Raw genomic sequence first — 114,117 nt, 5'->3', positions numbered from 1 at the left:
CCAAGAGGCCGGTGAGCAGGGCCAGCAGCAAGGCGGCCCCACCGTTGTGCGCGACGGCGAGCGCCAGCGGCAGATGCAGCAGCACATTGGCTATGCCAAGACCGATCTGCAGCAATAGCGCCGCCAGCAGCCAGGCCCCGGCGCGACGGCCGCTGCGCAGCAGCAGGAAACCAAACAGGCCGACGGTGGCGACCACGGCCAGCGCCCACAGCCGGTGTATCCAGTGGATGGCCGCCAGATGATCGATGTCGAGCGGGCCACCTGCAGCGGTCAGGCCCAGTTCGCGCAGCGGATGAAAGCCCACGGCCCAATCGCCCGGCAGCTGGTAGCCGCCACGGCAAGCCGGGAAACCATCGCACGCCAGCGCCGCGTAGTTGGTCGACACCCAGCCGCCAAGCGCGATCTGGATCACCACCACCGCGAGCGCCAACCATGCGAACAGCCGCAACCCGCCCGCCAATGGCATGCGAGCCGGGCTCGTACGCGCTGCCTGCGCGGTGACCAGCGCCAGCATTGTCATCCCGCCCAGCAGGTGTGAGGTCACCACAACCGGCATCAATTTGAGCGTCACCGTCCACATGCCGAGCAGCGCCTGGAACACCACCACGCCGAGCGGCGCGATGATCAGCCAGGTCGGTACGCCCGTTTCGCGCCGGGTGCGCCACAGTGCAAAGGCCTGCCACAGCAGGATCAGTCCCAGGCCGCCGGCGACATAGCGGTGGATCATTTCCTTCCAGCCCTTGGCCGGATCCACTTCGCCACCAAAGTGTTGTTCGGCGTGCGCCACTTCATGCTCGTGCGTTGGTGCGGTCAGCCGGCCGTAGCAGCCGGGCCAGTCCGGGCAGCCAAGGCCTGCGTCTTCCAGCCGTACATAGGCGCCGAGCATGATCAGGACCACGGTCCAGACCACGGTAAAGATCAGCAGGCGGCGCAGATTGCGTTGCGTCACGGTGGCGCTCCCTCTAACCCAGTGCCCGGTTGTTCTTCAATAGCTTGCCGATTTCGCCCATGGCCCGACGACGGCCTTCGTCGCCGCCCAGTTGCTCCGGGCTATAGCGGATCACGGCATTGCCGTTGGGATCGACCAGGTAAAGCCCGGCGCCCGGCAGCGCCACCTTGGGCGCAAGCAGTGCCGCATCAGCCACCTTGCCCGGGCAGGCACGCGTGGCCGCGTAGACGACACGATCGGCCTCGCGGCCCTGCGCGACGGTGAGCTGGCGTGCGGCGAAGGTGAGCGTATCGATCAACGGCGTGCAACCGGCCGGATCGTGTGCGACCAGCCGCCATTGTGTGGCCGTCGGAGCGACACCGGGCTGGACCAGCAAGGTGCCGAAGCTGGCGCCCCCGGCAGGCCGGTACCAGGTGTACACCGCCTGCGCCGCAAGGATGGGGGCCAGCGCCAAGCTAAACAGCAATAAAAACGTCTTCCGGCCGCGCTTGGGATCAGGAACTTGCATCGGGTACTCCGCGGTTGGAACGATAGAAGCGCCAGCACAACAGCAGGCCGATCACGCTCATGGCCCACCAGGTGGCGGCATAGCCCAGATGCCGTTCCGGGCCTATGCCCAGTGGTCCGGCAAACCGGACGAAGGGCGCGGACTCGCCCACGGCACGGGCGTAGGCGACCGGCAGCGGGCCACCGGCCCACGCCGCATAGCGCGCCGCATCGATATTCTGGAATTGCCGGCCTTCGGGTCGGGTGGCGGCCAGCTCGAAAAAGCGCGGCCAGGGCATCAGTTCGACCGCGCTGTCACGCGCAGGCGGAACGGGGTTGTCGCCCGCCAGCCAGCCGCGATTCACCAGCACCACCTGCCCATCCTGCAACTGGAAAGGGCTGATCACCTCGAAGCCGATCCGGCCGTCGTGGGTGCGGGGAGCCAGCGTCAGCTCGCGCTCGACCAGCCAGCGCCCCTGCAGCCGCACACGGCGGTATTCGGCCGGGAGAGCGCCGCCCGACCATGTTGCCACTGCCTGCTGGCTCGCCGCGCGGTATTGCGCGAACAATGCTTGCTTTTCCAGCGCGCGCGACATCTGCCACGCGCCGAGCAGCAACGTCAGCAACACCAGCCCGAGCAGGCCCGCCATCGCCCAGCGCAACCGGGCTATGCTACGGACTTGTGAAACAGGAGTTGCCATGAAAATCGTTGCCGTCATCTTGCTGATTGTGATCGTCGCCGTACTCGGGCGCGCGATGTTTCAAATGGTGCGGGGTCCTGCAGGCTCACCCAAGCTGGTGCGCTCACTGACCTGGCGCATCGGGCTGTCCATCGCCCTCTTTGTCCTGCTGCTCGTCGCCATCCAGTTCGGCTGGCTGCAACCGCACGGCCTGGCGCCCTGAGTGGTAGTTCAGGCTCGGCCCTCAAGCAGGCCGGATGGGCGAGGAGCACAAGGCGCAGCGGCGAAGCCAGTACTGTGAGTACGGCAAGCCATTGCAACGCAGTGATCGTCGCCCAGGCGGTCTGGATCAAATGCAGTAGACGAAGACGAACAGGATTAGCCACACCACATCGACAAAGTGCCAGTACCAGGCAGCGGCCTCGAAGGCGAAGTGGTGCTCCTTGTCGAAATGCCCGCGCAGCACGCGCCCCAGCATCGTCGCCAGCATGATGGCCCCGACCAGCACGTGCATGCCGTGAAAGCCGGTCAGCATGTAGAAGGTCGCGCCATAGGCGCCGGATGCCAGCGTCAGCTGCATTTCGGTCCAGGCGTGGTGGTATTCGTAGGCCTGCAGGCCGAGGAAGGTGGCACCGAGCAGCAACGTGAGTGCCAAGCCGATCTTGAGATGGCCGCGCTGATTCTCGACCAGGCCCCAGTGCGCCCAGGTCAGTGTCACGCCCGAAGTCAGCAGCAGCGCGGTGTTGATGGCGGGTAGCCCCCACGGCGCCATCGCGTGGTAGGCGTCGACCTTCGGTCCCGTCGCGACCGGCCAGGCTTCCTTGAATCCCGACCACAACAGATCGTGCGTCGTCGAGTCGAAGCCGAGTTCGGGCACGGTAATCACGCGCATGTAGAACAGTGCGCCGAAGAAGGCACCGAAGAACATCACCTCGGAGAAAATGAACCAGCTCATGCCCCAGCGGAACGAGTAATCGACCTGCTTGCCGTACTGGCCGTGAGTCGATTCGCGGATCACGTCGCCGAACCAGCCGAACAGCATCCAGATGATGATGGCGGCGCCCGCGAGCAATAGCCACTTGCCGGCCGATACGCTGTTCATCGCGAATGCGGCGCCCAGTGCCAGACAGAACAGGCCGGATGAACCGACGATGGGCCAACGCGACGGCGCCGGAACGAAATAGTGCGGATCGTGTACACCGTTTTCGACGTTCATGGGAACTCCCTAAGCCTGGCTGCTGACCAGCAGCCGCACGAGTAAAAAGATGATGAGGGCAAATGCCGCGGCCAGCACGAGAGCGGTCACGATCAGCTGCGCCGGTTTGAGCTTGGCGCGCTCGGTTTCCTGGCTGCTGCGGATGCCGACGAAGCCCGACAGCACCGCCTTCACCGTTGAGAAAAAGCTCATGCCTTGCCCTCCAGCGGAAACAGCGTGTACGACAGCGTGACGGCGCCGAGCTCGGCCGGCATGGCCTCATCGACCAGCAACACGACGGTGACCTCGCGTGTTTCACGCGCCGCCAGCGTCAACGCATTGAAGCAAAAGCATTCCATCTTGGTGAGGAAACGCCCGGCGCGCTCGGGCGCATAGCTCGGTACCGCGCGCAGGCCCAGCGGCGCATCCGACAGATTCTCCAGGCGGAACCTGGCCTTGACGAGGCCACCGGCGCGGCCGGCGACCACTGGCTGCAGCGGTGTCAGGCGCGCCGGCAGGCCCGCACTGACATTGGTATCGAACTCCACCCGCATTGCCGCCGCATGCACGTCGGCGAGCTCGGGCCGGGCGCGATCCAGACCCAGCGCCTCGCAGAACACGTTGTAGAACGGCACCATGCCGTAGGCGAAACCGACCATGGCCGCCGCCGCGATGCCCAGCTTGATCGCGGTACGGCGGTTGGCGCGGTCCCGCTCCACGGCGGGCATGGCTGCGGTATTCATGCGTTCCGCTCAGCCAAACAGCCAGCGCCGCACGATGATGCCGACGAAAAACACCGCGGCAACACTCATGAGGATCAGCGCGGTCTTGACGTTACGGGTCACAGCAACTGCTCCTTCAGACCCTTCTCGACCACTTCGCGCGCAGGCGGCGTTTCCCAGGTGTGGTGCGGCGCCGGCGACGGTACTTCCCATTCCAGCGTGTGCGAGCCTTCCCAGGGGTTGGCCGGCGCCTTGCCGACGCCACCGCGAATGGTGTGGATCACGTTGTAGAGGAAGATCAGCTGACCCAGGCCAAAGCAGAAGGCACCAACCGAGGCGAGCGTGTTGAAGTCGGTGAACTGCAGCGGGTAATCCGGAATGCGGCGCGGCATGCCGGCCAGACCCAGGAAGTGCATGGGGAAGAAGGTGACGTTGAACCAGATCATCGACCACCAGAAGTGGAACTTGCCCATCCTCTCGCTGTACATGTAGCCGGTCCATTTCGGCAGCCAGTAGTAGACGGCGCCAAAGAGGCTGAACAAGGCACCGGCCACCAGCACGTAGTGGAAGTGCGCCACCACGTAGTAGGTATCGTGCATCTGCGTGTCGACAGGGGCGATCGAGAGCACCAGGCCCGAGAAGCCACCGACAGTGAACAGGCAAACGAAACCGACGGCGAACAGCATCGGCGTCTCGAAACTCATCGAGCCCTGCCACATCGTCGCGATCCAATTGAACACCTTCACCCCGGTCGGCACCGCGATCAGCATCGTCATGAACATGAAGAACAGCTGCGCCGTGGCCGGCATGCCCACCGAAAACATATGGTGCGCCCAGACCATGAACGACAGGATGGCGATCGAGGCGGTGGCATACACCATGGAGTGGTAGCCGAACAGCGGCTTGCGGGCGAAGGCCGGGATGATCTGGCTGACGATACCGAACGCCGGCAACGCCATGATGTAGACCTCGGGGTGGCCGAAGAACCAGAAGATATGCTGGAACAGTACCGGGTCGCCGCCGCCCACCGCCTTGAAGAAATGGGTGCCGAAGTGGCGATCGGTCAGCAGCATGGTCACCGCGCCTGCCAGCACTGGCGCCACAGCGATCAGCAGATAGGCCGTGACGAGCGAGGTCCAGGCGAACATCGGCATCCTCATCAGCGTCATGCCCGGCGCGCGCATGTTGAGCACGGTGACGACGATGTTGATCGAACCCATGATCGACGACAGGCCAAGCAAGTGGACCGAGAAAATCGCCAGGTCCATGCCCATGCCGAACTGCAGCGACAGCGGCGGGTAGAGCGTCCACCCACCGGCCGCCGCGCCACCTGGCACGAACAGCGAGATCACCAGCAGCAGCGCCGACGGCGGTAGCAGCCAGAAGCTCCAGTTGTTCATCCGGGCAAATGCCATGTCCGGCGCGCCCAGCATCAGCGGCAGCATCCAGTTCGCCAGGCCCGTGAAGGCCGGCATGATGGCGCCGAACACCATGATGATGCCGTGCAGCGTGGTCAGCTGGTTGAAGAACTCCGGCTGCCAGAACTGCAGGCCCGGGGTGAACAGCTCGGCACGGATGCCGAGCGCCATCAGGCCACCGACAATGAACATCGTGAACGCGAACCACAGGTAAAGCGTGCCGATGTCCTTGTGGTTGGTGGCATACACCCAGCGGCGCCAGCCGGTGCTGGCGTGGTGGCCATGATCGTCATGGCCATGCGCCTCGTCGGCATGGCCGCCCTGGATCGGGTTGAGGGTTTCGGTAGCAGCAGTCATGACAAATCCTTACTTGCGAGCGGCCTTGACATCCTTCGGCTGGATGAAATCGCCGACGGAGTTGCCCAATGCGTTACGTTCATAGGTGACGACGGCAGCGATCTCGGTATCCGAGAGACCTTGCCAGGCCGGCATGGCGCCCTTGCCCGAGAGCACGATGCCCACGTGAGCGGCGATCGGCCCGTTCGCGATCTTGGAACCGGTCAGCGCCGGGAAGGCACCGCCGCCCGCGCCGTCGGACTTGTGGCAGGCCGCGCAGTTGGCTTCGTACACGGTCTTGCCACGCGCGATCAGCTCGTCACGCACCCAGACCTTGTTCGGATCATCGGCCGCCGCCTTGGCTTCCTTCTGCTTCTGCTCTACCCAGGCGGCGAATTTGTCCTTGGATAGCACCTGCACCACGATGGGCATGAAGCCGTGATCGCGCCCGCACAGCTCGACGCATTGGCCACGGAACGTGCCTTCCTTCTCGGCCTTGAACCAGGTGTCGCGGATGAAGCCCGGGATCGCATCCTGCTTCACACCGAAGGCGGGTACGCCCCAGGAGTGGATCACATCGTTGGACGTGGCCAGGATGCGCACCTTGGTACCCACCGGCACCACCAGGGGCTCGGTCACCTCCAGCAGGTAGTGTGCATCCTTCTGCTTGCTGTCGCGGTGATAGTCCTCGATCTGATTGCGCGGCGTCGCGAGCTTGCTCTTGAAGCCGAAGCCATGGTCCAGATAGTCGTAACCCCAGAACCACTGGTAACCGGTCGCCTTGATCGTCAACTCCGCGTCGCGCGTGTCCTTCTGCGCCAGCACCACCTTGGCGGCGGGCCAGGCCATGATGACGAGGATGACGGCGGGAATCAGCGTCCATAGCACTTCCACCGTGGTGTTCTCGTGGAAGTGGCGTGCCTTGTGGCCGGATGCCTTGCGGTGCTTGAAGATGGAATAGAACATCACCCCGAACACGGCGATGAAGATCACCACGATCACCGCCATGATCCAGGCGTGCAGATCGGAGATATCCCTGGCGATCAGGGTCTGCGGGGTTTGAAAGGTGTATTTGCCATCGATGGCGTACGTACAGGCAGGCAAAAGCGCTGCGAGCCCAAGGGCACGCGGAAACCGCATTGGAACCTCCACTGGTTAGGTGTGGCCGAATCGCGCACGCGCGTCGGTCTTCTTGGTGGCTATTGGTATTTTTCCCCAAGCATCTTTAGGAAAAAATTGCCTTACCGCAAGAACAAAGGAATATTTAGGTCTCCGTCTGTCGGTTTTTTGCACATTATTGATGCAAGACAACCTAAACCGACACTACACGTGGGTAGTTGCGACCAATAAGGAGGAGCCAAAATGGATTTGCATCTCGACAGCCTCGACGAACACTTTTCACTGCCCAAGACGCGCAAGGTACCCTTTGTACGACCTTTTCACTGGCTCAAGATGGGCTGGCAGGACTTCAAGGCTCATCCCCGTCCCAGCCTCATCTGGGGCGTGATCGTCGCCATCGTTGGCTGGCTGTCACTGGGCGTTGCGGTGGGTTACCCCTACCTCTTCACATTCTGTATTTCGAGCTTCCTGCTGTTGGCGCCGCTGATCGCTTCGGGCATCTACGAGCTCACCAGCAAGCGCGAGCAAGGGCAACCGACGTCCTTCGTGCAATCGGTGCGCGATTATGTGAAAAACCTGAGCCAGATCGCCTTCTTCGGCTTCGTGCTCGGCCTGATCGCACTGAGCTGGGAACGCATCTCGGCCATTCTGTTCGCGCTGTTCTACGGTGGTGAGGCCGTATCGCTGCAAGGTTTCTTCTCGGCGCTGACCGGTGAATATGCCGGCTTCACCATCGCCTGGTTCGTCGCAGGTGCCCTGCTCGCGACCGTGGTTTTCGCACTGACCGCCGTGTCCATACCCATGCTGGCCGACCGCGAGATCGATACTGTCACCGCAATGATGACCAGCCTGCGCGTGGTGGCCGAGAATCTGCCGGCGATGATGCTATGGGCAATGCTGATCGTAGGGCTGACCGCCGTCGGTTTTGCCACGGCGCTGTTCGGCCTGATCGTGATCTTCCCGGTGCTGGGTCACGCCACCTGGGTGGCCTACAAGGATCTGGTCGAATAAACCGCTTATTTTCATCCAAGCCTTGACGTAGCTGCCAGCACCCGTTAATATCTATTTCTCTGTCGCGGGATGGAGCAGTTGGCAGCTCGTCGGGCTCATAACCCGAAGGTCACAGGTTCGAGTCCTGTTCCCGCAACCAAATACCGAAACCCCTGCTCACCCGAGCAGGGGTTTTTGTTTTGTCCAAACAGCCCTATCTACCCCGCCTGCAGCGCGCTTCAATTCGCATCCGGGGTGGGTTACGACGCAACAAAAAACCCGGCTAGACGCCGGGTTTTTTGCATATCGCCCCTGCGCAGTATCAGGCGATTTGGCCGTGGCAGTGCTTGAACTTCTTGCCGGAGCCACAAGGGCAGGCGTCGTTGCGACCCACGCCGGCAAACTGCACGCCTGGACCTCCTTGCGCCGCCATCGCGGACATCAGCGCCGCCTTGATCTGCTCTTCGTCGCCAGAGGCCAGCAGTGCCTCCAAGTCGGCGTGCTGGAACTGCATCGACGACTCGGGCAGCGCCTGCGGCGCCACCGCATCCAGATCGGCCTGCGAGCGCACCTGCACGTTCATCACGATGCGCACCACGTCGCGCTTGATGCTGTCGAGTAGCGCCTCGAACAGCTCGAACGCTTCGCGCTTGTATTCCTGCTTGGGGTTCTTCTGCGCATAGCCGCGCAGATGGATGCCCTGGCGCAGATGATCAAGGCTGGTCAGGTGTTCACGCCAGCTGTAATCCAGATGCTGCAGCAACACCGAGCGCTCGAACTGGCGGAACGTAGCCTCGCCCGCTTCCTCGGCCTTGGCGGCATAGGTCTGCGCTGCGACTTCGATCACGCGTGCCTTGGCCGCTTCGTCGGACAGGTCGGTCTCGTCCTTGAACCATTGCCCCACCGGCGCCACCACACCGTATTCGGTCAGGGCCTTTTCCAGCCCGGTCAGATCCCATTGCTCTTCCATGCTGCCCTGCGGCAGATACTGGTCAAACAGATCGCCGAAGAAGGCGCCGCGCATCGCGGCAATGGTGTCGGCGACGTTGTCCGATTCGAGGATTTCGTTGCGCTGGCCATAGATGGCCTTGCGCTGCTCGTTCGATACATCGTCGTACTCGAGCAGCTGCTTGCGGATGTCGAAGTTGCGGCCTTCCACCTTGCGCTGCGCCGATTCGATGGCGCGACTGACGATGCCGGCTTCGATCGGCTCGCCTTCGGGCATTTTCAGCTTGTCCATCACGAAGGCGACGCGCTCGCCGGCGAAGATGCGCAGCAGCGTGTCTTCCAGGCTGAGGTAGAAGCGGCTCGAGCCCGGATCACCCTGGCGACCAGAGCGACCGCGCAGCTGGTTGTCGATACGGCGCGAATCGTGACGTTCGGTGCCGATGATGTGCAGGCCACCGGCATTGACCACGTCCTCGTGCAGCTGCTTCCACTCGACCTTGAGCGCATCGATCTTGCTGCGGCGGCTCACTTCATCCAGCGCTTCGTCATTCTCGATCAGGCGCAATTCACGCTCGACGTTGCCACCGAGCACGATGTCGGTGCCGCGACCGGCCATATTGGTGGCGATGGTCACCTGGCCCGGACGGCCAGCCTGGGCAACGATCTCGGCTTCCTTGGCGTGGTGCTTGGCATTGAGTACGTTGTGGGCGATACCGTCCTGCTTGAGGACGCCCGACAAGAGCTCGGACTGTTCGATCGAAGTGGTACCGACCAGCACCGGCTGGCCGCGTTCGACGCAACCCTTAATGTCGGTGATGATGGCGTTGTACTTCTCTTTCGCCGTCTTGAACACCTGATCCTGGCGGTCCTGACGCACCATGGGGCGGTTGGTCGGGATGATCACCGTTTCCAGGCCGTAGATCTGCTGGAATTCGTACGCTTCGGTATCGGCGGTACCGGTCATGCCGGACAGCTTGCCGTACATGCGGAAATAGTTCTGCAGCGTAATGGTGGCGAGCGTCTGATTTTCCTGTTTGATCTCGACGCCTTCCTTGGCCTCCACCGCCTGGTGCAGGCCTTCGGACCAGCGGCGGCCTGCCATCAGGCGGCCTGTGAACTCATCGACGATGATGACCTCGCCATCGAGCACCACGTAGTGCTGGTCCTTGAGGAACAGCGCGTGGGCGCGCAGCGCGGCATACATGTGGTGCATCAGGCCGATGTGTTGCGCGGCATACAGGCTGTCGCCCTCGGGCAGCAGGCCCATCTGGGTGAGGACGGCCTCGACCTTCTCGTGGCCCGCTTCGGACAGCAACACCGAATGCGCCTTCTCGTCGACCCAGTAGTCGCCCTCGCCTTCTTCTTCGGTCTGGCGCGCGAGCTGCGGCGGAATGGTGTTCATCCGCACATAAAGATCAGTGCTGTCCTCAGCCGGGCCGGAAATGATCAGCGGGGTACGCGCCTCGTCGATCAGGATGGAATCGACCTCATCGACGATGGCGTAGGCGAGATCGCGCTGTACGCGCTCGGCCGGGCTGAACACCATGTTGTCGCGCAGGTAGTCGAAGCCGAATTCGTTGTTGGTGCCGTAGGTGATATCGCAGGCATAGGCCTTCTGCTTCTCATCGTGCGGCATCTGGCCGACGATTACGCCGCAGGACAGGCCCAGGAAGCTGAACAGGCGGCCCATGGTGCCGGCATCGCGCTGCGCCAGGTAGTCGTTCACCGTGATCACGTGCACGCCGCGACCGGACAACGCATTCAGGTAGGCGGGCAGCGTGGCGACCAACGTCTTGCCTTCGCCGGTGCGCATTTCGGCGATCTTGCCGTAGTGCAGTGTCATGCCGCCGATCAGCTGTACGTCGAAATGCCGCATGCCCAGCGCGCGCTTCGCGCCCTCGCGGCAGACGGCAAACGCTTCGGGCAGGATGGCATCGAGTGATTCGCCCTTGGCGACACGCTCGCGGAACTCGACGGTCTTGGCTTGCAACGCCTCGTCCGACAGCGGTTCGATCTGCGCCTCGAGCGCGTTGATCTGGGCAACCGCGGTGCTGTACTGCTTGAGCAGACGATCGTTGCGGCTACCGAAAACTTTCTTGAGCAGAGTCGAAATCATGTCGAAGGCCGTGTCCCGCCGTGAGGGCGGTGTTGTAGTTAAAACAACGGCGGAAGGGAAACCCATCCGCCGCATGCAGACTGCTACCCAGGTGGGGACACCCCACCGGGATTTCCATCCCTAATCGTGGCTGGCCACTTCGGTCAGCGGCTTGATCGCATCCGGCGACATGAAACGCAGCGGATTCTGCGCCACGCCCTTGTAACGGATTTCGAAGTGCAGATGCGGGCCGGTGGAGCGCCCGGTGCTGCCGACTTCGGCGATCTTCTGCCCGGCACTGACCTTGTCGCCGAGCTTTACCAGCAGCAGGCTGGCGTGGGCATAGCGGCTGGTCAAGCCGTTCTCGTGGCTGAGCTCGACCATATTACCATACTGGGGATGGCGGTCCGCATAGACCACGGTACCGGCCGCCGCAGCGGCGATCGAGGTGCCGACGGGGCCGACAAAGTCGATGCCCTCGTGGAAAGTCTGGCGGCCGTTGAATGGATCGATGCGCCAGCCGAAGCTCGACGATTGCAGCCCCGATTGCAGCGGCGCGCGCGACGGCAGTTGCCAGCGTTGTGGGCGCAGCAGGATGGATTCGGTCAGCGCCAGATGATCGAGGTAGGCGTCAGCCAGATCGGTCGAGGAAGACAATTCGTGTGTGAGATCGCCAAAATCCAGGCTGCGCCCAGGATGTTCTATACCACCTGTCGGTGCCGGCTGGCTGGATAGAAAGGGCTTCACGTCGATGCCGGTCTTGAGCCCCACCTGACGGGCCAGGCCGTCGAGCCGGGTGAGCTTGGCCTGCAGCTCACCGAGCTTCACCGCCAGCACGTCCAGATCAGCCTGGCGGGGGGATTTGGTCAGTTTGAAGAGCTGCGGCGCGGCATTACCCTGCAGCAGCAAGCCGGCGGTGAGACCCATGCCGCCCGCCAGCAGCCCCAGAACGCAGGCCAGCAGGGTGATCGTGTATGGCCCAAGATGGCGAGCGCTGGAGAAGCGGCTCGAAACCAGAATAATATTCACCTATATCTCCTCCCATCCGGTCCTTCGAACCGTCGTTATGGCCTACCGCCCTACCTATCCGGCCTTTATTGGCCAAGATCGACAGCTCTTGCAGCTGGTGTCCCGCGTCGGAGATCTCAACCGCCTGATCCAGTGCGTGCGCGGCGCTTTGCCACCGGCACTGGCCGCTACCTGCATCGCGGCCACGCTGGAAGGCGAGCTGCTGCTCGTGGGGGTGAGCTCGCCGGCAGCCGCGGCACGCATCAAGCAGTACGGCGACGCCCTGCTCACTGCTGTCAGGCAAGGTGGATGGCAAGCTACCGCAATCCGCCCCAGGGTGCAAGTCGGGCTGCGCCGGGAAAAAGCGAAATCGACCAAGGACTTAGCGATGAGTTCAGGTGCGCTCGCCGCCTTCGACGAGCTCGCCGCCACGCTGGATGCCGGCCCCTTGCGCGATGCCGTGGCGCGGCTGGCCAAGCGCCATCGGCGCGGTAGAAGCTGAGCGCGGCGTCGTCCTCGCATCCGGTCGCACGCAGAACGCGCAAAAAAAACCGGGCCTATGGGCCCGGTTATCAGGGAGGAGATGAGCAAAATGCGCGTCGCCGCTCGGGGAAAGCAGCGATTGGTTCGCACACGCCAACAGACTTGGGGACGGGCGGCCAAGTTCCCAAGCGTCGCGTGAAAATTCACCGCGTAGCGCAAAAACACGCGGCGCAATCCAGACACCGCCTGGCTGCGGCAAGCGCGCACCGGCCGGTCATCAAGCGCCGCTATAATGCCGCCTTTGCTCCTCTTTCCCGGACCTTGGATGGATCTCCTGCTGCTACTCAAATCGCTGATCATGGGCCTCGTCGAAGGCGTGACCGAGTTCCTGCCGATCTCCAGCACCGGCCACCTCATCCTCGCCGGTGACCTGATGAACTTCCTGTCCAAGGACAAGCGCGACGTCTACGAGATCTTCATCCAGCTCGGCGCCATGCTGGCCGTGGTCTGGGAATACCGCGCCAAGCTGGGCCGCACGCTGAGCGTGGGCGTGCGTGAAGCGGGTAGCGAACGCAATCTCTTGCTGGCCGTGATCATCGCCTTCATCCCGGCGGCCATTCTCGGCAAGCTCTTCAACGAGCCGATCAAGGCGGTGCTGTTCAATCCGGTGCCGGTGGCCATCGCCTTCATCGTCGGCGGCCTCGTCATCCTGTGGGCGGAGAAGCGCCAGCACACGGTGACAGTGCAAGAGGTGGACGATCTGTCGCTGAAGGACGCGCTCAAGGTTGGCCTGTGCCAGTGCCTGGCGCTGATTCCGGGCACCAGCCGCTCCGGTGCCACCATCATCGGCGGCCTGTTCCTCGGCCTGTCGCGCAAGGCAGCGACCGAGTTCTCGTTCTTCCTCGGCATACCCACGCTGGGCGCCGCCTCGCTCTACAGCCTCTACAAGCACCGCCATGTGCTCGACGCGGGCGATGCCGGCGTGTTCGCGGTCGGCTTCATCGCCTCTTTCGTGTTCGCCTTCATCGCCATCCGTGCGCTGATCCGCTACGTGGCGAGCCATACCTTCATCCCGTTCGCCTGGTACCGCATCGCCTTCGGCGTGATCGTGCTGGCCACCGCCTGGACCGGCATCGTCGACTGGTCGGTCTGACCGGTTCCGCACCAAGCAAACAGGGCTGCCCGCGCAGCCCTGTTTTCATTGCGGCAAGGCGTTCACACGCCGAGGCACAGGTATTTCAGCTCCTGGTACTCGGCAAGGCCGTACTTCGAACCTTCGCGACCGAAGCCGCTTTGCTTCACGCCGCCAAAAGGCCCGACTTCGTTGCTGAAGAGGCCCGTGTTGATGCCAACCATGCCGTATTCCAGCGCCTCGGCCACGCGGAACACGCGCGCGAGATTCTGGCCGTAGAAATACGCGGCCAGGCCGAATTCGGTGGCATTGGCCAACCGCACCGCATCCGCCTCGGTCTCAAATCTGACGAGGCCCGCCACCGGGCCGAAGGTTTCCTCGCGGCACAGCAACGCGTCTTCGGCGACGTCGGTGAGCACCGTTGGCGCATACCAGGTACCGCCGAGCGCCTTGGCGCCGGTCAGCACGGCAGCGCACGAGGCCTGCGCGTCGGCAACGTGTGCCTCGACCTTGGCCAGCGCGTCGGCGTCGATCAGTGGACCCTGCTCGACACCGGCATCGAGGCCGTTGCCAACCTTCAGCACGGCGACGCGCGCGGCGAGCTTGTTGGCGAATTTGTCGTAGACGGCGGCCTGCACGTAGAAGCGGTTGGCGCAGACGCAGGTCTGGCCGGTATTGCGGAACTTGGCGGCGACGGCCCCTTCAACCGCGGCATCGATATCGGCGTCGTCGAACACGATGAAGGGCGCATTGCCGCCAAGCTCCAGCGACAATTTTTTGAGCGTCGGCGCGCACTTCGCCATCAGCTTGCGGCCGACTTCGGTCGAGCCGGTGAACGAGAGCTTGCGCACGGCCGGGTTCTCGGCGAGCTCGGCGCCGACTTCACTGGCAGCACCGGGCACCACGTTGAACACGCCCGCCGGCAAGCCCGCCTCGATCGCCAGGGCCCCAAGAGCCAGAGCGGTCAGCGGCGTCTGGCTCGCAGGCTTGACCACCATGGTGCAGCCCGCGGCGAGCGCGGCGCCGGCCTTGCGCGTGATCATCGCGGCCGGGAAATTCCACGGCGTGATGGCGGCGCAGACGCCGATCGGCTGCTTGAGCACCAAGATGCGGCGATCGGCCTGCGGATGCTCCAGTACATCGCCATTGATGCGGCGCGCCTCCTCGGCGAACCAGTCGATAAAGCCCGCTGCATAGGCGATCTCGCCGCGCGCCTCGACCAGCGGCTTGCCCTGCTCGCGGGTGAGGATTTCGGCGAGTTCGTCCTGATGCGCGATCATCAGCTCATACCAGCGGCACAACAGTGCTGCGCGCGACTTGGCCGGCAATGCGCGCCAGTCGGGCAGCGCCGCTTCGGCGGCGGCGATGGCGGCGCGGGTTTCGCTACGGCCGCAACTCGCGACCTCGGTGATCACATTGCCGGTGGCCGGATCGGTCACGGCGAAGCGCTGCGCGGTGGCGATCCAGCTACCGGCGATCAGCGCATCCCGCTGCAACAACGGGCTTTGCAAACTGGCGTTCATATCGTGCGCTCTATAGTGAGGGTTCGCGTTCCATCTTGCTGCCACGGGGCAGCCCCTTCAATCAGGAGAAGTCACATGTTCGAGCAACTGGGCAATCTGCTGGGCGGCGGCGCCAGCGAGGGCTTCGGCGCCGTGATATCCGACGTACTGGCGCAGCAGGGTGGCGTGGCCGGCCTCGTCGAGAAGTTCCAGCAAGGCGGGCTGGGTGAACTGGCGCAATCGTGGGTCGGCACCGGCGGCAACCTGCCGATTTCGGCCGAGCAGATCCAGTCGGTGCTCGGCAGCGATGCCGTGACCCAGATCGCCGGCAAACTGGGCATCGATCCGCAGCAGGCCTCCAACCTGGTGGCACAGCACCTGCCCGGTATCGTCGATCAGCTCACGCCCAACGGCGAACTGCCGCAAGGCGGCGATGTGCTGTCGCAGGGCTTGGGCGCACTCGGCAAGCTGTTCAGCTAGGCCGCGTACGACCAATGAACAAGCCGCCCGAGGGCGGCTTGTTCGCGTTGTGCCGGCACGATCAGCCGAGTTTTTCGGCGAGCTCGCGACCGAGTTTGCGGCCTTCGCGCACCGCGTAGTTGGTGCCTCTATCCTCCGGGTAGATCTGTGCCATCGAACACAGATGAAAGCCCGGTTGCGGGCCCGCCACTGGCGGGATCAGCGTGCTGTAGCGTTTTTCGACAACCGGTTGCGACCAGCGCGCCTTCCACACGTGATGGCGCTGGATCCAGCTGCGGTCGAGCTTGGGGAACATCTTCTGCAGATAGGGCAGCGCGAACTCCAGCACCTCGTCGGCACTCATCTGGTACAGCGCATCGGTGTGCGGCAAATACTTGGACAGGTAGACGATATGGCGGCCGCCATAGGTTTCCGGCCGCTCGAAGTTGGTGTGCTCGATCACGCCGACAAAGGGGAAGCTCGGGTCGTTCACGTTGAGCCAGTAGGTGTTCGACAGCGAGCGGTCGAGCTCCAGCACCAGACAGACATTGGCAAGATAATGGATGCGCTCGAGCTTGGCGATGTAATCCGCCGGCGCCCAGTCCTTGACCATGCCGGCGACCAGCGGCAGCGCGGTGGTGGCGATCACGTGGTCGGCGGTGATGGTGCCGTTCGCGGTATCGATCTGCCACAACGCGCCCTCAGGGCGGATGGCGCTGACCGGCGCACCGGTCTCGATGCGACCACCGAGCTCGCGCACTCGCGTGGCCAGCGCTTCGGCCAGCGCAACGAAGCCGCCCTTGAAGTAGGCCAGGCGTTCCTCGCCGCCCTTGCCGCGCGAGCCGCCACGCAGTTTCAGCTTGTTCCAGAACCACACCGCCGAGATCTCTTCGGCCACCGGGCCGAACTTGCCCTTGAGCAGCGGTTCCCACATCACGCGGTAGACGCGCTCGCCACCGAGCTCCTTCAGCCATTCGGCGGCAGTCTTGTCCTCCAGCTCCATCCAGTGGTCAACGCGGCGCGCGCGCAGCGCCAACAACCCCAAGCGGATGCGGTCGGTGAAGGCGAGCGGGGTGAAGTTCAGCAAGTCCCACGGCGTGGAGAGCTTGAAGAAGTGGTTGGCGTAATAAACACCCGTATTGGTCGGATTGATCGCCACGCGATCGTTAAGGCCGAGCTCGTCGATCAGCCGCATTACTTCCAGATCGTTGGTGAACCAGTGGTGATAGAAGCGATCGAGCTTCTCGCCGGCCACGTCGAACGCGGCGGCGAGGCCACCGATTTCGCTCTCGGCTTCGAGCACGGTGACGGCGATGCCCTGCTTGGCGAGTTCATAGGCGGCGGCAAGGCCGGTGAAGCCGCCGCCGACGATGGCGACGCGGGTGGAGTGGGCAAGGCTCATGACATGGACTCTCTGGGAATTCGGGTACGGGTGGCCAGCAAATAGGCGCCGCCGGCGAGCGTCGGCGGCAGCCACAACAGCGCGTGGACCAGCAGGGCGTAGGCGGTCGCCACCACCTGGCCATTGCCGAGCGCGGTCATCGCGCGCACGGTGAAGTAATCAAAGGTGCCGACATAGCCCGGCGTGCTGGGGATCAGCGTGGCGAGCGTCCCCACCGGCAGCGCCAGCCAGCCCGCCAGCGGCGCGAAGAGGCCTGGCACGGCAAGCGCGGCGAACCAGAACACGCAGCCCTCGAACAACCAAGCCGCCAGCGACCAGGCAACCAGGCGCGCCATGGTGCTGCCGCTGGCCAGATGCCCCAGCGTGGCCAGGCCGCGGTCGATCTCGGCATTGAGCTTCTCGCCGATACGCGGCGACACCCGTGCAGCCAGCCGGCCGCCCCAGCGTGCCAGCGGTGCGAAGCTTTGCGGAAACAGCAGCACGCCCAGGATGGCGAGGCCCAATGCGATCAGCATGGCGCTGCCGACACCGGCGAGCGCGCTGGCATCGAGCCCGAAGGCGGCGAGCGCGGCGCCGAACAACACCAGCACCATCAACAGATCGAGCAGACGCTCGACGAACAGCGTCGCCAGTACCGTGCCCGAGGTGGCACCGAGCCGGCCGTTGAAGGCGAAGGTGCGCAGCACGTCACCAGCGCGGAACGGCAGCACATTGTTGGCGGCAAAGCTCGCCAGCAGGGGGCCGGCGCAGTCGGACCAGGTGAGCTGCGGGTTGTCGCGCGCCAGCATGGCGCGCCAGCGGGCGATACGGCAGGCGTAGCCGCCACAGAAGGCGACGAGGGCGGCGAACACCCAGCCGGCATCGGTGCCGGCAAACGCATGCGCCAGCTCGGCCGGATCGATCTGTCGCGCGATCAGCCAGACGAAGGCCGCGGCCAGGACCAGCCCGATCGTGGGTTTGAGATAACGCTTCACTTGCGGTCCACCACCGGGCTGCGCGAACGGGCCGGGCCTTCATGGCTGGCGTAGCCGATGTATTCCTGCACCACGTAGAGCGGCCGGTGCTTGACCTCGTTGTAGATGCGGCCGATGTACTCGCCGAGGATGCCAACGCAGATCAGCTGCACACCGCCGATGAACAGCACGGCGATCATTAGCGCGGTCCAGCCCTCGACCCACTGATTGGTGAAGATACGCAGCACCAGCGCATACAGTATGCCTGCCAGCGCCAGCGAGGCCGCGCTCATGCCCAGGCCAATCGACATCTGCAAGGGCTTGGTCGAGAACGACAGGATGCCGTCGGTGGCGAACTTCAGCATCTTCCTGAGCGGATACTTCGATTCGCCGGCAAAGCGCTCGGCACGGCGGTAAGGCAGCGCCGTCTGTTTGAAGCCGACCCAGCTCACCATGCCGCGCACGAAGCGGTCGCGCTCCGGCATGGCGACGAGGCTGTCGACCACGTGGCGGCTCATTAGGCGGAAGTCGCCCGTATCGAGCGGAATCGGCACATCGGAGAGCTTGTTCAGCACGCGGTAGAACGCGCGCGCGGTGGCGAGCTTGAAGGCCGATTCGCCGGGGCGCTCGGTACGCACGCCGTAGACCACGTCGTAGCCCTCGCGCCACTTGGCGATCATCTGGTGCACCACCTCGGGCGGATCCTGTAGATCGGCGTCGATCAGCACCACCGCATCGCCACGCGCGGCGTCGATACCGGCGGTGACGGCGGTCTGGTGGCCGAAATTGCGGGCAAAGCCGACGACACGGATGCGCGCATCCTCATCGGCGAAGCTGCGTAGCAGCGCGCGGGTGCGGTCGCGGCTGCCGTCGTCAATGAAGATGAGTTCGACGTCGAGATCGGTGAGCTCGGCGCAGAAGGCGTTGAGGCGCTTCATCGTTTCGCCGATGACTTCTTCCTCGTTGTAACAAGGAACGACGATGGACAGCAGTTTGTTCATGGCTTGATCTCGCGACGTACCCACAGGCCGGTGAGCGGGTTGTCTCCGAACGGTTTCCAGCTGTAATGCCCGGCGATGGCGGTGTTGATGGTGGTCCAGGCCTGCGGGCTGGCGTTGTTGTCCGCAGGCGTCCAGACGATGTAGTCGACCTTGTGCCGGGCCAGCCAGTTGGCCATATCCGGCATCTCGCCCTTGTAGAACGACTTGAGCAGGTTGGTCTCGCTCCATACCGATGATGGGGCGCCGTGCCACAAGCTGACGTGATTGACCCAGCCCATCATCGACACCTGCTGCGCGAACATCGCGACCAGCCCCTGGTTGGTGTAGGCGTCGCCCAGCCAGTTTTCCAGCACGATGCCGCGCTCGGCGTGCTTGAGGTAGTTGATCATGTCGCGCAGCGCCGGCTGGTCGCGGATGAACCACGATTTGCCGTTCAGCTGGCCCAGCTCGGTCTTGGGCGTATGGATCCAGTAGCGCGCGGTGTCGTAGACGTAGCTGCACACCAGCAGCAGCGACACCAGCGCGGCGATACGCACCCAGCGCAAGGTGCTGGCCAGCGCCAGCGCGCCGCCGGCCAAGAGGCCGCCGCTGTAGAGCCAGCCCCACCACTTCATCGTGGTATTGGTGCGGTCGTACTTGCCGCCAGACGGATCGTCGACGTAGACGAGCTCGGAAATCGTCAGCATGGCAAGGAAGGCCACGGCGAAGCAGATCGCCAGCGGCCGGGTCTTTTTGTCGACGAGGGCAAGGCCCATCAGCACCAGCATCGGCCACCAGAACAGCACGAAGCGCAGCGGCGGCGTGTGATCGAGCAGCGGCACCGGCTTGATCGGCGTGCTGATCGCCTGTGCAGCGAGGCCAGATAGGTACGGATAGACCAGCAGGCCGCCGACCACTGCGCCGGCGAGCACCGCCGGCCAGTCCGGCGGATTCTTCTGCCATTGCCGCCAGCCCAGCCAGGTGAGCACCAAGAGGGCGGCGAAGGGGAAGATCCAGGTATTGGTAATCAGCATCGCCGCCGCCGTGATCGGCAACAGGAACTGGCCGATGCGCCGGCGGTCCACCTCGCCTTCGCGCGGCGGTGCCTCCACCCAGGCGATCAGCGACAAGGCGAGGAACAGCAGCAGGTAGCCACCGATGGGCGGGTGGAAATCACCAAGGAAGAACTGGTAGCCGAAGTTCTCCATCGGGATGTCGCGCGGCTCCCAATCGGGCGTCGGCTTCGGGATAGGCTGCCCCTTGGGCAGCAGCGAGCGACCGAAATCGGTATTCACCCACTGGTCGTAGTTGCCGATGAAGCGCGCGCTGCCCCACATGTATTCGGTGGCGGCCCAGGAATCGGGTTTGTCGGCGGGCTGGCCCACGACGAAATGGATGATCGGCGTGATGCCGGTGCCGCCGAGCGCCAGCGCGACGACCAGCACCCAGCGCGCCCACACCTGCGCGATAAAGCGGCTGGCGAAATACCAGGCCAGTGTGAGCGACAGGCCCATCACGAGGCCGAAGGCGATGTTGTAGGCGAACACCGGCTCCCAGCCGAACAACCGCGCCATCAGCGCCGCGCCGTAATGCATGAACGCGTAGTAGAAATCGAACTTGTACGGCGGATACCAGGTGTCAAGCGGTGGCAACTGCTCGCCCGGCATGTAGTTCAGCATGAAATAGAGATCGGCCGTGCGCTCGCCCGCGTTCGGGTAGATCGCCGGGAAGCAGTACTTCCAGGCGAAGCCGATGGCAAAACCGACCAAGAGCACCTTCTCCGCACTCCAGAAGCCGGAGCTCTTGAGCTCGTTCCGGCTGACATAGAGTGCGAAACCGGCCAGCGCAGCGGTGAACGGCCAAGCCCACGACAGATTGCCTAGGCCCACGAAGTGCTCGACGGCGCAGAACAGCAGCGTGACCAGTAGCACGCCGGCGGTGCGGGCGACGGGGTAGGGCAGCCAGCGGCCCACGACGGCGGTGAGGCCCGCAAGATGCAGCCACAACAGGGCAAGGCTGGCGACAAGGAAAATCAATTGCATGAGGTGTTCTCTCTAACTCAGCGGCGTTCCCAGACGCCAAAGCTGGCGCCGTTGTCGTCGGCCAGCGGATGCCAGACATAGCTGGCAGCCAGTTGTTGCTGCAAGGGGACAAAAGCGGCCGGATCGCGTTGTTGATCCCAACGGGCCCAGACCACGTAACGTACGTTGCGCGCCAGCAGCCACTCCACCGGATTGGCCAGCTGGCCGTGGTAAAGCTGGCGCACCGCATCGGCATCGGCCCGGATCGAATACGGATCGCCACGCCACAGGCCCTGGTGCGCCGGCCAGCCGATCATCGACGGTTGCGCCGAGTGCAGCGCGATCGCCGAGCTATTGGTGTAGGAGCCACCATCCAGGCCCTCGACCACGATGCCGCGCGGCGCAGCGCGCAAATACTCGACGATGCGGCGATGCGCGGCGTCGCTCATCAACCAGTGATCTCCAGCGAGCTTGCCGGCATCGGGCTTGGGCTGCGTGGCGATGTACTGGAACTGCGGCCAGAGGAAGACGAGGCAGCCCACCAGCGGCAATGCGGCGAGCCAGCGCCAGACGCGGCGCTCCGCCCCCACCAGCGGCGCGGATAGCAGCGCGAGGCCGGCCGGGAACAGCCAGGACCACCATTTCAGCGTGGTGTTGAAGCGGTTGTAGCGATCGCCGATCGGGTCGTCGACATAGAACACCTCGCTGATCACCAGCGCCAGCACCATGCCGGCCGCCGCCCAGCAACCAAAGCGCGCCGAGGGGCTGTCCTCGCCGAAGCGGCGCGCCAGCGACAACGCGATCAGCCACAGCATCGGCCACCAGATCGCCAGCCATTGCGGCGCCGGCGTGTGGTCGATGGCAGTGACGACGCGGATCGGCAGCGACAGGCCGCTCGCCGAGAAATAGATCAGGAAGGGGTAGATCAGCGCCACGCCAGTGCCGGCGCCGATGGCCAGCGCCTTCCACGAGAATTCCTGCTTCTGCGCGTAGCGCCACAACACCCAGCCGGATATCAGCGCCAGCTGCAGCGGGAACACCCAGGCGTTGGCGGCAATGGTGACCGGCAGCGACAGCCCCAGCAGGAACTGCAGCCGGCCCAGCGTGGCGCCTTCCGCATCGGCGGATTCACGGTTCTGCGGCGGGCAGCCGGTCTGCAACCTCGCGATCAGCGCCAGTGCAAAGAACAGCAGCACGAAGCCGGCTAGCGGCGGATGCAGGTCGCCCAGGTAGATGTAGTAACCGGTGTTTTCCAGCGGAATATCGCGCGGGCCGTAGGGCTGGTTCAGCAACTCCTGCGGGCCGCTCTTGAACAGCTCCCGGCCCCAGGGCGCAGTGATGTTCTGGTCGAACGTGCCGGTGAACCGCGTGCTGGCCCACAGCCGGGTGGTGGCGTTGCCGGCGTCGAACGGCCCCTGGAACAGCGCGGGCAGCAAAGGCGCCAGGCCATTGCCGCCAACGATCACCGCCGCGACGATCACGCCGCGCCAGCGCGGGCTCGCCACCCAGCGCGACACCATGGACCACGCGAGGCTGCCCATCAGGCCGATCACCACGCAGAATGCCAGATTCATGCTCCAGCCGGCCGACAGGCCGAACACCCGGCCTATCAACGCCGCGGCGTAGTGCAGCAAGGCGTAATAGCTGTCGAACTGTGCGCCGGGTAGCCACTGGTCCGCCGGCGGCAAGGTGGTGCCGTCGATGTAGTTGCGGATGAAATAGAGGTTGGTGATCTTCTCTGCCGAGGCATCGAGATTGGGCCAGAGAAAGCGCCAGGCCAGCGCCCAGGCGAAGGGCGCGAGAAAGGGCAGCTCGCCGAGCCAGAACGACTTGCTGGCCAGGTCGCGCCGCAGGATGAAGACCGATGCGGTGAACGTGATCGGCCATAGCCAGGACAGCCGGCCAAGGCCGACGAAATGCTCGACGCAGAACAACACCAGCACGACGCCGAGCAGGCTGCTCGCGCGCACGATGTGGCGGTCGATCCAGTTGCTTTTCACCACCTGGCCCAGCGCGGCCAGATGCACGAGCAGCAACAGCACCGTCAATGCGGTGAAGATCATGCTCATAGGGGCTCCTCCATCGACCGGCAGTGTACCGGTCGTGTGGCACCCCGTGTCGGGGTGCTCTTGTTGTAATGGACGAGCTTACTACAAGCGCCGCTTTTTGCGCAGCAGGCCGCTGTATTTGAAACCCTTTGCAGTTCACAGCAGACCCACCGCTCATACCTGGATGATTGGCCGTTCAGCGGGAAGCGGCGAGAATGCAGCGATGTCGTCCGCCCCATCCTGCCGCCCAGGCTGCGCTGCCTGCTGCATCGCCCCGTCCATTTCCAGCTCCATTCCTGGCATGCCGCAAGGCAAGCCCGCCGGTGTGCCGTGCGTGCAACTGGACGAAGACTGGCGCTGCAAGCTGTTCGGCCGGCCCGAGCGCCCCGCCGTGTGTGGCGGGTTGCAACCGTCATTGGAAATGTGCGGCGCCGATCGCGCCCAGGCCATGGCCTGGCTCACTCAGCTGGAACAGGCGACCGCGCCCTGAGCGTGGCGGGGCCGGAATCTCGATCATCCTTTGCCAAGCGCGCACGCAGTGCGTGCAGGGCACCGGTGAACAGCGGATGCCAGTCGGTGCCGGGCTCGTTGGCGAGCGGATGCCAGAAGAAGGCGAATTCATGCCCGCCGTCGTCGGCCGTCCAGTGGCACCAATGTGACGGCAGATCATCCGCCACCTTCACCCGCTGGAACGACCAGACCTGCCCCTGCCAGCCGCTGTCCCAGATTCCCAGCGGCTGCGCTGGCACCACCGCGATAAGCCCCGCTTCCTCGGCAAGCTCCCGCAGCGCAGCCGCTTCGGCCGTCTCACCGGGTTCTATCGTACCCTTCACCAGTTGCACGCCCGCTAGCGGGTGGCGAAACACCAGCAGCTCGCACCCGCCCGCTGCATCACGCAGCACTACCGGGCACGTCTTGTTCACATCCATGTCCTGTTCCCTATCTCAGCCACTCACCCATTGCCGACCGCAGGCCGTTGCCCGGCGCCCAACTTCTTGAAACAAGAAACATTATCAATTAAGGTGTGGGCCAATCCAGTATTCGACCAAGGAACCGTCGATGTCCTTTGCCTCCACCTCGCTGCGCGCGCTGGCCGTTTTTGCCGCCACCGCCGTCGTCGTTTCCGCCCCGGCGCGCGCTGCCGAAGTCAGCCAACGTGCCGTGCTCGACAACTACGCCAACATCGTCGCCGCCAACTACGCCGACAGCGTGGCCGGTGCCAAGGCGCTGCAGGGAGCGGTGAATGAATTCATTGCCGCGCCGTCCGAAGTGGGCCTCGCCAAGGCGCGCAAGGAATGGCTGGCCGCGCGCGAATGGTATGGCCAGACGGAAGCCTTCCGCTTCTACGGCGGCCCGATCGACGACGAGAAGGGCCCGGAAGGCCTGATCAACGCCTGGCCGCTCGACGAAGCCTATATCGACTACGTCGACGGCAAGGCCAAGGCCGGCGTGATCAACAACGCCAAGACCAAGATCACCGCCAAGAACCTGCGTGCGCTGAATGAGCGTGGCGGCGAGGAAAACATCGCCACCGGCTGGCACGCGATCGAGTTCCTGCTGTGGGGTCAGGACCTGAACGACAACGGCGCGGGCGACCGCAAGTTCACCGACTACGTCGACGGCAAGGCGCCAAACGCCGATCGCCGCCGCGTCTACCTGCAGACCGTGACCGACATGCTGGTGGCCGATCTGGAATCGGTGGCCAAGCAGTGGGCGCCGAACGCCAAAAACTACCGCAGCCGTTTCGTGGCCGGCGGCAACGACAGCGTGAAGAAGATCCTCACCGGCATAGGCACGCTGAGCCGGGGCGAGCTCGCCGGCGAGCGCATCGAAGTGGCACTCGACACCCAGGCGCAGGAAGACGAGCACTCGTGCTTCGCCGACAACACCCATCGCGACATCGTGACCAATGCCCAGGGCATCCAGAACGTGTGGGAAGGCCGCTACAAGGGCCGCGACGGCAAGGTGGTCGAAGGCGCCAGCCTGAAGGCTCTGGTCGCGCAGAAGAATGCCAAGCTCGCCGACACCACCAGCGCCAACATCGCGGGCACCGTGAAGCTGACCGAAGCGATCAAAGCGCCATTCGATCGCGAGATCATAGGCGACGCCAAGGCGCCGGGCCGTCAGCGCGTGCAGGCCGTGGTTGATGCGCTGAAGAAGCAAGCAGGGAGCCTGGTCGAAGCCGCCCAGGCGCTCGGCATCAAGCGCCTGAACACCGCCGTCTAATCACGCCAGCGTGAATTCCAGCGGCCCCGCCGACGGCGGGGCCGTCACCATTTGAAGAAAGCCGTCATGCCGTTGCGTTACAAACTGTTGATTCCCGCCGCGCTCGTCGCCGGCACCGTGCTCGCTGCTGCCAGCGGCAAGCTGGCCCGCTTCGAGCCCGGCGAAGACCTGCCCGGCGGCGTGGCCGCCACCATAGACGACCATGGCAAGAACGCGTTCTCGCTGCCGGCGCCGGCACTGTCCGACGCGCAAAAGACCGATTTCGTCATCGGCAATTCCTTCTTCAAGAAGGCCTGGGTCGAAGCGCCGTCGTCCACTGCCGCGCGCGATGGCCTGGGCCCGCACTTCATCGCCCGTTCCTGCGGCGCCTGTCACACGCTCGACGGCCGTGGCGCGCCGCCCACCATCACCAAGGGATTGCAGGACGAGCAGCCGATGGCGCTGTTGATCCGCCTGTCCATCCCGGGCAGCGACGCGCACGGCGGTCCCATGCCCGAGCCGACCTATGGCGGCCAGTTCAACAACGACGCCATTCCGGACGTGACGCCCGAAGGCAAGGTGCAGATCCGCTACCGCGAGCTGCCCGGCACGTTCGCCGACGGCAGCCGTTACAGCCTGCGCGCGCCGACCTACACGCTGACCGAGCTGGGCTACGGTGCGCTGCACCGCGACGTGCAGCTGTCGCCGCGCATCGCACCGCACATGGTCGGCCTGGGCCTGTTGGAGGCGATCAAGGTGGACGATGTGCTGGCCAATGCTGCGCGCCAGGCTGCCGAGAACAAGGGCATCAAGGGCGAGCCCAACTGGGTGTGGGACGCCTACGCGCAAAAGACGGTGCTGGGCCGCTACGGCTGGAAGGGCAATGTCGGCAGCGTGGCGCACCAGGCGTCCGGCGCCTTCCTCGGCGACATCGGCATCACCTCCAGGCATTTCCCGAACGAGGAATGCACGGCGGCGCAGAAGGACTGCCTGGCGGCGCCCACCGGTGGCAAACCCGAGATCGAAGATCGCAAGCTGGAACAGGTCATCCTCTACAGCCAGGCGCTGGCGGTGCCGAGCCGACGCAACCCCAAGGACGCCGCCGTACTGCGTGGCAAGCAGGTGTTCGCCGACGCCTTGTGCGTCAGCTGCCACGTGCAAAGCTACACCACCGGCCCGCATCCGACGTTGCCTAAGCTCTCCGGGCAGAAGATCTGGCCGTATACCGACCTGCTGCTGCACGACATGGGCGAAGGCCTTGCCGACCATCGACCGGACTACAAGGCGAGCGGCCGGCAATGGAAGACGCCCCCCCTGTGGGGCCTGGGCCTCGTGCCTACGGTGAACGGCCATAGCCACTACCTGCACGATGGGCGCGCCCGCAACCTGATGGAAGCGGTGCTGTGGCATGGCGGCGAAGCCGAGGCCAGCAAGCAGTACGTGCTCAAGTTGAACAAGCAGGACCGGGACAACCTGGTGCGCTTCCTGCAATCGCTGTAACGGCGCGGGGCCTGGCCTCGCCCCAACCCGCGATCCGTGGATCGCCTAGGAGATCTGATGAAAGCCACCGTGCGTATCCTCGCCCTGCTGGCCGTGGCCGGCCTCGCTCACGCCGAGGCCCCGGTGCCCGACGCCGGCTTTGCCACCAGCTGGGTGCAGCAGGCCTACATCGGCCGCCACCAGGCGCTGGCGCTGGCCGTCGACGCCTTCGCCACTGCCAGCCACGGCTTTTGCGCCCAGCCGGGCGCCGACACGCTCGCCACCGCCCGCAGCGGCTGGCAGAGCGCGATGCTGGCCTGGCGCAACATGGACGGCGCCACGGGCGGCCCCATCGTGCTGGAGCGCACCGGCCGCATGATCGATTTTCGCCCCACCCGGGTGAAGGACATCGAGAAGCGCATCGCCGCCGGCGACGGCGTTGATCCGCACAATGTCTCGGTGCGCGGCCTCTCCGCCGCCGAATACCTGCTGTACGGCGAGGCCGCGCCGGCCGCGCAGCTCGCCAAACTGAAGAACAAGGCGCGTTGCGCCTACCTCGTCGGCAGCGCCGAACGTGTCGCGGCGGATGTGCACCAGCTTGATGCCGGCTGGACGCTCTACGCCGAACAGCTGGGCGGTGAAGCCGCGTTCTTCCGCAACAACCTGCTGCCGGAGACCATAGGCCTGATGCTGTCCGGGCTGGAGGGCGCAATCCGCCGCCTGCCGCGGGTGGAAGAGGCCGAACCGTCGGCGTGGCCCGATTGGCGCTCGGGCATCACCAAGGCCGCGCTCGCGGCGCAGCTCGATGGTTTTGCCACCGCCTACTTCGGCCCCAAGGGCGACGGCGGCCTCGCCAGCTTCGTCGCGGCGCAGGGCCACACGGCGGTCAACACCAAGCTCAAGACCCAGCTCGACGCCGCCCGCGCCGCCATCGCCAAGCTCAATGCCGACCAGGCCAAGCAGACCGAGGCACAGCAGACCGCTGTGCGCACCAGCCTTTCCGCGTTGAAGCAAACCATCGCCGGCGAGCTCGCCCCGGCCCTCGATATCGTGCTCGGGTTCAACGACAGCGACGGCGACTGACATGGCCGGGCTTACCCGCCGCCATTTCCTCGCCGGACTGGGCGTGCTGGCCCTCCCCTTGCCTGCACTGGCCGGGCAGCCGGCGCGCACCTTGCTGGCCTCCGCTGCCGACGGGCAGGGGCCCTTCTTCACTGCCGTCGACGGCAAGCCGCTGCGCTTGCCCACACGCGGCCACGGCATGCTGCCGATTCCGGGCAGCGACGAGCTGATCCTGGTGGCGCGCCGCGCCGGCTTCTGGCTTGCACGCATCAACTGGCGCAGCGGTGAGGAAATCCACCGTATCGCCCCCGCGCCGGGTCGCCACTTCTACGGCCACGCCATCCTCAGCCCGGACGGCAAGACGCTCTACACCACCGAAAACGACATCGCGCGCGGCCAGGGCATGGTCGGCGTTTACGACGCGGCGACGCTTGAGCGCCTTGCGGAATTCCCCAGCCACGGCATCGGCCCACACGAGCTCTACTGGCTGGTGCCGGGCAAGACCCTCGCCGTGGCCAACGGCGGTATCCTGACGTTGCCGCAGTCCGGGCGCGACAAGCTCAACTTGGCCACCATGGAACCGGCAGTGGTCATCCTCGACATGCCCTCGGGCCGGCTGCTGGAACGGTATGCGCTGCCCGATCGCAGCTACAGCCTGCGTCATCTGGCGCGCACTGCGGACGGCGCGCTGGGCATCGCCATCCAGGCCGAATCGCCCGATGGCCGCGACGTGATCGATACGCCGCTGCTGGCCATCCTGCGTGACGGCAAGCTCACGCTGGCCGAGCACCTGCCCGGCTGGGGCGGCTACGCGGCAAGCGTGGCTGCGGCCGGGAATGTGTTCATCGCCACCGCGCTGCAGGGCGACGCCATCCTGCTGTGGGACAGCCGCGGCGCCTTTCTCGGCGAAATCGGCATGCAGCGCCCGGCCGGCATTGCCGTCGACGGCGCGCGCATCTTCGTCTCCAACGAGATGGGCGTGATCGCCGAGCTTGATCTTGCCCGGCGCAGCCTGACTTCGCTCGTCACCCAGGCCGGGATCAAATGGGACAATCACCTCGCCATCGTCTGAGCGCGGCATTGCTGGCCGCGCTGCTCGCCGGCTGCGCTGCGCCGCCTGTGACGCTGCCGCAGACCGAGCGCCATACGCTCCATGCCAGTGAAACCGGGCGCGACTACCGCATCGAGATCGCCCTGCCCGATGCACCACCGCCCGCCGGCGGCTATCCGGTGCTCTATGTGCTCGACGGCAATGCCAGCTTTGCCACCGCCACGCAGCTGGCCCGTGCACTACGCGGCCTCGATCCGGCCGTGGTGGTCGGCATCGGATACGACACCGATGCCCTCTTCGACATGGACGCGCGCAACGAGGACTACACGCCACCGGCGCCCGGCCTGCCCAGCCGCGACGCCCGTGGCCGGCGCGAAGGCGGCGCAGATCGCCTGCTCGACGTGATCGCGCAGCGTATCCAACCGATGATCGCAGCGCGCCTGGCCGTCAACCCGCGACGCCAGGCGCTGTTCGGCCATTCCTACGGCGGCCTCTTTACGCTGCACACGCTCTACACGCGACCGGCACTGTTCAGCCACTACATCGCCGCCAGTCCGTCGCTGTGGTGGCACGATCGCTACCTGCAAACTAAGTTGCAGGCCTACGCCGGCCAGAGATCCCCCCGCGCCAGCGTGCTGATCACCGTCGGCGCGCTGGAACAGGCCGATGCCGCCGGCGTCGGCGTGGAACGGGCAGGGCGCCTGGCCGAGCGCGCCATGGTCGACAACGCGCGAGCCGCCGCCAATGCGCTTGCGGCGCTGCCGTCGCTGACGGTGCGCTTCGAGGCAAGCGCCAACGAAGACCATATCGGCAACCTCTACGCATCGCTGCTGCGCGCCGTACCGTTCGCGCTGTCGAGCAACTGGATCGATACGCGCTGATATCGCGCAAGCAGGCACGCTCCCCTTGCCCTGCAGTGGCGTCGAACGTGCCGGCTGACCCAGCCTGACCACGCTGCAACCACGCCGTGGCGCGCCAGAAATCGCCAGATACGGGTGCTAGAATGGTTGAGATCAATTCTCGTTAGCATGAACATGCCGCCGTTCTTCCGTTTTGCGCCATTGCTTGCCGCCACCTCCGCCATGGCCGGCTGCGCCTCAACCGACCAGCCGGTAACGCGCACTGCATCCCCGCCGTCCGTGTGGCTGCTGGGCGAAGTCCACGACCACGCCGACGGCCACGCACGGCGCTTCGGCGAGTTGCAGGCGCTGGTCGTGGCCGGTTGGCGCCCGGTGATTGCGATGGAGCAGTTCGATCGTGAACGGCAGGCCGAGCTCGATGCCGCACTCGTGTCCTGCGCCGATGCGGCCTGCGTGATCGCCGCGGCGACACCGGCCAAGGCCAGCTGGCAATGGGATCTGTACCAGCCGGTGATCGCGCTGGCCTTGCAGCAGAAATTGCCTATCGTCGCGGCCAACCTGTCGCGCGCGGACGGCGCCAAGGTGGTGCGCGAGGGCTTTGCCAGCGTGTTCGATGCCGCCACACTCGCCCGCTTCCGCTTGGACCAACCGCTACCCGACGACCTGATGCGCGGCCAAATGCGTGAAATCGACGTGGGCCACTGCGGCCTGTTGCCGCCCGCCATGCTGCCCGGCATGGCGCGGGCGCAAATCGCGCGCGACGTGTGGATGGCCAAGGTGATCGAAGACCATGCCGCGCAAGGCGTGGTGCTGCTGGCCGGCAACGGCCACGTCCGGCGCGACCTGGGCGTGCCGCGCTGGCTGACGCTGCCCATGAGCGGGGTGAAGAGCATCGGCTTCGTCGAACGTCAGCCCGAGGCTGGTAGCTTCGACCAGACCACGCTTATTGCGGCCAAGGCCGACCGTCCCGATCCCTGCGCCGGCTTGAAGCCGCCGCCGCGATGAGGTCGCGCGCTACGCGCGACTAGCGGGCCTTGGAACCCACCACGGCCGAGTAGGCATGGAACGCGTCGAGCACGCCTTGCATGGCGACTCGCAGCTGCAGGACATCTCTCTCTCGCTTGGGCCGTCGGTTAAACAGGTATCGCCCTTCTCGACAAGAAACGCGCATCACGCGTGATGCAAACCTCGTTTTTATTCGATCAAGATGGCGGCAGCGAAAAGCAAGCAGTCCCTGACTAAATACAAATAAAACCTTTCAATTTGCTTTTCTATATAGTTCGCATACCTGTCGCCCAGGATGAATCGCGACCTGGTATCCGCTAGATTCTTGGTGTGCTGTGCGCAGTGGCCGCAGGGCAGGGAAATCTTCTCGGCCGTCCTTTTTCTGTCCGTGGCGGAAATGGATCTGTTAGAAAATCGATTGCCCAATAGCAAGTTAGTCTGGCAGTACACCTATAAGCGGGCGAAATTCACAGCACCGCAATCACACTCTATCCCTTCGAAAGGAGTTTTTATGTCGTTGATCAAATGGTTGGCCGCCGCAATGGTCGTGGTGGCGCCAGCAATCTCCCAGGCGGTAGTCATCGCGCCCGGTAGCGGCTGGCAGCAGTTTGCTTTTGAGGGCAACGGTAGTGCCTGGGACACCACGTTCACCGTCAACCTCAGCAGCAGCGCCTGGTTGCAGGTCGCCGACGCGTATATGGCAGGTGACCGCTTCGAAGTATTCGCCAATGGGCTATCGCTGGGCCTGACCTCGCAGCCCTTGGGCTTTGGCGACTACACCGCGGATTTTGATGCCGCAATCGGCGATGCACGCTGGAGCTCAGGTCAGTTCCTGCTGGGTGCAGGGCAGTACGAAATCACCGGTATCGCGACGCTTTCACCGTTCGGTTCGGGTGGCGGCGCCGTCCAGATCGCTCCGGTTCCGGAGCCGGAAACCTACGCGTTGATGGGCCTGGGCCTGGTTGGCCTGGTGGCAGCCCGCCGCCGTAAGCACCGTTGATGAAACGGGCCTGCGCCTGACCGGGCGCGGGCCCGCAAGCCGCTACAGCACGTAGCGCGCCAGATCCTCATCGCGCGACACCGCCCCCAGTCGCGCCTCGACGTAGGTCGCATCGATCGTCACGCGACCGCCTTTGGCGTCGAACGACACTTCCTCCAGCAGCTTTTCCATCACCGTGTGCAGACGGCGTGCACCGATGTTCTCGGTGGTCTCGTTCACCTGCCAGGCAATCTCGGCCAGCCGCTTCACACCTTCCTCGGTGAAATCGAGCTCGACGCCCTCGGTCGCCAATAGCGCCTGGTATTGCTTGGTGAGGCAGGCGTCGGTTCCGGTAAGGATGGTGGCGAAATCGCCGACCGACAGCGAAGCGAGCTCGACCCGGATCGGCAAGCGGCCCTGCAGCTCAGGAATCAGGTCGGACGGCTTGGCGAGCTGAAAGGCACCGCTGGCAATGAACAGCACATGGTCGGTCTTGATCATGCCGTACTTGGTGGTACAGGTCGTGCCCTCCACCAGCGGCAGCAGGTCGCGCTGTACGCCCTGGCGGCTGATTTCGCCAGCGGCACCCTCGGCGCGGCTCGTCACCTTGTCGATCTCGTCGATGAACACGATGCCGCTTTGCTCGACCGCCTGCACCGCCTCGGCGCGCAGGTCGTCCTCGTTCACCAGCTTGGCCGCCTCCTCCTCGGTGAGGAGCTTGAGCGCATCGGGCACCTTGAGTTTCTGCGGCTTCTTCTTGTCGCCGAACGCGCCCTTGAACATGCCCTGCAGCTGGCTGGCGAAATCCTCCATGCCGGGCGGCGTGAGCACTTCCATATTGGGCTGGGCGATGGCGACGTCGACCTCGATCTCCTTGTCGTCGAACTTGCCCTCGCGCAGCATCTTGCGGAATTTCTGCCGGGTTTCCTTGCCGGTTTCGTCCTCGTTCACTGTGGCGAACGGGTTCTTTGGCGGCGGCGGCAACAGGATGTCGAGCACGCGATCTTCGGCGGCATCCTCGGCGCGCACGCGGTTCTTGCGGATCGCCGTGTCGCGCACCTGCTTGAAGGCGATCTCGGCCAGATCCCGGATGATGCTGTCGACGTCCTTGCCCACGTAGCCGACCTCGGTGAACTTGGTCGCTTCCACCTTGATGAAGGGCGCGTCGGCAAGCTTGGCCAGGCGCCGGGCGATCTCGGTCTTGCCGACCCCGGTGGGACCGATCATCAGGATGTTCTTGGGCGTGATCTCGTGGCGCAGCGGCTCGTCCACCTGCTGGCGGCGCCAGCGATTGCGCAGCGCGATGGCGACGGCCTTCTTGGCATCGCGCTGGCCGACGATGTGCTTGTCGAGTTCGTGGACGATTTCCTGCGGGGTCATGGTGCTCATGCTGGTTTCTATCCTTGCGGCAATAGCGGCTAAGTTGGAGGCGTTCGCGCCAATTTAAAGCGCCGTCGCGTCACCGCCAGGCGGGCGTGGTCGCGATCATGCCATGCCCTGCTGCAGCCGCTTCCGTTGCGCGCTGTACCGGATCAAGTCCGCACTGGCTGTAACGTGTCAGCTCGCCGTCCGACTGTTATCTTGCAGCAATGACACCCAGCCTCACGCCGCGCACCGTGCTCGCGCTTTGCCTTGCCGCCATGTACGTGGTGTGGGGCTCCACCTATCTTGGCATCCGCATCGGCGTCGAGGGCCTGCCGCCCTTGCTGCTGGCCGCCCTGCGTTTTCTCGCCGCCGGCAGCGCCATGCTCGCCTTCCTGCGCTGGCGCGGCCTGCCGTGGCCGCCGCGCCGCGAAGTACGCAACGCGGCGCTGATCGGCACGCTGATGCTGGCCGTCGGCAACGGCGCCGTCTGCGTCGCCGAGACGACCGTGCCCTCCGGCCTGGCCGCGCTGCTGGTCGCCTGCGGGCCGCTGTTCGCCATCCTGATCGCCTGGGCCTGGGGTTCACGTCCGCGCGTGGCCGAATGGGGGGGTATCGCGCTGGGCCTGGCTGGTGTCGCGGTACTCAATTTCGATCATCGGCTTGCCGCAAGCCCGATCGGCTTTGCGCTGATCGTGCTCGCCGCCGCCACCTGGGCGTTTGCCTCGGTGCTGCAGGGGCGCATCGCCATGCCGGCCGGACCGATGTCGGCAGCGATCCAGATGCTGGCGGGCGGCGTGGTGCTGGCCATCGCCTCGCCGCTGTTCGGCGAGCGCATGCCGGCGAAAGTGCCGTGGCAAAGCTGGGCGGCGCTCGCCTATCTCACGGTGTTCGGCTCCATCGTCGCCTACAACGCCTACGTCTACGTGCTGCGCCACGCGCGGCCGGCGCTGGCGATGAGCTACGCCTATGTGAACCCGGCCATCGCGGTGGCGCTGGGGGCCTTGCTGGGCGGCGAGCAGATCACCGCCCCCATCGTCGCCGGCATGGTGGTCATCCTGGCTGGCGTGCTGCTGATCGCCATCGGCAACCAACGGCACTGAACGCGGCAAGCCGACCGGCCCCAACGCCCAGACGACGCCTGGGGCCCGGCTATAGTGGTCTTGGAGCCGCAAATAAATCCCCCGCTGGCCGCGCCGCACTCATTGGTCGTACGCCTTGTACTGCCCGCACTCGCGCGTCTTGCCAGCATCGTTGCCCTGGGTGGTGGTGCTTGGCCCGAAGAGCAAAAGGACAATCTGGCGCGGACTGCGATAAGGCAGGGAGCATGGAACTGGAAGACGACTGGCTAATTGACGACAGTGCGGACGAGCTCAGTGCCGATGCGATCGAGCCTTGGCAGGTGCTCATCGTCGATGACGAACCCGACATCCACCGGGTGACGCGGCTGGCCCTGGGCAACATCGACTTCCTCGGCCGGCCGCTCGCGCTGCTGTCCGCCTATTCCGGGCGCGAGGCGCTCGCCACGCTCGCCGCCAACGACGATATCGCGCTGGTGCTGCTCGACGTGGTGATGGAGAGCGAGGAGGCCGGCCTCAAGGTGGCGCGTGCGGTGCGCGAGGAATTGCAGAACCACCGGGTGCGCATCATCCTGCGTACCGGGCAGCCGGGTGTCGCGCCCGAGCGCCAGGTGATCGAGAGCTACGACATCAACGATTACAAGGCCAAGACCGAGCTCACTCGCGACAAGCTCTACACCGCGGTGCTCGGCACGCTGCGCTCGTATCGCGACATCATGCTGATCGAGCAGCAGAGGCAGATGCTCGCTGCCAATCGACGCGGCCTCCTGAAGGTGATCGAAGCGTCATCCAGCATCTTCCAGCAGCAGTCGATCCGCCGGTTTGCCCAGGGCGTGCTCGAACAGCTGCAAGCCTTGTTGTTCTTCGAGCAGGAAGCGCTCTACGTGGTGGTGAAAGGCGGCGTTGCCGCACTGGAGGACCAAGGCGCGACCACAGTGCTCTACGCCACCGGCGGCTTTTCCGCGCTTTGCGACAAGCCCTTGTCCAGCGACGAACTCGCGCGTTTCCGGCCATCGATCGATGCCGCCATGCTGCACGGCCATAGCGTGTTCGAGGACGACTACTTCGTCGGATTCTTCCGCTCGCACCAAGGCGCAGCCAACCTCCTGATCATCGATGGCCCGGTCGCGCTATCGACCGCCGATCGCGATCTGGTCGAGCTGTTCTGTCGCAATGTCAGCATCGCGTTCGAAAACCTGATGCTGCGCGCCGAGGTGGAAGATACCCAGCGCGACATCATCTACCGGCTATCCGAGGTCGTGGAAAACCGCTCGCCCGATACTGGCCAGCACATCCGTCGCATGGCCGAATTCGGCTGGGTACTGGCGCGCGCACTCGGACTGCCCGACGAGGACGCCGAGATCATCCGTGCGGCCAGCCCGCTGCACGACGTCGGCAAGGTCGGCATTCCGGATGCGGTACTGCACAAGCCAGGCCCGCTCGACGCGGCCGAGCGCAGCATCATGGATACGCACGCACAGCTCGGCTACACCATGCTGAAGGACGCCAAAGCACGCATCCTGAAGACGGCGGCAGTGATCGCCCACCAGCATCATGAGCGCTGGGATGGCACGGGCTACCCGCAAAAGCTGGCTGGCACCGATATCGCGCTCGCCGCGCGCATCATGGCAGTGGCCGATGTGTACGACGCGCTCTCGCATACTCGCTGCTACAAGCCGGCCTGGCCGCGCGAAGAAGTGCTGGATGCGATCCGGCTGGGGCGTGGCAGCCAGTTCGACCCGGCGGTGGTCGATGCCTTCTTCGCCAGCCTGCCCGAGATCGAAGCCATCCGGGAGCGCTGGCGCGACGACACGGGCGAAGCGGCATAACAGTCTGCCGCCGGTTTTGCGCGGGCACTGTGCTCGCGGCGCAGGGGAAGCTTGCCGTACAATCAAGCGCTTACCCCACCTTCCGTTGCGATCGCCATGCCCGCACCTACGCCCGACTACCTTGAACGCATCCTCGCCGCCCGCGTCTACGACGTGGCGGTGGAAACCCCGCTGGAACTCGCGCCCAACCTGTCCCGCCGCATCGGCAACAAGGTGTACCTGAAGCGCGAGGATGTGCAGCCGGTGTTCAGCTTCAAGATCCGCGGCGCGTACAACAAGATGGTCAAGCTCTCGCCCGCCGAGCTGGAGCGCGGCGTGGTCACCGCCTCGGCCGGCAACCATGCGCAGGGGGTGGCGCTGTCGGCGCAGCACCTGGGTTGCCGCGCCACCATCGTGATGCCGGCGACCACGCCGCACATCAAGGTCGATGGTGTTGCACGGCGCGGCGCCGAAGTGGTGCTGATCGGCGATTCGTATTCCGACTGCTACCAGCACGCGATCAAGATCGCCGAGGAAACCGGCGCCACCTTCGTCCACCCGTACGACGACCCCGAGGTCATCGCCGGGCAGGGCACGGTGGCGATGGAAATCCTGCGCCAGCACCCGGACCCGCTCGATGCGATCTTCATCCCGGTGGGCGGTGGTGGTCTGCTCGCCGGCGTCGCGGCCTATATCAAGCGGCTGCGCCCGGACGTGAAGATCATCGGCGTGGAGCCGACCGACGCCAACGCGATGTATCTGTCACTCAAGCTTGGCGAGCGCGTGCAGCTGCCGCAGGTGGGCATCTTTGCCGACGGCGTGGCGGTGAAGCAGGTGGGCGAGGAGACTTTCCGCCTGTGCCAGAACCTGGTCGACGAGGTGATCCTGGTCGATACCGACGCCATGTGCGCGGCGATCAAGGACGTGTTCGAGGATACGCGCTCCATCCTGGAGCCTTCCGGTGCGCTCGCCATCGCCGGCGCCAAGCTATGGTCGCAACGCAATGGCGCGCAGGGCCAGACCTATGTTGCGATCGCCTCGGGCGCCAACATGAACTTCGACCGGCTGCGTTACGTGGCTGAACAAGCCGAGATGGGCGAGGAGCGTGAAGCCATCATCGCCGTCACCATCCCGGAAAAGCCGGGCGCCTACCGCGATTTCTGCAGCCTGCTCGGTGCGCGCAGCGTGACCGAATTCAACTACCGCTATGCCGACGACAAGGTGGCGCATATCTTCGTTGGCCTCGCCATCCAGAGCCGCAGCGAAGTGGCCGAGCTGATCGGCAAGCTGGCCGATCACGGCCTGCCCGCGGTCGATCTCACCGACAACGAGGTGGCCAAGATGCACATCCGCCACCTGGTCGGCGGCCGCGCTGCGCATGTGACCAATGAGCGGCTGCTGCGCTTCGAATTCCCCGAGCGCCCGGGCGCGCTGATGAATTTCCTCAACCAGATGGGCGGGTTGTGGAACATCAGCCTGTTCCATTACCGCAACCACGGCGCCGATTATGGCCGCGTGCTGGTCGGTATCCAGGTGCCCGCGAGCGATGATGATGCGTTTGCGGCCTTCCTGGAGAAGCTCGGTTACCCCTACTGGGACGAGAGCGGGAACCAGGCCTACCAGCTGTTCCTGTCCTGACCCTCCGACCCGCCGCAAGGCGGGTTTTTCATGGTCACGGTGCGCCGGTATGGCGCCGGCCCATACGGCTTGGCGATGCGTCGCTTCTGCAAACACGCCGCGGAATGTGTCTGCCATGGCCGATCCCACACGGTAGCCCCCTATCGCGTGCGCGCACCCCACGAAGCGTGGCTGGAAGATAGCGCTGGATTGTTCAGCGTTGCGGTCGACGAACGGTAGCCTTGAAAAGCGTAGTGATGCACTTATCTAGTGTTCAGCATACGCTCATTTTGAGGTCTGTTCGCTACATATCGCTTGCTTTTCAACGAGGATATTCATCATGGCTACGTTTGATTTTGCTCCACTGTACCGTTCCGCCATCGGTTTCGATCGCTTCGCCCAACTGGTCGACGAAGCACTGCGCAGCGACACACAGGTCAGCTACCCGCCGTACAACATCGAGCTGGTCGCCGAGGACAAATACCGCATCACCATGGCCGTTGCCGGCTTCTCGCGCGACGAGCTGGAGCTGGAAACCGAGCGCGACGTGCTTAAGGTAATCGGCCGCCGCCAGCGCGCAGAGACCAAGGCGACCTTCCTGCACCGTGGCATCGCCGCCCGCGATTTCGAGCACCGCTTCAGCCTGGCTGACCATATCCAGGTGGTGGGCGGCAGCCTCGACAACGGCCTCTTGCACATCGACCTGGTGCGCGAAGTTCCCGAGGCGCTGAAGCCGCGCCGGATCGCCATCGGCAGCGCCGATGTGCATCTGTTAGACCAGAAGGCCGCCTGATCGCGGTGCACACGAAAAAGCCGGGCATAGCCCGGCTTTTTCATTGTTTAGCACGCCAGTGTTAGTGGTAGTCGTGTTCTTTCATGCACGCAAGCGCCAGGTTGTAGCCGCTCGACATGCAGGTATAGAAATCCTTGGTCTTGCCCGAGCTCGACCTGCATTCCGACTCGGAAACCCGCCCGCGCGCCTTGGTCAGCAGCGGCGCCGTCTTGTCAAAATCCGCCTGCTTGATATGGCCGCCCTTCAGGTTGCGCCGTCCCGTTTCCAGCATCTGGTCGAGGCTGTAGCGGCTATTCTCCACCGCCTTGGCGCAATCGAGCGTGCCGCTCGGCTTCACCTTCATCAAGCCCTCGGCCATTTCATTGGCGAGCTGCTTCGATTCCGCATCGACGTTGCCAGACTTGGATGCGCTGAAGGTGTTACCACCCTGCACCTTGAGCTCCTTGGCCTTCTGGTTCGGCGGCGGTTCGCTGCTGTATTGAGTGACGCCATTCTCATCGACCCACTTGTAGACGGCGGCGGAAGCCGTTGCGGCGAGCGCCGCGAGGGCCAGGGCCAGCAAGGTACGTTGCAGCATGCTTATCTCGGGATTGATTCGAACATTTGCATCATCTTGGGAACACCGCGTTTTGCAGCATAGTCGCGGATGCGGGCGGGCCGCTCACCGCTGGTGTAGACCTGGTCGGGATCGGCGCCGAACTTGAGCAGCAGGTTGGCGATGGCAACGTCGTCCTCGGCCACCGCCCAGAACAGCGGCGTGCGCCCTTCCTCGTCCGCCATGGTGTAGCGCGCGCCCGCCAGCAACAACGTGGCAGCACTGTCACTGGCACCGCGCTTGATTGCGACCAGCAAGGCGGTCTCATCGACGGCATTTTCCAGATCGATGTCAGCGCCCGCCGCCAGCAACTGCTCGATCAGCGCCGGCCGATCATAGCGAGCCGCCTGATGCAGCGGTGCACTTTCCCAGATATCGCTCGGATCGTGGGCATTGATGCCGGTCTGGCCCAGCAGGCAGGGCAGGGCCTCGCCCCGACCTTCGCGGATCGCGACGGCGAGCACCAGCCAGGGATCGGCCACCGCGGAGCATGCCGCCGCCTGCTGCATCAGCAGCAGACCGGCCAGCAACATCGTCGCCGCCATGCGCATCCCGATTCCCCCGTCATTGTTCAGCCGATGCTAATGCACAACGCGAGCGAGGGGAAGCGCAGCACTTCGCCGACGCGTGGCGCTTACACCGATGGAGCCGTACCCGCGAGCAGCGCATCGAGCCGGGCCGCGGCATCGGTAGGCAGGCGGTCGGCAGCCAATGCCACCGTGGCGTGGCCCAGCGCGCGGTAGGCAGGCTGCAGCGTGGGCGGCAGGGCAGCGAGATGGCTGGCCACGGTCGCGACATCGCCGCGAGCGATGGGGCCGGTCAACGCGCGCTCCGGCCCCAGCGCCAGCGCGTTGTCCAGCGTCTGCCGCATCAGGGGCGCGAGCAGCGCCAGTGCTTGCGGTCCGGTAAGGCCCGCCGCCATCGCGGCCTCGGCGGCCAGCGCCGTGAGGGTGACCAGGTAGTTGGAAGCGAACACCGTTGCCGCGTGGTAGCAGGCCTTGCCACCGGGAGCCAGACGGAACGGCTGACCGCCGAGCGCGCGGGCCAGTGCTTCCAGTTCGGCCGCCGCCGCGCCTTCGATCGCGCACGGCGTGCCCGGCAGCTGCTGCAATGCGCGAGCGGGCTCGGCGAAGCTCAATGCCGGGTGCAGGCTACCCGTGGAGGCGCCAGCCACGGCGACAGCACGCAACGCTGCAGCATCGAGCACACCGCTGGCGTGGAACACCACGTCGCCCTGCCGGATCAGGCCACTCTCGGCCAACTGGGCCGCCGTCCCGGCAATGGCATCATCCGGCGTGGCGATCAGCCACCAGCGCGCGGCTGGCAACGACATCAGCGTCGCGGCAGCGGTACCGGCGCCGATGAAGGCGACCGCCTCGGCGGCGTGTGCCGGCTCACGGCACAGCACGCCGCCGATCGCCAGTGTCCCCGCCTGATGCCAGGCGCGGGCCAAGGTGCGCCCCAATTTGCCGGCCCCGATCACGTTCAAGCTGTCCATGCGTCCTCCTTGCCGGCATTGTGCCCACGCAACCGGACAAAGCAAAACGGCCCCGAAAACGGGGCCGCACCAAGGGGGACAGGATCGTGAATCAGGCTGCTACGGCGCTTTGCGGTGCCGTGTCGGCGAAAGCGATCGGGCCTTTCTTCTCATGCGAGATGCGCTTGGCGGCAACCCGATACAGCGTATCGAAATCGGTGCCGTCATGGCCGAAACGGGCGAGACTGGCGCTGGCCGAGAAGCGGATCAGCAGGTCGTCGTATTCGACTTCGAGATCGGCAACCGCCTGGCGCACCGTGACAAGCAGCGCTTCTAGCTCCGCCTCGTCGACACCTGGGGCCACGATACAGAACTCCTCTCCGCCAACCCGACCCAGATAGGCATTGCGGCCCACATGTTCGCGCACGGCGTCGGTACAGGCCCGCAATGCCATATCGCCCGCGCCGTGACCGTAGCGACCATTCAAGGTACGGAACCGATCCATGTCGATCAGCAGCAGACCCAGCTGGCCCTGATGCTTGCGTACACGGCGCAGCTCGCGCATTGCCGCTTCCTCGAGGCCGCGGCGGTTGAGCGCGCCCGTGAGTGCATCAAAGCGCGCCAAACGCGAAATGCGCGAACGCAGACGTTGGCTGACGAGCTGCGGCCAAGCCAGTGCCGACAGCAGCAACATGGCCAGTGGTGGCAGGTAGGCAAACGGCAGCTGTGCCCACGCGCCTGGCGAGCCGACCAGCCAGGCCATGGCCACGGCGATCCAGTACGCGGCGTGCAGCACATGGATCACGGCAAACAGCTGGCGCGGCGGCGCCCAGCGCTCCTCGACGGTGCGGGGCATCAAGGAACTGACATGCATCAGCGCCAGCGGCAGCACGGACAATGCAAAGCACAGCCCCTGGACCAGTGCTGACTTTTGTTGAAAGTTAACGTAAGCATAAACGGCAGCGGCCAATAACGGCCACGGCAGGACCGTAAGGCTCTGAGTAGTCTGGCCGAGGTAAGCACGTCCGCCGATGAGCAACAATGCATCGGCCAGGACGAGAGAGGAAAAAGCCAGCACCGGCACGTTGAAGAAATAGGCAATGCTACCCGCAACACCAACAACGGCGCCACATGCCAGTACCGCCAAACCGCGTTCGCGATGGCCGAGTGACAGCAGGCTCAGATTGCCGCAGGCCAGTAGTCCGACTACGGCCCACATGCCGGCGATCGTAAGCTCGAGGTTGAGCACAATCTCCATACATCCCGTTATTGTAAAGTTATATTCATGTTGGAGCTTAACATGGGTGTAAATGCCTTCAGCGCTTGCCAGGCTGTGCGGTCGACAGCTCTGACGAGTGGCATAATCGCGAACAACATTCAATTGGAGCAACGATTTATGGCCACGCTGATCTGCGGCTCGCTCGCCTACGACACCATCATGGTGTTCCCCGACCGCTTCAAGCATCACATCCTGCCCGAGCAGATCCATATGTTGTCGATCTCGTTCCTGGTTCCCGAGATGCGGCGGGAATTTGGGGGATGTGCGGGCAATATCGCCTACACCCTGCAGCTGTTGGGCGACGAACCGCTGATCATGGCCACCGCCGGCAGCGACTTCGGGCCCTACGCCGGGCGGCTCGATGCCCTCGGCATCCGCCGTGACGGCATCCGCGAGCTGCCCGAGCAATTCACCGGCCAGTGCTTTGTCACTACTGACCTCGATGACAACCAGATCAATGCCTTCCATCCCGGCGCCATGGGCTATTCGCACTACAACCGGGTCAACGAGATCGCGGCCCCCATCGACTTGGCCATAGTTTCGCCCGATGGCAAGCAAGGCATGCAGGAACACTGCGCGCAGCTTGCCGCCGCCGGCATTCCCTTCATCTTCGATCCGGGCCAGGGCCTGCCCATGTTCAGCGGTGACGAGCTGCTGGCGATGATCGTCCAGGCCGATTACCTGTCGCTCAACGACTACGAAGCCGAGCTGGTGGTGCGAAAAACGGGCCTCACGCTGGACGCGCTGGCGCTACAGGTGAAGGCGTTGATCGTGACGCTCGGCGCCGACGGCGCGCATATCTACGCCGATGGCGCGCGCCACGATATTCCGGCTGTCCCGACAGCCGCCGTGGTCGACCCCACGGGCTGCGGCGATGCCTTTCGCGCCGGCCTGCTTTACGGCCTGCGTCGTGGCTGGGATTGGCCCACCACCGGCCGGCTGGCCTCGCTACTGGGCTCGATCAAGATCGCCGAGCGCGGCGCACAGAACCACACTTTCAGTCGCGAGATGCTGGCCAGCCAGTTCCAGGCGGCATTCGGTTACGCACTGCCCTGAGCCCAGGCCCATCGAGTGGCGACTGGGAACTCACGGCTCCCGGTCGGCCCCGTCGTAAAGAAGCACTGCTGGTCGACCAATCCAGCCGACGTCATCGTCGCGCAATCCAAATCAAGCTGGCGCCGGCGGGCAAGCCGACATTGGCGACCACGCCCTAAGGCTGCTCAATCAAGTACGGGCCCACCGCGTCACCGCGGGAAAACCCCGCTCAAGGTGGGGCCGCGCGGCAGCCCAGGCCACAAACTGGTCAGGCTTTGGCTGACATTGTTGATTGCATGTCGTCGAAAGATGGGAAATCGTACGAAGTTTGCGGCTTTATTCCTCAAGGTATCTTGCTCAAGCAGAAAAATATCTTTCTCATTTGGTCAGCCTGTTGACGCCAATGTTAGAATTACCGGTCCTGTTTCATGGCTGCCGAGCGATGTCGCGATTCCTGTTTTGCTTGTTCTTGTTGTTCCCGGTGCTGGCGACGGCTTCCAATCCCCTGCTGCGTGCCACGTCGTTCACGCTCGACAATGGGTTGACCGTGGTGCTGTACCCAGATCACCGGGCCCAGCAAGTGCACACCGAGCTGTGGTATCGCGTTGGCGCGCTCGATGAAACGCTTGGCAAGGGAGGGCTGGCCCACGCCTTCGAACACCTGATGTTCAGGGGCACCAAGCGCTGGCCGGGCGACGGCTATACCCGGCAGGTACGGGCACTGGGCGGCAGCACCAATGCCTGGACCAGCGCCGATTTCACCTGGTACGTCAACACGGTTCCCAGTCGCTCACTCGACGCGGTGCTGGAAATGGAAGCCGATCGCATGCGCAACCTGACGATCGACGAGAAGACGATGCGCACCGAACTGCAGGTCATCCTTGAAGAGCGGCGCATGCGCATCGACAACAATGCGCAGCAACTGGCCATCGAACAGCTGCAGCACAAGATGTACGGCAAGCACCGCTGGGCAGACGGCGTCATCGGCAGCGAAGCTGATCTGCAAGGGCTGACCATAGGCGACTTCCGCGGCTTCTACGACCGCTGGTATCACCCCAACAACGCCACGCTGGTCATTGCTGGTGATGTGGACCCGGCAACGGTCAAGGCCAGCATCCAGCGCTATTTCGGCGCGATCAAGGCCACCACACTTGCGCAACGCGAACCGCTACCACAGCCGATCGCCGAGGTAGACCGCAAGCAGGTACTCAAGGCCTCTGCGCCCAACAGCATGGTGATGCTGTCCTGGCGCCTACCGGCCGAGCTGCCGGGAACGGACCGCGCGGCACTTCGCGTGCTGGCCGAGATTCTCAACGGCGGTGCCAGAGAACAGGGCTTGCGCGAACTCTCGGCGGGGCAATGGGGGCACTACAGTGACCTTGGTCGCGATGTGCCGGTCTTCACCTATGGCAGCCAGTTGCGGCGCGGCAAGAAATGGTCGGCGCTGCAAAGCGACATGCTGCGCCAGATCCGTGTGTACCAGGGCGACAGCCTGTACGCCGAGGATGTCGAGATCGCACGCAAGAAACTGCCGGTACACAAGCTGTTCTCCTACGACGGCCTCAACGACGCCGCCGCTGAACTGGGCTTGTACGCCAGCCTAGGCCGCTCCGTCGCCGATGAGGTGGCCGCGTTGCAGCAACTCTCCGAGGTCAGCCGGGCCGACGTGATACGAGTAGCCGAACATTACCTGACCGACGACACGCTCGCAGTCGTCGTCGTCGACGCCCAATCCATGGACAACTAAGGCATGAGGTTCCCGATGCGTTTCGCGATATGGATGGTAGCCACGCTGCTGGCACTCCCTGCTTTAGCCGTTCCGCCGATCGAGCACTGGAAGACGCCGCGCGGCAGCGATGTCTATTTTGTCCCGCGCTCGGAAGTCCCGCTGATCGACATCTCGATCGACGTTGACGCCGGGGAAGCCAGGGCCGACGAGCCCGGCGTAGCCATGCTGGCCATGCACGCGTTGCTGAATAAGATGCCTGAGCGCATCGGCGAGAAACAGCCGTGGCAGACCATCATCGAATCGGGCAACCTGTACAACACCCGAATCGATGCTGATCGAGCACAGATGACCATACGCTTGGACCGTTCGGCCGGCCTCGAATCGCTGCTTGCCAAGGAAATTGGTGACCAACTGGCACGGCCAGTCTATCCCGAAGAGCTGCTGCGCTACACCCGGCGCTGGCTAGCCCAGCAAATGCCGGAAAAGGTCGAGAACGCGCCGACCAGCGCGCGGCTGCAAGCAACCGCCATGGCCAATCATCCCTATCGACTGGCCGCGATGGCCACTCACGATAGCGTGGACGATCTTAGCAATATGCAGTTGCGGCGCTTTCACAAGCGCTATTACACGCCAGCCAATCTGAGCATCAGCATCGTTGGTGACATTCCGCGCGAGCGGGCGGTATCGATCGCCGAGACGTTGACCGCTTACCTGCCCGACGGCCCCGCAGCTCAGCCCCTGCCTGCCGTAGCCCCCGCCAAGATAGACGCGCCACGGCAGATGAAGGCCATCAGCAGAGGGCCGCAGAAAGCCATCGTGCTCGGCGTGCCGCTGGCGCCCAGCCAGAGCATCGACGACACGGCGGCTTTGCTGCTCGGCAACTACATGTTGGGCGGCAGCAGCTTCAATTCACGGCTGTTCAAGACCATACGTGCCGAGGATGGGCTCAGCTACTACGCCCGCAGTCAGCTCGACCAGATGCGCAGCGGCGGGCTGCTGATGCTGACCGCGGCCACTAAATCCGAGCGGCGCGAAGAGCTGCAAAAGCGCCTGAATGAGGAGTTCAACCGATTCTGGCAGCAGGCGCCCAGCGCAGCCGAATTCGCGGAAATGCGTGAGCAATACTTGCTGCAGATGAGCCAGTGGGGTGCCACCAACAGCGAACTGCTGACATTGGTAGCCGACGTGGCCTTCCACAAGCGGCCGCTCGACTACTACAGTCAGCTGGAACAAAGCATGGCCAAGCTCGATGCGGCCAAGTTGCACGCGGTCTGGCAGCGCTATATCCAGCCGGACCAGCTGGTGGTGATCGCCGAGGAGTAGTCGCTGCACACGGGTGTGGCGTCGCCCGGCCGGCCTCGCTACTAGGCCCGTTTAAAATCGCGCACATGGCGAGCCATGCCTATGCTGGAGAACTCTCTTACAGAGGAGCACCGGCATGACCGACATCTCGCCAGATCCCGAGGCCGAGCTCCTCAGCCTGCGCACCATACTCGATGAGATCGGCGCCTATATCTATGCCAAGGATCTGCGGGGCTGTTACACCTACGTCAACCAACGCGTACTGAGTCAGTTCCATCGCACGCTGGACGAAGTGATCGACAACGATGACGGCGTCTTCTTCGATCTCGCCAGCTCCGACCAGCTCAAGCAAAACGATCGTTACGTGCTGGAAACCGGTGAGACGGTGGTGCGAGAGGAAACCAATTTCGTCCTGCCCACCGGCGAGAAGCGCGTGTACTGGACGGTAAAGAAACCCGTGCGCGATGCCGATGGCCACATCATCGGCATGTGCGGTATTTCCACCGACATCACCGAGCAGAAGGAATTGCGCGCCCGCGCCGAGCAGCAGCAGACGCTGCTGGAAACGGTGCTCAACAATGTCGACGCGCTGATCTACATGAAGGACGACCAGCGGCGCTTTCATTACGCCAACCAGAAAGTCGCCCAGGTGTTCGGCCGCTCGCAAGCCGAAATCGTCGGGTGCCTCGATAGCGAGCTGGTGCCCGAAGCGCTGGCGGACCAGTTCTGGCAACTCGATCAGAAAGTATTTGCCACCGGGCATAGCCAGGCCAGCGAGGAATCCCTGACCGGGCCCGATGGCAAGGTGCGCCACTATGGGTCACACAAGGTGCCGCTCGATCTGGTCAGCACGGTGAAGACCCTGATCGGCTTCTCCTCCGATATCACCGAACTGTACGACCTGAAGGAACAGCTGCGGCTGCAATCCATCACCGATGCGCTCACCGGGCTTGCCAACCGGCGGCAGTTCTTCGATTTGGCAATGCAGGCATGCTCGGCTTCGCTACGCCACCGGCGGCCGCTGACATTACTGATGCTGGACCTCGATCACTTCAAGGACGTGAACGATCTGTACGGCCACCCGGCGGGCGATACCGTGCTGCAATCATTCGCCCGCCTGTTGCAGGACGCGGTGCGGCGCGAAGACATCGTGGGCCGGGTGGGCGGCGAGGAATTCGCGGTCCTGCTGCCGGATACCGCCACCGCCGAGGCCGAAGGGCTGGCCGAGCGCATCCTCGCAGCCATCCGTGTGCAATATTATGTGGTCGAGGAGCACGAGCTCACCGTAACCGCCAGTATCGGCGTCGCCGAGCGACGCACCACCGACACCAGCTTCGATGCGCTCTATTCCCGTGCCGACCGCCTGCTGTACGAGGCCAAGCACCTGGGGCGAGACCGTATCTGCTACGCCGAACGCCACTGATCACCGATGCCACGGCCATACACCGTGCGCTAGCCGTTCCCGCCAGCGACCGAGTGCTGACGGGCATGCGCGATGCGGGATCGACACATCGATAGCGCAAACCCGCACATGTAGGCGGCAGTCATAAGGCCGATGACCCCACCTGCAAACCCGTAGCCCAGCGCAGCGATCCCTACATCGCGCTCATGCGGAAAGACCAGGGCAAAGGGAACGCATCCGGCGGCAAATCCGCACAGGCACAGCAACGGCACCATGTATCGCCCCGCGCGGCGCAGCGCGATGGCCAACGGCAGTCCAAGACAGAACAGCAGCGCATAGTTCACGATCAGCCCGCCGCCCAGCACGATCAGCATGGCGCCACCAAATCCCGTCCCCTCGCGCCACCCCATCGCCGCAATCGCGCCCGTAGTGAGCAACACCAGTGTTGTCAGATGCGCGGCAATGGGCGCTAGCAGCGCCCCCATCGCCAATTCGAATTTCAGCGTGTTCGATAGCACGGCGCCTGCCCAGGCCATGGTGGATCGATGCGATACAACAGTGGAACAAGCGCTATGCTGCACGTTTGCGCCCTTGCCAGCCAGTCCCATGCCCCAGCCCCCCATCGCTCCCCGTCGCCCGCATCACCTGAAGAAACACGGCGAAACCCGCATCGACGATTATTACTGGCTGCGCGAGCGCGACGATCCGGCAGTGCTCGACTATTTGAAGGCCGAGAATGCCTACGCCGAAGCCGCGCTGGCGCCGCTGCAGCCGCTGCAGGACACGCTATTCGCCGAGATGAAAGCGCGCATCCAGGAAGACGACAGTTCGGTGCCGTACCGGCTGGGCAACTGGATGTACTACTACCGCTACGAGGTGGGCGGCCAGTACCCGCTGCTGTGCCGCAAATACTGGCGCGATGAAGGCCAATGGCAGATGGAGCCCGAGCAGTTGCTGCTCGACGTGAATGCGCTCGCCGCCGGCCAGCCGTATATGGAGGTCGGCGAGTTCGAAGTCAGCCCGGATGGCACATTGCTCGCGTATAGCACCGATGCCACCGGCTACCGCCAGTACACGCTGCACGTCAAGGATCTGGTCAGCAGCGCGCTGCGGGACTTTACCGCCGAGCGTGTCACCTCGGCGGCCTGGGCGCTCGACAACCGCACGCTGTTCTTCAGCACCGAAGATGCCGAGACCAAGCGCTCCAACCAGCTGTGGCGCTGGCAACTCGGCACCGCAGCGCCGGCGCTGGTCCGCGACGAGCGCGACGAGCGCTTCGGTGTCGATGTCTACCTGAGTCGCAGCCAGCGCTTTTTGATCTGCCAGGCCGGCAGCCACACCACCAGCGAGATCCGCGTGCTCGCCGCCGACAAGCCACTCGGGCGCTGGCGCACCTTACTGCGGCGCCGCGCCGGCGTTGAATATGGCATCGAGCACGGGCACGAGTGCTTCTGGCTGCGCATCAACGATAAGGGACGCAATTTTCGCCTGGTGACTGTGCCCGACCATGGCCCGATCGGCACGTCGGAAACATGGCACGAAATCCTGACCGAACGCGCCGACGTGATGCTCGAAGGCGTCGAGCTGTTTCGCGAGCACATGGTCTGCCACGAGAGGGTGAACGGGTTGTCGCAACTGGTCGTCACCCAGCTGGCCACCGGCGCCAAGCACACCATCGCCTTCGATGAACCGGCGTACAGCCTATCAGGCGGCGCCAACGCGGAGTGGGCTAGCAGCGTTTATCGCTACGGCTACGAGTCGATGACCACGCCGGATACCGTCTACGACTACGACATGGCCACGCGTGAGCGCACGCTGATGAAGCGCCGCCCGGTACTCGGCGACTTTGACCCGGCGCGCTATGCCACCGACCGTATCTGGGCTACCGCAGCCGACGGCACCCAGGTGCCGATCTCGCTCGTCTGGCGCCGCGACACACCGCGCCCGGCCCCGCTGTGGCTGGAAGGTTATGGCGCCTACGGCTCGCCCAACGACGTGTATTTCTCGTCGAGCCGGCTCTCGCTGCTTGATCGCGGTTTCGTTTACGCCGTTGCCCATATCCGCGGCGGGGGCGATCTGGGCAAGACCTGGCACGATGCCGGCCGGCTCGCCAACAAGCATTACAGCTTCAGCGATTTCATTGCCTGCGCCGAGCACCTGTTCGCCACCGATCACACCACACCGCAGCAACTGGTGATCGAAGGCGGCAGCGCCGGTGGCCTGCTGATGGGCGCCGTGCTCAACCAGCGACCCGATCTGTGCCGCCTCGCCATCCTCGAAGTGCCCTTCGTCGACGTGCTGACGACGATGCTCGATCCGGACCTGCCTTTGACAGTGGGCGAATACGAGGAATGGGGCAATCCGAACCGGCGCGAACAATATGGCTGGCTGCGCGCCTACTCGCCGTACGACAACCTCGCCGCCACCGCCTACCCGGCGATGCTGGTGCGCACCTCGCTGAACGACAGTCAGGTGATGTACTGGGAGCCCGCCAAGTATGTGGCCAGGCTGCGCGCGCTGAAGGCCGATGCCAACCCGCTGCTATTCATCACCAATCTGGACGCAGGACACGGCGGCGCAAGCGGGAGGTTCGATCATTTGCGCGAAACTGCCGTGGCGTACAGCGCCGCGCTCGGGTTGTGAGGCGGTGAACCGATTCAATACCGGCTGAAGCGACCCACCGTGATCAACCGCAGTTGCTGCTTTCCCCGATGAACTTGGCCACTCTTTGAACAGACGCCGCAGTCCGGCGTCATCCGAAGATATTCGAGCCAATGCCGCCGCTACTGCCGGCTGGCTACATAAGCAACCGAACATCCAGGTGCTGCGACCGGGAGTGCCATCCCGTTGGCATTCGACGATAATGCACACGCCGCAAGCTTGCAACAAATCGAGTTCAAGCTTTCTTGTTGCGCTCATATGATTGCAAGGCTGCTGGCAAGCATTGTGGCGCGTGTACGCACATCATCACGACCTACAAACAGAGGATCATCATGAAGAAACTGAACGCCGTTGCAACGGCGCTGCTACTGCTGGCCGCAAGCTATACCCACGCAACGCTGATTCCAGCCACCGTCAACGCCAGCCACGTCGCCAATGTGACCAATGGCATGACCTTTCTCAATGGGTTTCATGATGGCGGTGTGGCGGGTAACCACCTGACGGTCAACTGGACCACCGCCTACCAGAACGTGGGCCTGCTGCAGTTCGATGTCTCGTCGTTTGCTGGCATCAACCTGCAGGCGCAGCTCAATCTCTACCATCAGTTCAACTGGGGCAACGGCGCCCAGTTCGGCATCTACCGCAACACCAGCGCCTGGGAAGGCGTGACCAGCGACTGGGCAAGCCGCCCGAGTTTCGATGCCACGCCGGCGGCCATCCTGGCGATCAATGACAACGACGAAGCGGTAGCCCGCTCGGTGGATATCAGCACACTGGTACAGGGCTGGGCCAATGGCAGCTTTGCCAACTACGGCATCACGCTGCAACGCATCGACCAGGACAACCCCTACGTCTACTTCACCTCCAGCGCAGGCAGTGGCGGCTTCACACCCAACCTGACCATCGCGCCGGTCCCGGAGCCGGAAACCTATGCGCTGATGGGCCTGGGCCTGATCGGCTTGATCGCAGCGCGCCGGCGTAAACACCAGGCAGCCTAAGCATCAGGCTCTCCTGGAGAACTGCAGTCGACGCAGGTTCTCCAGGAAGAGTCGCGTTTCAAGGTGAAGCACCTGCCGGCATCGCCATCTGTTTTGAAGGCTTTTCCACCTTCGCCTGCCGGCCGCTACTGAACATCCACGATCTCGCCGTCAGCCCGGACCTGCGAGGTCAAGGCATAGGTGCTCGCCTTCTCGATGAAGCCGAGGCACTGGCGCGGCGGCTTGGATGTTTGCAAGCTCACGTTGGAGGTGCTGGAGGGCAACGCAGCGGCAAGGGCGCTGTACCAGGCCCACGATTACGCCGGTTATGCACTCGATCCGGCCATGGGACAGGCGATGTTCTGGCAAAAGAAGCTGCAGCGCTGCCGCAAACAAAAACCCAGCCGGCTGGCAAATGTCTGGTACTTAAGAAACGCCAAGCTGTAGGACGATACAAAAACGAGCGCTTTCAGTACTCCTTGTTGCATTGAACACCCCTCAAAAGTAGTCCACCAAGACTTAACTAACCGGCATGAGGTTAATCTCCTGTTTTCTTCAACGTTGCTCATGCGAATCATTGGGGCTGCTATTACTCAAATTTGAGATGCAGCCCCGGTTTATACAAAAACAGTCAATTCTTTCTTCTAAGGATCATGGGCACCAGCTCCCATGTAGGATTCCCATACTCATTCAGGATCCTTCTTTGCAAGGAAACCATGCACTTTCGATGGCCCTCCAAAAACTCTGCCATCGCCAGATACTCTTGATTCACTTCGGGCACAAACTTACCTTCAAGCGCACACTGGTAGATGGTATTTCCTGTAATTGAGAAGCTCATATGCGAGTAATACCACGAGAAGGTCAACTCTTTATTACTCGGAAAAAAATGCGACACTGTTGCTCGGCCATCAGAGATGGTAAACCCTTTTTCCTCATTGCAATCATCGCAATAATAATTAACTTGAGCTTGATTATTTGCACCAAAAGTTATTTTTACATCATCAGGTGCTTTTTCATGTGTATACATTGGATATGATGCACACCCTGACATCAGCAGCGAGAGAAGAATAAGGATAGTTTTGATTTTCAATTTAGCCCCCCCCAAGAACAGACAAATCGCAAATAAGTGCCCAAAAGCGCACGTGCATCCTGACAATCCAAGTCGCTCATGATATCAGTGCTTGGCCAACAACCAGCCACTTATACATCTGCCTACTCGCGTAGAACAGGGCCAGAACCCCAATGCAGGTCAGTTATAGAGCCGAGAAACCACAGCACGATGCAAAAAGGAGCGCATTCCGCGCTCCTTTTTGCATTGAAAGCCCCTCAGAAATAGTCCGCCCGGACTGAACTGGCTGGCATTACGCCAGCTGGCTTTTTTTGCGACGATAATGGCGTTTAGACGTTGAACAGGAAGTTCAGCACGTCGCCATCCTTCACCACGTATTCCTTGCCTTCGGCGCGCATCTTGCCGGCTTCCTTGGCGCCCTGTTCACCTTTGTACTGGATGAAGTCGTCAAAGGCTATGGTCTGCGAGCGGATGAAGCCGCGCTCGAAATCGGTGTGGATCACGCCGGCCGCCTGCGGCGCGGTGTCGCCCTTGTGGATGGTCCAGGCACGCACTTCCTTCACGCCGGCGGTGAAGTAGGTCTGCAGGCCCAGCAGATCGTAGGCGGCGCGGATCAATCGATTGAGACCCGGTTCGCTCTGGCCCAGCTCGGCGAGGAACTCGGCCTTGTCAGCGTCGTCGAGCTCGGCGATTTCCGATTCGATGGCGGCGCAGACCGCCACCACCGGGGCGCCCTCGGCGGCGGCGTGGACGCGCACCTTGTCGAGCAGCGGGTTGTTCTCGAAGCCGTCCTCGGCCACGTTGGCCACGTACATCGCCGGCTTGATGGTGAGCAGGCACAGCGATTTGATTTGCAGCTTTTCCTCGGCGGAGAGGCCGGCCGAGCGCGCCGGTTTGCCTTCGTTCAGGTGCGGCACCAGTTTTTCCAGCACCTTCACCAGCGCGATCGCTTCCTTGTCGCCGCTCTTGGCCTTCTTGCCGTCGCGCTGGATCGATTTCTCTACCGTGGCAAGATCAGCCAGCGCGAGTTCAGTGCCGATCACGATGATGTCGTCGATCGGATCGATGCGGCCGGCCACGTGCACGATGTTGTCGTCGTTGAAGCAGCGCACCACGTTCACAATCGCGTCGGTCTCGCGAATGTTGGCGAGGAACTGGTTGCCCAGGCCCTCACCCTTGGAAGCGCCGGCAACAAGGCCGGCAATGTCGACGAACTCGACAATGGCCGGCACCACCTTCTGCGGATTGACGATGGCGGAGAGCTGCGTCAGGCGCGGATCCGGCACCTCCACCACGCCCACATTGGGCTCGATGGTGCAGAACGGGTAGTTGGCGGCTTCAATGCCGGCCTTGGTCAGCGCGTTGAAAAGCGTGGACTTGCCGACGTTGGGTAGGCCGACGATGCCGCATTGGAGACTCATGCTAAATCCTGTAGGTGGCGGGGCTGGCCCGTAAAACCCGCTATTTTACCGTGACTTAGCGTACAAGCTAAAGCAGCACGCGATATGGGGCTTGGCATGGTTTTACCGCGGCCACCAGGTTGGCGATAATCCGCAGCTTCGCCCACACAGGATAAGCCCATGCCCGCCTACGGAAGCTGGGGAACACGGATGCGTTTGTTGCTCGGATCGCTCTTGGCGCTGGATGGGCTGGCCTGGTGCCTCAGCGGCAAACTGAATGTCGGCACCTTGCTGCCTTTGGCGCTGGGCCTGGGCCTGATCGCACCGGTACTGCTGGCGCGGCGCTGGCAGGCCTGGCTGGGCAGAGCCGCCTGGCGCTCACGCGCTTGGCGCGCCGCGTGGTGGATCGGCCTGATCTGGCTCATCACATTGCTGCTGTTCTTCTGGCATCTTGCACGCCAACAAACGACCCAGCTGCCGCAGGCACCCGCTGCCATCGTGGTGCTCGGATCGGGGTTGAACGGCTCACAGCCAGCACCGATGCTGCAGTTGCGACTGGACGAAACGTTGCAATGGGCCAAGCGCTATCCGGCCGCGGCCATCGTCGTCTCCGGGGGTCAGGGCCTCTCCGAGGACATCAGCGAAGCGGCGGCGATGCGTCAGTACCTGGCCGGGCAGGGCATCGCACAGGCGCGCATCCTCGAAGAGAACCGCAGCACCAGCACCGAGGAAAACCTGCTGTTCAGTCATCGCGTACTAGGCACACGCGGTCTGGCAGCCGATACGCTGCCGGTGCTGGTGGTCAGCAGCGATTTCCACGTCTGGCGCGCGCGGCGGATCGCGAAACGACAAGGCTACGGCAAGGTGATGACGGCCGGTGCGCCCACGCCGCTGCTGGTCCGCTACAACGCCTGGTTGCGCGAATACTTCGCCGTCGCGATCTCGTGGACGCTTGGCGAGTTCTGAATTATTCGTCCTGCCCGATCTCGACGAAGAGATCGTCCGACAACGCTTCCAGATCATGCTGCAGCGCGTCCGCGTCGAACCCGGCTGGCGCGCGCAGCACCGCGTCGGCGTAGAACATGATCTCGCTCGACATCGCCGCCGGCGTCACCTCGGTACTGAGCTGCTCGACGTTGACGCCATGGCGCGCCAGCACCTGGCTCACTTCCTTGACGATGCCGACGCGATCATGTGCCGAGACCGACAGCGTGAATTCGTAGGTGAACTCCGGCTCGGCACCGCCTTCGACCACGCTGACGGTAAGATCGGTCAGCGCGGCCAGCGCGCCTTCCAGCGCAGCGCGGCGCTCGGCCGCCACCTCGATGCGCAGCACGCCGGCAAACTGGCCGGCGAGGCGGCTCAGCGCCGACTCCAGCCAGTTCGCTTCATGCGCGGCCAGCGTTTCGGCCAGCTGTTCGACAAGGCCCGGCTTGTCACGGCCGAGGACGGTAAGAACGAGGGAGGCATTCATGGTTGGAGCTTCCATTCTATGGGGGCCAGACAACGACGGTTCGCTGCACAGGATACGTGAGAAGCCGCGCTGCTAAAAACCAGCCGGGGCGGCAAATGCGCTACGGGTGCCTGCGATTCCCCTGGCACAGGCGTGCCGACCAGCCCCGAAGCGATCACGACCAGAACAGCCACCCAAGGCAGAGCACACTGTGACATGGCTGTAAGCAATCGCAGAATCCGTGATCGGGATCTGCGCTGGCCGTACAGTTTGGCGTAGCGCCGATCCGTCCACACCAATTTTCGAATTGCGCAAGTTGAAATGGCATTTCATGCCAGAAATTCGCGGCTAAATTGACAATGCGGATTCAGCCTGGCTACAGCACACCGATCTACCTATCTGCGCCACACTGAGCCACCGGCCCCGTCAGCCGCCATACGCGCCCTCAAATCAAGTCGGGGCTCGCCGGTATTCCGGCGAGCGACCGATGCGCCAGGATGGCAGGACGCACGCTCCGCAACATCGCCATGCAGAAAGGAGTCGTCCCATGAAGCACGCAATACTCGCAATGTCGGTCGCACTGCTGCTGAGCGGCGGCCAGGCTATCGCAGCCGAGACCGCGCCCGCCACGACCGCCACCCAGACGTCAGCCATCACCACCCGGGCCCAGATGCTCGAATGGTATCGCAACGCCAAATTCGGCATGTTCATCCATTGGGGCATTTTCAGCCCGATCGGCAAGGGCGAATGGTCGCTGGGCGTCCTGCCCGAATTCAACAACGGCCAGCAATCCGGACTGGACGCCTACAAAGCCTATGCGCCGAAATTCAATACGAATCCGGCCGCGATTGCGCAGATGGTGAAGCTCGCCAAGGACACTGGCATGCGCTACATCATCCTGGTATCCCGGCATCACGACGGCTTCAGCCTGTGGGACAGCAAGGCTAGTCCCTACGCGCGCGCCTTCAACTCGACCCAATTTGGCACCAAGGTCGACATGGTGAAGGCCTTTGCGGACGAATGCGCGAAGCAAGGCCTCAAGCTGATGCTCTATTACTCCCTGCTCGACTGGACGAACCCGGACTACCCCGCGTCCACCGCACCCGCACAATGGGAAGACCTATCGGTCTATACCCATCTGAAGCTGTACCAGAACCAGAAGGGCGACTGGAAGCGCTACCGCACATTCATGAAGAAGCAGCTTGGCGAGCTGCTGACGCAGTACGGCCCAATCGGCGCGATCTGGTTTGATGGCTATCTCGCTCAGGAGGACAAAGCGCTGTGGAACATCTCCGATATCTATTCGGCGGTACGGACAGCGCAAGCCACCACGCTGATCGCCAACAACAAGGGCATCGGCGCCAGCGGCCTGCTTCCCGGTGAAGATTTCACCATCGGCGAGCGTGGCGCGGCCGGGGGCGATGAGCAGGTGGCTGGAGAATCGGTGGATACCAGCCAGCTTGGCAACAACCGGGCGGGAACCTGGGGCTATCTCGATACGGCAACGATCCATGAGCGCGAATGGATCTTCCGGCAACTGATAGACAGCATCGCGAACAGCAAGAACTTTGTGCTGAATATCGGCCCGCGTGGCGACGGGTCGCTGCAGGATGCCTTGCTGACCGAGTTCGCCGCCGTTGGCGCATGGGTGCGGCAGAACGCCGAAGCCATATACGACACTCAAGCCGGCCTGCCCGGAATCAAATCCACGACCAAAACTGGCGCGGATGGCAAAACGTATCTGTACCTGTTTGTGCCGGATGCCCATATCACGTCGATCACGCTGACCGACGCGACCGTCAAGGTCCGCAACGCGGTGACGCTGGTCGATGGCAAGGCTGTCGCCCTGCAACGCAATGCAGCCAAGGGCACGACCGTTGTCGATTTCGCCTCCATCAAGCGCACGCCGCGCGAGCCACTGGTGTTGAAGCTCGAAGCCACCATCGCGCCACGTGCGCCGGCAGGCGAAAAAGCAGCGGCAAGCTAGCGCTGGTCCATAGTCCGGATACTCGCGGACCGTCGGCATCAGCATGGTTGATGCAGCCGGCGCCGCGAGCTCCCGGACAACGCCGCCAGCGCGGCGCGTAGCTCCCAGCAAGTAGGCCGGCTATTCGGGCGCGGCCCGCATGGCGCGGCCGATGATAAGACCGCGCACGCCAATCGCGCTCGCTGAATTCCCAGCTAGACAATGCCGGTCGATTCCGGCGTGTTGATGACGGCCTCGACCGGGTGGCCATCGGGATCGATCACGTATGCCGCATAGTAGTGGGCGCCGTAATGCCGCCTCAAACCGGGCGCGCCATTGCCAATGCCGCCGTGCCTCAGCGCCGCCGCATGAAAGGCATCGACGGCAGCGCGTGACGGCGCGGCAAAGGCGAGATGAAACCCGGCGCCCGGCGCTTGGGCCTGCGCTCGCAGCTTGAGGCAGAACTTGTCCTTGCCATCTTCCACGCCGTAGCCGATCGCCGTCTCGCTCTCGAACACCCGCCGGTAGCCAAGCGCAGCCAGCGCCGCATCGTAGAACGCCGCAGCGCGGGCGAGGTCGGCTACGCCGAAGGAAAGGTGGTGCAGCATGACCATCCGACCTCGCTCAGAAACGTCGATCAGGACTGGTACTCATCCATCGGCACGCACGCGCAGAACAGGTTGCGGTCGCCGTATACATCGTCGATGCGGTTCACGCTGGGCCAGAACTTGTTGTCGCGCACCCAGGCCAGCGGGAACACGGCAACGTCGCGGCTGTAAGGTCTATCCCACTCGCTGCTGATCACATCCATCTGCGTGTGCGGCGCGTTTTTCAGCGGATTGCTGTCGGCAGGCCACTCGCCAGCTTCCACGCGGGCAATCTCGGCACGGATGCTGATCAGCGCCTCGATGAAGCGATCGAGTTCCATCTTGGATTCGGATTCGGTCGGCTCGATCATGATGGTGCCCGGCACCGGGAAGCTCATGGTCGGTGCGTGGAAGCCGTAGTCCATCAGCCGCTTGGCAATGTCGACTTCCGATACGCCGCATGCCGCCTTGATCGGGCGGATGTCGATGATGCATTCGTGTGCCACGCGACCATTCTTGCCGGTGTAGAGCACCGGGTAATGGCCGGAAAGCTTGCTGGCAACATAGTTGGCGTTGAGCAGCGCCACCGACGTAGCTGCCTTCAGCCCCTTGCCACCCATCATCGCGATATACATCCACGAGATCGGCAGGATGGACGCCGAGCCATACGGCGCGGCCGATACCGCGCTCTGGCCGACGCTCTCGCCCGGTACCGCGCGCACCGCGTGGTTGGGCACGAACGGCGCCAGGTGCGCCTTCAGGCCGATCGGGCCCATGCCGGGGCCGCCGCCGCCGTGCGGGATGCAGAAGGTCTTGTGCAGATTCATGTGGCTGACATCGGCGCCGATGAAGCCGGGTGCGGTCAGGCCGACCTGGGCATTGAGGTTGGCGCCATCCATGTAGACCTGGCCACCGTGGGCGTGGATCACCTCGCAGATCTCGCGCACCGCTTCCTCGAACACGCCGTGGGTGGACGGGTAGGTGAGCATCAGGCACGACAGCTCGGCCGCGTGTTTTTCCGCCTTGGCCTTGAGATCGGCCACATCGACGTTCCCGGCCTCGTCGCAATCGACCACGATCACCGACAGACCCAGCATCTGCGCCGTGGCCGGATTGGTGCCATGAGCGGACTTGGGGATCAGGCAGATGGTGCGATGGCTATCGCCACGCGACTGGTGATAGCGCTGGATGGCAACCAGGCCGGCGTATTCGCCCTGCGCGCCGGAGTTCGGCTGCATGCAGACGCTGTCGAAGCCAGTGATCACACGCAGCCACTCGGCCAGTTCCTCGATCATCGCCACATAGCCCTCGGTCTGATCCAACGGGGCAAACGGGTGGATACGGCCAAATTCCGGCCAGGTGACCGGAATCATCTCGCTGGTGGCATTGAGCTTCATCGTGCAGCTGCCGAGCGAAATCATCGAGTGATTAAGCGCCAGATCCTTATTCTCCAGCCGCTTCATGTAGCGCAGCATCTCGTGCTCGGTGTGATAGCGGTTGAACACCGGGTGCGTGAGGATGGCGGAGCTGCGCACGAGACCCGCGGGGATCAGGCTGGCCGCGGTCGCATCGATCGCATCGACGTCGGCGCTGACGCCGAACACCGTCCACAGTGCTGCGATGTCATCGCGCGTCGTCACTTCGTCAAACGACACGGCAACCGTGTTCGCATCGACCAGGCGGACGTTGTAGCCAGCCGCATCAGCCTTGGCGACCAGCGCGGCCGCGCCGGCCACGGCGATGCGCAGCGTATCGAAAGCACTGCCGTTCAGCACCTGCACGCCGCCTTGCTTGAGGCCGGCAGCGAAGATCGCGGCAAGGCGCGCTACGCGGCCGGCGATGCGCTTGAGGCCGGCCGGGCCATGGTAGACCCCGTACAGGCCGGCGATATTGGCCAGCAGCACTTGCGAGGTGCAGATGTTGGAATTGGCCTTCTCGCGGCGGATGTGCTGCTCGCGCGTCTGCAGCGCCATGCGCAAGGCGGTCTTGCCACGCGTATCGACCGACACGCCGATGATGCGGCCTGGCACCGAGCGCTTGTGCTCGTCGCGGGTGGCGAAGAAGGCGGCGTGCGGGCCGCCGAAGCCCATGGGTACGCCGAAGCGTTGGGCGGAACCGAGGGCAATATCGGCACCGAGTTCGCCCGGCGATTTCAGCAACACCAGCGCCAGCAGATCGGTGGCAATGGCCACGACCGCGCTACCCGCCTTGAGCGCAGCGATGGCCGGTGCCAGATCACGCACCTCGCCGTCATCGCCCGGGTATTGCAGCAGTGCGCCGAACACATCCGCGCTGGCGGCCTCGTCGACCGAACCGACCTTCAGCTCGAAGCCGAAGCCGGCGGCGCGGGTCTTCAGCACATCCAGCGTCTGCGGGAACACCGCCGCGTCGACGAAGAACACGTTGGATTTGGACTTGCTGATGCGTCGCGCCATCGCCATCGCTTCGGCGGCAGCGGTTGCCTCGTCGAGCAAGGACGCATTGGCCAGCTCCAGCCCGGTCAGATCGATCACCATCTGCTGGTAGTTCAGCAGCGCCTCCAGCCGGCCTTGGGCGATCTCGGCCTGGTACGGCGTGTAGGCGGTGTACCAGCCCGGGTTCTCGAACACATTGCGCAGGATGACCTTGGGGGTGTGCGTATCGTAGTAGCCCTGGCCCAGCAAGGACGTGCGGATCACGTTGCGGCGGGCATGCGCGGCGATGTCGGCCAGCGCATCGACTTCGCGGCGCGGTGCAGCCAGCGGCAGATCGGCAGGCAGGCGAATCGCGGCCGGCACGGTTTCGCTGACCAGCGCGTCGAGCGAAGCGACGTTCAGCGTGGCCAGCATCTCGGCCTGGGCCGCGGCATCGGGGCCGAGGTGGCGAGCGATGAATTCGTCGTGGTTTTCGAGCTGGGCGAGGGTAGGAGTGGTCATGCTGTGTTCTATCCGGTACGGCCGACCTGCAGCCGGCACAAGGCAAACCGCCCGCTTGTGGCGGGCGGGCACATCAGGGGAAGGCGGATCAGGCGCCGATCAGGGCGGTGTAGCCAGCGGCATCCAGGAGGCCGTCGAGATCGGCTGGGTTGGCCGGCTTCACGCGGAAGAACCAGGCTGCGCCGTAGGGATCGCTGTTGGCGGATTCCGGCGCATTCGGCAGGTCTTCGTTGATGGCGACGACTTCGCCGGCGATCGGCGCGTAGATGTCGCTGGCCGCCTTCACCGACTCGACCACGCCCGTGGTATCGCCTGCCCCGTAGCTGGCACCGACTTCCGGCAGCTCGACGTAAACGATGTCGCCCAGCAGCTCCTGCGCGTGATCGGTGATGCCGATGGTGACGGTGCCGTCGGCTTCGACGCGCAGCCATTCGTGGGTGTCGACGTATTTCAGTTCGGCGGGGACGTTGCTCATGCTTGGGCTCCAGATTCGATGTATGGATTGCTTGATGGAAGAGGGCGGCAGTACGCGCACCCGTGTGTCGGTTATTCGAAAACCTGCTTGCCGTTGCGTACAAACGGCATTTTCACGATCCGTGCGGGCTCCAGCTTGCCACGGATGTCGACGTCGACCGTGCCGGCTGCTGCGCTCGGCACACGCGCCATCGCGATGGAGAGCTTGAGCGTGGGGCTGAAGGTGCCGCTGGTGATCACACCATCGCCAGCGGCTGTTTTGACGATCTGGCCGGCGCGCAGCACGCCGCGGCCTTCGAGCACCAGGCCGACTTGCTTGAACGCCGGGCCGTTGGTTTTCTCGGCTTCGATCACCTTGCGGCCGATGAAGTCACGCTCGGGCGGATTCCAGGCGACGGTCCAGCCCATGCCGGCGGCCAGCGGCGAGATGCTGTCGTCCATTTCATGGCCGTATAGATTCATGCCCGCTTCCAGCCGCAGCGTATCGCGCGCACCCAGCCCGGTCGGCGCGACGCCGGCGGCGAGCAGCGCGTTCCAGAAGGCAATCGCTTGATCGCCGGGCAGCATGATTTCGAGGCCATCCTCGCCGGTGTAACCGGTGCGGGCGACGAACCAGTCACCCAAGGGCAGGCCCTGGAACACCTGCAGGCTGGCGATCAGCGTGGCGAGTTCGGGCTTGGCGGCGTTTACCTTGGCGATGGCGTTGGGGCCCTGGATCGCCAGCATGGCGAGCTCGGCGCGCTCGACAAGTTCCACGTGAAACATTGCGGCCTGTTCGCGCATCCACGCCAGATCCTTGGCGCGGGTGGCGGCGTTGACCACCACGCGGTAGTCCCACGCGGTCTTGTAGACGATCAGATCGTCGATCACGCCGCCGCGCTGGTTCAGCATGCCGGAGTACAGCGCCTTGCCCTCAAAGCCGAGCTTGGCCACATCGTTGGCGAGCAGGTACTGCAGGTAGCGGGTGGCATCCGGGCCGGTGACGTCGACCACGGTCATATGCGAGACATCGAACACGCCGGCGTCGCTGCGCACGGTTTCGTGTTCCTTCAGCTGCGAGCCATAGTGGATGGGCAGTTCCCAGCCGGCGAAATCGACGAGCTTGCCGTTGGCTGCGATATGGGCGTCGAACAGGGGGGTACGTTGCGGGGCGGTCATTCCGGCTCACTTGGTGTATGGGTATAAGCGCTACCTCACACCCCTCTGTCCCTGAACCTGAGATTTTCCGGCGCGCCTTGCGGCACAACCGTTAGCCCCTTCGGTGGGCGCATCGATTTGCGCCGCTCTCCAGATTGGACGGGGCGAGCCCCGATTTGCAGTCCTTTTGCCTGAGCGATTGCGGGTGCACTTGCGCCTTCGGCGGCCGCGAAACAGGGCGGCTCTCTCCTGCAGAATGGCGGCATTATCGATGGCCTGCCGGGCACTGGCAAGCCACAAACGCGCGGGCAAGGTTGCCATCCGTCCGGACAGAAAAAGATACAGCCAGACCAACCGGCAGCCGGCGTTCAATGCCTGATCCGATACCGTACAATCGCGGCTTTTGCGCTTGTTATGGTTCATGCTCGATCTATCCGACGCGCCGCTACCCGTGGTCAACGGCGTCAATCCCAGCTTCATCAACATGCCACCCGGCGGGCAATGGCCGACGGTACTGGCGTTTCTCGTCGAGCGTTTTCCCATGCTGGGCGAGGAAGAGCTGCGCGGCCGGCTGGCACGCGGTGATCTGGTCGATGATGTGGGCCAGCCCTTTCATGAACACACGCCGTACCGCCCCAAGGCGCGGCTGTGGTACTACCGGCAGGTGCCTGTCGAGCGCAAAATCCCGTTCGAGGAAACCATCCTCTATCGCGACGATTACCTCGTCGTTGCCGACAAGCCGCATTTCCTCACCTGCGTACCCGCCGGCAATCACTTGTTCGAGACGCTGCTATCTCGCCTGCGGCACAAGCTTGATATGCCACAGCTCACGCCCATCCACCGGCTCGATCGCGAGACCGCGGGCATCATGCTGTTCTGTGCCGATCCCGACAGCCGCGGCGCGTATCAACAGCTGTTCGCCGCGCGCGAAGTGCAGAAGGAATACGAGGCGATCGCACCATTCCGCGCCGACCTGGCACTGCCGACGCGCATCGCCAATCGGCTGGAGGAAGACCCGGCCAATCGCTTCCAGATGATCGCGGTGAGCGGCGAGCCCAATGCCATTACTGAGGTCGAGTTGCTCGAACGCCAGGGAGACTGGGGGCGCTATCGCCTCAAGCCCGCCACCGGCAAGAAGCACCAGTTGCGCGCCCATCTGGGAGGGCTGGGTATCGGCATCGCCCATGATCCCTGGTACCCGGTGCTCACCAGCATCACCAAGGACGACGATTTCAGTCGCCCGCTCAAACTGCTGGCGCGCGCGATTTCCTTCACCGATCCCATCAGCGGCGAGCCGCGGCATTTCCGCAGTCCGCGCGATTTGGCCTGGCCCACGCCCGAGCTTCCAGCACTGCCTGCCTGAGTTCTTGCTGCGTCGCAAACAGCCTTAACCCGTATTAACACGCAAAAATGGTGCAGCGCACACCGTTCACGCCCCAGAATCGACCATTCCGGCGGGATACGCGTTTACCCTTAGTCTGAGCGGACTAAGGTTTTAGTACCATGGCGCCGCGGTTGCGATAGACCCCGCACCACGGTGCCTTCCGCGCTCACCATGCCCATCCGGCCCCGGTAGCTTAAAAGCCCACCGCTGCCAACATCGCAGCGAAACACAAGAAGGAATAGAGGATGAGCAAGACCCTGATCGGCGGCGCCGTAGCCGCCGCTTTGGCCATAGGTGGAGTCTTCCACCTGCTGGACACCAAACCTGCGATCAAGCAGGCCCAAGCCGCCGAAAGCCAGTCCGCAGCGGCTCCGACCCGCACCCTGCGGGTCGCCCTGGAAGGAAAATACCCACCCTTCGAATACATCAACGCCAAGCAGCAACTGGTCGGGTTCAACGTCGATGTCGCCAACGCGCTGTGCGCCCAGATCAAGGCCCGTTGCGAGTTCAAGCGTTACGGCTGGGACGAGCTGATCCCCGCGCTACAGAAGGGCGAGGCCGACGCCATCATCGCGTCGATGTCGATCACGCCGGAACGCCAGCAAAAAGTGCTGTTCACCGATATCTACACCCGCGTGCCGGGAGCGTATATCGCGGCCAAGTCCGAACACATCATCTGGCCAGTGATCACCGCCGAGCGCATCCGCGAGCACACGGTGGGCGTGCCATCGGATACCACTTTCGATGATTATGTGAAGCACGAGCTGGAGCCGGCCGGCATCAAGGTCAAGCGCTACCCTTCGGCCGAAGACGTGTTTGCCGGCCTCAAGGCGGGCGAGGTACAGATCGCATTCGGCGATAGCGCGGTACTGGCCGATTTCGTGCGTAACCCCGAAAACGCCAAATCGTTCGAACTCGTCGGCAACAAGGTGCAAGGCAGCAAGTGGCTGGGCCAGGGTGAAGCCATTGCACTCGCGCAGAACCAGAAAGCGCTGCGCGACGAATTGAACACCGCGCTGCAAAAACTGATTTCCAGCCCGACTTACGGTGAACTGCAGAACCGTTACTTCGTGTTCCGCGTGCTGTAAACGCCACACCGCGGCGGTGTTTCACGTGAAACACCGCCATCGGTGAAACAGCGCTCGGCATCGGGCTACAATGCGGGCTGATCCGCACTACAGTCCTACCCATGTCCGAAATCGAAGACCTGCTCGAACCCGAAGTCGCACTCCCCACTAGCCACGATGGCGGCAATCGCCGCTATGTCAGCGCCGAGGATTCCACCACCGAACCCGACGATGGTGAATCGGTGCAGCTGGGCCTGTATGCCGAGAAGAGTTATCTCGAATACGCGATGAGCGTGGTAAAGAGCCGCGCACTGCCGCAAATCGAGGACGGCCAGAAACCGGTGCAGCGGCGCGTGCTTTACACCATGCACGGATTGGGGCTGGCGGCCGGCGCCAAGCCGGTGAAGTCGGCACGTATTGTCGGCGAGGTACTGGGCAAGTTCCACCCGCACGGTGATCAGTCCGCCTACGATGCACTGGTGCGGATCGCACAGAGTTTCTCGCTGCGCTACCCGCTGATCGATGGTCATGGCAACTTCGGTTCGCGCGATGGCGATGGTGCCGCGGCGATGCGTTACACCGAAGCGCGGCTGACGCCGATCGCCGAGCTGCTGCTGGGCGAGCTCGATGCCGGCACCACCGATTTCGTTCCCAACTACGACGGCGCCTTCGAAGAGCCCGTGCTGCTGCCGGCACGCTTGCCGATGTTGTTGCTGAACGGAGCCTCGGGCATTGCGGTCGGCATGGCCACCGAAATCCCGTCGCACAATCTGGGTGAAGTCGCCGACGCAGCCATTGCCTTGATCAAGAACCCAGCACTGAACGTCGCCGAGTTGATGCAGTACGTGAAGGGCCCGGACCTGCCAGGTGGCGGCCAGATCATCTCGTCCCAGCGCGACATCCAATCCGCCTACGAAACGGGCCGCGGAAGCCTCAAGGTGCGTGCGCGCTGGATCGTCGAAGAGCTGGCGCGTGGACAGTGGCAGGTCATCGTCACCGAGCTGCCGCAGGGCACTTCCTCGCAACGCGTGCTCGAAGAGATCGAGGAGCTGACCAACCCCAAGGTCAAGAAAGGCAAGAAGGCGCTGAGCCAGGAACAGGTGCAGACCAAGCAACTGGTGCTGTCACTGCTCGATCGCGTGCGCGATGAATCCGGCAAGGACCAGCCGGTACGACTGGTGTTCGAGCCCAAGTCGTCACGGCAGAAATCCGACGAGCTGATGACGGTGCTGCTTGCGCACACCTCGCTCGAAACCAACTTGCCGCTCAACCTCGTCACCATAGGCCGCGATGGGCGCCCGGGTCAGAAATCGCTGCGTGATTTCTTGGCCGAATGGATCGATTTCCGCTTCGTCACCGTCACTCGCCGCACCGAATACCGCCTCGGCAAGGTTAACGACCGCATCCATATTCTGGAAGGGCGGATGATCGTCTTCCTCAATATCGACGAGGTGATCCGCAGCATCCGCGAGAGCGACGAGCCCAAACCGGCGCTGATCGCGCGCTTCAATCTGAGCGATCGCCAGGCCGAGGACATCCTTGAAATTCGTCTGCGCCAATTGGCGCGGCTCGAAGGCATCAAGATCGAGCAGGAACTCGCAGCACTGCAAACCGAGAAAGCGGATCTCGAACACCTGCTGGGCAATCCTCAGGCGATGCAAAAGCTCGTCATCAAGGAAATCGAGGCCGACCGAAAGAAGTTTGCCGACCCGCGCCGCACGCTGATCGAGGAAGCCGAAAAGGCAGTGCTCGACGTCGCCGTCGTCGATGAGCCAACCACGCTGATCCTGTCGGAAAAGGGCTGGGTCCGGTCGCGCCAGGGTCATGGCCTCGACCTGCAGAACCTCACTTTCAAGGACGGCGATACGCTGCTCGCAGCAATCGAATGCCGGACGATCGACGCCGTTGCATTGATCGCCACCGATGGGCGCGTCTACACCATACAGGCGTCCATCGTGCCGGGTGGGCGTGGTGACGGCGTGCCGGTGACCACGCTGGTCGAGCTCGCCGCCAAGAGCCGCATCGTGCAACTGTTGACTGCGCGCAACGATGAATGGGTGGTGGTCGCCAATTCTGCCGGCTACGGTTTCGCCTGCCAGTTCGAGAATCTGCTCTCCAGGCAGAAGGCTGGCAAGGCCTTCATCTCGCTGGAGCCGAGCGAAACGCTACTCAAAATTGCCCCCTTCGTTCCACGTGAAACATCGCTGGTCGCCTGTCTTTCCAAGGCCGGCAAATTGCATCTGTTTGCCTACGGCGAATTCAAGCAGCTCACCGGCGGAGGCCGTGGCGTGATCACTATGGCGCTGGACGACAAGGACCAGCTGGCCGCGATCACCGTATGCGATGGCCAAACGCTGAAGCTCACCGGCACTGGCCGCGGCGGCAAGGTGACCGAGCTGACGCTGGACGCCAACGAAATGGCGCCCTACGTCGGCAAGCGGGCGCGCAAGGGCAAGCCGATCAACGCCGGGCTGAAGTTCCCCGGGTTCTGAGGCAGCCATGTTCACGCTGCTGCTGATTGCACTGCTGCTCGTTGCCGCCTATCTGGGCTGGCGATGGCACAGGCGACGGCGACAAAGGCAACGCATCGACGCCATCAACGGTTATGTGTTCCCGGCCGCGATACGCACCAAGCTGCAACAACAACACGGCGCGGCCACGCTCGATGGCAAAGCGCTCCTCAAGGTAGAGGCCGCGCTGCGCCAGTTCTTCCGCATCAACGGCGCCGCCGGCCCGCAGCGGGTGGCCATGCCGTCTCAGCTGGTCGACGACTACTGGCACCAGTTCATCCTGCACACCCGCGAGTACCAGCGGTTCTGCAAAGCGACGCTGGGACGCTTCCTGCACCATACGCCCGCCAGCAGCATGGCCGGTGCCCGCCAACAGGATTACGCCATCCGTCGAACCTGGGTCCTTGCCTGCCAGGATGAAGGACTGAACCCGCACGCGCCGAACCGTTTGCCGCTGCTGTTCAGCATCGATGCGTTGCTTGGCATTGCTGGGGGCTACCACTACACCATGCATTGCGGTGAGCGTGGTGATGGCAGTGCCACTACGCCGTACTGTGGCAGCGATCTGGTGGACAACTGGCGGAGCGACACGGAAGGTATCGGTAGCGACCCCAGCCACTCCGGTAGCGACAATGACCACCGCGACTACAGCTACAACAGCTACAACGACATGGATAGCCGCAGCAGCTGCGCTGGTGACAGCAGCGACACCAGCAACGATACCGGCAGTGGGTGCGGTAGCGGATGTGGCGGCGGAGGTAGCGATTGATGGAAGGCACGATGAACCCGGTGCTGCGGCAGATCTGGGCAGAACTCGGAATCGCCGAGCAGGTGATCGCTGAAAAGCAGTTGCGCCTCTACGACGAAGCCGAATCGCTGATCGATGCGGAAATTGCCGATGATGGCCGCGTCTGGCAGCTCACCCCGGCTGCGGCCGCGGCCTGGCATGCGATGCGGCAGGCCGCGCTCGACGATGGCATCGTGCTGCGCATCGCCTCGGCATATCGCGGCACGCAGCGCCAGGTGGAGCTGATACGCCGCAAGCTCGACATGGGCCAGACTATCGCGACCATCCTGCAGGTGCTGGCCCCCCCCGGCTGCAGCGAGCACCATACCGGCCGCGCCATCGATATCTACACGCCCGGTGGTCCCGTGGTCGAGGAGGCATTCGAAACCACCGAGGCCTATCACTGGCTGGCGCACAACGCGCAGCGTTTCGGCTTCGCGCTCTCATTCCCGCGCGACAACCCCTACGGCTATGTGTACGAGCCCTGGCACTGGTGTTTTCGGCCCACGCAGCTCGCATGAAAAAAGCCGGCATATGCCGGCTTCGCAGAGCCCCGCGCGGATCAAATCTCGCCGATATAGTCAGCCTTGCCGATCTGCCCACCGTTGTGCCGCAGGATGGCGTAGGCCATCGAGACATGGAAGTAGACGTTGGGAATCACGAAGTGCTGCAGGTAGAAATCGCCCTTCATCGGATGATCCGGCATCCAGGGCATCACCACCGTCTGGTTTGGCGCGTTATCCAGCGCCTGCTCGGGGATGGTCTGCAGATAGGTGATCGTAGCAGAGATCCGCGCCTTGAGTTCATCGATCCGCGTCTCGGTATCATCGAACTTCAACGGCTCCATGCCGGCCAGGCGGAAGCCCACGGCCTTGGCCTGATCGGTGGCGATCTGCACCTGTTTCACCAGCGGAAACATATCCGGTGCCAGCCGGGCCGACAGCAGCACACCCTGGTCGACGTTGCGTTCGCTACAGAAGGCAGTCGCCTTGTCGAGCAAGGCGGATAGGTTGCCCAGCATGCGTACAAACACGGGGATGGACAGCTGGTAATAGGAAAGGCTCACGGCAGACTCCTCATCAGGGGGAAAATCCGGGGAAGACCGGTGGTAACCGGCTTTCCGCTAGATGGAGGTGCATCCGGCCTGGTTCAAGCCGGTCCGCCTGCCATTTCCAGCCGCGCCAGCGTTTCGTGGGCACCATGCCAGCCACGCCCGGACTGTAACGCAGCCATCAATACGGCGACCAGTTGATCGATTGGCCACGCACCGTCGATTTCGATGTCGTAGCAGAAATGCGCATGCACACGCGGGCCTTCCCATGCGGAAAGCCCGGGTGCCCGGTCGCCGCGAGCGGTTTCACGGGCTGCGGCAAGCACGGGATCGCAATGCATGCCGACCAGCAACACCGAATAGCCGGCAAGCTCGGTCAGCAGCTCGCGGATCTCCTCGCGATCGCACCAGGCATTGTCGACGATGAGCTTGAGACCCGCCTGTAGCAACGACGGCAGCGCGTAGTGATAGCCACGAACCAGCGCATTCCAGTCGTAGCCACGACGCCGAATCGGCTCGCCGCGCTGCATCAGCACGAGGTCTTCCGCAGGTAATGCGTAGAGCACGCTATCGATCGAAAAATTCAGGTACTGTTCGGGCAGCGCCTGCTGCAGGGCCCGCGCCAGCGTACTCTTGCCGGCGCTGCTGCAGCCATTGAGCACGATGACCTGGGGCATCGTCAGCCCATCAGCGGCAGGCACAGGTCATAGCGGCCGTCGCGACGACCGTATTCGTAATAATGCTCCAGCCGTGGCCGGGAAGGATCGGGTACCAGCCCCGTCTGCGGCAACCAGGTCAGCATCAGGTCGCGCCAACGCGGCCCGATGTCGTCGGAGAGGCCGCTGTGGTGGAACACGGCCCAGCGCCCGGCCGGCAGGCGGTATTCGCCCATACCGCGGGGTATCCGCACCTGCGGGCCGATTGGAAACGCCGCGTCGTAGCGGCGGCGCCCGGCAGGTGTCGTTGCCGGATCGCTCCAGATCAGGCCGAAGCGCTCGTCCGGTTGGGGAATCTGGTGCTGCTGGCATTGGCGTTCCAGTTCAAGGAACAGGTTCTCCAGATGCCGGCCGTAGTCACCGACCTCACGCACGGTCAACATGCGCGCCGCCGGCCATTCCTCCACTGAAATGCGGGTCGCCACCTCGGTGAACGACCAGTTGAAGTCGGCATCGGTGCCGACGATCTCTTCGCCGGGTTGGTAGGAAATCGGCCCCAGATTGCGCCTGAGCCATTCGCGCGCCGGCGGCGTGCCACGGCGCCAGGCACTGGGAGTGAAGCCGTAGGTGCGGTTAAACGCCCGGCTGAAGGTGGCGGCGGACGAAAAGCCCACCGCCAGTGCCACCTCGCTGATCGGCATGCGCGGCGCCCAGTGCAGCAGCGAAGCGGCGACTTCCAGACGCAGGCGCCACAAGAAGGCCTGCGGCGTGGTCTGGTAGTGCGCCTGGAAACGGCGCACCAAGTACCACGGCGAATAGTGAGCGGCTTCGGCGAGATCGGCTAACGTCAATGGCGCCGCCAGATCACGCACCATGCGATTGATCGCGCGCTCCAGCCGCGGGCAGGGCGCGGGGGCCAGGAGAGGATTTGGGGCGTTCATGTTGTCGGCAAGAGTAAGCTGCAAGCCAGCAGCGGGCTGATTGGATCAATTATCTTGGCGCAAAGTTGCCCCAATTTGCAGCGTCGAACCGCCATGTCCGCAAGTGTGGCAAAAATCGCTTGCGTTGGCGTTCTCCATGCTTACTTTGCATAGATCATCATCCGGGCCCCCCGGCGCGTTACTGGCCGTGTCAGGGCGATGGACGGCCTGCGGCACGACGAACGCCGCTATTGCGCCTCGTCGCCGCGCGCCCAGAACATGCGATCGGGTACCAGCTGGCCCATGCCGGGCCGGTAGGCGTTCACCAGCGTCTGCCACACATATTCCTGCGCATCGCGCACCGCCGTAGGCAGTTCGACGCCGCTGGCGAGCGCGCCGGCCAGCGCCGCCGACAAGGTGGCGCCCGAGCCGTGGAAGCGGCCGGGCAATCGATCCCAGTGATCGCTGCGCACGCGGCCGTTGGCAGAATACAGTGTGTTGCTCACCTTGCTGGTCTGTTCATGCGCCCCGGTGATCAGCACGTACTCGCAGCCACAGCCGATCAGGCGGCTGGCCGCAGCATCGAGCGGCAGATCGTCCTGCTCCTCGGCGTCGTCCGACCCCAGCCGGCGTGCCTTGCGGCTGTTGGTCACCATGACCAGCGTATGCGGCAACAGCATGTCGCGGATCGCTGCGGTGAATTCGTCGGTGGAATAGTCATCACGCTGGCTATGTTCCAGTACCGGGTCGAGAATCAGCGGCACGTCCGGGTAATCGGCAACGATCTCGGCAATGACGGTGAGGTTCTCTATGCTGCCGGTGAGGCCCACTTTGATCGCGTCAACCTGCATGTCTTCCAGCACCAGGCGGGCCTGCTCGTCGACCCAGTCGGCCTCGATCGCCTGAACTTCATGCAGGCCGGCGGTGTCTTGCACCGTGAGCGCGGTGACCACCGGCAGCGCATGACAGCCAAGCGACGCCAGCGTGATCAGGTCGGCGGCAAGGCCGGTGCCCGCGCTGGGATCATTGGCAGCAAAGACGAGGACAAGGGGCGGGGTGGGGCGCATCGCGGCGGCCGTAAGGGATAAGGTAGAATCCGATTCTAAACCAGTGCCCGGAGCTTCCCCGATGAAAAAATACATGTGCTTGATTTGCGGTTTCATTTATGACGAAGCAGAAGGCCGTCCCGAAGATGGAATTACGCCAGGCACCGCCTGGAATGACGTACCGATGAACTGGACCTGCCCGGATTGCGGCGCACGCAAGGACGATTTCGAGATGGTCGAAATCTGAACCAGAATATGAACCAAGGAGTCACGCCCATGAAGAAACTGTTGATCACCGTCCTCATTGCGGGCGTATTGACGGCCTGCCAGCAGGTGAATACCACCGGCAGCGGCAGCGTGGGAGTGAACCGCAAGCAGTCGATGAGCACGCTGTTGTCCGCCCAGCAGGTCGACGAGATGTCGGCGGAGTCGTACCACGACGCGCTGGCCAAGGCCAAGCAGGCCAACAAGCTCAATACCGACAGCAAGATGGTCGGTCGCGTGCGGACCATCGCCGACCGGCTGATCCCGCAGACAGCGGTCTATCGCCCCGATGCGCTCAAGTGGCCGTGGGAAGTGAACGTCGAGCAGAGCGATCAGCTCAACGCCTATTGCATGGCAGGCGGCAAGATCATGTTCTATTCGGGCATCATCACCAAGCTCGCGCTCAGCGACGATGAAATCGCCCAGATCATGGGCCACGAGATCGCCCACGCGTTGCGCGAGCACGCGCGCGAACGCATGAGCAGCGAATACAACAAGCAGCTGGCTTTCAGCGGCATCTCGCTGGGCCTGTCCATACTCACGGGCAAGAACTACGACGACTACCTGCAGCTGGCCAATCAGGTCACCGACGTGGCCTACAGCCTGCCCAACAGCCGCGAACACGAATCCGAGGCCGACACCATTGGGCTGGAGCTGGCCGCCCGCGCCGGCTACAACCCGCAGGCAGCGGTAACGCTCTGGCAGAAGATGGCCACTGCAGGCGGCGGCACCCCGCCGGAGTTCCTCTCCACCCACCCTTCAAGCCAGACCCGTATCCGCGATCTGCAGGCCAAGATCCCCGCCGTGCAGCCGCTGTACGATGCCGCGCGCAAATCGGCGCCTGCTGCCAAGAAGTCAAACAAGTCGTAAGGCAAGCAATGCTCTGGGTCAAGGCACTGCATATCATCTTCGTCACCAGCTGGTTCGCCGGGCTGTTCTATCTGCCACGGTTGTTCGTCAACCACGCGATGACTGAAGATGCGGCGACCCGTGAGCGCCTGCAGCTGATGGAGCGCAAGCTGCTGCGCTTTATGACGCCGCTCGCGGTGCTGGCCATCGGCTTCGGCCTGTGGACGTGGGCCTACTATGGCTTCTACGCCGGCGCCGGCTGGCGCTGGATGCACGCCAAGCTGCTGCTGGTGGCGCTGCTGGTCGGCTACCACGGCTGGTGCTGGCAGCTCTATCGCGACTTCGCCACCGGACGCAACCGCCATAGCCACGTCTGGTTTCGCTGGTTCAATGAATTCCCGGTGCTGGTGCTGTTCGCCGTAGTGATCCTGGTCGTGGTCAAACCCTTCTGATCCATCCCCAAGCCAATCAAGGGAAGCACGATGAGCGTCGAAATCGAACGCAAATTCTTGGTCCGCGCCGATACCTGGCGCGATCGCGTCAGCCGCAGCATCCGTATCGGCCAGGGTTATCTTTGCACCGACCCCGAACGCACCGTGCGCGTGCGACTGAAGGGTGAACAGGGTTTTCTGACCATCAAGGGCAGGAACGATGGCATTGCCCGCGCCGAGTTCGAATACGAGATCCCGCTGGCGGATGCCGAAGCGCTGCTCAAGCTATGCCCGCAACGGCTCGACAAGACCCGGCATCTGGTCGAACACGCCGGCCATACCTGGGAAATCGACGAATTTGACGGCGACAACATCGGGCTGATCGTCGCCGAGATCGAGCTCAGCCACGTCGACGAAGCCTACGTGCGGCCCGACTGGCTGGGCAACGAGGTCTCACACGACACCCGATATTTCAACAGCAACCTGTCCACCCACCCCTATACCCACTGGTAATCCGGAGCACGCCATGAGCCGTAATCAAACCCTGTTCGATGCCGCGCAACGCCATATTCCGGGCGGGGTGAACTCGCCGGTGCGCGCCTTCGGCTCGGTCGGGGGCACCCCGCGGTTCTTCGAGCGGGGTGAGGGCGCCTACGTATGGGATGCGGACGGCAAACGCTATATCGACTATGTCGGTTCGTGGGGACCGCTGATCCTCGGCCATGCCCACCCGGCGGTGATCGAAGCCGTGGAAAAAGCACTGCGCAACGGCCTGTCGTTCGGTGCGCCCACCGCTGCCGAAGTGGACCTGGCTGACCTGTTGTGCGCGCTGTTGCCCAGCATGGATCAGGTGCGTCTGGTTTCCAGCGGCACCGAGGCGACGATGAGCGCGATCCGTCTGGCACGCGGCTATACCGGCCGCGACAAGCTGGTGAAGTTCGAGGGTTGCTATCACGGCCATGCAGACAGCCTGTTGGTCAAAGCCGGTTCCGGCCTCTTGACCTTTGGCAACCCATCGAGCGCCGGCGTACCCGCCGCCGTTGCCGCAGACACTCTGGTGCTGCCTTACAACGATGTCGCGGCATTGGAGCAGTTGTTCGCAGAACAGGGCGACCAGATTGCCGCCATCATCGTCGAACCCATAGCCGGAAACATGAACCTGGTGCAAGCCACGCCGGAATTCGTCGCTGCCATGCGTGGGCTTACCGAGCGGCACGGCGCATTGTTGATCTACGACGAAGTAATGACCGGGTTCCGGGTAGGCTTACAGTGCGCACAAGGGTTGCATGGCATCCGACCTGACCTGACCTGCCTGGGCAAAGTGGTCGGTGGCGGCATGCCGCTCGCCGCCTTCGGCGGTCGCGCAGACATCATGGCCAAGCTGGCCCCGCTTGGCCCGGTGTACCAGGCTGGTACGCTGTCGGGCAACCCTATCGCGGTAGCCGCCGGCCTTGCCACCCTGGCTGAAATCGCCAAGCCCGGCTTCTTCGAACAACTGTCGGACAATACCCGAGCGCTAACTGAGGGGTTGACTGCTGCCGCGTGCGCCGCTCACGTTCCCTTCAGCGCACAGGCCGTGGGAGGCATGTTCGGCATCTATTTCTGCGCGCAGCTACCGCACAGCTACGCCGATGTGATGGCCAGCGACCGTACCCGTTTCAATACTTTCTTCCACGCGATGCTGAGCGAGGGGGTGTATCTCGCGCCATCGGCGTTCGAAGCCGGATTTGTGTCAGCACGGCATGAACAAACCGACCTGGAAACCACATTCGTCGCCACAAAACAGGCGCTCAGCAGAATCTGATTCACTTCTGTAAGTAGTAGTCCCTACTAAGAAGGCTTCAGCAATTTTCGCGGCCCTGTGCGAAACGAGTAGCCCTGCTACCACTCACTTGCCATTCCCCGCACGCTTGTCAGGATCGCTTGCCTTCGTTGTTTTGAGCCGTCGATAGTATTAGTACATACTGATGCCAAAAATGCGAAGGACGCACCATGCGGCAAACCGGTTTCACCCTCATCGAGGCCATGCTCGTGGTCGCGCTGATTAGCATCATCCTGGGCATCGCGACACCCTCTTTCCGTGGCATGATCCAGGATAGCCGGCTCGCTAGCGCCTCCGAAGAGATGCTGACCAGCATGTTGCTAGCACGTACGGAAGCGATCAAACGCAACGCCAGGGTCGTCCTGTGCAATAGCAGTGATCCTGCAGCTGCATCGCCCAGCTGCGTTTCCAATTCGCCAAACTGGAAGACCGGATGGCTGGTATTCGTCGACAACGACAACAACGACACATACAGCTCCGGCGATGAAATTCTGCGCATCATTAACGCGCTGGAGTCGGTCGATTCGATTACGCCCAGCGAAACAACGACGACCAATATCCGGTTCCGCTCGCTACTAAACCAAGCCAGCAAAGACGTCAGCTTTACCTTCTGCAACGAAGGCCGGAGCCGCCGGGTGGTGACCCTGGATAAGACCAGCCGGGTCAATCGTAGCGTTGGCAGTGTGTGTTCGTGAGTAAAGACCATGGTTAAGCACAGCGGCATCATCATGATCGAAGTCCTGGTTTCGCTGGTCATACTCGCGATCGGCATCCTTGGACTGGCTAGCCTCCAGCTGTACTCAATGAAAAACAGTCAGAATGCTTACTGGCGCTCGATCGCCAGCGACCTTGCGAATGACTTGGCCGATCGCATCAGGACGAACCGTTCTCCAAAGCAGACCACCATTGAAGGCGGGGTCATGAAGGACGAAAAAAGTGCAATTATTCCGTTCCCACCGGACTACGCCCGTATAGCTTGCACCGCCAACAGTTCAGGTGTCTTCACTTGCAACTGGATAAGTGGCTACACGGCCCCGGCGAACACCGCCGGGACAAATCTAGCCATGTCTGATCTGGCAAATTGGATGCAATTGGCCGCCAGCTCTCTTCCCGTAGGCAGCACGGGTGGCGCCATAGTTTGCCGCGATAACGACCTGTCGAACGAACCAGCCAGCAGCGGACCTAGCCTCGATCCAGCGGCAGCCGATTTTTCCACTAAGACAGGCTGCCTTGCGCCCACCGCCGCAAAATTCGCCGAAGCCCCCTATGTCATCAAAATCTGGTGGCAAGAACAGGAGGTTAATGCCACCTCCGACGGCAAGTCGACCGCAGTGCTCCAGTATTTCGCCACTCCCATCTAACCGGATATTGCACCATGCATCATTCGAGAGGTTTTACGATCATCGAGCTCATGATCGGTTTGGCACTGGCGCTACTGCTTGCCTTTGCGATTGCATCCGCCTATCTACAAACCAAACAATCCTTTCGTTTGCAAACTGCCCAAAGCCGCATTAGCGATGAAGGTAATTACGTCATAGGCCTATATCGTCGTCTCTTAAGCCAAGCGGGCTATCGCAGCTGGTCTGGTATCTACGCCAACGCCCCCGAAGATACTGCGTTTGGCGCGGACGCTCCGTTTGCCGTCGGACAAAGTCTTATCGAATCCAACAATGAATTATTTGTACGTTTTACCGGAGATCCGGACGGCAGTATCTTGCGTTGTGACGAAAGCAATGACACCGACTACCCGTTATTGAATGTCAGCAATAGCAAGGACACCATATACCCTTATAAGTTATATTTAAGCAACGGCGCACTATATTGTTCAAAAATTGACGGCACAGCGGCACGACTTATTGCCGCCAATGTTGTCAATTATTACGTTCAATATGGCATTGACAATAATGCCGATCAAGTCGCCGATAATTACGTCGCCGCAGCCACCGTAAGCAATTGGAAGAACGTATACGCGACCCGCGTCTGTATCGTACTTCGGTCTGAAAATGATCGCTTGTCGCCGGAGGCGATGAAGTATCTCGATTGCAGCGGAATGACCAAAACTGCAACGGATAACAGACTGTATCGCACATTCACCACGACAGTCCAACTGAGAAATCGCTACAAGTGAGCCACGCCATGCGATCTACAAGAAGCTTGGGTTTTGTCCTCATTACCAGCATTTTATTCATGCTGGTATTGACATTGGTTGTGGTCTACGCAGTCCGATCTGCAACCGTATATGAACGGATATCAGGAAACAATCGCAATTACAGCCAGGCCTTTCAAGCTGCAGAATTTGCCTTATTCCAGGCCCGTGGAACCCTGGCCAATCCTGAGCTCATCGCCACACCCGCTAGCAACACATGCTCAAATGGAATATGTGCCAAGGATTTCGATACAGAAAAATTTGATAATCCTGCCTTCTGGATTAAGAGTGAAAATCTAACCAAAAGCTGCGCTGTCGACAAAGATTGCAGTGGTCGTGGGGCAAGCATAGCAACGAAATTCCCAGGCGCTTCCGCAGAGCAGCCTCGGTTTGTCATCAAGGAATTGAAAGTTGGTAGTGACGATTGCACATACTACGAAATTACTGCGTTTGGTAAAGGCGGCAATACTTCGAGTTCTTCGATATTACGTTCGGTCGTCAAAGCGTGTGACAGCTGAGGATCATGTCATGAATAAATATAATTTCACCAAGCAAACGGCCATTGCTTTAGGCCTATCCTTTATCTTCACCGATGCACTTGCACTTGCTATCCAGCAGGATGGCAGAGACCCCTATCGGCCACTGCAAACGCTGAGCAGTGCTCCTCCGCTCAATATGCTGGTGTTGGGCCGTGACCATAAGCTCTGGTACGAGGCATATAACGATGCTTCAGATCTCGATGGGGATGGCTACGTCGATGTAGGCTACAAGGGATGGATGCTGAAGCCCGGCCAAACCGCAGCTCAGCGCGGCAATTTCAAAATCGATTATTACGGTTACTTCGATTCGTACAAATGCTACAAGTACGCAAATAACCAATTCGAGCCGGTTGCCGAAACTTCAAACAAGAAATGTGCCACCACCACAGCTGGACGCTGGAGTGGCGATTACTTGAATTACCTCACCATGTCGCGCATGGATGCGATACGAAAAGTGCTATACGGTGGCACTCGCTCCACCGATAGCACCACAGCCACTATTCTTGAGCGCGCATATATTCCTCAAGATGCCCATTCCTGGGGTAAAGAGTATTACGCCGAATCAGCAGATGGCTACAAGATAAGTGATTATACCCCGCTCGCGCAGCCCAATTCAGGCCGCAGGCATTTATTTGCCAATACGACGGTTTATGATTCAGCAAACGGTGGTTATGGTAAGCCACCCTTACTGCGTTATACAACGAACCAGAGCATCAGAATCTGGGACTGGGTGAGTCGGGAAGGCCCCGTTGCTGGAACAAGCTTGGGCAGCACGGTCATCAGCCCGGCGCCAGTTGACATGACAGTGCGCGTTAAAGTTTGCGATTCAGGCATAGGCCTGGAATCTAACTGCAAAAGATACGGCAGTAGCTATAAGCCCACGGGTTTACTACAGCAATATGGTGATGCCGACAACATGCGCTTCGGCCTGTTGACTGGGAGTTATAGCAATAATTTGCGCGGCGGAATACTCCGCAAAGAAGTCGGAAAATTTAACGCCGAGATTAATGGTGACACAGGGCAATTTACCAACACGGATGGCATTGTAAAGTCACTCAACGCACTTCGTATTGTAGGGTTTGGGAAATATTCTACTCCCTGGGGGGACTCAGATTATATCTACAAATGCGGCTGGAATTTTGCGAGCACGCCACTTACCAATGGAAATTGCGAGCCGTGGGGAAATCCCGTTGGAGAAATGTTGTATGAGACGATGCGCTATTTCTCCGGCGCGTCGAGCGCGACTTCCACGTTCTCTAATGATGCAGTTGGCGATGCACTTGGGCTGCCGCGGGTGACATCGTGGAAGGATCCATACGCCAGCAGTAGTGGGAATAATGTCTGTTCCAAGCCATTTGCTACAGTAATCGCAGATATCAATCCTTCATGGGACGGTGATAACTTGTCCAGTCCGTCCTTGAATGGAAAAGCGATTAATTTGGCAAGCATTGGTTCAAGCTTGTGGAATGAAGAGTTTAAAGGAGCTGCAGATGTAGTCGTGGGTAATGTTTGTAGCCCGGACAACCAAGCAGCTTGCCCTATAGCGAATAAAGATGCGCCGACGCGTAAATCTATCAATTCGTTTTGGAATATAACAGGCCTTGCCGAAGAGCCGGGGAAAAAAGGCAGTTATTCGTCACCCATCATCGCCAACTTTGCGCGTACAACCGATATTAATCCGGCTTCAGGTACCCAAGTGGTATCGACTTTTTCGGTTGCATTGGCTTCACCGTTGCCGAAGATCGAAGTACCTATTCCAGACTCGGAAAAGCGGGTAACTATTATTCCGTTTGCGAAATCCGTTAATGGTTCAGGCATTACGCCAACGGGTGCTTATCAACCTGTCAATCAAATCGTTGACTTTTACGTCGACACGATTCTGAACATGCCGGGATTTCCTTACGACGCGGCAAGCGATACCGTGACCGGGCGTATCAAAGGCAAGCCCTATTACAAGTTTCGCATCAATTTTGAAGATGTGGAATATGGCGGTGACCATGATATGGACGCTATTGCCGAATACGAAGTCACGTTGGATGCAGCGAATAAGGTAAAGGTGGATGTAAAGTCGCGATATGCTTCCGGTGGTATTATTCAGCATATGGGATATGTATTGTCAGGAACTGGTTCCACCGATGGTATTTATTTGGTCGTTCGAGATTGTGATACGGCAAACCCTTCCATAGGGACCGGTAACCCATGCCAGCATACCGGAACGGACCCCGCTGCCGACGTCGATTTCTGGATGGATACTCCAAATACAACCAGCGCATTACCACTAACGGACAGCCGCACATTTTCGCCAGCAGATATGACTGCAGTGAAAGACCTCAAGTCACCTTTATGGTATGTAGCTAAATATGGTGGCTTTATTGATAACGATGCCGACAACAGCGCCAACTCGAATAAACTTGATGACTCCGCTGAATGGGATGGCGACGGCGATGGAGTTCCCGACAACTATTTTCTCGTCGTCAATCCGCTCAAGCTCGAAGAACAGCTGGGCAAGGCCTTTGCTAAAATCGACGCTACCTCAAAAGCAACCGCACAAGTTGGCGCTTCTGGTGGAAGTGATACCGTCGGCGAAGATCTCATGATGTACCGTGCTGCTTATACCGCTGATAAATGGTCCAGTGAAATTGCTGCATTCAAATATGACCCTGCGGGTAGAGATCTCGGCACTTTAGTTTGGAATACCAAGGATAAGCTACTGCCCCCGGACAATAGAATTATTATTTCCCATAATAATGCCACGGGTGTCGGTGTAGCCTTTCGTACCAATAGCCTCTCTTCCATTACTACTCAATGGCAGAACTTGAATACCGGCCCTTCCGGTACGCTAGACTCTTTGGCGTCGGATAGAGTGGATTATCTAAGGGGTAGCAAGGCAAAGGAAGGCACTGCGACCAATGATTTCAGAATTCGCCAACAAAGTGGAAACAACAGCAACTACTTTGGCGATATCCTCTCCTCAGCGCCCTATTATGTAAACGTGCCTTATATCGATTATCGCAGCGATCCGGACTATAAGGTCCACGTGCAAAATGTTCTAGGCCGGGGCCCTACTTTGTATGTGGGTGCCAATGACGGCATGCTTCATGCCATCAATGCCTCAAAAACCGATACAACCAAACAGGGGCAGGAGCGGTTTGCCTATGTTCCTGGAATTGTTTATCCAAAATTGTCCAAGCTCACCGGCCGTACATACAACCATGAGTACTATGTCGATGGAAAAATAACCGTAAACGATGTTCAAACGACATCAACCGACTATAAAACGGTATTGACCAGCACGTTGGGCTTTGGCGGAAAAGGTCTGTTTGCTCTCGATATAACCAGGCCGGAAAATATTACTGAAGCCACGACCAACAATGTACTTTGGGAATTCTCCGATCTGGACGATAGCGACATGGGCTATCAAATCGGATCTGCAGCCATGTTGCAAGCCAATAACGGAAAGTGGTATGCCATATTGGGAAACGGCTATAACAGCACCAACGGGCACGCAGTGCTCTTCCTGCTGGAAATGGCAGGCCCATCACGCACTCCGAAGAACTGGACAGGAAGATATCTGAAATTTGATACCGGAATAGGCTCGTTAGCAGATAAGAATGGTATGTCCGCAGTCAACTTTGTCGATCTTGAAAGTGCTTGGCGTTGTGACGGAAACGGCGACCAGAAAGCTGACTTGATTTATGCAGGGGATCTGTATGGCAATCTATGGAAATTTGATATGCGCAGTAAAGATCCCACGCAGTGGAAATTCGCGCTGAAAGACGCAAGTAACAATCCCAAACCACTATTCTCTGCTATGGGGCCAAACAACAAGCGCCAACCGATAGTGAATTTCCCAGGGGTTGGAATACATCCAGAAGCCGGCTGCGTAGCATCCACACCCATTTCGGACGACGCAGTTCCTCCAGACGATATTTATGTCTTCTTTGGCACAGGCAAGTTCATGGATGATTGCGACAAGAACAATAGCTGCGCCAGCGAAGATTCGGTAAACACCATATACGGCTTGCGGGATCAAGGAAAAACAATTACCCAAAGCGAGTTGATGAAACGCACCTATGGATATATGTCTCAGACCGAAGTCGATGCTTATAACGCCGATAAACCTTCGGGGGATCAAATTACGTTGAACGACGTTTCAGGCTATGTAGTGATGAAACCTGATAGTAATTGCGCTGATAAAATTTGCGAGATGAATTGGAAAAACAACAACGGCTGGTATATGCATATGGTCAACAGAAGCAACCAGACTGGCCAGGGATCTCGTGCAGTAGGAACGCCGCGCCGGATAGGGAAGGCCGTCATGATTTTCGACGTCATGAATCTGGAGTCATCGACCGAACAATGCACATTAAATGGAAGCCTAACCACGTTGGCTTTGGATTATGGCACTTCGACTGGGCAATCTCGCGCACGTTTCAAAGTCTATGACGCTTCCGGAAAATCGATTGGATTAACGAATGTCGGTTATACCACTAACGCTTTTCTTCCCGATGGTTCCACTACTTCTGGTCGCGGCCAAGGTATCAACACTGGCGGCGGTGGGGTGATCGACACGGGTGGTGGCGTCGGTGATTCAAATGATGCGGGGCGTTGCTATGGCGGGATTTGTGCGGGCTCGCCTCCAGCAAACGCTACTGGTGGTGGTGGTCAGGGTGATGGTGGTAAGAATCAAGGTATGAATTTTAACAGAACGGTTACGCCTGTGAATTGGCGGGAAATCATTCAATGAGATGGGCAAATCAAATGAAAAGCCACGGATTCACGCTGATCGAGTTGATGCTTGTCGTTGCGATCATGGGTATCTTGATAGCAATAGCGATGCCTTCCTATACGGAATATATATATAAGGTAAGGAAGGGTGATGCTCAGACAGTATTACTGCAGAATGCTCAAATTCTGGAACGCAGGTATACGGTAAAGAACAGCTATCAAGAAACGAGTACAGATACCTGCCCCAGAGCCGCGCCTATTGCAAAAGCGCCCCTCGATGGGACAACAAAGTACTACGACATCACCATTCACGCATGCGATGCGGAAAGTTTTACTTTGCGGGCAAGCCCCATTGGATCCCAACAACGGTATGGCGCAAACAAGGATTATCTGACGCTTGCGAACACGGGGTTAAGGGAGTGGGATAAGGACCATGATGGTGCTATAGGTACTACAGAGAAATCATGGAAATAAAGAAAACCCCGGGAAACCGGGGTTTTTTATTAATTTCCAAATTTGAGTATTTGTACGCTTTCGACTGCCCCGCCATTTATTTTGGCTGGGATAAAATAGGTTTCGTATATTTCTTTTACTATTCGCTTTGTTTCATTTTCATCAAGCTGGCTATTCAGTACGTTAATATTCTTTACTATACCTAAATCATCTATGTTGATTTCCAGCTCAAGTAATACGCCTTCAGTAACGTGATCTCCTACCTGAAATTGCAGTTTTAAAGGTTGAAATGGAATTGCTGGTTCTTCTTTTACTTCCGCTTCAACAACGGGGGTGTTTTGTTTCAGCATCCATTCAGGAAATTCCCGCCAAGCATATTGGTTTTCTGGTAGATGATTGCTAGCTAGATGTTCTTTTCCAGAGAAGGAATATTCTTCCTTAATGCCTGTCTCGACTTTGGTTTCGGCTTGCAGTAGAACGCTAAGTTCTTGTTTATGAAAGTATTTTTTTTGCGTGCTTGCTGCTGGTCCAAGTAACGTTAGAAATAAAACTAGATGAAAGCTGATAGACCAACTTCCCGCTATATACAAATTTCTTTGCTGCGATTTTTCATGATTTAACAGGCTCACGGGAAATGATCTCTCTTGGTGCTTTCTTGTCTAGCCCCGCTACCCAACTGGATAAATAGCAGCTGCTGCCAGATAAATAGAAACGGCCATTAAAATCGATAGGACTTTGTGTACTTTCGGTTGTCATATTGAATGAATAATGACGAGTTTTTTCGTAGCTTGGTGAATCGGTTGCAGACGAAATGGTTCATTGATAAATCAATAGTGAACATGAATCGGTTCTTCTAAGGTATCAAATATTACAACAACATGCAGTTATTCATTAAGGCTGCATCATGTTGTCTGCGTTTTTGATCCACGTACAAACTAACAATATTGGAATAGAAAGAGATAACAACAGATAATAAGGGCGCCAAATTCTGTGGATAAGCTGGATTTCACTGCATATTCAACCACTTAAGAAGCATTTAGCTTGTTGCTATCCTGGCTTGCTGTCCTGTGGATAGTTTGGTGAGCATTTGAGAGCAGGTGTGAACAGACGGCTTATCCACAAGCAGTTTGATGCTATCCACAAAAACGAGTGTGTGTAAGTCGTCCTTGGCCCGCTCGGCTATACTGCCAAGCCGTACCTACCGAGTTATAGGCCCGCTATGGCCATCCAGTGGTTCCCCGGTCACATGAACGCCGCCCGCAAGCAGGTGGCGGAGACCATGGCCAAGGTCGATGTGGTGATCGAGATTGTCGACGCGCGTCTGCCGTGGTCCAGTACCAACCCGATGATCGAGCAGCTGCGTCGGCAACGGCAGCGACCAGCGCTCAAGATCCTGAACAAGTCGGACCTCGCGGATCCCGTGCTCAACCAGGCGTGGCTTGCCTGGTTCCGGTCGCAGCCAGCCACGTCGGCTATCCTGATGGGCGATGAAGGCAAGGCGGCACAGGTGAAGAAGTTGCCGCAGCTTTGCCTGGAGCTGGCACCGTATCGCACTGGCATGGAAAAGCCGCTACGCGCCATGATCATGGGCATCCCCAATGTCGGTAAGTCCACCCTGGTCAACGCGCTGATGGGCCGCAAGATCGCCAACGTTGCCGATACTCCGGGGGTGACCAAATCGCAACAGCGGGTGGAAACGGTGGGTGGCACCATCTTCTACGACACGCCAGGCCTGATGTGGCCCAAGATCGCGGTGGAAGATTGCGGTTACCGCATTGCCCTGGGCGGCTCCATCGGTCGCAACGCCTACAACGAAGAAGACGTGGCGTTGTTCGCGATCGAAACCCTGGTACAGCGCTACCCGGAGCTGCTGCAGGCGCGCTACAAGCTCGATGTGCTTGATGTGCCGCCGGAGCAGTTGCTGGAGCAGATCGGCCGCAAGCGGGGCGCGGTAATGGGAGGCGGACGCATCGATATGCAAAAGACTGCCGAGCTGGTCCTTACCGATTTTCGCAATGGCACGCTGGGCCGGATTACGCTGGAAACACCGGCTGATATCGTTGCCGCCCCTCAGGAAAACCAGCTGATCGAGCCGCAGCAGGACGACGACGCGCCGTGAAGCTCGCGGTATGCCTGCTGGTGCTGTGTCTGAGCACCATGGCATCAGCGGTTTCGGTGCGCGATGATGCCGGAGCGACGATCGTGCTGGCTCAGAGCGCGCGACGGGTGATTACGCTGACGCCACATGCCACGGAGCTGGTTGCGGCGATTGCGCCACAAGCGCTGGTGGCCGTGGACAAGTTCAGCGACTACCCGGCTCTGGTCACGCGCTTGCCGCGTATAGGCGATTACGCGGCGCTCAACACCGAAGCCATTGTTGCGCTCAAGCCTGATCTCGTGATCAGCTGGGAAGGCGAGGCCAATGATGCGGCCACGCGGCGATTGCGCGAACTGGGCATCGTCGTGTTCAACAGCAGGCCGGATTCCGTGGAAGCCATCGCCAGCAATCTGGAACGACTGGCAACGCTGCTGGGCGAGCCACAGCGAGGCCAAGCGCTTGCACGGGAACAGCGTGCGCAGCTTGCGGCGCTGCGGGCGCAATACACCAAGGCACGCTCGGTGCGCGTGTTCCTGCAGCTGGGTGAGCGCCCGATGTACACGGTTTCGGATCGCGCCTTCCTCGGGCGATCGCTCAAGGATTGCGGCGCGCACAATCTGTATGGCGCTGATGCCGCGACAGTGCCGATCGCCAGCCTGGAGGCCGTACTGCAATTCCAGCCCGAGGTCATACTTGTCAACGGGCCAGCTGAGCTGCTCCAGGGGTGGCAGCGCTTTGGCAAGCTGTCTGCCGTGGCGTCGCGACGCGTGTTTCGCTTGCACGGCGATGCCCTGGTACGCCCCGGGCCGCGTTTCGTTGGCGCGATGGCGCAACTGTGCCGCTGGGTCGATTCGGCGCGGGCCGGCAAATTGCCTTAGAATCGGCAAGGCGACAACGGAGATCGTTCATGGATGCCGAACTCGAAAGCCTAGCCGACAAGATCGGGCACCTGGTCAAGCTGTGCGCGCGGCTGAAAGCGGAAAACCACGGCCTGCGGCAACAGGTACTGGCGCTGGAGCAGAACAACCAGCAGCTTTCCGCCAAGGTTGCCGGCACCAAGACCCGTGTCGCAGCCATCCTGGCCAAGTTGCCCGAGGACGAGGAGGACGAAGCATGAGCGAGATCAAGCAGCTCGATGTCTCCATCATGGGCCGGGAGTTCCGCGTGGCCTGCCCGCTGGAAGAAGAAGAAACGCTGCTGCAGGCCGTGAACATGCTTGACGCCAAAATGCACGAGATCCGCGAGGGCGGTAAGGTGATCGGTATCGAGAAGATCGCCATCATGGCGGCGCTCAACATCGCCCACGAATATCTGCACATGGACGCAGGCGGTTTTGACATCGGAGCCTATCGGCGTAGAATCGAGGCCATGAATGCAACGCTCGATGCGGCGCTGCAGGATCAGGGGCAATTATTCTGATCAGCACGCATCGCGCTACGATTGCTTTCCTGCGGTGTTTGTCCGGTCCATAAATTCCTTGAACCGATAAGTACAGCATCAGTTGCCAGCACAAACTGCTTCCTGTTGCGCGCGTTCCCTGGTTGAACGTACCTGATGGCGGCGAGTTGGTAACGACTTGAGCCCTTGGGTTCAGGATGCTGGACCGGACGGCACTCGCGGGAAGCCCCTTCTGCCTTGACCCAGCCCCACTCCTCCACTGAAAAAACAGCGCTGCGACGCGAACTGCGGGCGCGGCGCGCCGTTTTATCCGCCGACCAGCACCAAATTGCCGCGCTGGCCATCGCACGCCGCGTTGCCGGCTTGCGTTTGGTCAAGCCTGCCCGGCGCATTGCCGCCTATATTGCGACCGGCAGCGAGCTCTCCGCATGGCCGGTGTTACTGCAGGCGTTGCAGCGGGGCAGCAGGGTTTATCTGCCACGTGTACCGCGTCGTGGCAGACGTCTCGATTTCGTCCGCCTCGATCACGCAGCGCAATGGCGAATGGGCGCTTACGGCATCCCCGAGGCCAGCCATGCCGAAGTGATCACGGCACGCGAGCTCGACGTGGTGTTCGTGCCGCTGCTGGGTTTCGACGATGCACTGGCGCGGTTGGGCCAAGGTGGAGGCTACTACGACAGCACCTTTCAGTTTCGGCGCGCCAGACGGCACTGGCGTCGCCCACTTTTGGTCGGGATCGCATTCGATGAACAGCGCGTCGATCGCCTGCCGGTGGAGCGCTGGGATCTGCGGCTCGACCTGATCGTGACGCCGACCAAGGTGTATCGGGCGAGCCACTGAATTTCCGCTTGCTCATCGGATAGCACTCAATCCGACTTACGTCAAAGCTTGTCCGGTTTATCATGACAAGCAGGAAAATTTCACAGCTCGGTGCTCAAGCTCCCTCTACACTGATCGGCAAATGCTGATGTAGTGCTACCCAATTCGTAATACACGTTTTCGAGGTCTGTTTATGTCTAACCAGCGCATTGAACTGCTTGCCCCGCTCACGGGCCTGATCGTCCCGATTGATACCGTGCCGGACCCCGTGTTTGCGCAGAGAATGGTCGGGGATGGGATCTCGATCGATCCGACCTCCAATGTGCTGGTCGCGCCTGCCAACGGCCGGGTCACGCAGCTGCATGCTTCCCGCCATGCGATCACGCTGACCACGGCGGAAGGCGTGGAGGTGCTGCTGCATATCGGTCTCGATACCGTGCTGCTCAAGGGTGAAGGCTTCAAGGCGCTGGTGAAGGAAGGCGACAGCGTGCGGACCGGCCAGCCGCTGATCGAGTTCAATTCCGAACTCATCACGAAGGCGGGCAAGAGCGTCCTCACCGAAATGGTGATCGCCAACGGCGAGAAGATTGCCGCCTACCTGCCTGCCAGCGGTTTTGCCCGCGCGGGGCTCACCGTGGCGCTGACGCTGGAACTGGCCGGTAGCGCCGCTGCGCCGACTGCGACTAGCGGCGATGTCGCGCTGTCCGACCCGATCAAGGTGCCCAATGCCACTGGCTTGCATGCGCGGCCGGCAGCGGCACTGGCCAATGCGGCCAAGGCCTACAAGAGCGATGTAAAACTGGTACGGGGCAACGACGAAGGCAATGCCAAATCGGTCGTCGGCATCATGGGCCTGGAAGTGAAACATGGCGACGAGATCCGCGTGAAAGCCACGGGCTCGGACGGCCAGTCCGCGATCAAGGTGTTGGCCGAGCTGATCCGCTCCGGCTGTGGCGAGGACTGCGGCCCAGGCGTGCCGCCACCGGCGCCCAAGCCGGTGATGAAGCCGGCTGCGAAGAAGCCGCATTCGACCGATCCCAATGTGCTCGCCGGTGTGTCGGCGTCGCCTGGCCTTGCAGTCGGGCAGATCTTCCAGGTGAAGCAGGATGTGATCGAGGTGCGCGAGCAGGGTGACAATGCCCAGGTCGAGCGCCGCCGGCTGGATGACGCGCTCAAGGAAGCGCGCCAGCAGCTTGAGGTGCTCAAATCCGAGATCGAGGACGAATCCAAGGCCGAGATCTTTGCCGCCCACCAGGAACTGCTGGCCGATCCGGATCTGCTGGATATCGCGATTTCCAGCATCAGCAACGGCAAGAGCGCCGGTTTTGCCTGGCGCTCCGCCTTCACCATCTATGCCGACAAGCTCGCCAAGCTGCAGAACGAAGTGCTGGCCGGCCGCGCCAATGACATCCGCGACGTGGGTCGCCGCGTGCTGCGGCTCTTGGCTGGAGTGAAGGAAGCCGAGCTCGTCGTACCGGAAAACGCCATCCTGATCGCCGAGGAGCTGACGCCGTCCGACACGGCCAGCCTCGATCGCACCAAGGTGCTGGGCTTTGCCACTACCGGCGGCGGTGCCACCAGCCACGTCGCCATCCTGGCGCGTTCGCTCAATATCCCTGCGATCTGCGGTATCGAGGACGCCGTATTGCAGCTGGCCAACGGCACGCCGGTGATTCTCGATGGCACCAAGGGCACGTTGCGCAAGAACCCGAGCGAGGCCGAGATCACGCGGATTCGGGAAAAGCAGGTCACGCAGGCCAAGAAGCGCGCAGAGGAACTGACCACCGCGATGCAACCGGCCATCATGCGTGACGGTACCCGTGTGGAAGTGGTCGCCAATATTGGTAGCCTCGACGAGGCAAAACAGGGGGTCGAGCTCGGCGGTGAAGGCGTGGGCCTGTTGCGCAGCGAGTTCCTCTACCTCGAACGCACTGATGCGCCGAGCGAAGCGGAACAGACGCAGATCTACAGCGATATCGCCAAGGCGCTTGGCACGGAACGCACGCTGGTGATCCGCACGCTGGACGTCGGCGGCGACAAGCCCTTGCCCTACCTGCCGATGCCGCCTGAGGAAAACCCTTTCCTTGGCGTGCGCGGCATCCGGCTGTGCCTGGCCGCGCCGGAGATCATGCGCACCCAGGTTCGCGCCATTCTGCGCGCGGCACCCTACTCCAAGCTGCACATCATGTTCCCGATGATTGCGTCGCTGGAGGAAGTGCGCGAGACCAAGGCCATCATCGCCGAAGAAAAGGCTGCACTGGGTGTTACTGCGGACGTGAAGATCGGCATCATGGTCGAGGTGCCATCCACTGCGGTGATGAGCGAGGTGTTTGCTCGCGAGGTCGATTTCTTCTCGATCGGCACCAACGATCTGACCCAGTACACATTGGCCATGGATCGCGGTCACCCCAAGCTTGCCAAGCAGGCCGATGCATTGCATCCGGGCGTGCTGCGCCTGATCGCGATGACGGTGAAGGGTGCCCATACCCACGGTAAATGGGTGGGCGTGTGTGGCGGCATCGCTTCCGATCCGCAGGCGGTACCGGTGTTGCTGGGGATCGGCGTCGATGAGCTATCGGTCAGCGTGCCTGCCATTCCGGCGATCAAGGCGCTGGTGCGCACGCTCAACAAGGCCGATTGCGTGAAGCTGGCCAACGAAGTATTGCAAATGGGGACTGCGGCCGAAGTGCGCGCCAAGCTGGCCAAGCTCGTCGACTGACCTGTCCCATACATCCACCCAACGCCATCGGCCATGCCGATGGCGTTTGCACATCTGCACATCTATAACGCGTACAGGACCGTCGCGTGCATTTCATGGTGCAGACCAAAAACCGTAAGCTGAATCGATTTTGCTTGCTAGCCAAAACGACCTTGATCCAGCGCAAACGAATCCCGCCCAGCTAGTACGAACACCTAATAGAGACTTGTAACCCGCGCGCGGAATATCCGCTTCAATCCAATTCAATGCGATGGGAGTCTGATCATGTTCAAACAAGCCTTTGCGGTGCTGCAGAAAATCGGCAAGGCGTTGATGCTGCCGGTGGCCGTGCTGCCGGTGGCCGGTTTGCTGCTCGGTATTGGTGCATCCAACTTTTCCTTCATACCGGCCGCGGTATCGCAGGTGATGGCGCAGAGCGGTGGCGCCATCTTCGGCAACCTGCCGATTATCTTCGCCGTTGGCGTTGCTCTTGGTTTGACCGAGAACGACGGCGTGGCCGCAATCGCGGCGGTGGTCGGCTTTGTCGTGATGATTGCCACCCTTGGGGTAATGGCTGGGGTATGGGGTATCGAGCCTGCCACCGTGATGGGCATGAAGTCGATGGAGACCGGTGTGTTCGGCGGCATCATCATCGGTGGCGTGGCGGCGACCCTGTTCAACCGCTACTACCGAATCTCGCTGCCGCCGTATCTGGGCTTCTTTGCCGGCAAGCGCTTCGTACCTATCGTCACCGGCGTGGCGGCGATCTTCGTCGGCGTGGCATTGTCCATCGTCTGGCCGCCTATCCAGGGAGGTATTGAGCAGTTCTCGCACTGGGCCGCTTATAGCAGCCCGCGCACGGCAGCTACCGTTTATGGTTTCGTCGAGCGCTTGCTGATCCCCTTCGGCCTGCATCACATCTGGAACGTGCCGTTCTTCTTCGAGATGGGCAGCTTCACCGACGCGGCTGGCAAGGTGGTACGCGGCGACATCAACCGCTTCTTCGCCGGTGACCCCACGGCCGGCGTGCTGTCCGGTGCTTTCCTCTTCAAGATGTTCGGCCTGCCTGCCGCCGCTATCGCGATTTGGCACAGTGCCAAGCCTGAAAATCGGGTGAAGGTGGGCGGTATCATGATCTCGGCCGCGCTCACTTCCTTCCTCACCGGCATCACCGAGCCGATCGAGTTTTCCTTCCTGTTCGTCGCCCCGGTGCTGTACGTGATCCACGCCGTGCTCGCCGCATCGACCCAGTTCTTGGCCAACACGCTCGATATGCACATGGGCTTCACCTTCTCGCAGGGCGGTATCGATTTCCTGCTGTTCAATGCCTTTGGCAAGAACGCGCAGAACTGGTGGCTGGTGCTGATCCTGGGCCCGATCTACGCGGTGATCTACTACGGTGTGTTCCGCTTCGCCATCGCCAAGCTCAACCTCAAGACCCCTGGCCGCGAGGACGACGAAGCTGGCATGATTGAAGCCGAGCTTGCCAGCAGCGTGGGCGACGATCGCACTCGCGAGCTGGTGGCCGCCTTCGGTGGTGGTGACAATATCCAGAGCCTGGATGCCTGCATCACGCGCTTGCGTATCGCGGTGGCTGATATCGACAAGGTCGATCAGGCCAAGCTCAAGGCGCTGGGTGCCGCTGGTGTGATGGTGGTCGGTAACGGCGTGCAGGCAGTGTTCGGTACGCTGTCGGAAAACATGAAGACCGACATCGCCAAGCACCTGGGCCGTCATTGAACGGAACTTGGCTGACAAAGGGGCGCTGCGGCGCCCCTTTTTGTTGGTCATCACGCTATGGCGCGCTGTTCCAGCGGCAGGGCGAAACCTGCGTGTCGTTGCCAAGCCGTATCGACGGCAGTCAGGGCCTTGGCTAATCGCAGCTCACGACTGCCTGAGAGCCGCAACCATGGCACCGGCTGCATAGCCAGCACGTCGACAAAGCGCTGCGTCATCCACGGTCGCAGCGTTTCACCGTCGCGCAGGCCGTCGTCCTCGAACGGCACGTCGGCGTGGTCCGTCAGCAGGTAGAGCTGGCGTGGTGGCATGGCGGCGGCGATCGCCTCGACGCCTTGATGGCGCAGCCCGCGATAGCGCTCGTGCCAGATGCGGGTGGCCAGCGCGTCGGTATCGCATACGAGCACCGGCCCGCCCTCGCGGGCCGCTGCGTTTTCACGTCGGGTCTGTTCCATCGCGATCAGCGTGAAATCGTCTGCCTGCCAGTGCACGTCCTGCGGCCGTGCGGCGGGATCGCGGGCGCGTGCCAGTGCCATCAGGTTCTGGCTGTACTCGCGGCCGTACTCCGCCACCCAGCGCGTCGCCGCCCAGGCGCCGCCACGCGTCTGCAGTGCCGTGGCGAGATCGCGCGCCAGCGTGGTGGTGCCGGTCGATTCGGCGCCGACCACCGTCACCCGCATCGCGAGCCCGGCGCGCACCGGCGCCGGCAGCTGCCACCAGTGCGTGGCGAGGTCGGTGCGTACCGCCGTGCCCGACACCGGATGCAACGCCCGCTGCGGATCGAGGCAGACCGAGGCTGCACCAAAGTGCCGCGCCAGCTCGCCGCCGTAGTTTTCCGAGGTGAACACCGCATCGACGGCGATACCGGCCGCTGCACTCTCATCCACAGCCGCGCGCATGATGGCGACGTGCGCGTCCCAGATCGCCGGGTCGTGATAATCGATGGGGATGTCATCGAGCGCGCCGACCACGCAAACGTGAGGCAGGTCGACGAGACATTCGCGCAGCCAGGCCACCCGGTCGGCAATCGAGATCGATTCGACCGACGCGCCCAGCACCGCCACCGTCACCTGCCGGCAATGGTGGGCGGCGGTGCGCATCAAATAGAGGTGGCCCAGGTGCGGCGGGTAGAACTTGCCGATCACCAGGCCATGCTGGAATTGAACGCGGTTCACGCCGTCGCCCCGGCCGGCCTGTTCCAGGCGAACCAGCCACGGATGCACAGCAGCAGGAACACCGTGTAGAGGATGGCGATCAGCGGCAGGCCGCGGCTGAAGTAAAGCGGAATTGACACCACGTCGACCGCGATCCACCACAGCCAGCTGTCGCGGCGGCGCTGGTTCAGCAGCCACTGTGCGCACAGGCTCAGCGCGGTGATCAGCGCATCCATCAGCGGCGCGCTGCCCTTGGCCCACAGCATCAGCTGCCATAGCAGCAGCGTGACTAGGGCGGCCGAAAGTGCCAGCAGCAGCCATTCGCGCCCGCTGGAGCGGAATACCGGTAGATGAGCGGCATCGCTGCCATGCCGCAGCCAAGCACGCCAGCCGATCAGGCCCATGGTGATGAACACGATCTGCAGTCCGGCATCGGAGAACAGCCGCAGTTCGACGTACACCAGGCCCAGGATCACGCAATTGACGATGCCGAGCGGGAAGTTGGCGATGTGAGAGCGCGTGGTCAGCCACACGCAGACGAGGCCGGTGGCGAGGCCGGCGAGATCGCCGATCGAGAGTGGCATGCCGAGCACGGTGGCAACGGGTGCTATCAATGGGGCGAGCAGTGACATGGTGGGTTCTGTTGACGGTTGATTGAAGGCGACGCGACGCGGTTGCCGCGTGCGCTAGTTGGGGTGGCTTGTTGGGGTTAGTTAGAGATCGATCGCTTTTCCTGTGCGTATATCCACCGGTGGCCAGGCAGCGACATGGTGAAATATGAACGCTGTGCTTTCCGGCAAGGCACTCGCAGCCGCTTGCAGAACACGAATCATGCGTTTGTCGCCTTCATCCAGTGCATCGGGCCAGTCTGGATACATGCTTTCCAGTGCGATGATGAAGGTTGAACTGCCTCCTTCATTAACGATGTCTGCCAAAAATCCCCAGTTCCTGGTTGCGGCGACTTCGCGCATCGCATCTTTGAAACGCTTGCCCTGGTGGATATTCCAGGCCCAAAGATTCAAATAAGGCCTGCTCCCAGTGGTGTCGACAACGGCTTCCACGAGATCAACGTGCCGATGCGCTGCAGTGAATACTCGTACCGCGCCCTCAATATCAGTTTTCATATCAGCGTTGCGTTTGGCAGCGAGGCCCAGGGTAGCAATGGGGCGAAACTGCCCAGCGCCCGTGGGGCTGCGTAATAGTTAATCAAATCCCGACCGCGCCGGCAGTCAGACCAAGAAAATGGTCGAGGATATGGAAGTGATCCTCGAAAAAGCGGTCTTCCATGGCCGCGAGCTCAGTGATGGGTACCCACCGCGCGGCGGCGGCATCGTCGCTACCGGCCACTTTGGGCAGGCGTTCCATTGCGATGGCGAAGTGGTGGGCGTGGGTGATGGTGCGGCCGCGCAGGCTGCGATCGGGGTGGTCGAACACCGCCACACCGCGCAGTGCGGCTTCCAGCGTGCTGTCGAGCAGCGCCAGGCCCGTTTCCTCGCGCAGCTCGCGGATCGCGCCCTGTAGCAGCCGTTCGCGGCCATCGAGAAAGCCACCCGGCAGCGCCCACAATCCTTGCCCCGGCGCGTGCTTGCGCTCGATGAGCAGCACATGGTCGGCGATCTCGACCACCGCATCGACGGTGACGAAGGGGCCGCCGCCCCAGCGCTTGCGATTTTCGATCAGCGCCGCGTGCTCGGCGCGCAGCGGCGCAAACGCCGGCAACGTGCGCCAGCCCTGCAGGTAGCCGGCGATGGCAGGTGGTACCAGCGTGGCGAGCAGCGCGTCGGCGGCAGCGTCGTCGTCCACACCGAAATAGATCTGCCGCAGGCTGGTGGCATCGAGCTCGCCCTGGGCCGGCAGCGGCAGCAGCGTCCAGCCGGGGAAGCGCTGCAGGTAGTAGCTCGATGCATCCTTGGCGTGGCCGACCAGCGCGACGCGGCGTGGCGGTGTGTCTCCGTCGACCGCCTTGCGTACCGCCGCAGTCCAGCGGCCATCATCGTAGTAATCGCGCACCGGCGCGTAGCGCACCCGCGCCGTATCGGCTTCGTTCAGTGTGGCGGACAACATCGCGGCGCGTTCCTGCCAGCTGAACGGGTTCTTGGCATCGCGCGCGCGATGGGCGGAACCTACCACCACCACTACTTGCGGCGCACGGCGCAGCGCTTCTGCCAGCAGCGCGGCATGGCCCAGGTGGAAGGGTTGGAAGCGGCCGATCAGCACCGCGCAATCGAAATCGTGGCTCATGGCTAATCCCAATCAGAACAGGTGGCGGGCGGCGATGGGCATCTGTCGGCCACTGCCGAAGGCGCGGGCGCGTAGCCGCAGGATGGGTGGCGCCTGGCGCCGCTTGTATTCGTTGCGGGCAATCATGCCGCGCAGGCGCGCCACCAGAGTCTGGCCCTCCGCGCTGGCAGTCAGTCGCGCGTACTCGGCCTCGACCTTTGCTCTCTCGTCCTGCCCCAGTCGCTGCCCTTCAACCAGTACCTTGAGCAGTGCATCGAGCACCGGATAGGGCGGCAGGCTGTCGGTGTCGCGCTGGCCGGGTGCCAGCTCGGCGGACGGTTCCTTGTCGAGGATGGGCGCCGGGATCAGCTCGCGGCCGGCGGCTTCGTTCAGGTGGCGGCTCAGCGCGTAGACCTCCGTCTTGTACAAGTCGCCGATCAGCCCCAGCCCGCCATTGGTGTCGCCATACAGCGTGCAATAGCCGACCGAGATCTCGCTCTTGTTGCCGGTGGTGAGCAGCAGGTGGCCGTAGCTGTTCGAGTATTCCATCAGCACCGTGCCGCGCACGCGCGCCTGCAGGTTCTCCAGCGGCAGACCGGCCAGCGGCGCGCCAAACGCCGTGGCGAAGCCGACGGCATAGGCATCGACCATGTCGCGGATCGGGTGCTCGATCAGCTGCACGCCCAGGTTGCGGCACAGCGTGACCGAATCGTCGACGCTGCCGGCACTGGAAAAGCGCGACGGCATGGTGATGGCGGTGACGTTGTCGGCGCCGAGCGCCTCGGCCGCCAGCGCCAGCGTCAGCGCGCTGTCGATGCCGCCGGAGCAGCCAACCACGGCACGCAAAAAACCGCAGCGCCGCGCGTAGTCGCGCAGGCCCAGCACGATCTGCTGGCGGTAGAACGCCATCACCGGCAGTCCTGCCGGGTCGACCGCGGGCAGCGCAGCGCCGTCGGCGGTGGCGAAGCGCGTGCCGTCGAAGCCCAGCGTGCAGGTGTCCTCGGCAAAGCGCTCCGCCTCGAATACCACGCCGCCCTGCGGGGTGACGGCGAACGATGCACCATCGAACACCAGCTGGTCCTGGCCGCCGACCTGGTTCACATAGAGCAGCGGCAGATCGTGGCGCCGGCTGGCGGCGGCGAACAGCTGGTGGCGCTGCTCGCGCTTGCCGATGTTGGAGGGGCTGGCGTTGATCGACACCACCAGATCCGGTGCGGCCTCAGCCAGCCGTTGGAATGGGTTCACCGCATAGTCGCGGCCATCGTCGTTCCAGCCATCCTCGCAGATCAGAAAGCCGATGCGCCACGGCCCGATGCGCAGCACCCGGTTGGCATCCGGTCCCGGCTCGAAGTGGCGGTGCTCGTCGAAGATGTTGTAGGTGGGCAGCAGCTGCTTGGCGTACTGCAGACGCACGGCCCCGTCGGCGATCACCAGCAGGCTGTTCGAGAGCGGTTTGCCCGGCCCCTCGCGCCGGGTCGGCGCGCCGATCACCCAGTTGAGCCCTGGTGTGGCGCGGCTGGCGGCGAGCAGCTCGGCCAGTGCCGCATCAATGGCGGCGAGAAAGGCCGGCTCGTCGAGCAGGTCGCCCGGGTAATAACCGGTGAGCGACAGCTCGGGAAACACCACCAGCTCGGCACCCTCGCGCTGCGCCGTTTCGGCCGCGGCGCGCATCAGCTTGAGGTTGCCGGCGAAGTCGCCGACGGTGGGATTGATCTGGGCTACGGTGATGCGCAGCATGGTGGTCCTCAGGAATGCTTTGGATCTAGTGTCGGATGGCTATGCGGATATTTATCTTTTGTTATTGGCACATCGATTTTTGCCCCTCTAGCCTTGCGGACTACACGTAAATCGCAGCGCCAACATGATGAAATTTAACCCCTGGATTTGGCAATACGCATAACTGCGCTTTCATTTTCTCAGTAACAAAAATTTGTGACTTGTTAGAGCCGGCCAAAACGAAAATATCCGGAATTTTGTCTTTTTTAACAAAAAGAGCCTGAACATAAAATATATCGCTATTCGGACCTGATCTCATGACGACAGAGTGTTCTTCATCAAATTCGAAAACTTCTGCTAGTACATTCGCCAAGAACCATCGCTTCGCTTTGACCAAAATGGGGAGAAGTTCGACTTCAGTACCCAGATCGAGAAATTTCGTATGATTCTCTTGAATAGCAAATGTCGAACTGCATGTTGCGAGAGACTCAGGCACCAAACCTTTTTCGTAAAACTCGAAGCCTGGGTCGACCCAGCTTTCTCGATACCTTCTGTGTCCTATAGCAGCTAGGGTGCTATATGAGCCTCCGGGTCGGAGTAACAACAAGCGATGAGCGTTGCTGGGCCGAATGCAATAAATATTCTCCGCTAGAGTTTTCATAAACTCGTTTCCCGATTGTTAAATTCCGGGCATCAAATTCTGCTTGAACATTGCAGTAGCAACTCGCATGGCATGATTGCAAACGAAATTGCTATCTGTAGCTGTATATTCAACTCGCCGTGTGATTAAACACCTGCCGCAAATACGCCAGGAAAGTCTGGTCCTCACACAGCGTCTTGCCCGGCGCATCGGAGAGCTTGGCTACCGGCTGGCCGTTACAGTGGGTGAGCTTCATCACGATGTTCAGCGCCTTGAGAGGCGTGTCGTTGGTGAAATTGGTGCCGATGCCGAAACTGGTCTGGATGCGGCCGCGGAAATGGCGGTACAGCGCCAGCGCCTTGTCGATGTCGAGCCCGTCGGAGAACACCAGCCGTTTCATCCGCGCATCGATGCGCAGCGCGTCGTAGTGGGCGATGGCTTTTTCGCCCCAGGCCGTGGGATCGCCCGAATCGTGCCGCAGACCGTCGAACAGCTTGGCGAAGTAGAGATCGAAATCGGCGAGGAAGGCATCCATGCCGACCACATCCGTCAGCGCGATGCCCAGATCACCGCGGTATTCCTGCACCCAGCCTTCCAGCGCGGATTTCTGAAAATCGCGCAGCCGCGAGCCGAAGGCCTGGTAGGCCTGCAGGTATTCGTGCGCCATGGTGCCGATCGGCGTGATGCCGTAGCGCTTGGCGAGGTAGACGTTGGAGGTGCCGCGCACGAACTGCGGCACTTCGCGCGTCAGCGTTTCCAGCACCTCGTCGTGCCACTCGGCCGAATAGCGGCGGCGCAGACCGAAATCGAAGGCGATGAAGGGGAAATCCCCGCCGTCCGCGAGCTCCGGCGCGGCGGCCTTGAGCGTGGCGATCTTGGCGGCAAGGCGCTGCCGCGCTACGCCGAGCACCGCCTCAACATTGCCGAGGCGGCGAAAGTACAGCGTGTTGACGATGTAGAGCACGAAGATCTCGAAGCCCATCACGTGCACCAGCGGGCCGCGCGCGACGATCTGCAGCGTGTCGCCGGCTGTTTCCACCGAGACGAAATGGCGCTGGAAGCGGAACACGGTGAGGAAGTCGACGAAATCGCCCTTGATGAAGCGCAGGCCGCGCAGGTAGTCGAGCTCGTCCTGGGTGAACTGCATGGCGCACAGCGCATCGAGCTCGGCCTCTACCTCCGCCTTGAGCTCGGCCAGCGGAAAGGCCGGCGTATTGCGGCAGACGAAGGCGTACTCGGCCATGGCGCCGGGCTGGCGATGCAGCAGCGCCTGCCACATGGTGAACTTGTAGAGGTCGTTTTCCAGCAGGCTGCGCACGATGGGGGCGTTCATCTCGGTTCTCGATGCGTTCGTATGGTGTGGGTGGTGCAAGCCGTTGCAGCGCAGGCCGCGTGGCCGCCGCTGCAACGGGTCTTCAGGCGAGGCATTCTGCCGCGATCTGCTCGCTGGTGGCGAGCCGCGCGCCACGGGCCTGCATATCGGCGAGAAAATCACGGTACTGCGCCTCGAAGCCGGCGACGGCGCTCATGCAGTCGGTCAGCAGCGTCAGCCGCGCCGCACCATCGGGCAGGCGGGCCACCAGATGCTCGGTGGTCGCCTTTACGCAGTGGCTGCCAGCCTCACCGGCGACGATGATGTGCTCGGCGTCATTCAGTGCAGCCACCAGCGCGGCGTTCACTTGCGTGCTGTCGTCGTCGGCCAGCGGCACTTCGGCTTCGATGGCGCTGTAGTGCTCGGTCCACGGATTGGTGCCCTTCACCACCTTGGCCACGATCTTCAGCTCGCGCTCTTCCCAGCGGTTGTAGGCGGCGCGCAGGCTGTCGTGCACGGCGTAACCCCAGCTGCCGATTTCACAGTGCACCGGCCAGACCATGTGCACGTAGCGGCCCTTCGCTTCCAGTTCGCGCAGATAGCTCAGCGCGCGGGATGTGGCGGCCGGATCACGCGGCACGTAGCGGCCGGTTGCGACATCGTTTGCGCTGATCTGCGTGAACGGGGCGACGCCATCGCCGTCACCAGTGCACCAGAAGGTGGGGTGGGCGATGTCGAGCCGTTGGTGGGAATCGAGCGTGATGGTGATGGCGTCGAAGCTCGCGCCCGCTGTATCGATCAGCGCGGCAAGGCGCAGCATGTCGGCGTGGGCGCCGGCCACCGGCAGTGCCGGGGCCAGCTGTTCACCGTCGGCCAGTGGATTGGCCGGGCGGAAGGTGGTGGGCAGATCGCAGAAATCGTTCTGCGGGTCGATGATCAACAGGTGTTGCTTCAACATGGTGGCGCTCCGGCTGCGGGGTGATTCCAATGTAAACCACTTAGTTTATGTTTGCAACTAATTAAATGGCGCAGCAAAGCGGGTGCACGAAGTATGGATACCTACATTGGATCATGCCGTGCGGCGCTAGCCAAACAGTCTGCAATCAGTTAGTTTTAATTATGATCTAACTGGATGGGAATGGGATGAGCGAGGTGATCTGCACGGTCGACGTTGTGCTGTTGACGCTGCGTGACGATGCGCTGCAAGTGCTGCTGCACCGGCGCGAGCGCGAGCCCTTTGTCGGCACGCTGGCGCTGCCGGGCGGCTATGTGCACACCGACAGCGACCGCGATACCCGTGATGCCGCCTTGCGCGTGCTGCGCGACAAGCCGGGGGTGCACAGCCCCTATCTGGAGCAGCTTGGCACCTTCAGCGGCCCGGCGCGCGATCCCCGCGGCTGGTCGATCAGCGTGGTCTATTACGCGCTGGTGCCCGATACGCTGATTACCGAAGCGGCAGACGCGGTGCTCTGCTCGGTGGACGACCTGCGCGGCCTGCCGTTCGATCATGCGCAGATTGTTGCCGCTGCGTGCGAGCGCGTGCGCAACAAGAGCAGCTATTCATCGCTGCCGGTGCACCTGTGCCCGGCGCCGTTCACGCTGCCGCAGCTGCAGGTGGTCTATGAGGCGCTGCTGGGCGAACCGCTGAACAAGGTAAGCTTTCGCCGCAAGATGGACGAACTCGACGTGCTCGAAGCGATCCCCGGCGCGTTCTCCAGTGGCAACGCGCATCGGCCGGCGCAGCTCTACCAAGTGAAGCCCGCTTGGCGGCACGCGTTATCGTTGAGCGAGCGGGCGATCTGATCCAGCGGCGCTGACATGCAACAGATCCGTGCTTGTTATCGGTATCAGGCCCCGGCTATCCTCGGCCCTCTGCCGATGCGGCCCAGGCCGCAATGATCACAGGAGGCCTTGATGCAACATGCGGTACTAGCACTGATTGAGCGGCTTGACGCCGTCGAATTTGGCTCGGCGCAGGAAGACGAGATCAAGCAAGCGCTTTGGGTCCATCCCTTGTGGGCAACAGGGGCGGCGCAATCGCTGCCCGACGGCAAACTGGCGATCAGTTTTGCCGCGGTGACACTGGAAGGCCACGCTTTGCCAGTGGTGCCGGCCTATGCCAGTGCCGAGCTGGCGGCGGCCCAAGGTGAAACTGAGCCCGTGTTCGAAACCACGTTCAGCGCCTTGCTGCTCACCGCTAGCCAGCAGCATTTCGAGCTGGCCTTGATCGACGAGCATGGCATGACCGTCGTCGACAACACCTATCTGCTCAAAGTCCATGATTTGCTGACCATGCAGGCGGGCGACGCGCAAATCGACACGGCCCGTTATGCGGCGTTGCTGGCGCCGCTACGGGATTTCACCCGGGTGGCCTACGACTACTGCGCAAGTCAGGCGGACATCGAGCAGATGCACTTGGTTTACCTGCAGACCAGCAACAAGCCAGGCGAGCCGCTGATGATCCTGCGCAGCAAGCGCCATGCGGAACATGAACACGCGTTGGTGGCGTTGGCCAGGGAGTGCTTGCCGCCGGACGCGCGCTTCCAGGTGAGCGATGCGCTGGATTCCGATCCTACCGGGGTTGTTGCGGGCGTGCTCAAGACCGAGCCGGTTTACGATCGCAAACATCCCCGTGGCTGGTGGGCCAATTTCAAACGCCGTTGGCGCACGCCGCAAATCGGCGTCGTGATGATAGATCTGGCCACTGCATAGCGTGCCCATAGCGGGCGTAGATACCTCATTCATCTGTGCCCGATGACTGACCAGGTGCCACGCGCTGTCGTTGAGCGCGTGTGGCATCTAGCGACGTGGCTAGCCGGGTTGCGGGCGCTACGCGATACGGCATATCCCGGCTTCTGTTGCCACGTAAACCGGGCGATGCTGTTGCTGGCGGCCGCTGTCGCCGGCGTGCAAGTTGTGCAAGATCCGGGAAGCTTAGCGAGCGCCTGTCCGGCATGCTGATCCCGGCATATCCCACGGAATATCGATGAACGCCGCCTCCGCTCTGCGCCTGATCCTGCTCGCCGCCATCTGGGGCGCATCTTTTCTGTTCATGCGCGTATCGGTGCCGGCGCTGGGCCCGGTGATCCCGGCAGTAGGGCGCATCGTGATCGGCGCGGTGTTCCTCGCGCTGGTGGCCGTGTTGCTGGCGCGCACGCGGCTCAAACGCGAGCATTGGCGCCACTACGCGGTGCTTGGGCTGTTTAACACCGCCATTCCCTTCCTGCTCTATGGCCTGGCCGCGCGCTCGCTGACTGCGTCGATGATGTCGATCCTTAATGCCACAGCGCCGATCTGGGGCGCGCTGGTGGCCGCTGTCTGGCTGGGCGTGAAGCCGACACTCAAATCGGCATTCGGCTTGCTACTGGGCATAGTCGGGGTGACGGTACTGGTGGGCCTGGATGCCGCGATCAGCAAGCCCGGCACCGGCTGGGCCATCGTAGCTGTGCTCGGCGCTACGCTGTGCTACGCAACCGCCAGCAGCTACAGCAAGCGGCACGCCGCCGATGTGCCGCCATTCGCCGCTGCGCACGGCAGCATGTGGGCTTCCAGTCTCGCCATCCTGCCGCTGTTGGCCTGGCAGCCTGCGCCGGTGGTGCCAACGCCGCTGGCGGTACTGGCCGTGCTGGCGCTGGGCGTGTTCTGCACCGGCGTTGCCTACCTGTTGTACTTCCGCCTAGTGCAGGACATTGGCCCGGCGTCGGCGCTGACCGTGACCTTTTTGATCCCGGTGTTCGGCGTGTTGTGGGGCGTATTGCTGCTGGGCGAAACCGTTGGACACAACACGCTGGCCGGCGCCGCGCTGGTGTTGTTGGGCACGGCGCTGGCGACGGGGTTTGATCCGCGGCGGTTGTGGCGGAAGTAGCTTGGCCGTCTGGTGCTTGCAACGGGGCACGCCGAAATCATCCTCAGGCCTGAGCGCTGACCACCCTTACCCCTGTGCCAAGCGCCGAGGGAGTGGAGCGAGACCTGGACTCGCGACCGACCGAGGGTAGCCCGGAGGGCCGCAAGGCAGGGGGTCGCCTTTGGGGTGGAGGGGAATTTGGCGAGACAAATCCCCTTCTCCGGCTGCGGGCCGGAATCCCGCTAGCCTTTAGCTAAGCCGCAGGCGTTGTCCTGATGTTGTTCGCTCCATCGTCCGCCGGTGCCGCTGCCCGCGGATCGTGATCCAGCGCCCTGATCCCTGCTCGCCGTCAGCTTACGCGTGGCGTATCCAGCCATTCCACTTGCAGACGTAGCCGCCATAGCAGCAGCAAGCCAGGTACGCCGACCAGCATCGATAGCTCGAAGAAATGCGCCCAGCCCAGCGATTCGACCAGGTAGCCCGACGTCGGTCCGACGTAGACGCGCCCCACCGCCGATAGCGCCGACAGCAGCGCATAGTGGGTGGCACTGGCCTCGCGGTTGCACAGCGCCATCAGCAGTGATACCAGCGCCGCCGTGCCCATGCCGCCGGCCAGGTTTTCCAGTGTCATCGAGATACCCAGCAACACATCGAGGCTACCGTCCCAGCCCTTACCGGTCCGGAACACTTGCAGCACTTCATCGGGCAACGGCAGATGCACGCTGCCGAGCGCACCCTTGCCGTAGATGGCCAGCGCCCAGTAGCCGACGTTCGAGACGATCTGCAGTATGCCGAACGCCAGCAAGGAGCGGTACAGCCGCAGCCGCACCATCAGCAAGCCGCCGACGATGCCGCCGAAGATGGTCGCCACCATGCCTACGATCTTGTTGACCACACCAATCTCGCCCAGGCTGAAGCCCACGCCCTGCTGCAGGAAGGCCACGCTGAGCACGCCGGCAAAGGCGTCGCCCAGCTTGTAGAGCACGATCAGCAGCAGGAAAGCCCAGGCGTGTTCGCGGCGGAAGTACTGCTGCATCGGCGTGATCAAGAGCTCGAAGCGCGCCAGTTGCGCACCGTACAGCGCCAGCGGTACCGCAGCGCCGATCTCGGCCAGCACGAACAAGAGGCCGGTCCAGTTGTTCTGGCTGTCCGGAACGAAATCCGGCCAACCCGCCAGTTGGCCCAGTGCGACCAGGCCGCGCTGCGCCAGCATGTAGCCGAGCCACGCCCCGGCCAGCATGGCCAGAAAGCCGTTGAGGTGCCGCCATTCGCCAAATAGCCGCGAGCCGACCAGCGCATTGACCAGCAGCGCGGCGACCACGGCCGCCAGCGGCGCAAACGCCCCCTGCTGCTGCCACGCGGCGGTGATGGCCGCGGCGAGCAACAACAGTAGCGCGGCAATGAAGCGGGCAAATTCGCTGGCCGAATGACTGGCGTGGTAGGCGAGGCGAGGCGCGATCAGCTGCACGATTACGGCCAGCCCGAGCATCACCCCGCCCAGCATGGCATAGGTGCGGCCCCAACCCATGGCCTCCGCCATCAGGAAGGCCAGTCCGCCCGAGGTCAGCATGGCCAGCCGGTAGCCCAGCACGCCAACGGCGGCCGCCGCACCGCGCTCGTCGTCGTGGCTGACATCGACCCGGTAGGCATCGACTACCACATCCTGCGAGGCCGAGAAAAACGCCACCCCCAACGCGAACAGCGCAAAGGTGCCGGTGTGCACCCCGGGCTGCAGCCCCGCCATGGAGAGCAGCAACACCCCGAGTGCCAGCTGGGTAATCAGCAGCCAGCCCTTGCGCCGCCCCAGCCCCGGCAGCTCGAAGCGGTCCATCAGCGGGGCCCAGAGGAATTTGTAGGTATAGGGCATGCCGACCAGCGCCAAGAGGCCGATGGTCTTGAGATCGAGCCCGTCACTGGTCAGCCACGATTGCATCGCCTGGCCGGTCAGCGCCAGCGGTAGCCCGGAAGCGAAGCCAAGCAGCAGCACGGCTGCCATGCGGCGGTTGGTGAACACGGCGGTATAGGTGGCGAGCGACATGGCAAGGCCGGGCGAACTGGATGAGCGCGCAGTATCGCATGGCGTATCGCCGGATTCGGGCAAGGGCCCGCGATTGTGGCGAGCGTGCCGCAGGCCGCGGCGCTGGCGACGTTCTATCGTGAAGCGTCGCGCTCCAGGATCATCCCATGCCCGCAGCTCCCTACCTTCTCGCCATTGACCAGGGCACCACCAGCACGCGTTGCATCGTGTTCGATGCTGGCGGTCTGCCGGTGGCGCAGGCGCAGCGCGAGTTCGCCCAGCATTTTCGCCAGCCGGGCTGGGTGGAGCACGATGCGCACGAGATTTTCACCAGCGTGCTGGTGACGATGACCGAGGCGGTGAATCGGGCCGGCATCGATGCGGCTGACATCGCCGGCATCGGCATCGCTAACCAGCGTGAAACCACGGTGATCTGGGAGCGCGCGAGCGGCCGCGCCATCCATCCGGCCATAGTCTGGCAGTCACGGCAGAGCCAGGCGATCTGTGATGCGTTCAAGGCCGACGGCGCAGAACCGCTGGTGCGCGAGCGCACCGGCCTGCTGCTCGACCCCTATTTTTCGGCGAGCAAGATCCGCTGGCTGCTCGACAACGTGCAGGGTGCCCGCGTGCGGGCGATACGCGGCGAGCTGGCCTTTGGCACCATCGACAGCTGGCTGATCTGGCAGCTGTCCGGCGGCGCGGTGCATGTGACTGACGAGACCAACGCCGCGCGCACGCTGCTTTACGACATCCATCGCCGTTGCTGGGACGACGAGCTACTGCGCTTATTCGACATTCCGGCCGCGCTGTTGCCACGCGTGCAGCCCAGCAGCGCCGACCATGCCAGCACCTTGCCGCAATTCGGCTTCGGCCTGCGCTTGCCGATACGCGGCGCGGCCGGCGACCAGCAGGCAGCCCTGGTCGGGCAGGGTTGCTTTGCGCCAGGCATGGCCAAGAACACCTACGGCACCGGCTGCTTCATGCTGCTGCACACCGGTGCGGTGCCGGTGCTGTCCATGCATGGGCTGCTGACCACCGCGGCGTGCAGCTTCGATGGATCACCGCAATACGCGCTGGAGGGCAGCATCTTTGTCGCCGGTTCGGTGATCCAGTGGTTGCGCGATGGGTTGGGTCTGCTCGATACCGCCGCCGATTCGCTGGCGCTGGCGGCCAGCGTGCCGGACAACGGCGGTGTCTACGTGGTGCCGGCCTTCGTCGGGCTGGGGGCGCCGTATTGGCGCAGTGACGCGCGCGGCGCGGTGTTCGGTTTGACGCGCGGCAGTGGCAAGGCCCACCTCACGCGCGCCGCGCTCGAAGCGATCGCCTACCAGACCCGCGATGTCCTGGCGGCCATGCAGCTGGATGCAGGCATCGCGCTGACCGAGCTGCGCGCCGACGGCGGCGCCATCGCCAACGACTTTTTGGCGCAGTTCCAGAGCGATCTGCTCGGCGTGCCGTTGCTGCGGCCACGCGTCACCGAAACGACAGCGTTGGGCGCCGCCTACCTCGCAGGATTGGCGGCCGGGGTCTGGGATGCGCCGTCGGCGCTGGCCGGCCAGTGGCAGGAGGAACGGCGTTTCATGCCACAGATGGACGAGGTGCGCCGCGAGACGTTGTATGCGGGCTGGCAGCAGGCGGTACAGGCGACGCTGGGGTTTCGGCCGGTGGCTTAAGCGGATTCGCGAGAATTTCCGAACTGGCAGATCATGCGCGCGCCTTGCGCAACTGCCACCACGCAAACGTGAAGCACGCGAGGCCCAACAGCCCTTCGCCCAAGGCCCACAGCTGCCACACCTGGCCCGCGCCCAGCCAGGCATCGGCCAGCCGCGTGAGGTAGGCGCAAATATCGCCGGTCTGTGCGTTGCAGGTGTAGCGTATGCGCCAGTCCCAGAACGCCAGGCACAGGATGACGGCGCCCAGCAGGGCTGAAGGGATTGCTTTCTGGCGGGGCGTCAGGCCGAGGTCGTCCATGGCGTGCTCACAGCGGGTAGTCGTAATCGACGGTCAGCGGCGCGTGATCCGAATACTTCACGTCCTTGTAGACGGCCGCCGCCTGCGCGCGCGCGGCGAGGGCCGCAGAGGCCACGTGGTAGTCGATGCGCCAGCCCACGTCCTTGGCATAGGCCTGGCCGCGGTTGCTCCACCAGGTGTAGCCGGGGGCGTCCGGGTAGAGCGTGCGCCAGACATCGACCAGCTTGAGTTCGCTGAATACGCGGCCGATCCAGGCGCGCTCCTCGGGCAAAAAGCCCGAGTTCTTCATATTGCCCTTCCAGTTCTTCAGATCGATCTCGTTGTGCGCGATGTTCCAGTCGCCCAGTACCACCACATCGCGGCCACAGGCGGCAAGCTCGGCCAGGTGTGGCCAGAACGCGGCCATGAACTGGAACTTCACCTGCTGACGTTCCTCGCCGGACGAGCCCGAGGGCAGGTACAGCGAGATTACCGACAGATTGCCGAACTGCGCCTCAAGATAGCGGCCTTCCGCATCGAATTCGGGCAGGCCCAGCCCCTCGATGATGGCGTCGGGCTCGCGCCGGCAGTAGAGACCCACCCCGCTGTAGCCCTTTTTCTCGGCGTAGTGAAAGTAACCGTGGTAGCCGGCGGGCGCGCGCATGGCATCGGTCAGGTCGCCAGCCTGCGCCTTGAGCTCCTGCAGCCCGATCACGTCGGCGCCAGAAGTGGCGACCCAATCGAGAAAGCCCTTGTTGGTGGCGGAGCGGATACCGTTGAGGTTGGCGGAAACAATGCGCATTGAAAGCGTTCCTCTTGGAGCCTGTTGGTGTGGCCGTGTATCTGTGGGTCACTGACAAGAATCCGGCAAAGCCGGGTTCCCACCGGTGCTGAAGGGCACATAGCGGCGCCCTCCGTTTCGATTCCACTCCCCGCCCGCGCTGCGCTCGCCGTCACAACGGGTTGTCGCCGCCGCGAGGGGGTCTCGCTATCTCTCGTCAGCATCACAGCTTGAACCGTGTCTTCCCGGTCGCAAGGGGGGCTTGCGCTGCGTGATATGCTGTTTTTCGTCACATCGCTCCCGAAAATCGGCAGTCTGCAGCCGGTGGGAGCATGCCTCAGGAGCCAGAAACCATGTCCGACTTCCGTCAGGAATTCATCGAATTCGCCGTGGCACAGAATGTGCTGGGATTTGGCGAGTTTATCACCAAAGCCGGCCGCAACTCGCCGTACTTCTTCAATGCCGGCCTCTTCAACGACGGTGCATCGCTGGCCGAACTGGCGCGTTTCTACGCCCAGGCGGCGCTGGCCTCCAAGGTCCAGTTCGATGTGCTGTTTGGGCCTGCATACAAGGGCATCGTGCTGGCGGCGGCCACGGCGGTGAAGCTGGCCGAAGCGGGCAGCAATGTGCCGTTCGCGTACAACCGCAAGGAAGCGAAGGATCATGGTGAGGGCGGCGTGCTGGTTGGCGCCAAGCTCACCGGCCGCGTGCTGATCATTGACGACGTGATCTCGGCGGGCACCAGCGTGCGCGAATCGGTAAGCATGATCCGGGCGCACGGCGCGGAGCCGGCCGGTGTGCTGATCGCGCTCGATCGCATGGAGCGCGGCCAGGGCGAGCTATCGGCGGTGCAGGAAGTGGAGCAGCAATTTGGCATTCCGGTGATTCCGATCGCCACGCTGGGGGATTTGCTCAGCTACCTTGCGGCCAAGCCGGGAATGAACGAGAACTTGAAGAAAGCCGAGGCGTATCGCGCGCAATACGGCATCCGGTGAGCGGCACGTGCCCTTGCCGGGATCTGATCGAGAGGACGAAGGCATGAAGCATTGGGTATGGGTGGCCACCTTGATGGTGGCGCTGACGTCGGCACAGGCCGAAGCCAAGCTCTACCGTTGGGTCGATGAGCAAGGCAACGTGCAATTCAGCGACAAGCCGCCGGTGCAGGATCCCAAGGGCGGCGTGTCCGAACTCAACAAGTCGGGCACTGTGCGCAAGGGCCCGACTGCGCCGCCGACCGAAGAAGAAAAGCTGCGGGCGAAGGAGGCAGAGCTCCTGGCCAAGGAGCAAAAGCGCCGCGACAAGGCGCTGTTGCAGTCCTTCACCAAGCCTGAGGAAATCGACCTGTTGCGCGATCGGCAGATCGAGGCCATCCAGGCGACGATCCAGACCAACAAGCTCAAGCGCCAGACGCTGGTGGACAGGCAGACCCGGCTGAACAAGCAGGCCGAACGCTACACCAAGCAGAAAAAGCCGCTGCCGTCCGACTTGGAAGCCGAGTTCGCTGTGGCGAAAAAGGACATCGACGATATCGACCGCGACACCATCAAGCGCAATGCCGAGATCGAGGAAGTGAAGAAACGCGCCGAGCAGGACAAGCGCCGTTTTATCGAGTTGCAGGCGCGGTAGCCCGTCTTGCGTTGTATCAACGGCCAGCCGGCGAGCTGGCCGTTTTGCTGTCTATCATGCGTAGAATGGCGGCCGTGCCCGTACAGCGGCTACTTCTTCGCGCCGGCTAGGTATTTTTCCGTAGTTCGGCATCCCCGGTGTGCGGGCAAACTGCGCGCGCATCATCGACAGGATTCTTTTCAATGGCAGCGCAGGGCGACAAGGTAGTACTGGGGATCGACATTGGCGGCACCGGCATCAAGGGTGCGCCCGTCGACGTGGCAACCGGCGAACTGCTGGCCGAGCGCGTGCGCCTCGATACCCCGCAGCCGGCCACGCCGGAAGCGGTAGGGCGTGTGGTGAAGCAGCTGGTCGACGAGTTCGGCTGGACGGGACCCGTAGGCTGCACCTTTCCGGCCATCGTCCACAACGGCGTGACGCTGTCCGCTGCCAACGTCGACAAGAGCTGGATCAATGCCCCGGCGCAGGACATCCTGGCCAAGGCCACCGGGTTGCCGCTCAAGCTTGTCAACGACGCCGATGCGGCGGGCCTGGCTGAAGCCATTTTCGGCGCGGCTAAGGGCAAGCAGGGCAAGGTGCTGGTGATTACACTCGGGACCGGCATCGGCACCGCGCTGATCGTCGATGGCAAGCTGATCGCCAATACCGAGTTCGGCCACGTGATCTATCCCAAGGACGCCGTCGCGGAAAAGTACTGTTCGGCCAAGGTCAAGGACGACCTCGACATGAAGTACAAGGACTACGCGGTGCGGCTCAACGGCTATCTCGAACACCTGCAGCTGTTGCTCTCGCCCGATCTTGTCATCATCGGCGGCGGCATTTCGAAGAAGCACGAGAAATTCATTCCCGAACTCAAGGGGTTGCGCTTCCCGGTGGTTCCCGCCGATCTGAAGAACGATGCCGGCATCGTCGGCGCAGCACTGGAAGCGGCGGCGACCTTCGGCATCTGACGACGCGCGTCGCGCATCGCAACGGCCCCGCGGGGGCCGTTTTGCATGGGCGGTCCGCGCAAGCTTGCGGCGTGGTGCAAGTCACTGTTTTGCCGTAGAATATTTGCCCTTTCCCCCGCAGGCGCTTGACCCATGCTTTATCCCACCCGTTACGACGTGATCGTGGTCGGCGGCGGCCATGCCGGCACCGAAGCGGCGCTTGCAAGCGCGCGCATGGGTCGCAAGACGCTGCTGCTGACGCACAACATCGAAACGCTCGGCCAGATGAGCTGCAACCCGTCGATCGGCGGCATCGGCAAGGGTCATCTGGTGAAGGAAGTCGATGCGCTGGGCGGCGCCATGGCGCTGGCCACCGACATGGGTGGCATCCAGTTCAAGACGCTCAATTCCAGCAAGGGCCCGGCCGTACGCGCCACCCGCGCGCAGGCTGATCGCATCCGCTACAAGGCCGCCATCCGCGGCATGCTGGAAAACCAGCCCAATCTCGATCTGTTCCAGCAGGAAGTGGCCGACCTGATCGTCGAGGGCGACCGCGTGATCGGTGCCGTCACCGCCATCGGCGTGCGCTTCGAGGCCAGCGCCGTGGTGCTGACCGCCGGCACCTTCCTCGGCGGCAAGATCCATGTCGGCCTGGAAAACCAGATCGGCGGCCGTGCCGGCGACCCGGCGTCGATTTCGCTCTCGGCCCGGCTGCGCGAGTTGCAGTTGCCGGTGGGCCGGCTCAAGACCGGCACGCCGCCGCGGATCGACGGGCGCACCATCAACTTCGACGTACTCGAAGTGCAGCCGGGCGACGTGCCCGAGCCTGTCTTCTCGGTGCGTGGCAACCGCGCGATGCACCCGCAGCAACTGCCGTGCTGGATCGCACACACCAACGCGCGCACCCACGAGATCATCCGTTCTGGCTTCGATCGCAGCCCCATGTTCACCGGCAAGATCGAAGGCGTGGGCCCGCGCTACTGCCCCAGCATCGAAGACAAGGTGAACCGCTTCGCCGACAAGGACAGCCATCAGATCTTCCTGGAGCCCGAAGGGCTCGATACGCACGAGTTCTATCCAAACGGCATCTCGACCAGCCTGCCGTTCGATATCCAGATCGCCGCGGTGCAATCGATCCACGGCCTGGAAAACGCCCGCATCCTGCGCCCTGGCTACGCCATCGAGTACGACTATTTCGATCCGCGCGCGCTGAAGGCCAGCTTCGAGACCAAGGCGATTGCCGGCCTTTATTTCGCCGGCCAGATCAACGGCACCACCGGCTACGAGGAAGCTGCCGCGCAGGGCCTGTTCGCCGGGATCAACGCCGCGCTCTTCGCGCGCGACGAAGCACCGTGGACGCCGCGCCGCGACGAGGCTTACCTCGGCGTGCTGGTCGACGATCTGGTCACCCGCGGTGTGACCGAGCCGTACCGCATGTTCACCAGCCGCGCCGAGTTCCGGTTGCAGCTGCGCGAGGACAACGCCGACCTGCGCTTGACCGAGATCGGCCGCAAGCTGGGCGTGGTGGGCGATGAACAGTGGGATCTGTTCTGCCGCAAGCGCGACGCGGTCGAGGCTGAGCTCGCGCGACTGAAGTCGACCTGGGTCAATGGCCGCATCATTGCCGCGGCGGAGGCCGAGCGGGTGCTGGGCAAGCCGCTGGAGCGCGAATACACACTGGACGACCTGCTGCGTCGCCCCGAAGTGAGCTACGAGACGCTGCTGACTTTGGAAGCGGCGCAACCCAAGGACGGTGAGGTGGCGGTGACTGATCCGCTGGTCGCCGAGCAGGTCGAGATCCAGGTGAAGTATCACGGCTACATCGAGCGCCAACAGGCCGAGGTGGCGCGCCGTGAAACGCTGGAAGACGCGCGTCTGCCTGCCGATTTCGATTACGGCCAGGTGGTGGGTCTTTCCAAGGAAGTGCAGCAGAAGCTCGCCCGCCACCAGCCGGAAACGCTGGGCCAGGCCAGCCGCATTTCCGGCATCACGCCGGCGGCGGTGGCGCTCTTGGTGGTGCATCTGAAAAAGAAACAGCTCGCCGAGGCAGGCCAGGGCAAGGTGGCCTGATGGCGGTCGTGGCCGATGTGAATACGCTGGCGCCCCCTCTCGCCCAGGGGCTGGCTGTGCTGGGGTTGCCGCTGTCCGCAGCGCAACAGCAGGCGCTGCTGGCTTATGTGGCACTGCTGGCCAAATGGAACAAGACCTACAGTTTGACCGCGATTCGTGAACCGGAACGCATGGTGCCGCAGCATCTGCTCGATTCGCTGGCGCCGCTGCCGGCTTTCGATCGGCTGGGGGCCACGCGCATTCTTGATGTCGGCTCGGGCTTTGGCACGCCGGGTATCCCGCTGGCGATTGCCCGGCCCGACTGGCAGTTCACGCTGCTCGATGCCAACCAGAAGAAGACCACCTTTTTGCGCCAGGCCGTCATGGACCTGAGGCTGGCCAATGTCAGCGTGGTGAACGGCCGGGTCGAAGCCGTCGAGCAGGAAGGCGGATTTGACATCATCACTTCACGCGCCTTCGCCGAGCTCGCCGATTTCATCGCCTGGACCCGCCACCTGCTGGCACCGGCGGGGAGCTGGCTGGCGCTCAAGGGCGTCTGGCCGCACGACGAGATCGCCAAGCTGCCGGTGGACATTGCGGTGAACAGCGTCGATCATCTGGCCGTGCCCGGCGTCGAGGCCGAGCGGCACGTGGTCCACCTGACAGTGAAGCGCACATGAAAATCCTGGCGATCGCCAACCAGAAGGGCGGGGTAGGCAAGACGACGACGGCAGTGAACCTGGCGGCTAGCCTTGCCCACCTGGGGCGGCGCGTGCTGCTGGTCGATCTCGATCCGCAGGCCAATGCCACCATGGGCAGCGGCATCGACAAGGCCAAGCTCAAGCACACGATCTATACGATGCTGATCGGCGATTCGACGCTGGCGCAAACGCGGCTGGCGTCCGAGTCGGGTGGCTACGATGTGCTACCGGCCAACCGCGAGCTGGCGGGCGCTGAAGTCGAACTGGTCGAGGCCGAGGCGCGCGAATCACGGCTCAAGCAGCTGTTGGCCAGCGTGACGGGCGATTACGATTTCATCGTGCTCGACTGCCCACCGGCGCTCAATCTGCTGACCTTGAATGGTCTCGTTGCTGCTGATTCCGTGATGATCCCGATGCAGTGCGAATACTACGCGCTCGAGGGTTTGTCCGATCTCGTCAATACCTTGCGCCGGGTGAAGCAGAACCTGAATCGCAAGATCGAGATCGAGGGTCTGTTGCGCACCATGTTCGATCCGCGCAGCACGCTGGCGCAGCAGGTCAGCGATCAGCTGGTCAAGCATTTCACCTCCAAGCTCTATCACACGGTGATTCCGCGCAATGTGCGCCTGGCCGAAGCGCCGTCGTATGGCCGGCCCATCCTGGCCTACGACAAGTCGTCCAAGGGCGCGCAAGCCTATCTACAGCTCGCCGAGGAATTGCTGGCGCGGCATAATCCGGCCGAAGCCGCTCACCCGGTGTGAGGCGCGCCCGCAGCGCGCTGCTAGTTGCTTACCCTGGCGGGTGAACCTGGGTTCCCCCGTGCCTTTGTTTGAATCCCGAATGGGACCAGCGCTTTCATGATCAAGAAATTCAAAGGCCTAGGCCGCGGCCTCGACGCGCTGATGGGCGATGCCCAGCCTGGCGAAACGTTGCTGCACCTGCCGATCGACGCCCTGCAGCCAGGGCGTTTCCAGCCACGCCAGCATATCGACCACGACGCACTCAATGAGCTCGCCGAATCGATCAAGGCGCAGGGCCTGATGCAGCCGGTGCTGGTACGTGCCATCGATGATGGTCTGGAAACCCGCTACGAGATCATCGCCGGCGAGCGCCGTTGGCGCGCGTGCAAGCTGGTAGGCCTCACCGAGATCGCCGCGCTGGTGCGCGAGGTGCCGGACGAGGCGGTGGCTGCAATGGCGCTGATCGAGAACATCCAGCGCGAGGATCTCAACCCGCTGGAAGAGGCGCAGGGTTTGGCCCGGCTGATCGAAGAGTTCGGCATGACGCATGAGGCGGTGGCGCACGCGGTGGGCAAGTCGCGCACCACGGTCACCAATCTGTTGCGGCTGATGAACCTGGCCGAGCCGGTGCGTGAGCTGCTGCTCGCTGGCCAGCTCGATATGGGCCATGCGCGCGCGCTGTTGGCGCTCGATACGCTGCCACAGGTCGACGCCGCCAAGACCGTAGCGCTCAAGGGCTTGTCGGTACGAGAGACCGAGGCGCTGGTGAAGAAATTGCAGGCGGAGCCGGCGAGCGCCGCGGTGGCCAAGCGCGTCGATCCCGACGTGCAGCGGCTGGAAAACGAGGTGTCGGAGCGCTGGGGCGCTCGGGTGCAGATACGGCAGGGGCGCAAGGGTGCGGGTCGGGTCGTGATCGATTACGCCAGCCTGGACGACCTCGACCGGCTGCTAAATCGATTGCAGCCGTGATCGGGCAATTGCACCGATATGGTGCATGTTGCTGACGTTGGCGTTCAGCTAACGTCTTGATATGCCAATACAGTTTTGCGCCCTTGGTAAAATTGACGCGGCGCAAAGCCGCTCCGTATAATCCACGGGTTTTTCCCATGGGGAAGCCATGGTCAAGCGGCAGGAAATCCGTCGTGTTGTCCGCCTCAAGCTGGTGCTGACCGTTGCCGTTTCGGCGCTGGTCTTCGTTTTATGGGGCGGTAAAGCCGGTATTTCAAGTGTGTTGGGGGGCGGGATTTCATTGGTGGGAGCGCTGCTCTATGCGCGCATCGCCTATCCGGGTGGATGGGTCGCACCGAATGCAATGTTATCGCGCCACTATGCCGCCGAGATGGCCAAATTT

108 protein-coding genes, 1 tRNA gene, 1 other RNA gene and 2 riboswitches (2 of these 112 only partly in view) are annotated in these 114,117 nt (G+C 62.5%); of the genes, 63 read left to right on the top strand and 47 right to left on the bottom strand.

The genetic code is table 11. The features are described from left to right. The 3 genes in view from NLI84_RS03870 to NLI84_RS03860 are tightly spaced (at most 13 nt apart) and all read right to left on the bottom strand, a layout consistent with a single transcriptional unit that may run on beyond the window. Positions 1 to 949: the 5' portion of a COX15/CtaA family protein gene (locus NLI84_RS03870; protein ID WP_255988296.1), read on the bottom strand. It extends 56 nt beyond the left edge of the window; only the first 949 of its 1,005 coding nucleotides appear in the window; its start codon is at positions 947 to 949; its stop codon lies beyond the left edge, outside the window. Positions 950 to 962: 13 nt separating this feature from the next. Continuing rightward, on the bottom strand, positions 963 to 1,457 hold the full coding sequence (locus NLI84_RS03865) for a hypothetical protein (RefSeq protein ID WP_255988295.1): 495 nt from the start codon (positions 1,455 to 1,457) through the stop codon (positions 963 to 965). Continuing rightward, the gene (locus NLI84_RS03860) at positions 1,444 to 2,136 is read right to left on the bottom strand and encodes an SURF1 family protein (protein WP_255988294.1); all 693 of its coding nucleotides are present in this window, start codon (positions 2,134 to 2,136) and stop codon (positions 1,444 to 1,446) included. The genes NLI84_RS03865 and NLI84_RS03860 overlap by 14 nt, the downstream gene beginning before the upstream one ends. On the opposite strand from NLI84_RS03860, the gene NLI84_RS03855 reads away from it, so the two are divergent. Further along, positions 2,135 to 2,338, top strand: a complete 204-nt coding sequence (locus NLI84_RS03855) for a twin transmembrane helix small protein (RefSeq protein WP_255988293.1) — start codon at positions 2,135 to 2,137, stop codon at positions 2,336 to 2,338. The genes NLI84_RS03860 and NLI84_RS03855 overlap by 2 nt on opposite strands. A 126-nt stretch (positions 2,339 to 2,464) precedes the next feature. On the opposite strand, the gene NLI84_RS03850 is transcribed toward NLI84_RS03855, so the two are convergent. Genes NLI84_RS03850 through coxB form a run of 6 tightly spaced genes read right to left on the bottom strand, consistent with a single transcriptional unit; the run spans position 2,465 to position 6,890 of the window. Further along, on the bottom strand, positions 2,465 to 3,331 hold the full coding sequence (locus tag NLI84_RS03850; protein ID WP_255988292.1) for a cytochrome c oxidase subunit 3: 867 nt from the start codon (positions 3,329 to 3,331) through the stop codon (positions 2,465 to 2,467). A 9-nt stretch (positions 3,332 to 3,340) separates the two neighbouring features. Continuing rightward, on the bottom strand, positions 3,341 to 3,523 hold the full coding sequence (locus NLI84_RS03845) for a DUF2970 domain-containing protein (protein WP_255988291.1): 183 nt from the start codon (positions 3,521 to 3,523) through the stop codon (positions 3,341 to 3,343). Next, positions 3,520 to 4,053, bottom strand: coding sequence for a cytochrome c oxidase assembly protein (locus NLI84_RS03840; RefSeq protein WP_255988290.1), 534 nt, complete (start codon positions 4,051 to 4,053; stop codon positions 3,520 to 3,522). Before NLI84_RS03840 ends, NLI84_RS03845 begins: the two co-directional genes overlap by 4 nt. Positions 4,054 to 4,062: 9 nt before the next feature. Next, positions 4,063 to 4,155 (bottom strand): cytochrome oxidase small assembly protein, encoded by a 93-nt coding sequence (locus NLI84_RS19120; RefSeq protein WP_255988289.1) that lies wholly within the window; start codon positions 4,153 to 4,155, stop codon positions 4,063 to 4,065. Continuing rightward, entirely contained in the window at positions 4,152 to 5,807 is a 1,656-nt protein-coding gene (gene ctaD / locus NLI84_RS03830) for a cytochrome c oxidase subunit I (protein ID WP_255988288.1), read from the bottom strand. Before ctaD ends, NLI84_RS19120 begins: the two co-directional genes overlap by 4 nt. 9 nt (positions 5,808 to 5,816) lie before the next feature. Beyond that, positions 5,817 to 6,890 (bottom strand): cytochrome c oxidase subunit II, encoded by a 1,074-nt coding sequence (gene coxB / locus NLI84_RS03825; protein ID WP_255988287.1) that lies wholly within the window; start codon positions 6,888 to 6,890, stop codon positions 5,817 to 5,819. 258 nt (positions 6,891 to 7,148) lie between these two features. Between coxB and NLI84_RS03820 the strand changes: the two genes are divergently transcribed. Together NLI84_RS03820 and NLI84_RS03815 are read left to right on the top strand one after the other, a co-directional pair. Then, positions 7,149 to 7,916 carry a DUF2189 domain-containing protein gene (locus NLI84_RS03820; RefSeq protein WP_255988286.1) on the top strand — a complete coding sequence of 256 codons (768 nt, stop codon included), beginning with the start codon at positions 7,149 to 7,151 and terminating at the stop codon, positions 7,914 to 7,916. A 63-nt stretch (positions 7,917 to 7,979) separates the two neighbouring features. After that, a tRNA-Met gene (locus NLI84_RS03815) sits at positions 7,980 to 8,055 on the top strand. Between the two features lie 162 nt (positions 8,056 to 8,217). Here NLI84_RS03815 and secA read toward each other — a convergent pair. Further along, positions 8,218 to 10,959, bottom strand: a complete 2,742-nt coding sequence (gene secA / locus NLI84_RS03810; protein WP_255988285.1) for a preprotein translocase subunit SecA — start codon at positions 10,957 to 10,959, stop codon at positions 8,218 to 8,220. A gap of 120 nt (positions 10,960 to 11,079) precedes the next feature. Continuing rightward, on the bottom strand, positions 11,080 to 11,967 hold the full coding sequence (locus tag NLI84_RS03805) for a M23 family metallopeptidase (RefSeq protein WP_255988282.1): 888 nt from the start codon (positions 11,965 to 11,967) through the stop codon (positions 11,080 to 11,082). Between the two features lie 37 nt (positions 11,968 to 12,004). On the opposite strand from NLI84_RS03805, the gene NLI84_RS03800 reads away from it, so the two are divergent. Continuing rightward, on the top strand, positions 12,005 to 12,448 hold the full coding sequence (locus tag NLI84_RS03800) for a DciA family protein (protein ID WP_255988280.1): 444 nt from the start codon (positions 12,005 to 12,007) through the stop codon (positions 12,446 to 12,448). Positions 12,449 to 12,754: 306 nt separating this feature from the next. After that, complete coding sequence (locus NLI84_RS03795) at positions 12,755 to 13,582, top strand: undecaprenyl-diphosphate phosphatase (RefSeq protein WP_255988279.1); 828 nt, start codon at positions 12,755 to 12,757, stop codon at positions 13,580 to 13,582. Between the two features lie 62 nt (positions 13,583 to 13,644). Here the strand turns inward: NLI84_RS03795 and NLI84_RS03790 are convergent, their stop codons facing one another. Next, positions 13,645 to 15,084, bottom strand: coding sequence for an NAD-dependent succinate-semialdehyde dehydrogenase (locus tag NLI84_RS03790; RefSeq protein WP_255988277.1), 1,440 nt, complete (start codon positions 15,082 to 15,084; stop codon positions 13,645 to 13,647). Between the two features lie 75 nt (positions 15,085 to 15,159). Here NLI84_RS03790 and NLI84_RS03785 point away from each other — a divergent pair, with 75 nt between their 5' ends. Continuing rightward, entirely contained in the window at positions 15,160 to 15,543 is a 384-nt protein-coding gene (locus NLI84_RS03785; protein ID WP_255988275.1) for a YidB family protein, read from the top strand. A 61-nt stretch (positions 15,544 to 15,604) separates the two neighbouring features. Here the strand turns inward: NLI84_RS03785 and NLI84_RS03780 are convergent, their stop codons facing one another. Genes NLI84_RS03780 through NLI84_RS03760 form a run of 5 tightly spaced genes read right to left on the bottom strand, consistent with a single transcriptional unit; the run spans position 15,605 to position 22,947 of the window. Next, a complete protein-coding gene (locus NLI84_RS03780; protein ID WP_255988274.1) occupies positions 15,605 to 16,924 on the bottom strand; it encodes an NAD(P)/FAD-dependent oxidoreductase in 1,320 nt (439 codons plus the stop codon). Further along, positions 16,921 to 17,898, bottom strand: coding sequence for a lysylphosphatidylglycerol synthase transmembrane domain-containing protein (locus tag NLI84_RS03775; protein WP_255988273.1), 978 nt, complete (start codon positions 17,896 to 17,898; stop codon positions 16,921 to 16,923). The genes NLI84_RS03780 and NLI84_RS03775 overlap by 4 nt, the downstream gene beginning before the upstream one ends. Next, complete coding sequence (locus NLI84_RS03770; RefSeq protein WP_255988272.1) at positions 17,895 to 18,878, bottom strand: glycosyltransferase family 2 protein; 984 nt, start codon at positions 18,876 to 18,878, stop codon at positions 17,895 to 17,897. The genes NLI84_RS03775 and NLI84_RS03770 overlap by 4 nt, the downstream gene beginning before the upstream one ends. Next, the gene (locus NLI84_RS03765) at positions 18,875 to 20,899 is read right to left on the bottom strand and encodes a DUF2298 domain-containing protein (protein WP_255988270.1); all 2,025 of its coding nucleotides are present in this window, start codon (positions 20,897 to 20,899) and stop codon (positions 18,875 to 18,877) included. The genes NLI84_RS03770 and NLI84_RS03765 overlap by 4 nt, the downstream gene beginning before the upstream one ends. 17 nt (positions 20,900 to 20,916) lie before the next feature. After that, positions 20,917 to 22,947, bottom strand: coding sequence for a DUF2298 domain-containing protein (locus NLI84_RS03760; RefSeq protein ID WP_255988268.1), 2,031 nt, complete (start codon positions 22,945 to 22,947; stop codon positions 20,917 to 20,919). Between NLI84_RS03760 and NLI84_RS19220 the strand changes: the two genes are divergently transcribed. Beyond that, positions 22,850 to 23,416: a YkgJ family cysteine cluster protein gene (locus NLI84_RS19220; RefSeq protein WP_373316875.1), complete on the top strand. Its 567-nt coding sequence runs from the start codon at positions 22,850 to 22,852 to the stop codon at positions 23,414 to 23,416. The two genes, NLI84_RS03760 and NLI84_RS19220, sit on opposite strands and share 98 nt — an antisense overlap. Here the strand turns inward: NLI84_RS19220 and NLI84_RS03750 are convergent. Then, complete coding sequence (locus tag NLI84_RS03750) at positions 23,385 to 23,855, bottom strand: NUDIX domain-containing protein (RefSeq protein WP_255988266.1); 471 nt, start codon at positions 23,853 to 23,855, stop codon at positions 23,385 to 23,387. The two genes, NLI84_RS19220 and NLI84_RS03750, sit on opposite strands and share 32 nt — an antisense overlap. Positions 23,856 to 23,985: 130 nt before the next feature. Between NLI84_RS03750 and NLI84_RS03745 the strand changes: the two genes are divergently transcribed. The 7 genes from NLI84_RS03745 to NLI84_RS03715 all read left to right on the top strand — a co-directional run bounded on the left by NLI84_RS03745 (position 23,986) and on the right by NLI84_RS03715 (position 31,588). Next, positions 23,986 to 25,152 (top strand): imelysin family protein, encoded by a 1,167-nt coding sequence (locus NLI84_RS03745; RefSeq protein ID WP_255988265.1) that lies wholly within the window; start codon positions 23,986 to 23,988, stop codon positions 25,150 to 25,152. Positions 25,153 to 25,218: 66 nt separating this feature from the next. Further along, the gene (locus tag NLI84_RS03740) at positions 25,219 to 26,631 is read left to right on the top strand and encodes a di-heme oxidoreductase family protein (protein ID WP_255988264.1); all 1,413 of its coding nucleotides are present in this window, start codon (positions 25,219 to 25,221) and stop codon (positions 26,629 to 26,631) included. A gap of 57 nt (positions 26,632 to 26,688) precedes the next feature. Continuing rightward, the gene (locus NLI84_RS03735) at positions 26,689 to 27,693 is read left to right on the top strand and encodes an imelysin family protein (protein ID WP_255988262.1); all 1,005 of its coding nucleotides are present in this window, start codon (positions 26,689 to 26,691) and stop codon (positions 27,691 to 27,693) included. A 1-nt stretch (position 27,694) separates the two neighbouring features. Beyond that, a complete protein-coding gene (locus NLI84_RS03730) occupies positions 27,695 to 28,744 on the top strand; it encodes a DUF1513 domain-containing protein (RefSeq protein ID WP_255988261.1) in 1,050 nt (349 codons plus the stop codon). Beyond that, positions 28,717 to 29,604, top strand: coding sequence for an alpha/beta hydrolase (locus NLI84_RS03725; protein ID WP_255988260.1), 888 nt, complete (start codon positions 28,717 to 28,719; stop codon positions 29,602 to 29,604). The genes NLI84_RS03730 and NLI84_RS03725 overlap by 28 nt, the downstream gene beginning before the upstream one ends. A 153-nt stretch (positions 29,605 to 29,757) precedes the next feature. Further along, the gene (locus NLI84_RS03720) at positions 29,758 to 30,588 is read left to right on the top strand and encodes a ChaN family lipoprotein (RefSeq protein ID WP_255988258.1); all 831 of its coding nucleotides are present in this window, start codon (positions 29,758 to 29,760) and stop codon (positions 30,586 to 30,588) included. 295 nt (positions 30,589 to 30,883) lie between these two features. Then, a complete protein-coding gene (locus tag NLI84_RS03715) occupies positions 30,884 to 31,588 on the top strand; it encodes a PEP-CTERM sorting domain-containing protein (protein ID WP_255988257.1) in 705 nt (234 codons plus the stop codon). 42 nt (positions 31,589 to 31,630) lie between these two features. Here NLI84_RS03715 and hslU read toward each other — a convergent pair whose 3' ends face one another. Continuing rightward, positions 31,631 to 32,956, bottom strand: a complete 1,326-nt coding sequence (hslU, locus tag NLI84_RS03710; RefSeq protein ID WP_255988256.1) for an ATP-dependent protease ATPase subunit HslU — start codon at positions 32,954 to 32,956, stop codon at positions 31,631 to 31,633. 200 nt (positions 32,957 to 33,156) lie between these two features. Between hslU and yedA the strand changes: the two genes are divergently transcribed. From yedA to NLI84_RS03690, 4 genes are all read left to right on the top strand, one after another. Beyond that, entirely contained in the window at positions 33,157 to 34,032 is an 876-nt protein-coding gene (gene yedA, locus NLI84_RS03705) for a drug/metabolite exporter YedA (RefSeq protein WP_255988255.1), read from the top strand. A gap of 224 nt (positions 34,033 to 34,256) precedes the next feature. Next, on the top strand, positions 34,257 to 35,837 hold the full coding sequence (locus tag NLI84_RS03700) for a response regulator (RefSeq protein WP_255988254.1): 1,581 nt from the start codon (positions 34,257 to 34,259) through the stop codon (positions 35,835 to 35,837). 96 nt (positions 35,838 to 35,933) lie between these two features. Continuing rightward, positions 35,934 to 37,454, top strand: a complete 1,521-nt coding sequence (gene ilvA, locus NLI84_RS03695; protein ID WP_255988253.1) for a threonine ammonia-lyase, biosynthetic — start codon at positions 35,934 to 35,936, stop codon at positions 37,452 to 37,454. Between the two features lie 319 nt (positions 37,455 to 37,773). Then, positions 37,774 to 38,226, top strand: coding sequence for an Hsp20 family protein (locus NLI84_RS03690; protein WP_255988252.1), 453 nt, complete (start codon positions 37,774 to 37,776; stop codon positions 38,224 to 38,226). 61 nt (positions 38,227 to 38,287) lie between these two features. Here the strand turns inward: NLI84_RS03690 and NLI84_RS03685 are convergent, their stop codons facing one another. From NLI84_RS03685 to NLI84_RS03670, 4 genes are all read right to left on the bottom strand, one after another. Then, positions 38,288 to 38,803 (bottom strand): DUF4124 domain-containing protein, encoded by a 516-nt coding sequence (locus NLI84_RS03685; protein ID WP_255988251.1) that lies wholly within the window; start codon positions 38,801 to 38,803, stop codon positions 38,288 to 38,290. Positions 38,804 to 38,805: 2 nt separating this feature from the next. Next, positions 38,806 to 39,366 (bottom strand): ankyrin repeat domain-containing protein, encoded by a 561-nt coding sequence (locus NLI84_RS03680; RefSeq protein ID WP_255988249.1) that lies wholly within the window; start codon positions 39,364 to 39,366, stop codon positions 38,806 to 38,808. Between the two features lie 89 nt (positions 39,367 to 39,455). After that, positions 39,456 to 40,319, bottom strand: coding sequence for a Rossmann-like and DUF2520 domain-containing protein (locus NLI84_RS03675; RefSeq protein ID WP_255988248.1), 864 nt, complete (start codon positions 40,317 to 40,319; stop codon positions 39,456 to 39,458). Positions 40,320 to 40,410: 91 nt separating this feature from the next. Next, complete coding sequence (locus tag NLI84_RS03670) at positions 40,411 to 41,679, bottom strand: sensor domain-containing diguanylate cyclase (RefSeq protein WP_255988246.1); 1,269 nt, start codon at positions 41,677 to 41,679, stop codon at positions 40,411 to 40,413. 15 nt (positions 41,680 to 41,694) lie between these two features. On the opposite strand from NLI84_RS03670, the gene NLI84_RS03665 reads away from it, so the two are divergent. The 4 genes from NLI84_RS03665 to NLI84_RS03650 all read left to right on the top strand — a co-directional run bounded on the left by NLI84_RS03665 (position 41,695) and on the right by NLI84_RS03650 (position 47,066). Continuing rightward, positions 41,695 to 42,633 (top strand): carbohydrate kinase family protein, encoded by a 939-nt coding sequence (locus NLI84_RS03665; RefSeq protein ID WP_255988244.1) that lies wholly within the window; start codon positions 41,695 to 41,697, stop codon positions 42,631 to 42,633. 442 nt (positions 42,634 to 43,075) lie between these two features. Next, entirely contained in the window at positions 43,076 to 44,359 is a 1,284-nt protein-coding gene (locus NLI84_RS03660; RefSeq protein ID WP_255988243.1) for a M16 family metallopeptidase, read from the top strand. Between the two features lie 15 nt (positions 44,360 to 44,374). Beyond that, complete coding sequence (locus NLI84_RS03655) at positions 44,375 to 45,664, top strand: M16 family metallopeptidase (protein WP_255988241.1); 1,290 nt, start codon at positions 44,375 to 44,377, stop codon at positions 45,662 to 45,664. Between the two features lie 115 nt (positions 45,665 to 45,779). After that, a complete protein-coding gene (locus NLI84_RS03650) occupies positions 45,780 to 47,066 on the top strand; it encodes a sensor domain-containing diguanylate cyclase (protein WP_255988240.1) in 1,287 nt (428 codons plus the stop codon). 29 nt (positions 47,067 to 47,095) lie between these two features. Here the strand turns inward: NLI84_RS03650 and NLI84_RS03645 are convergent, their stop codons facing one another. Beyond that, positions 47,096 to 47,581 (bottom strand): hypothetical protein, encoded by a 486-nt coding sequence (locus NLI84_RS03645; protein ID WP_255988239.1) that lies wholly within the window; start codon positions 47,579 to 47,581, stop codon positions 47,096 to 47,098. A gap of 70 nt (positions 47,582 to 47,651) precedes the next feature. On the opposite strand from NLI84_RS03645, the gene NLI84_RS03640 reads away from it, so the two are divergent. From NLI84_RS03640 to NLI84_RS19215, 3 genes are all read left to right on the top strand, one after another. After that, a complete protein-coding gene (locus NLI84_RS03640) occupies positions 47,652 to 49,688 on the top strand; it encodes a S9 family peptidase (protein WP_255988238.1) in 2,037 nt (678 codons plus the stop codon). Positions 49,689 to 50,038: 350 nt separating this feature from the next. Continuing rightward, positions 50,039 to 50,704, top strand: a complete 666-nt coding sequence (locus NLI84_RS03635; protein WP_255988237.1) for a DNRLRE domain-containing protein — start codon at positions 50,039 to 50,041, stop codon at positions 50,702 to 50,704. 2 nt (positions 50,705 to 50,706) lie between these two features. Next, on the top strand, positions 50,707 to 51,174 hold the full coding sequence (locus NLI84_RS19215; RefSeq protein ID WP_373316878.1) for a GNAT family N-acetyltransferase: 468 nt from the start codon (positions 50,707 to 50,709) through the stop codon (positions 51,172 to 51,174). Positions 51,175 to 51,314: 140 nt separating this feature from the next. Here NLI84_RS19215 and NLI84_RS03625 read toward each other — a convergent pair whose 3' ends face one another. Together NLI84_RS03625 and ychF are read right to left on the bottom strand one after the other, a co-directional pair. After that, positions 51,315 to 51,773, bottom strand: coding sequence for a hypothetical protein (locus tag NLI84_RS03625; RefSeq protein ID WP_255988235.1), 459 nt, complete (start codon positions 51,771 to 51,773; stop codon positions 51,315 to 51,317). A gap of 308 nt (positions 51,774 to 52,081) precedes the next feature. After that, a complete protein-coding gene (ychF, locus tag NLI84_RS03620) occupies positions 52,082 to 53,173 on the bottom strand; it encodes a redox-regulated ATPase YchF (RefSeq protein ID WP_255988233.1) in 1,092 nt (363 codons plus the stop codon). Positions 53,174 to 53,332: 159 nt separating this feature from the next. Here ychF and NLI84_RS03615 point away from each other — a divergent pair, with 159 nt between their 5' ends. Further along, entirely contained in the window at positions 53,333 to 54,118 is a 786-nt protein-coding gene (locus NLI84_RS03615; RefSeq protein WP_255988232.1) for a YdcF family protein, read from the top strand. 1 nt (position 54,119) lies between these two features. On the opposite strand, the gene NLI84_RS03610 is transcribed toward NLI84_RS03615, so the two are convergent. Beyond that, positions 54,120 to 54,626, bottom strand: a complete 507-nt coding sequence (locus tag NLI84_RS03610) for a glycine cleavage system transcriptional repressor (RefSeq protein WP_255988231.1) — start codon at positions 54,624 to 54,626, stop codon at positions 54,120 to 54,122. 466 nt (positions 54,627 to 55,092) lie between these two features. Here NLI84_RS03610 and NLI84_RS03605 point away from each other — a divergent pair, with 466 nt between their 5' ends. Continuing rightward, entirely contained in the window at positions 55,093 to 56,592 is a 1,500-nt protein-coding gene (locus NLI84_RS03605; RefSeq protein ID WP_255988230.1) for an alpha-L-fucosidase, read from the top strand. A gap of 194 nt (positions 56,593 to 56,786) precedes the next feature. On the opposite strand, the gene NLI84_RS03600 is transcribed toward NLI84_RS03605, so the two are convergent. The 4 genes from NLI84_RS03600 to gcvT form a co-directional block, all read right to left on the bottom strand. Beyond that, on the bottom strand, positions 56,787 to 57,179 hold the full coding sequence (locus NLI84_RS03600; protein ID WP_255988228.1) for a VOC family protein: 393 nt from the start codon (positions 57,177 to 57,179) through the stop codon (positions 56,787 to 56,789). 29 nt (positions 57,180 to 57,208) lie between these two features. Further along, positions 57,209 to 60,073, bottom strand: coding sequence for an aminomethyl-transferring glycine dehydrogenase (gene gcvP / locus NLI84_RS03595; RefSeq protein WP_255988227.1), 2,865 nt, complete (start codon positions 60,071 to 60,073; stop codon positions 57,209 to 57,211). Positions 60,074 to 60,161: 88 nt separating this feature from the next. Then, positions 60,162 to 60,548, bottom strand: a complete 387-nt coding sequence (gene gcvH, locus NLI84_RS03590) for a glycine cleavage system protein GcvH (protein ID WP_255988226.1) — start codon at positions 60,546 to 60,548, stop codon at positions 60,162 to 60,164. 71 nt (positions 60,549 to 60,619) lie between these two features. Next, positions 60,620 to 61,705: a glycine cleavage system aminomethyltransferase GcvT gene (gcvT, locus tag NLI84_RS03585; RefSeq protein ID WP_255988225.1), complete on the bottom strand. Its 1,086-nt coding sequence runs from the start codon at positions 61,703 to 61,705 to the stop codon at positions 60,620 to 60,622. A gap of 35 nt (positions 61,706 to 61,740) precedes the next feature. Beyond that, positions 61,741 to 61,848, bottom strand: a riboswitch (glycine riboswitch). A gap of 5 nt (positions 61,849 to 61,853) precedes the next feature. Further along, positions 61,854 to 61,946, bottom strand: a riboswitch (glycine riboswitch). Between the two features lie 159 nt (positions 61,947 to 62,105). On the opposite strand from gcvT, the gene NLI84_RS03580 reads away from it, so the two are divergent. The 5 genes from NLI84_RS03580 to NLI84_RS03560 all read left to right on the top strand — a co-directional run bounded on the left by NLI84_RS03580 (position 62,106) and on the right by NLI84_RS03560 (position 67,953). Continuing rightward, complete coding sequence (locus NLI84_RS03580; RefSeq protein ID WP_255988224.1) at positions 62,106 to 63,047, top strand: pseudouridine synthase; 942 nt, start codon at positions 62,106 to 62,108, stop codon at positions 63,045 to 63,047. Positions 63,048 to 63,313: 266 nt separating this feature from the next. Continuing rightward, positions 63,314 to 64,156 (top strand): transporter substrate-binding domain-containing protein, encoded by an 843-nt coding sequence (locus NLI84_RS03575; protein WP_255988223.1) that lies wholly within the window; start codon positions 63,314 to 63,316, stop codon positions 64,154 to 64,156. A 101-nt stretch (positions 64,157 to 64,257) separates the two neighbouring features. Then, positions 64,258 to 66,627, top strand: coding sequence for a DNA topoisomerase IV subunit A (gene parC, locus NLI84_RS03570; protein ID WP_255988222.1), 2,370 nt, complete (start codon positions 64,258 to 64,260; stop codon positions 66,625 to 66,627). A gap of 7 nt (positions 66,628 to 66,634) precedes the next feature. Further along, entirely contained in the window at positions 66,635 to 67,414 is a 780-nt protein-coding gene (locus NLI84_RS03565) for a glycine-rich domain-containing protein (protein WP_255988220.1), read from the top strand. Positions 67,415 to 67,425: 11 nt separating this feature from the next. After that, entirely contained in the window at positions 67,426 to 67,953 is a 528-nt protein-coding gene (locus NLI84_RS03560) for a M15 family metallopeptidase (RefSeq protein WP_255988219.1), read from the top strand. A 41-nt stretch (positions 67,954 to 67,994) separates the two neighbouring features. Here NLI84_RS03560 and NLI84_RS03555 read toward each other — a convergent pair whose 3' ends face one another. The 4 genes from NLI84_RS03555 to thiD form a co-directional block, all read right to left on the bottom strand. Further along, positions 67,995 to 68,498 carry a DUF1993 domain-containing protein gene (locus tag NLI84_RS03555; protein WP_255988218.1) on the bottom strand — a complete coding sequence of 168 codons (504 nt, stop codon included), beginning with the start codon at positions 68,496 to 68,498 and terminating at the stop codon, positions 67,995 to 67,997. A gap of 83 nt (positions 68,499 to 68,581) precedes the next feature. Continuing rightward, complete coding sequence (locus NLI84_RS03550) at positions 68,582 to 69,160, bottom strand: chloramphenicol phosphotransferase CPT family protein (protein WP_255988217.1); 579 nt, start codon at positions 69,158 to 69,160, stop codon at positions 68,582 to 68,584. A gap of 2 nt (positions 69,161 to 69,162) precedes the next feature. After that, entirely contained in the window at positions 69,163 to 70,080 is a 918-nt protein-coding gene (locus NLI84_RS03545) for an AraC family transcriptional regulator (protein WP_255988216.1), read from the bottom strand. 227 nt (positions 70,081 to 70,307) lie between these two features. Further along, positions 70,308 to 71,126 (bottom strand): bifunctional hydroxymethylpyrimidine kinase/phosphomethylpyrimidine kinase, encoded by an 819-nt coding sequence (gene thiD, locus NLI84_RS03540; RefSeq protein ID WP_255988215.1) that lies wholly within the window; start codon positions 71,124 to 71,126, stop codon positions 70,308 to 70,310. A 61-nt stretch (positions 71,127 to 71,187) separates the two neighbouring features. On the opposite strand from thiD, the gene NLI84_RS03535 reads away from it, so the two are divergent. The 11 genes from NLI84_RS03535 (at position 71,188) to NLI84_RS03480 (ending at position 82,358) form a co-directional block, all read left to right on the top strand. Continuing rightward, the gene (locus NLI84_RS03535; RefSeq protein WP_255988213.1) at positions 71,188 to 71,352 is read left to right on the top strand and encodes a rubredoxin; all 165 of its coding nucleotides are present in this window, start codon (positions 71,188 to 71,190) and stop codon (positions 71,350 to 71,352) included. A 29-nt stretch (positions 71,353 to 71,381) separates the two neighbouring features. Further along, positions 71,382 to 72,239: a M48 family metallopeptidase gene (locus NLI84_RS03530; RefSeq protein WP_255988212.1), complete on the top strand. Its 858-nt coding sequence runs from the start codon at positions 71,382 to 71,384 to the stop codon at positions 72,237 to 72,239. Positions 72,240 to 72,247: 8 nt separating this feature from the next. Beyond that, a complete protein-coding gene (locus tag NLI84_RS03525; protein WP_255988211.1) occupies positions 72,248 to 72,670 on the top strand; it encodes a CopD family protein in 423 nt (140 codons plus the stop codon). A 30-nt stretch (positions 72,671 to 72,700) separates the two neighbouring features. After that, positions 72,701 to 73,162, top strand: a complete 462-nt coding sequence (locus NLI84_RS03520) for a CYTH domain-containing protein (RefSeq protein ID WP_255988210.1) — start codon at positions 72,701 to 72,703, stop codon at positions 73,160 to 73,162. 13 nt (positions 73,163 to 73,175) lie between these two features. After that, positions 73,176 to 74,453: a glutamate-1-semialdehyde 2,1-aminomutase gene (gene hemL, locus NLI84_RS03515; RefSeq protein ID WP_255988209.1), complete on the top strand. Its 1,278-nt coding sequence runs from the start codon at positions 73,176 to 73,178 to the stop codon at positions 74,451 to 74,453. A gap of 188 nt (positions 74,454 to 74,641) precedes the next feature. Further along, a complete protein-coding gene (locus tag NLI84_RS03510) occupies positions 74,642 to 75,166 on the top strand; it encodes a GspH/FimT family pseudopilin (RefSeq protein WP_255988207.1) in 525 nt (174 codons plus the stop codon). Positions 75,167 to 75,199: 33 nt separating this feature from the next. After that, complete coding sequence (pilV, locus tag NLI84_RS03505; protein WP_255988205.1) at positions 75,200 to 75,832, top strand: type IV pilus modification protein PilV; 633 nt, start codon at positions 75,200 to 75,202, stop codon at positions 75,830 to 75,832. A 14-nt stretch (positions 75,833 to 75,846) separates the two neighbouring features. Continuing rightward, the gene (locus tag NLI84_RS03500) at positions 75,847 to 76,599 is read left to right on the top strand and encodes a PilW family protein (protein ID WP_255988203.1); all 753 of its coding nucleotides are present in this window, start codon (positions 75,847 to 75,849) and stop codon (positions 76,597 to 76,599) included. Next, positions 76,596 to 77,135: a pilus assembly PilX family protein gene (locus NLI84_RS03495; RefSeq protein WP_255988202.1), complete on the top strand. Its 540-nt coding sequence runs from the start codon at positions 76,596 to 76,598 to the stop codon at positions 77,133 to 77,135. Before NLI84_RS03500 ends, NLI84_RS03495 begins: the two co-directional genes overlap by 4 nt. 10 nt (positions 77,136 to 77,145) lie before the next feature. Then, positions 77,146 to 81,903 (top strand): pilus assembly protein, encoded by a 4,758-nt coding sequence (locus tag NLI84_RS03490; protein ID WP_255988201.1) that lies wholly within the window; start codon positions 77,146 to 77,148, stop codon positions 81,901 to 81,903. Between the two features lie 14 nt (positions 81,904 to 81,917). Next, positions 81,918 to 82,358: a type IV pilin protein gene (locus NLI84_RS03480; RefSeq protein WP_284699783.1), complete on the top strand. Its 441-nt coding sequence runs from the start codon at positions 81,918 to 81,920 to the stop codon at positions 82,356 to 82,358. A gap of 29 nt (positions 82,359 to 82,387) precedes the next feature. Here NLI84_RS03480 and NLI84_RS03475 read toward each other — a convergent pair whose 3' ends face one another. Continuing rightward, positions 82,388 to 82,966, bottom strand: coding sequence for a hypothetical protein (locus tag NLI84_RS03475; RefSeq protein WP_255988200.1), 579 nt, complete (start codon positions 82,964 to 82,966; stop codon positions 82,388 to 82,390). Positions 82,967 to 83,556: 590 nt separating this feature from the next. Between NLI84_RS03475 and ylqF the strand changes: the two genes are divergently transcribed. The 8 genes from ylqF (at position 83,557) to ptsG (ending at position 91,090) form a co-directional block, all read left to right on the top strand. After that, complete coding sequence (gene ylqF, locus NLI84_RS03470) at positions 83,557 to 84,456, top strand: ribosome biogenesis GTPase YlqF (protein WP_255988198.1); 900 nt, start codon at positions 83,557 to 83,559, stop codon at positions 84,454 to 84,456. Next, a complete protein-coding gene (locus tag NLI84_RS03465) occupies positions 84,453 to 85,313 on the top strand; it encodes a helical backbone metal receptor (protein ID WP_255988196.1) in 861 nt (286 codons plus the stop codon). Before ylqF ends, NLI84_RS03465 begins: the two co-directional genes overlap by 4 nt. Before the next feature lie 29 nt (positions 85,314 to 85,342). Beyond that, complete coding sequence (locus tag NLI84_RS03460; RefSeq protein ID WP_255988195.1) at positions 85,343 to 85,552, top strand: hypothetical protein; 210 nt, start codon at positions 85,343 to 85,345, stop codon at positions 85,550 to 85,552. Beyond that, entirely contained in the window at positions 85,549 to 85,854 is a 306-nt protein-coding gene (locus NLI84_RS03455; RefSeq protein ID WP_255988194.1) for a cell division protein ZapA, read from the top strand. Before NLI84_RS03460 ends, NLI84_RS03455 begins: the two co-directional genes overlap by 4 nt. Before the next feature lie 23 nt (positions 85,855 to 85,877). Continuing rightward, positions 85,878 to 86,062: non-coding RNA, 6S RNA (gene ssrS, locus NLI84_RS03450), on the top strand. An 8-nt stretch (positions 86,063 to 86,070) separates the two neighbouring features. After that, entirely contained in the window at positions 86,071 to 86,673 is a 603-nt protein-coding gene (locus NLI84_RS03445; RefSeq protein WP_255988193.1) for a 5-formyltetrahydrofolate cyclo-ligase, read from the top strand. A 172-nt stretch (positions 86,674 to 86,845) separates the two neighbouring features. Next, positions 86,846 to 89,371 carry a phosphoenolpyruvate--protein phosphotransferase gene (gene ptsP / locus NLI84_RS03440; RefSeq protein WP_255988192.1) on the top strand — a complete coding sequence of 842 codons (2,526 nt, stop codon included), beginning with the start codon at positions 86,846 to 86,848 and terminating at the stop codon, positions 89,369 to 89,371. A gap of 264 nt (positions 89,372 to 89,635) precedes the next feature. After that, entirely contained in the window at positions 89,636 to 91,090 is a 1,455-nt protein-coding gene (ptsG, locus tag NLI84_RS03435; RefSeq protein ID WP_255988191.1) for a PTS glucose transporter subunit IIBC, read from the top strand. 50 nt (positions 91,091 to 91,140) lie between these two features. On the opposite strand, the gene NLI84_RS03430 is transcribed toward ptsG, so the two are convergent. The 8 genes from NLI84_RS03430 to NLI84_RS03395 form a co-directional block, all read right to left on the bottom strand. Further along, positions 91,141 to 92,262: an AAA family ATPase gene (locus NLI84_RS03430; RefSeq protein WP_255988190.1), complete on the bottom strand. Its 1,122-nt coding sequence runs from the start codon at positions 92,260 to 92,262 to the stop codon at positions 91,141 to 91,143. Next, a complete protein-coding gene (pnuC, locus tag NLI84_RS03425) occupies positions 92,259 to 92,873 on the bottom strand; it encodes a nicotinamide riboside transporter PnuC (protein ID WP_255988189.1) in 615 nt (204 codons plus the stop codon). The genes NLI84_RS03430 and pnuC overlap by 4 nt, the downstream gene beginning before the upstream one ends. Positions 92,874 to 92,954: 81 nt before the next feature. Beyond that, a complete protein-coding gene (locus NLI84_RS03420) occupies positions 92,955 to 93,365 on the bottom strand; it encodes a hypothetical protein (RefSeq protein WP_255988188.1) in 411 nt (136 codons plus the stop codon). Between the two features lie 82 nt (positions 93,366 to 93,447). Further along, the gene (locus NLI84_RS03415) at positions 93,448 to 94,482 is read right to left on the bottom strand and encodes a bifunctional nicotinamide-nucleotide adenylyltransferase/Nudix hydroxylase (RefSeq protein ID WP_255988187.1); all 1,035 of its coding nucleotides are present in this window, start codon (positions 94,480 to 94,482) and stop codon (positions 93,448 to 93,450) included. A 12-nt stretch (positions 94,483 to 94,494) separates the two neighbouring features. After that, a complete protein-coding gene (locus NLI84_RS03410; RefSeq protein ID WP_255988186.1) occupies positions 94,495 to 96,198 on the bottom strand; it encodes an NAD+ synthase in 1,704 nt (567 codons plus the stop codon). 100 nt (positions 96,199 to 96,298) lie between these two features. Further along, positions 96,299 to 96,838, bottom strand: a complete 540-nt coding sequence (locus NLI84_RS03405; protein WP_255988185.1) for a hypothetical protein — start codon at positions 96,836 to 96,838, stop codon at positions 96,299 to 96,301. Between the two features lie 109 nt (positions 96,839 to 96,947). Then, the gene (gene pncB, locus NLI84_RS03400) at positions 96,948 to 98,150 is read right to left on the bottom strand and encodes a nicotinate phosphoribosyltransferase (protein WP_255988184.1); all 1,203 of its coding nucleotides are present in this window, start codon (positions 98,148 to 98,150) and stop codon (positions 96,948 to 96,950) included. Positions 98,151 to 98,232: 82 nt separating this feature from the next. Further along, positions 98,233 to 99,087 (bottom strand): cysteine hydrolase family protein, encoded by an 855-nt coding sequence (locus NLI84_RS03395; protein ID WP_255988183.1) that lies wholly within the window; start codon positions 99,085 to 99,087, stop codon positions 98,233 to 98,235. Positions 99,088 to 99,272: 185 nt separating this feature from the next. Here NLI84_RS03395 and NLI84_RS03390 point away from each other — a divergent pair, with 185 nt between their 5' ends. From NLI84_RS03390 to NLI84_RS03380, 3 genes are all read left to right on the top strand, one after another. Further along, on the top strand, positions 99,273 to 99,932 hold the full coding sequence (locus NLI84_RS03390) for an NUDIX hydrolase (protein ID WP_255988182.1): 660 nt from the start codon (positions 99,273 to 99,275) through the stop codon (positions 99,930 to 99,932). A gap of 111 nt (positions 99,933 to 100,043) precedes the next feature. After that, positions 100,044 to 100,841 carry a hypothetical protein gene (locus tag NLI84_RS03385; RefSeq protein WP_255988181.1) on the top strand — a complete coding sequence of 266 codons (798 nt, stop codon included), beginning with the start codon at positions 100,044 to 100,046 and terminating at the stop codon, positions 100,839 to 100,841. A gap of 274 nt (positions 100,842 to 101,115) precedes the next feature. After that, the gene (locus NLI84_RS03380) at positions 101,116 to 101,994 is read left to right on the top strand and encodes a DMT family transporter (RefSeq protein WP_255988180.1); all 879 of its coding nucleotides are present in this window, start codon (positions 101,116 to 101,118) and stop codon (positions 101,992 to 101,994) included. A gap of 328 nt (positions 101,995 to 102,322) precedes the next feature. On the opposite strand, the gene NLI84_RS03375 is transcribed toward NLI84_RS03380, so the two are convergent. Next, entirely contained in the window at positions 102,323 to 104,011 is a 1,689-nt protein-coding gene (locus tag NLI84_RS03375) for an AmpG family muropeptide MFS transporter (RefSeq protein ID WP_255988178.1), read from the bottom strand. Positions 104,012 to 104,157: 146 nt separating this feature from the next. Between NLI84_RS03375 and glpK the strand changes: the two genes are divergently transcribed. Further along, positions 104,158 to 105,663, top strand: coding sequence for a glycerol kinase GlpK (gene glpK / locus NLI84_RS03370; RefSeq protein WP_255988177.1), 1,506 nt, complete (start codon positions 104,158 to 104,160; stop codon positions 105,661 to 105,663). A 31-nt stretch (positions 105,664 to 105,694) separates the two neighbouring features. Here glpK and NLI84_RS03365 read toward each other — a convergent pair whose 3' ends face one another. After that, on the bottom strand, positions 105,695 to 105,961 hold the full coding sequence (locus NLI84_RS03365) for a hypothetical protein (RefSeq protein ID WP_255988176.1): 267 nt from the start codon (positions 105,959 to 105,961) through the stop codon (positions 105,695 to 105,697). A gap of 7 nt (positions 105,962 to 105,968) precedes the next feature. Next, complete coding sequence (locus tag NLI84_RS03360) at positions 105,969 to 106,742, bottom strand: exodeoxyribonuclease III (RefSeq protein ID WP_255988174.1); 774 nt, start codon at positions 106,740 to 106,742, stop codon at positions 105,969 to 105,971. Positions 106,743 to 107,074: 332 nt separating this feature from the next. Here NLI84_RS03360 and pyrE point away from each other — a divergent pair, with 332 nt between their 5' ends. From pyrE to NLI84_RS03320, 8 genes are all read left to right on the top strand, one after another. Next, positions 107,075 to 107,716 (top strand): orotate phosphoribosyltransferase, encoded by a 642-nt coding sequence (gene pyrE, locus NLI84_RS03355; protein ID WP_255988173.1) that lies wholly within the window; start codon positions 107,075 to 107,077, stop codon positions 107,714 to 107,716. A 43-nt stretch (positions 107,717 to 107,759) separates the two neighbouring features. Beyond that, positions 107,760 to 108,347: a DUF4124 domain-containing protein gene (locus NLI84_RS03350; RefSeq protein WP_255988171.1), complete on the top strand. Its 588-nt coding sequence runs from the start codon at positions 107,760 to 107,762 to the stop codon at positions 108,345 to 108,347. A 182-nt stretch (positions 108,348 to 108,529) separates the two neighbouring features. After that, positions 108,530 to 109,297, top strand: coding sequence for a polyphosphate--glucose phosphotransferase (gene ppgK / locus NLI84_RS03345; protein ID WP_255988170.1), 768 nt, complete (start codon positions 108,530 to 108,532; stop codon positions 109,295 to 109,297). 132 nt (positions 109,298 to 109,429) lie between these two features. After that, entirely contained in the window at positions 109,430 to 111,346 is a 1,917-nt protein-coding gene (mnmG, locus tag NLI84_RS03340) for a tRNA uridine-5-carboxymethylaminomethyl(34) synthesis enzyme MnmG (protein WP_255988168.1), read from the top strand. Next, positions 111,346 to 112,005 (top strand): 16S rRNA (guanine(527)-N(7))-methyltransferase RsmG, encoded by a 660-nt coding sequence (gene rsmG / locus NLI84_RS03335; protein ID WP_255988167.1) that lies wholly within the window; start codon positions 111,346 to 111,348, stop codon positions 112,003 to 112,005. Before mnmG ends, rsmG begins: the two co-directional genes overlap by 1 nt. Next, positions 112,002 to 112,787, top strand: coding sequence for a ParA family protein (locus NLI84_RS03330; protein WP_255988166.1), 786 nt, complete (start codon positions 112,002 to 112,004; stop codon positions 112,785 to 112,787). The genes rsmG and NLI84_RS03330 overlap by 4 nt, the downstream gene beginning before the upstream one ends. A gap of 96 nt (positions 112,788 to 112,883) precedes the next feature. Continuing rightward, positions 112,884 to 113,735, top strand: coding sequence for a ParB/RepB/Spo0J family partition protein (locus NLI84_RS03325; protein WP_255988164.1), 852 nt, complete (start codon positions 112,884 to 112,886; stop codon positions 113,733 to 113,735). 148 nt (positions 113,736 to 113,883) lie between these two features. Next, positions 113,884 to 114,117, top strand: the 5' portion of a protein-coding gene (locus NLI84_RS03320; protein WP_255988163.1) for an ATP synthase subunit I. The gene runs 132 nt beyond the window's last position; 234 of the gene's 366 nt are visible here — the first part of the coding sequence; its start codon is at positions 113,884 to 113,886; its stop codon lies off the right edge, out of view.

Origin of the sequence: Chitinolyticbacter albus (assembly GCF_024437655.1) — a bacterium.
Lineage (GTDB): Bacteria > Pseudomonadota > Gammaproteobacteria > Burkholderiales > Chitinibacteraceae > Chitinolyticbacter > Chitinolyticbacter albus.
This window is presented reverse-complemented; position numbering and strand designations above follow the sequence as displayed.

Coding starts and splice junctions, on each gene's coding strand:
- NLI84_RS03580 (WP_255988224.1), top strand. CDS start 62,106: ATGCTCGATCTATCCGACGCGCCGCTACCCGTGGTCAACGGCGTCAAT.
- NLI84_RS03565 (WP_255988220.1), top strand. CDS start 66,635: ATGTTCACGCTGCTGCTGATTGCACTGCTGCTCGTTGCCGCCTATCTG.
- NLI84_RS03545 (WP_255988216.1), bottom strand. CDS start 70,080: ATGAACGCCCCAAATCCTCTCCTGGCCCCCGCGCCCTGCCCGCGGCTG.
- mnmG (WP_255988168.1), top strand. CDS start 109,430: ATGCTTTATCCCACCCGTTACGACGTGATCGTGGTCGGCGGCGGCCAT.
- ptsP (WP_255988192.1), top strand. CDS start 86,846: ATGTCTAACCAGCGCATTGAACTGCTTGCCCCGCTCACGGGCCTGATC.
- pncB (WP_255988184.1), bottom strand. CDS start 98,150: ATGAACGCCCCCATCGTGCGCAGCCTGCTGGAAAACGACCTCTACAAG.
- NLI84_RS03795 (WP_255988279.1), top strand. CDS start 12,755: ATGGATCTCCTGCTGCTACTCAAATCGCTGATCATGGGCCTCGTCGAA.
- NLI84_RS03525 (WP_255988211.1), top strand. CDS start 72,248: ATGCTCTGGGTCAAGGCACTGCATATCATCTTCGTCACCAGCTGGTTC.
- NLI84_RS03600 (WP_255988228.1), bottom strand. CDS start 57,179: ATGCTGCACCACCTTTCCTTCGGCGTAGCCGACCTCGCCCGCGCTGCG.
- NLI84_RS03460 (WP_255988195.1), top strand. CDS start 85,343: ATGGATGCCGAACTCGAAAGCCTAGCCGACAAGATCGGGCACCTGGTC.
- gcvT (WP_255988225.1), bottom strand. CDS start 61,705: ATGACCGCCCCGCAACGTACCCCCCTGTTCGACGCCCATATCGCAGCC.
- NLI84_RS03855 (WP_255988293.1), top strand. CDS start 2,135: ATGAAAATCGTTGCCGTCATCTTGCTGATTGTGATCGTCGCCGTACTC.
- NLI84_RS03700 (WP_255988254.1), top strand. CDS start 34,257: ATGGAACTGGAAGACGACTGGCTAATTGACGACAGTGCGGACGAGCTC.
- NLI84_RS19220 (WP_373316875.1), top strand. CDS start 22,850: ATGTGGCGGTCGATCCAGTTGCTTTTCACCACCTGGCCCAGCGCGGCC.
- NLI84_RS03780 (WP_255988274.1), bottom strand. CDS start 16,924: ATGAGCCTTGCCCACTCCACCCGCGTCGCCATCGTCGGCGGCGGCTTC.
- NLI84_RS03730 (WP_255988261.1), top strand. CDS start 27,695: ATGGCCGGGCTTACCCGCCGCCATTTCCTCGCCGGACTGGGCGTGCTG.
- NLI84_RS03860 (WP_255988294.1), bottom strand. CDS start 2,136: ATGGCAACTCCTGTTTCACAAGTCCGTAGCATAGCCCGGTTGCGCTGG.
- NLI84_RS03610 (WP_255988231.1), bottom strand. CDS start 54,626: ATGAATGCCTCCCTCGTTCTTACCGTCCTCGGCCGTGACAAGCCGGGC.
- NLI84_RS03765 (WP_255988270.1), bottom strand. CDS start 20,899: ATGCAATTGATTTTCCTTGTCGCCAGCCTTGCCCTGTTGTGGCTGCAT.
- NLI84_RS03735 (WP_255988262.1), top strand. CDS start 26,689: ATGAAAGCCACCGTGCGTATCCTCGCCCTGCTGGCCGTGGCCGGCCTC.
- NLI84_RS03605 (WP_255988230.1), top strand. CDS start 55,093: ATGCGCCAGGATGGCAGGACGCACGCTCCGCAACATCGCCATGCAGAA.
- NLI84_RS03350 (WP_255988171.1), top strand. CDS start 107,760: ATGAAGCATTGGGTATGGGTGGCCACCTTGATGGTGGCGCTGACGTCG.
- NLI84_RS03680 (WP_255988249.1), bottom strand. CDS start 39,366: ATGGCGGCGACGATGTTGCTGGCCGGTCTGCTGCTGATGCAGCAGGCG.
- NLI84_RS03800 (WP_255988280.1), top strand. CDS start 12,005: ATGGCCTACCGCCCTACCTATCCGGCCTTTATTGGCCAAGATCGACAG.
- NLI84_RS03650 (WP_255988240.1), top strand. CDS start 45,780: ATGACCGACATCTCGCCAGATCCCGAGGCCGAGCTCCTCAGCCTGCGC.
- NLI84_RS03365 (WP_255988176.1), bottom strand. CDS start 105,961: ATGGACGACCTCGGCCTGACGCCCCGCCAGAAAGCAATCCCTTCAGCC.
- NLI84_RS03385 (WP_255988181.1), top strand. CDS start 100,044: ATGCAACATGCGGTACTAGCACTGATTGAGCGGCTTGACGCCGTCGAA.
- NLI84_RS03715 (WP_255988257.1), top strand. CDS start 30,884: ATGAATCGCGACCTGGTATCCGCTAGATTCTTGGTGTGCTGTGCGCAG.
- NLI84_RS03410 (WP_255988186.1), bottom strand. CDS start 96,198: ATGCTGCGCATCACCGTAGCCCAGATCAATCCCACCGTCGGCGACTTC.
- ylqF (WP_255988198.1), top strand. CDS start 83,557: ATGGCCATCCAGTGGTTCCCCGGTCACATGAACGCCGCCCGCAAGCAG.
- NLI84_RS03615 (WP_255988232.1), top strand. CDS start 53,333: ATGCCCGCCTACGGAAGCTGGGGAACACGGATGCGTTTGTTGCTCGGA.
- NLI84_RS03415 (WP_255988187.1), bottom strand. CDS start 94,482: ATGAGCCACGATTTCGATTGCGCGGTGCTGATCGGCCGCTTCCAACCC.
- NLI84_RS03535 (WP_255988213.1), top strand. CDS start 71,188: ATGAAAAAATACATGTGCTTGATTTGCGGTTTCATTTATGACGAAGCA.
- ilvA (WP_255988253.1), top strand. CDS start 35,934: ATGCCCGCACCTACGCCCGACTACCTTGAACGCATCCTCGCCGCCCGC.
- NLI84_RS03675 (WP_255988248.1), bottom strand. CDS start 40,319: ATGGACAGCTTGAACGTGATCGGGGCCGGCAAATTGGGGCGCACCTTG.
- NLI84_RS03405 (WP_255988185.1), bottom strand. CDS start 96,838: ATGAAAACTCTAGCGGAGAATATTTATTGCATTCGGCCCAGCAACGCT.
- NLI84_RS03665 (WP_255988244.1), top strand. CDS start 41,695: ATGGCCACGCTGATCTGCGGCTCGCTCGCCTACGACACCATCATGGTG.
- NLI84_RS03865 (WP_255988295.1), bottom strand. CDS start 1,457: ATGCAAGTTCCTGATCCCAAGCGCGGCCGGAAGACGTTTTTATTGCTG.
- NLI84_RS03550 (WP_255988217.1), bottom strand. CDS start 69,160: ATGCCCCAGGTCATCGTGCTCAATGGCTGCAGCAGCGCCGGCAAGAGT.
- hslU (WP_255988256.1), bottom strand. CDS start 32,956: ATGAGCACCATGACCCCGCAGGAAATCGTCCACGAACTCGACAAGCAC.
- glpK (WP_255988177.1), top strand. CDS start 104,158: ATGCCCGCAGCTCCCTACCTTCTCGCCATTGACCAGGGCACCACCAGC.
- NLI84_RS03480 (WP_284699783.1), top strand. CDS start 81,918: ATGAAAAGCCACGGATTCACGCTGATCGAGTTGATGCTTGTCGTTGCG.
- NLI84_RS03575 (WP_255988223.1), top strand. CDS start 63,314: ATGAGCAAGACCCTGATCGGCGGCGCCGTAGCCGCCGCTTTGGCCATA.
- gcvP (WP_255988227.1), bottom strand. CDS start 60,073: ATGACCACTCCTACCCTCGCCCAGCTCGAAAACCACGACGAATTCATC.
- ppgK (WP_255988170.1), top strand. CDS start 108,530: ATGGCAGCGCAGGGCGACAAGGTAGTACTGGGGATCGACATTGGCGGC.
- NLI84_RS03690 (WP_255988252.1), top strand. CDS start 37,774: ATGGCTACGTTTGATTTTGCTCCACTGTACCGTTCCGCCATCGGTTTC.
- NLI84_RS03635 (WP_255988237.1), top strand. CDS start 50,039: ATGAAGAAACTGAACGCCGTTGCAACGGCGCTGCTACTGCTGGCCGCA.
- parC (WP_255988222.1), top strand. CDS start 64,258: ATGTCCGAAATCGAAGACCTGCTCGAACCCGAAGTCGCACTCCCCACT.
- NLI84_RS03655 (WP_255988241.1), top strand. CDS start 44,375: ATGCGTTTCGCGATATGGATGGTAGCCACGCTGCTGGCACTCCCTGCT.
- NLI84_RS03360 (WP_255988174.1), bottom strand. CDS start 106,742: ATGCGCATTGTTTCCGCCAACCTCAACGGTATCCGCTCCGCCACCAAC.
- NLI84_RS03375 (WP_255988178.1), bottom strand. CDS start 104,011: ATGTCGCTCGCCACCTATACCGCCGTGTTCACCAACCGCCGCATGGCA.
- NLI84_RS03645 (WP_255988239.1), bottom strand. CDS start 47,581: ATGGCCTGGGCAGGCGCCGTGCTATCGAACACGCTGAAATTCGAATTG.
- rsmG (WP_255988167.1), top strand. CDS start 111,346: ATGGCGGTCGTGGCCGATGTGAATACGCTGGCGCCCCCTCTCGCCCAG.
- NLI84_RS03785 (WP_255988275.1), top strand. CDS start 15,160: ATGTTCGAGCAACTGGGCAATCTGCTGGGCGGCGGCGCCAGCGAGGGC.
- NLI84_RS03845 (WP_255988291.1), bottom strand. CDS start 3,523: ATGAGCTTTTTCTCAACGGTGAAGGCGGTGCTGTCGGGCTTCGTCGGC.
- NLI84_RS03640 (WP_255988238.1), top strand. CDS start 47,652: ATGCCCCAGCCCCCCATCGCTCCCCGTCGCCCGCATCACCTGAAGAAA.
- NLI84_RS03500 (WP_255988203.1), top strand. CDS start 75,847: ATGCATCATTCGAGAGGTTTTACGATCATCGAGCTCATGATCGGTTTG.
- gcvH (WP_255988226.1), bottom strand. CDS start 60,548: ATGAGCAACGTCCCCGCCGAACTGAAATACGTCGACACCCACGAATGG.
- NLI84_RS03560 (WP_255988219.1), top strand. CDS start 67,426: ATGAACCCGGTGCTGCGGCAGATCTGGGCAGAACTCGGAATCGCCGAG.
- pnuC (WP_255988189.1), bottom strand. CDS start 92,873: ATGTCACTGCTCGCCCCATTGATAGCACCCGTTGCCACCGTGCTCGGC.
- NLI84_RS03750 (WP_255988266.1), bottom strand. CDS start 23,855: ATGGATGTGAACAAGACGTGCCCGGTAGTGCTGCGTGATGCAGCGGGC.
- NLI84_RS03325 (WP_255988164.1), top strand. CDS start 112,884: ATGATCAAGAAATTCAAAGGCCTAGGCCGCGGCCTCGACGCGCTGATG.
- thiD (WP_255988215.1), bottom strand. CDS start 71,126: ATGCGCCCCACCCCGCCCCTTGTCCTCGTCTTTGCTGCCAATGATCCC.
- pilV (WP_255988205.1), top strand. CDS start 75,200: ATGATCGAAGTCCTGGTTTCGCTGGTCATACTCGCGATCGGCATCCTT.
- NLI84_RS03685 (WP_255988251.1), bottom strand. CDS start 38,803: ATGCTGCAACGTACCTTGCTGGCCCTGGCCCTCGCGGCGCTCGCCGCA.
- NLI84_RS03725 (WP_255988260.1), top strand. CDS start 28,717: ATGGGACAATCACCTCGCCATCGTCTGAGCGCGGCATTGCTGGCCGCG.
- NLI84_RS03745 (WP_255988265.1), top strand. CDS start 23,986: ATGTCCTTTGCCTCCACCTCGCTGCGCGCGCTGGCCGTTTTTGCCGCC.
- ctaD (WP_255988288.1), bottom strand. CDS start 5,807: ATGACTGCTGCTACCGAAACCCTCAACCCGATCCAGGGCGGCCATGCC.
- NLI84_RS03380 (WP_255988180.1), top strand. CDS start 101,116: ATGAACGCCGCCTCCGCTCTGCGCCTGATCCTGCTCGCCGCCATCTGG.
- pyrE (WP_255988173.1), top strand. CDS start 107,075: ATGTCCGACTTCCGTCAGGAATTCATCGAATTCGCCGTGGCACAGAAT.
- NLI84_RS03720 (WP_255988258.1), top strand. CDS start 29,758: ATGCCGCCGTTCTTCCGTTTTGCGCCATTGCTTGCCGCCACCTCCGCC.
- NLI84_RS03420 (WP_255988188.1), bottom strand. CDS start 93,365: ATGAAAACTGATATTGAGGGCGCGGTACGAGTATTCACTGCAGCGCAT.
- NLI84_RS03530 (WP_255988212.1), top strand. CDS start 71,382: ATGAAGAAACTGTTGATCACCGTCCTCATTGCGGGCGTATTGACGGCC.
- yedA (WP_255988255.1), top strand. CDS start 33,157: ATGACACCCAGCCTCACGCCGCGCACCGTGCTCGCGCTTTGCCTTGCC.
- NLI84_RS03330 (WP_255988166.1), top strand. CDS start 112,002: ATGAAAATCCTGGCGATCGCCAACCAGAAGGGCGGGGTAGGCAAGACG.
- NLI84_RS03490 (WP_255988201.1), top strand. CDS start 77,146: ATGAATAAATATAATTTCACCAAGCAAACGGCCATTGCTTTAGGCCTA.
- NLI84_RS03520 (WP_255988210.1), top strand. CDS start 72,701: ATGAGCGTCGAAATCGAACGCAAATTCTTGGTCCGCGCCGATACCTGG.
- NLI84_RS03455 (WP_255988194.1), top strand. CDS start 85,549: ATGAGCGAGATCAAGCAGCTCGATGTCTCCATCATGGGCCGGGAGTTC.
- NLI84_RS03390 (WP_255988182.1), top strand. CDS start 99,273: ATGAGCGAGGTGATCTGCACGGTCGACGTTGTGCTGTTGACGCTGCGT.
- ptsG (WP_255988191.1), top strand. CDS start 89,636: ATGTTCAAACAAGCCTTTGCGGTGCTGCAGAAAATCGGCAAGGCGTTG.
- NLI84_RS03790 (WP_255988277.1), bottom strand. CDS start 15,084: ATGAACGCCAGTTTGCAAAGCCCGTTGTTGCAGCGGGATGCGCTGATC.
- NLI84_RS03510 (WP_255988207.1), top strand. CDS start 74,642: ATGCGGCAAACCGGTTTCACCCTCATCGAGGCCATGCTCGTGGTCGCG.
- hemL (WP_255988209.1), top strand. CDS start 73,176: ATGAGCCGTAATCAAACCCTGTTCGATGCCGCGCAACGCCATATTCCG.
- secA (WP_255988285.1), bottom strand. CDS start 10,959: ATGATTTCGACTCTGCTCAAGAAAGTTTTCGGTAGCCGCAACGATCGT.
- NLI84_RS03395 (WP_255988183.1), bottom strand. CDS start 99,087: ATGTTGAAGCAACACCTGTTGATCATCGACCCGCAGAACGATTTCTGC.
- NLI84_RS03760 (WP_255988268.1), bottom strand. CDS start 22,947: ATGAGCATGATCTTCACCGCATTGACGGTGCTGTTGCTGCTCGTGCAT.
- NLI84_RS03770 (WP_255988272.1), bottom strand. CDS start 18,878: ATGAACAAACTGCTGTCCATCGTCGTTCCTTGTTACAACGAGGAAGAA.
- NLI84_RS03850 (WP_255988292.1), bottom strand. CDS start 3,331: ATGAACGTCGAAAACGGTGTACACGATCCGCACTATTTCGTTCCGGCG.
- NLI84_RS03820 (WP_255988286.1), top strand. CDS start 7,149: ATGGATTTGCATCTCGACAGCCTCGACGAACACTTTTCACTGCCCAAG.
- NLI84_RS03840 (WP_255988290.1), bottom strand. CDS start 4,053: ATGAATACCGCAGCCATGCCCGCCGTGGAGCGGGACCGCGCCAACCGC.
- ychF (WP_255988233.1), bottom strand. CDS start 53,173: ATGAGTCTCCAATGCGGCATCGTCGGCCTACCCAACGTCGGCAAGTCC.
- NLI84_RS03740 (WP_255988264.1), top strand. CDS start 25,219: ATGCCGTTGCGTTACAAACTGTTGATTCCCGCCGCGCTCGTCGCCGGC.